The sequence below is a fragment of the Streptomyces clavuligerus genome, assembly GCF_005519465.1.
In the GTDB taxonomy this organism is placed as follows: Bacteria; Actinomycetota; Actinomycetes; order Streptomycetales; family Streptomycetaceae; genus Streptomyces; species Streptomyces clavuligerus.
In genome coordinates this window covers 6,650,301-6,748,591 of sequence record NZ_CP027858.1, presented here as the reverse complement: position 1 = coordinate 6,748,591, position 98,291 = coordinate 6,650,301, and the positions used below count along the sequence as shown (strand labels likewise).

At 73.8% G+C, this 98,291-nt stretch carries 37 protein-coding genes and 2 pseudogenes (1 of these 39 only partly in view); 11 read left to right on the top strand and 28 right to left on the bottom strand.

The features are described 5' to 3' along the window. Positions 1-412 precede the first annotated feature (412 nt). The 4 genes and pseudogenes from CRV15_RS28135 to CRV15_RS28125 all read left to right on the top strand — a co-directional run bounded on the left by CRV15_RS28135 (position 413) and on the right by CRV15_RS28125 (position 1,860). A complete protein-coding gene (locus CRV15_RS28135; protein ID WP_230864080.1) occupies positions 413-595 on the top strand; it encodes a helix-turn-helix domain-containing protein in 183 nt (60 codons plus the stop codon). A 56-nt stretch (positions 596-651) separates the two neighbouring features. Next, positions 652-789 (top strand): annotated as a pseudogene (locus tag CRV15_RS37935) (transposase); the annotation flags it as partial. A gap of 22 nt (positions 790-811) precedes the next feature. Continuing rightward, positions 812-1,432 (top strand): annotated as a pseudogene (locus CRV15_RS28130) (IS3 family transposase); the annotation flags it as partial. Continuing rightward, on the top strand, positions 1,318-1,860 hold the full coding sequence (locus tag CRV15_RS28125; RefSeq protein ID WP_231632914.1) for a transposase: 543 nt from the start codon (positions 1,318-1,320) through the stop codon (positions 1,858-1,860). The pseudogene CRV15_RS28130 and the gene CRV15_RS28125, both read left to right, overlap by 115 nt. Here CRV15_RS28125 and CRV15_RS28120 read toward each other — a convergent pair. From CRV15_RS28120 to CRV15_RS28105, 4 genes are all read right to left on the bottom strand, one after another. Then, positions 1,808-2,323, bottom strand: a complete 516-nt coding sequence (locus CRV15_RS28120; protein ID WP_009995024.1) for a hypothetical protein — start codon at positions 2,321-2,323, stop codon at positions 1,808-1,810. The two genes, CRV15_RS28125 and CRV15_RS28120, sit on opposite strands and share 53 nt — an antisense overlap. Before the next feature lie 271 nt (positions 2,324-2,594). Further along, positions 2,595-3,023, bottom strand: a complete 429-nt coding sequence (locus CRV15_RS28115; protein WP_230864081.1) for a hypothetical protein — start codon at positions 3,021-3,023, stop codon at positions 2,595-2,597. Between the two features lie 48 nt (positions 3,024-3,071). Further along, the gene (locus CRV15_RS28110) at positions 3,072-7,478 is read right to left on the bottom strand and encodes a restriction endonuclease fold toxin 5 domain-containing protein (RefSeq protein ID WP_003959178.1); all 4,407 of its coding nucleotides are present in this window, start codon (positions 7,476-7,478) and stop codon (positions 3,072-3,074) included. Between the two features lie 489 nt (positions 7,479-7,967). After that, entirely contained in the window at positions 7,968-8,273 is a 306-nt protein-coding gene (locus CRV15_RS28105) for a hypothetical protein (protein ID WP_003958795.1), read from the bottom strand. A gap of 273 nt (positions 8,274-8,546) precedes the next feature. Between CRV15_RS28105 and CRV15_RS28100 the strand changes: the two genes are divergently transcribed. Together CRV15_RS28100 and CRV15_RS28090 are read left to right on the top strand one after the other, a co-directional pair. After that, entirely contained in the window at positions 8,547-9,020 is a 474-nt protein-coding gene (locus CRV15_RS28100; RefSeq protein ID WP_003958796.1) for a hypothetical protein, read from the top strand. Between the two features lie 397 nt (positions 9,021-9,417). After that, complete coding sequence (locus CRV15_RS28090) at positions 9,418-10,080, top strand: O-methyltransferase (protein WP_003958798.1); 663 nt, start codon at positions 9,418-9,420, stop codon at positions 10,078-10,080. A gap of 23 nt (positions 10,081-10,103) precedes the next feature. Here CRV15_RS28090 and CRV15_RS28085 read toward each other — a convergent pair whose 3' ends face one another. The 16 genes from CRV15_RS28085 to CRV15_RS28005 form a co-directional block, all read right to left on the bottom strand. Then, on the bottom strand, positions 10,104-11,168 hold the full coding sequence (locus CRV15_RS28085; protein ID WP_003959181.1) for an HAD-IIIC family phosphatase: 1,065 nt from the start codon (positions 11,166-11,168) through the stop codon (positions 10,104-10,106). Between the two features lie 20 nt (positions 11,169-11,188). After that, positions 11,189-12,298, bottom strand: coding sequence for an acyl-CoA dehydrogenase family protein (locus CRV15_RS28080; protein WP_003958800.1), 1,110 nt, complete (start codon positions 12,296-12,298; stop codon positions 11,189-11,191). After that, positions 12,291-12,599: an acyl carrier protein gene (locus CRV15_RS28075; protein WP_003958801.1), complete on the bottom strand. Its 309-nt coding sequence runs from the start codon at positions 12,597-12,599 to the stop codon at positions 12,291-12,293. Before CRV15_RS28075 ends, CRV15_RS28080 begins: the two co-directional genes overlap by 8 nt. Further along, positions 12,599-13,483, bottom strand: coding sequence for a 3-hydroxyacyl-CoA dehydrogenase family protein (locus CRV15_RS28070; RefSeq protein ID WP_003958802.1), 885 nt, complete (start codon positions 13,481-13,483; stop codon positions 12,599-12,601). The genes CRV15_RS28075 and CRV15_RS28070 overlap by 1 nt, the downstream gene beginning before the upstream one ends. After that, positions 13,480-19,905, bottom strand: a complete 6,426-nt coding sequence (locus CRV15_RS28065) for a type I polyketide synthase (protein WP_003959182.1) — start codon at positions 19,903-19,905, stop codon at positions 13,480-13,482. The genes CRV15_RS28070 and CRV15_RS28065 overlap by 4 nt, the downstream gene beginning before the upstream one ends. 70 nt (positions 19,906-19,975) lie before the next feature. Further along, a complete protein-coding gene (locus CRV15_RS28060) occupies positions 19,976-30,766 on the bottom strand; it encodes a type I polyketide synthase (protein ID WP_003959183.1) in 10,791 nt (3,596 codons plus the stop codon). Between the two features lie 46 nt (positions 30,767-30,812). Then, positions 30,813-43,139, bottom strand: a complete 12,327-nt coding sequence (locus tag CRV15_RS28055; protein ID WP_009995034.1) for a type I polyketide synthase — start codon at positions 43,137-43,139, stop codon at positions 30,813-30,815. Positions 43,140-43,193: 54 nt separating this feature from the next. Next, on the bottom strand, positions 43,194-59,594 hold the full coding sequence (locus tag CRV15_RS28050; RefSeq protein ID WP_003959185.1) for a type I polyketide synthase: 16,401 nt from the start codon (positions 59,592-59,594) through the stop codon (positions 43,194-43,196). A gap of 16 nt (positions 59,595-59,610) precedes the next feature. After that, positions 59,611-74,628 (bottom strand): type I polyketide synthase, encoded by a 15,018-nt coding sequence (locus CRV15_RS28045; RefSeq protein WP_009995036.1) that lies wholly within the window; start codon positions 74,626-74,628, stop codon positions 59,611-59,613. Positions 74,629-74,936: 308 nt separating this feature from the next. Then, positions 74,937-76,019 carry a hypothetical protein gene (locus CRV15_RS28040; protein WP_003959187.1) on the bottom strand — a complete coding sequence of 361 codons (1,083 nt, stop codon included), beginning with the start codon at positions 76,017-76,019 and terminating at the stop codon, positions 74,937-74,939. Position 76,020: 1 nt separating this feature from the next. Then, positions 76,021-76,980, bottom strand: coding sequence for a hypothetical protein (locus CRV15_RS28035; protein ID WP_003959188.1), 960 nt, complete (start codon positions 76,978-76,980; stop codon positions 76,021-76,023). 393 nt (positions 76,981-77,373) lie between these two features. Beyond that, on the bottom strand, positions 77,374-78,642 hold the full coding sequence (locus tag CRV15_RS28030) for a cytochrome P450 family protein (protein ID WP_003959189.1): 1,269 nt from the start codon (positions 78,640-78,642) through the stop codon (positions 77,374-77,376). 378 nt (positions 78,643-79,020) lie between these two features. Beyond that, on the bottom strand, positions 79,021-80,097 hold the full coding sequence (locus tag CRV15_RS28025) for a hypothetical protein (RefSeq protein WP_003959191.1): 1,077 nt from the start codon (positions 80,095-80,097) through the stop codon (positions 79,021-79,023). Between the two features lie 201 nt (positions 80,098-80,298). After that, positions 80,299-81,564 (bottom strand): DUF418 domain-containing protein, encoded by a 1,266-nt coding sequence (locus CRV15_RS28020; RefSeq protein WP_003959192.1) that lies wholly within the window; start codon positions 81,562-81,564, stop codon positions 80,299-80,301. Positions 81,565-81,794: 230 nt separating this feature from the next. After that, complete coding sequence (locus CRV15_RS28010; RefSeq protein WP_003959194.1) at positions 81,795-82,232, bottom strand: ASCH domain-containing protein; 438 nt, start codon at positions 82,230-82,232, stop codon at positions 81,795-81,797. Between the two features lie 169 nt (positions 82,233-82,401). Further along, entirely contained in the window at positions 82,402-83,058 is a 657-nt protein-coding gene (locus CRV15_RS28005) for a maleylpyruvate isomerase N-terminal domain-containing protein (RefSeq protein WP_009995040.1), read from the bottom strand. Between the two features lie 197 nt (positions 83,059-83,255). Here CRV15_RS28005 and CRV15_RS28000 point away from each other — a divergent pair, with 197 nt between their 5' ends. Beyond that, on the top strand, positions 83,256-84,323 hold the full coding sequence (locus CRV15_RS28000; RefSeq protein WP_003959196.1) for a Rieske 2Fe-2S domain-containing protein: 1,068 nt from the start codon (positions 83,256-83,258) through the stop codon (positions 84,321-84,323). 184 nt (positions 84,324-84,507) lie between these two features. Here the strand turns inward: CRV15_RS28000 and CRV15_RS27995 are convergent, their stop codons facing one another. The 3 genes from CRV15_RS27995 to CRV15_RS27985 form a co-directional block, all read right to left on the bottom strand. Continuing rightward, a complete protein-coding gene (locus CRV15_RS27995; RefSeq protein WP_003959197.1) occupies positions 84,508-85,227 on the bottom strand; it encodes a zf-HC2 domain-containing protein in 720 nt (239 codons plus the stop codon). Further along, the gene (locus CRV15_RS37930; protein WP_009995041.1) at positions 85,224-85,580 is read right to left on the bottom strand and encodes a SigE family RNA polymerase sigma factor; all 357 of its coding nucleotides are present in this window, start codon (positions 85,578-85,580) and stop codon (positions 85,224-85,226) included. The genes CRV15_RS27995 and CRV15_RS37930 overlap by 4 nt, the downstream gene beginning before the upstream one ends. An 80-nt stretch (positions 85,581-85,660) precedes the next feature. Next, positions 85,661-86,668 (bottom strand): DUF1996 domain-containing protein, encoded by a 1,008-nt coding sequence (locus tag CRV15_RS27985; RefSeq protein ID WP_003959198.1) that lies wholly within the window; start codon positions 86,666-86,668, stop codon positions 85,661-85,663. A gap of 705 nt (positions 86,669-87,373) precedes the next feature. Here CRV15_RS27985 and CRV15_RS27980 point away from each other — a divergent pair. Beyond that, a complete protein-coding gene (locus CRV15_RS27980; protein WP_009995042.1) occupies positions 87,374-91,246 on the top strand; it encodes a CHAT domain-containing protein in 3,873 nt (1,290 codons plus the stop codon). Positions 91,247-91,276: 30 nt separating this feature from the next. Here CRV15_RS27980 and CRV15_RS27975 read toward each other — a convergent pair whose 3' ends face one another. The 5 genes from CRV15_RS27975 to CRV15_RS27955 form a co-directional block, all read right to left on the bottom strand. Next, positions 91,277-92,014, bottom strand: coding sequence for an SAM-dependent methyltransferase (locus tag CRV15_RS27975; RefSeq protein WP_003959201.1), 738 nt, complete (start codon positions 92,012-92,014; stop codon positions 91,277-91,279). A 621-nt stretch (positions 92,015-92,635) separates the two neighbouring features. Beyond that, the gene (locus CRV15_RS27970) at positions 92,636-92,890 is read right to left on the bottom strand and encodes a hypothetical protein (protein ID WP_003959203.1); all 255 of its coding nucleotides are present in this window, start codon (positions 92,888-92,890) and stop codon (positions 92,636-92,638) included. Continuing rightward, positions 92,887-93,168, bottom strand: a complete 282-nt coding sequence (locus CRV15_RS27965) for a hypothetical protein (protein ID WP_009995043.1) — start codon at positions 93,166-93,168, stop codon at positions 92,887-92,889. The genes CRV15_RS27970 and CRV15_RS27965 overlap by 4 nt, the downstream gene beginning before the upstream one ends. Before the next feature lie 276 nt (positions 93,169-93,444). After that, positions 93,445-94,191, bottom strand: coding sequence for an AfsR/SARP family transcriptional regulator (locus tag CRV15_RS27960; protein WP_003959205.1), 747 nt, complete (start codon positions 94,189-94,191; stop codon positions 93,445-93,447). A 170-nt stretch (positions 94,192-94,361) separates the two neighbouring features. Next, entirely contained in the window at positions 94,362-94,559 is a 198-nt protein-coding gene (locus CRV15_RS27955) for a hypothetical protein (RefSeq protein WP_003959206.1), read from the bottom strand. A gap of 194 nt (positions 94,560-94,753) precedes the next feature. Between CRV15_RS27955 and CRV15_RS27950 the strand changes: the two genes are divergently transcribed. The 3 genes in view from CRV15_RS27950 to CRV15_RS27940 are tightly spaced (at most 10 nt apart) and all read left to right on the top strand, a layout consistent with a single transcriptional unit that may run on beyond the window. Continuing rightward, positions 94,754-95,332: a Pvc16 family protein gene (locus CRV15_RS27950; protein ID WP_003959207.1), complete on the top strand. Its 579-nt coding sequence runs from the start codon at positions 94,754-94,756 to the stop codon at positions 95,330-95,332. Next, positions 95,329-96,048, top strand: coding sequence for a carboxypeptidase-like regulatory domain-containing protein (locus tag CRV15_RS27945; protein ID WP_003959208.1), 720 nt, complete (start codon positions 95,329-95,331; stop codon positions 96,046-96,048). The genes CRV15_RS27950 and CRV15_RS27945 overlap by 4 nt, the downstream gene beginning before the upstream one ends. Before the next feature lie 10 nt (positions 96,049-96,058). Next, a protein-coding gene (locus CRV15_RS27940; RefSeq protein ID WP_003959209.1) for a phage tail sheath C-terminal domain-containing protein crosses the window boundary here: on the top strand, positions 96,059-98,291 show its 5' portion. Its footprint extends 32 nt past the window's final position; 2,233 of the gene's 2,265 nt are visible here — the first part of the coding sequence; its start codon is at positions 96,059-96,061; its stop codon lies beyond the right edge, outside the window.

Below are 98,291 nucleotides of genomic sequence, written 5' to 3'. Positions count from 1 at the left end.
ACCGCGCAAGCGCGGTAGTGGTATTCCCGCAAGCGGGAATACTGTGCGCTCCGCGCACGCAGTAACAGCAGCCGGCTGTTGACGTGAGGAGGAGTCGGGGGCGGCAAGGCCAGCATCATTGAAGTCGCTCCAGAGTGATGCAATGTGCAAGGTCAGCAGCTGGCGGCCTCTTGCGCTCCGGGTTGGGGGCTTGTGTTACGAAGCGGCCCCGAGCGTCGGTGACAGATTTATCCGATACGGCCTCGCTGACAGACTGTCATCCATTACGTACGGCCTCTCCGAACTGGACGTGGAAGCCGCTCCTCCAACAACGGAGTCAGCAGCAAACCCTAAGAGGGCGTTTGATCTAGGCGGATTGCCGCTTATGCTCTATTGATCCGAAACGCTTTAAGTTCAGGCTCGTTGATGGGGTGTGAGTGATCTGGTGGGGGACGCGCGGGCCTGGTCGCCGGACGCGCAGGAGGCTGTGCGGTTGCTGGCGGTGTCGGCGCTGATGGAGGGGCGGGACCGGATGGAGGTTGCCGCCCTGTTCAAGGTCTCGGTCAGGGCTGTGGACAACTGGTGGGGCAAGTGGCAGACAGGCCTTGACCCTTGATCCTGGACACACGAGACACTGGATCCTGAGGATCTGAGAACGGACATCTCGTGGTCATGAAGAACTATCCGCCGCAGTTCAAGGCGGACGCGGTCGCGCTGTACCAGTCGCGGCCCGAGGCGACGATCAGGCAGGTCGCCGCCGATCTGGGGATCAACCCCGAGACCTTGCGGAACTGGGTCCGGGCGGCCGGAGCGAGCCGGTCCCGGGGGCGCCGGGCTGGCGGGCGTGCGCTTGCGCCGCAGACACCGCACCACTGTTGCGGACCTGGCCGCAGCGAAGGCCCCGGACCTCATCGGCCGCGACTTCACGGCAAGCGAGCCGAACACGAAGTACGTCGGCGACATCACCTACCTCCCGCTGGACGGCGGGAAGTTCCTGTACCTGGCCACCGTCATCGACCTCGCCTCGCGCCGCCTGGCCGGCTGGGCGATAGCGGACCATATGCGCACCGAGCTCGTCACCGACGCGCTGGCCGCCGCCGAACGTGCCCGCGGCAGCCTCGCCGGGGCAGTCATGCACACCGACCACGGGGCCCAGTACACCAGCCGGGCCTTCGCCGACGCCTGCCGCCAGGCCAGCGTCCGCCAGTCCATGAGCGCGATCGGCTCCAGCGCGGACAACGCGCTCGCCGAATCCTTCAACGCCACGTTCAAACGCGAGACCCTCCAGGGCCGAAAGCGCTGGTCCAGCGAACGCGAGGCCCGCCTCGACGCGTTCCGCTGGCTGCACCGCTACAGCACAAGACGCCGTCACTCCCGACTCGGACAACGCAGTCCCATCGTCTACGAGAGAGCACTCGACACAACCACAACTACCATGGCTCAAGCCGCGTAACCCGTGTCCAAGACTCCGGGTCAAGGCCCACTGACACCCTGGGCCTGTTCCTGGTCGTCGCGGTCACCGCCGCGAACACCGGCGACCGGGATACCGCGGCAGGACTGCTGACCCGTCTGCGCCGTCTGCACCGCGACATCACCCTCGTCTGGGCCGACGGCGGCTACACCGGCTCCCTCGTCGGCTGGTGCCGGGACAAACTCGCCATGACCCTGGAGATCGTCAAGCGCACCGACGACATGACCGGGTTCGTGGTCCTCCCCGGACGCTGGGTGGCAGAGCGCACGTTCGCATGGCTGATGAACTCCCGCCGCCTGGCCCGGGACTACGAGAAACTGCCCGCCACCAGCGAGGCGGTGATCCGGTGGTCGATGATCACGCGGATGAGCCGGCGTCTGGCACGGCCACGGGCCGCCGGCCCGCACTGAACGCTCCCGACGTTTCGGCGAGGAGCCACCCGCGCTCCGCCAGACGCCTCGCCTTCGACCTCAGCCCCTCAACCTTCGCCGGCGTTGTCCCAAGGCCCAGCTGAACCGCGATCTCCCTGGCCATCACCGGTCCCTCGCCCGCGGACCGGCGCTTCTCCAGCATGCCCAGAATCCACTGGTAGTCGGGCGCGAGCACGCTCACCTGCAACCCGTCCCGCCAGGGCGGCACCACCGACCCCGGCAGCGGCACGGCCGGCGCCGCTGATTCCCGCTGCGCCCCCGCCTCGGTCACGGCAGTGGACTCTGCGGCGGACACGGCCAGGGCTTCGACCAGCTCCTCCCGCGCAATCACCCGCCGGTCCAGCTCGATCTCCGCCGCCTCCAACACCTCAGCCAACCGCGCGGCTTCCTCCCGCAGACCCTCCACCCGCACCCGGGCAGCCGCCTCCCGACCCTCCAGCATTCCCAGCACCGACGCCACCTCAGCGGCAAGTCCCGCGCCCGGACCTGAGCCATTCCCCTGGCAGCACTTCGCCCCGCCGTGTAACGACGGGGCGAAGTATCGAGGCCCGGGATTAGCCGACAGCGTCGGATAATTCTGTCCGTCCGCGCGGTGGTCGAGCCAACCCGAAGTCGAGTTTTCCAGCGCTTGGTTAACTCAGCCTTTCCTCGGACTCGTTGGCAGCGGTTTCACCGACTTCACGCCCAGCTCACCCAGCGGCCGAGCATCGATGTCATGAGCGGAGCGCGGCCCGCAAGGTCGGTCCCGTCATCTCGATGACAGCAGCCATGTCCCTCAGTCCGTCCGGCAGATTCGCACGCTGCTCCTCACTGCTCACCAAGGCGCCGTCCGGAAGAAGGATGGCGGCGCTGAGGCGATTGGCCAGTTCGGCGATGACATCCACCACGCCACCCGTCGGGAAGCGGTGCACGCTGATGCCGTCGGCACTCACGTTCACTTCCGCCTCTCCCCCGTCCACGGCCCGGATCAGCATCTCCTCGACGTCCTCGCCCATCTCCACGGCATAGGGCGCCAACGTCTCCCTGACCACCCGCTCGTCCAGTGCCTCGGGCTCGCCGTCAACGAACCGGTGCAGGGAAATCCCGTATCCCATACGTGTGACCCTCTGCTTCCTTGTGTGCCAGGCGAGGATGGTGATCACCTCACTCTAGGTGGCGATCACCATCCTGGTGCCTGGCGGACTTCCCCGCTATGGCGTGTGCACGACGGTGATGCTGGTGATGCCCTCGTCTTTCAGCATCGCCTTGAATACGGGTACCGCGTCAGCCTCAGAACAGTGCCAGACGATCGGCAGGCCATGCTTCTCGTAGGCTTTGTTCTGCCTGTGAGCCTCTTCAGCGGCGCTCTTGTACCACGTGTAGAATTTTCCGGTTTTGGGATTGATGAACCCAAGGTATCCATATTTGGCGTCGAGCAGGGTTCCTTTCCTGAACCCGTCGAACTTCACCCATCCTGACTTCGTAGCCGCGGTGAGCCGGTACACCATGCCCTGGGGAACACCGGTGATCCGCATCTGGTAGGCGAGAGCGGCCGCCTTCATGCTCTCGTTCTCCGCCTTCCACTCACCTGGCCCCGTCAGATCGGCCCAGCAAGCATCGGCAGCCATGGTGGCGGAGAAGGCAACTCTTGCTACAGCCCCGGCCTGCCTCGGACAAGCTTTGGCAAAGTCTTCGGAGGCGTTGACCGTCTTCTCAAGTTTCGCCAGGGTTGCAGGATCGATGTCGTCCAGGGCCTTCAGAGCGGTGAACGCGTCCCGAACCCCGACTCCGGTCTTCATCGCGGCATCCAAGGCCCGGATGCCATCGACGACCTTCTCGAGCGCCTTGCCGGGAACAAAGTTGCTCAGCGCCCAAGCGCAACCGCTCGCACTGCCCTGCCAGCAGTCGATGAAGTCCTGGACAAGGACCGCCTTGATGATCTTGTAGGTGAGGGTCTGCTCAATGAGCTGCAGCTTGGTGAAGTACTCGGTGACCCTCTTCTGCAGACCATCGAATCGCTGGCTCTTGATAAGCAGTGTGTCCTCGGCCGGGCAGCCGCTGGCACTGGCGGGCACATCCGGGTTGGCACACAGGAAGAAGTCGACCATCGCGGCGAAGGTGACCGTGAAGGTGACCGTGCAGCCCTCGAACCCGATGTTGATCTCGCAGGGTTCATGCTGTTTGGTGTCGGTGACCTCGAGGCTGTCCTCATCGACGACGTACCACGTGCCACCGACTCCAGTGCCCGCCCCGGTCGAGACCTGCTTGTTGGCGGTGTTCCGCGCTGCTTCCTCTACTGCTTTCTGGGCATCCTGGGCGGACTTCAGGGCCTCCTTAGCAGCCTCTTCGGCACCCGTGGCGGCGATATCAGCGCGGCGGGCAGCAGCACGGGCGTCCTCGGCGGCCCGCTCGGCCGCGGCAGCAGCCTCGCGTGCAGCAGCGGCGTCGAGCGCGGCTTGGTCCGCTGAGTCCCGTGCCTCCTTCGCGTGACTTTCGGCGCGCCCCGCTGCCCGATCGGCCGCTGCCGCGTCTGCGGTGGCCTCGCGACCGTACTCAATGGTGCGTGCCAGGGACGCCGCCGCTGCAGAGGCGGCCGTGGCGGCTCCAGCCGCGTGCTCCAGCGCTTCCTTGGAATAGGTTCGGGCGCTCGCTGCGTGGGTGGCGGCATTGGCTGCGTGTGTGTAGGCGACCTTCGCGTCGCCGGCTGCCTGGTCGGCGAGAATCTTGGCCGCGGCGGCCTCGGACTGCGCGTTCGCGGCATGGGCGTCGGCGACGGCCTTCTGCTGCTCGGCGATGCTCTTCGCCGCTTGGCCGGACAGGACCACCAGGGATGCGGCCGAGTCCTTGGTGACATACGGAGAGCCGAGCTGGATCGCGTCGTTGGCCGGCTTGGCAACCTGGGCAGCGGCGTTGCCCGCGTCTACGGCGACCTGGGCGGTGACATGGGCGAAGCCCGATGCCTTCGCCGAAGCGGCGAGGGCTTTACCGGCTTCCTTGGCCGCCTCATTCGCCTGGGTCAGGGCGGTGGCGGCCAGTTTCTCTGCCTCTTCTGCCAACCTGACAGCAGACTCGGCTTCAGCGGAGGCGGCTTCGGATGCCTTGATGGCGTCGGCCGCTGCGCTGGTCGCGGTACTCATTGCGGCGTCGGCCCTCAGCTTTGCGGCCTGTGCCTCCTCCGCGTACGCACGCGACCTCTGGGCGGCCGCATCGGCTCGGGTAGCGGCGGCGTCCGCCTCAGCTGCTGCCTCGGTCCCAGCCTCCGCTGCGATATGTGCCCTGTTTGAGGCTTCCTCGGCGGCATCCGCTTCCGAGGAGGCCGCGTCTGCTGCGGCCCGGGCCTCCTGGGCGTTGCTTTCAGACTTACGCGCTTGGGCGTATGCCTCCTTGGCGTCGGCTTTGGCGCGAGCGGAGTTCGCCCTCTGCGCGGCGTCCCACGCGTCGGCGTTGAGATCGCGTGCCTTGTCACGAGCCTTGGCGGCGTCCTTCTCGCGTGCGATCGCGGTCGCCTCGGCGGTCTCAGCCTTCTTCTTGGCCTCCTGCGCGTTGACCGCCTCAGCCTGCGCTGTCTGCTTGTGCCGACTGGCCTCGGCCTGCTTGGCGGCGGCGGTCTCCTTCTCCGCCTTGGCCGTCTTCTCCTCAGCCTCGGCCTTCAACCGCTTGGCACGCGCGTCGGCAGCGGCCGCCTTCGTCTCGCCCTCAGCCTTCAGCGTCTCGGCAAGCTTGGCCTGGGCCAGTTCCTTGTCCTTCTTGGCGTTGTCGCGGTGCAGCCTGGCCCCGTCCGCTGCCGCTTTGGCCTGGAGCTCAGCCCTGTGGGCCGCCTGTTTGCGGAACTCCGCCTTGGACTGTGCGGTCTGCGCCAGTGCCCGCTGGGCAATCGTGGCGCTGTCAGTGGCAGCCGCCTCGGTGGCGGCCTCGGCGGTCTCGCCCGCCTTCACCAGCGCCGTGACTGCGGCCGCCGCCCCCTGCGTGACCTGTGCCTTCTGCTGGCCCACCAGCAGGCCGCGGCCCCGGGGCGCACCGTTTACGTCAGCGATCGCGTAGGCAGCCTGTTCGGCGGTGGCGCTGGCGGTCTGGGCGGCTGTCGCGGCCGGTACCTGGCTCCTGAGCTTGGCCAGCTCGGTCTTCGCCCCTACACGTGCCACGTTCAGTCGTTTCACCGCCGTGGCGAACTCCGCCGTCGGCGGGACGCTGCCGTTGTTCCCGGAGACCTTGAACAGCACCTTCTGTGTGGCGGCGGTGCTGCAGGCAGCCGCGAGGGCGTCCTGCCCGGCGGTGTAGGTGGGGAAGTTCAGGCACTTGTTCGCCCCGCGGTTCTGCAGGGTGGTGCCGGCGCGGACGCCGAACTTCCACGACTGCATGGGCGTGCCGTTGCAGGTCCAGATCTGGATCTTCGTGTGGTTGGTGGCCACGTCTAGGCATTTGTTCGAGTTCTGGTTCAGCAGGCTGTAGCCCGCGCCGTAACTCCCGTTGACGCTCCACTGCTGGGCCGTTGCCGAGGAGCAGGCGACGACCTCGACGGGCGTGCCGTTCGCGGTGCCGGAACTCTGTACGCCCAGGCACTTGCCGGCTGCGCCCGGGATCTGGACGGTCATCGGGGAGCTGCCGATCCAGCCGATGCCGCCCGGGGACCAGTAGTCCTGCCAGCGGGTGATGTGGTCGGCGACCCATGAGTGGCCGAGCATCTTGCCCATCGAGTCGGAGGCCGCGGTCAGCGCTTGGACGGCGTTCTTGTTCGCGTTCAAGATGTCGTTGCGCCGGGCGGCCTGCGAGGCGATCTCCTGCTGCCACTCGGTCGCGGCGGTCGCGGAGACTTCCCCGAGGGCCTTCTCCGGGTCCATCGGGTCACGCCACGAGCAGGAGGCGAAGCGGGCCTTGAGGTTCTCGACCGTGATCCGGTGCTCGGCGGTGCCCGGGACCGGTGCCTTGTTCGGGAAGCCGCCCGAGCTCAGGAAGATGCGGGCGTTGTCCGCTCCGGTCGGCTCCAGGCTCCAGTTCGTCAGGTGGTCGTAGGCGCTCCGCACGGCGAGTTGCCGGTTCCAGTCGGGCCCGGACGGGTCGGGTTCGCTGCCGTACAGCGGCTGTCCCAGGGCCTTGACCGCCGCGATGGTCTTCGCGTCGGCAGGCGGAGTCGCGTCTTCGTAGAAGTCGTACTCGCTCTTCCAGAACCGGTCGGCGATCCATGTCGTGAGGCCGGTCTGGGTGTGGAAGTCCTCACCGTCGTCACCGCTGGTCCCGGGCGGCCACTGGAAGGACTCGCCGTAGTCGAAGCCTCCCGGGCTCTCGAGTCCATCTATTTTCCAGCTGTTGTGGAGCGTGTTGAGCCGGTTCAGCTCGGCAGAGGCGGCGTTCCGGTCCGACTGGTACGCGGTGGCGAGCGGGGTGCCCTCCCAGTGTTCCCGTTTCGCGAGTTCCCGCAGCCGCTCCGGACTCTGATTGAGACCGTCTTGTGCGGTGGCGGCCATAGCCGGTCCGCCGAGCCGCAGTACGTCGCTCATCAGGCACTGGTCCTGCCGCAGCTGCTCGGCGGCAGTGTCTTCGTACCAGTCGTAGTCGGCGGCCAGTTCGGTCGGCGGTGCCGTGTATTCGTTGGTCACGCCTACCCCGGTCACCACGGCCATGGCGAGCAGCGGTGGGAGCAGGCGGCTGGTCAGGCGGGACAGCCGAAGCAGGGGTCGGGAGGGTCTTGGGGGTCTGGAGCGCAATGACGTACCCGTTCCGGTCGGGGAGCCGGCCGGAGGATGCGGCGGGGCCGGCATGCTTCAGCGGCCTCGAGTCCCCGATCCTGGCGGCCGCTCAAGTTTTGGGTCCGGACAGAGAACAGATGATCGGACCCGGGGGGCAGGATGGTACCCACAGAGCGGCAGGCGCGGATAGACAATTACCGCTGTACGACCGAGGAGTTGAGCAGCTCAGAGCCGTTTTGCAGCGGTGGCCGCTGTCAGCTACTGACGATCTCTGCGTGATATCGCCGGGCTGCCAGACAGGACCGCGGTTCCGAACCTGTGCAGTATCGCGACATCACGCCCGAAGGTCTCAGTATGAGGTCGCCGATCGCGACACCATCCGCCGCGAGCGGAGCATCGGCATCGAGGCCTGCACCGCTCGGATCACCTGCGGCTGTCCCGGGCTGCCATCCAGATGGTGAGGTCGCGGGCGATGTCGTTGACGCTGGTCGCCATGGTGATCCCGTGCTCGTTGCAGGTGGTGTCGCGGCGGACGATCTCGTAAGCGTCTTCGTCGTCCAGGACGGCCACTGAGGTGAACCACACGGGGTCGTCCTCGTCCGGCTGGACGACGACGAAGGTGTTGTCGGAGTTGTTGAGGTCGCTGATCATCATGAACAGCGCGTCCTCGGAGGGGTCGTCGATGCGGTCGCCGTTCTCGCTCCGGGCGCCGTAGTACTGAGCGCTCATCGTTGCCTCTCTCCTACCCTCTTGGCCCTGGCTGCGGTCAGCATGGCACGTGGGACTGACAGCGCGGGCCGGTCACCGCCTTCCCCGATCGCGGCGAGCAGAACGGTGGCTTGGAAACGGGCTGCGCTTGCCGAACCGGGTGACGGCCGGACGGTCGTTCTTGAGCCGGTTGACCCTGACTCTCGACCACGCGGCGGGCCTTGCCGTGACGTCGGACCCCTGGGTGACGTCACGCACATGGTGACCGTAGGCTCTCGGCGAAGGGCAGGTGCGGTGGACATCACGGTGCAGTGGATCAAGACGTCCTGGACGAAGCAGTCCCGGGGCGGGGAGGCGGCTGCCCGCAGGAACACAGCACCGGTCGGTTTCTCGTTGCCTCAGATACCTCTTGGATCTGCCCACTTTGTCCATATGTCCGAGCGTGACGGCTTCGAGCCGCGTTCGAGCCGGAAGAACCTTCGCGAGACCGGTGTCAGCCTGCGGGACGAAGGCGACCGGCTCCGGGTGCTCGCCCGTGTCGAGCCGCTCTTCGGGCTGCCTCCCAGGCCGCGCAGGCCACCAGCGGTTCGGCTGCTTCCCGGGCAGTGGGTCCGCTGGCAGTTGAACTACCGGTTCACCAGCGCCCTGGGAATCCGCGGCTGGTCGTACTGGCTCGACACGTTCAACATCGCCTACGGACACGTCGACCCGGACATCTTCCTGTCAGAGCCCACCGTGATCATCGACGAGTGCGGACCAGTTCGATAGAGCAGGCAGGGGTGCACGGGCCGAGGCGGCAGAGATCGATCGCTGGCCCGGGGGGCCTGGTCCACGTCGTGGAGTCGAGGTAGCAGCCGGGGTCGCCCAGACGGGCCATGGTGTGTCCTTCGACCGGACCGAGATCAAGGTTTGGGCCGACGGCCACGTCCAGGAGCTGCATCAGTCATCGGAACCACCCGAGCATGCCCGTTGACCATGCTGCCGCACCGGGAAACCCCAAGATCCCCGACAGAGTCAAGCTGACAGATGTACCCGGTACGGCCCCGCTGACAGACTGTCGTCCATTACGTACGGCCTCTCCGAACTGGACGTGGAGAACCGCTCCTCCACGGAGTCAGGCAGCAACCCTGCCTGGCACCCACCACCACAGAAGGAGTGCTGCGCCTTGGCGAACCAGACAGACCCGACCGCCGGACTGCTCGCGTATGTCAGGGAGGTGTCCCTGCGGGACGACGACATACTGCGGGGGCTGCGGGAGGAGACGGCGCGGCTGCCCGGTGGAGCCGCGTTGCAGGTCATGGCGGAGGAGGGGCAGTTGCTGGGCCTTCTCGTCCGGCTGACCGGGGCACGCGCGGTCCTGGAGATCGGGACGTTCACCGGCTACAGCACCTTGTGCATGGCCCGTGCCCTGCCCGCCGGGGGGACGGTGGTGACCTGCGACATCACCGACCGGTGGCCGGACATCGGCCTTCCCTACTGGAAGCGGGCGGGTGTGGACGGGCGGATCGAGTTGCGGATCGGGGACGCGGCCGGTGTCCTGGAGGGGCTGCTCGCTGAGCGGGGGCCCGACAGCTTCGACCTCGTGTTCATCGACGCGGACAAGGCCGGCTACCCGGTCTACTACGCGAAGGCGCTCACGCTGACCAGGCCCGGTGGTCTGGTCGTCATCGACAACACCCTCTTCTTCGGCCGTGTCACCGACCCCGGTGCCCAGGACCCCGACAGCAGGGCGATACGCGGGCTGAACGCGGCGCTCCTGCACGACGAACGGGTGGATCTCTCGCTCCTGCCCATGGCCGACGGCATCACCCTCGCCCGTAAACGCTGATCCCCACTCGCCGACCGCCCCTCTCAGCCGGGTCCGGTAACCCTGTCGAGGTCGACCGCTTCGATGCGGATCGTTGTGGACACCGGACGGGGTACGGGCAGCAGATGCAGCCGCTGAAGGCCGTCCGCCACCACGGGGAGAGGGGCAGCGCAGCCGCAGGGCTGTTCCTCGAAGCCCGCGAACCGGTAGGCGATCTCCATCATCCGGTTGCGGCCGGTGGGCCGGAAGTCGGCGGCGAGATGGACACCGGCGCGGGCCGCGGCGTCGATGAGCCAGTTCAGCAGGGTCGCCCCCGCCCCGAAGGACACCACCCGGCAGGAGGTGGCCAGGAGTTTGAGATGCCACACTGCCGGATGCCGTTCCAGCAGCAGCAGGCCGACCGCGCCGTGCGGGCCGAACCGGTCGGTGAGGGTGACCACCAGCACCTCGTGGGCGGGGTGGGTGAGCAGCGCGCGCAGTTCCGTGTCGCCGTAGTGGACACCGGTGGCGTTCATCTGGCTGGTCCGCAGGGTGAGTTCCTCGACGCGCGCGAGTTCTTCCGGGGTGGCACGGTCGATGCGCATCTGAAGGGCCAGGGTGCGCAGGAAGTCCTCGTCCGGTCCGGTGGCTTCGGCGCGGGCTGCGGCGCGCCGGAATCCGGCCTGGTACATCTCGCGGCGGCGGCGGGAGTCCGCGGTCCGGACCGGTGGGGTGAACTCGGGCAGTCCCGGCAGGCCCGGGGCTGCTTCGGCCGGGTAGCAGCGCACCGCGGGCAGATGGCGGGTGACCTCGGCTCGTTCGGCGGGCCGGTCGTCGATGAAGGCGATCGTGGCGGGGGCGAAGTTCAGGCCCTCGGCGATCCGGCGGATGGCCGCGGACTTGGCGCCCCAGCCGATCTGGGGCAGGACGAACCAGTCGGCGATCCGGAGTTGTTCGAGACGTTCCCAGGCGTGTTCGTGGTCGTTCCTGCTGGCGATGGAGTGGAGGATGCCGCGGGAGTCGAGCTCCAGCAGGACATCCCGTATCGCGTCCGGCAGGGTCACCTCCGTGTCCTCCAGCAGGGTGCCCCGCCACAGGGTCTCGTCCAGGTCCCAGACCAGGCATTTCACTATGGGAGTGCTGTCTCCCTTCACGCGGCACCACCGGGCGCGTAGCGGGCCAGCAGGAGCTGGCACATCTCGCTGCTTCCTTCGATGATCTCCATCAGTTTGGCGTCCCGGTGGGCGCGGGCCACCACATGGCCGTCCCGAGCGCCCGCGGAGGCCAGTACCTGGACGGCGGTCGCGGCGCCCCGGGCGGCCTCCCGCGCGCTGAGGTACTTGGCCAGCACGGTCGCCATCACCTGGTCCGGCGAGCCTTCGTCCCAGCACCGGGAGGCGTGTTCGCAGGCCCGGGTGGCGGTCTCTTTCGCGACCAGCAGTTCGGCGAGATGGCGGGCGACGAGCTGGTGCCCGCCCAGCGGGACACCGAACTGGCTGCGGCGGGCGGCATGTTGTCCCGCTGCCTTGAGGCAGCCGCGCAGGATGCCCACACAGCCCCAGGCCACGGACATCCGGCCGTGGGCGAGAGCGGTCGTGACCAGGAACGGCAGCGGCAGGCTGTGTCCTCCGAGCAGATTCCCGGCCGGTACCCGGACGGCGTCGAGGGTGATGTCGGCGTGGCCCGCCGCCCGGCAGCCGAGGGGGTCGCCGACCCGTTCGATCCGCACACCGGGCGCGGAGGCGGGTACGACGACGGCTGCCGCGCCGTCCTCGTACCGGCCGAACAGGATGAGCAGGTCGGCGTAGTGGGCGGCTGTCACCCAGATCTTGTGCCCGTCGAGGACGACGGTGTCTCCGTCTCGGCGGATACGGGTGGTGATGGCGGACAGGTCGCTGCCCGCGGCCGGTTCGCTGAATCCGGCTGCCGCCAGTTCGCCCCCGGTCAGCCGGGGCAGGAAGGCCGCCTGCTGCGCGGGGGTGCCGAAGCGTTCGACGGTCCCGGCGGCGATCGACTGCGAGGTCATCACGCTCCGTACCGAACCGCAGAGGCTGCCGACGTGGGCGGTGAACTCGCCGCAGGAGCGGCTGGACAGGCCCCAGCCGCCGTGGGCGGGTGGCACCTGGGGGCACAGCCGCCCCGCCGCGCCCAGAGTCCGCAGGAGATCCACCGGGAGCAGGCCGGTGCGGTCCCAGCCGTCGGCACGGTCCGCGATCAGCTCCGTGACCTCGGCGCTCGCACGGGAGAGGCCGTCACTCACCTCGGGCTCCGGCGGCGGACGCGCGCAGCCGTTGCACGAGGGCCGTCATCGCTTCGACGGTGCGGAAGTTGTCGAGCCTGAGATCGGCGCCCCGGATGGACACGCCGAAGGACTTCTCCAGATGGACGACGAGTTCCATCGCGAACAGTGAGGACAGTCCGCCCTTCGCGAACAGGTCCGTATCGGTCTGCCAGGGGCGCCTGGTCCGTGCCTGGAGGAAACGCAGCACCTCCTGCTCCGTGTCCCCCGGCAGTTCTGCCTCTCCCGGTGCCGTGCCTCGGCCCTCGCCTGCGGTCTCCATCAGTTCTCCTCCTGGTAGTCGTAGAAGCCACGGCCGGACTTACGGCCGAGCAGGCCGTGCCGGACCTTGTCCAGCAGCAGGTCACAGGGGCGGCAGCCGTCGTCGCCGGTGCGTTCGTGCAGCACTCGCAGCGAGTCGACGAGGTTGTCGATGCCGATCAGGTCGGCGGTGCGCAGCGGGCCGGTCGGGTGTCCGAGACAGCCTTCCATCAGGGCGTCGACCGCTTCGGCGCTCGCGGTGCCCTCCTGGACCACCCGTGCCGCGTCGTTGATCATCGGGTGCAGGACACGGCTGGTGACGAACCCGGGAGCGTCCCGGACCACGACCTGCCGTCGTCCGAGCGTGCCCAGCAGGGCCCCGACTGCGGCCATGGTGACCTCCGAGGTCCGCGGGCCCCGGATCACCTCGACCGTGGGAATGAGGTACGGCGGGTTCATGAAGTGTGTACCGACGACGTCACCGGGGCGCAGCGCGTGCCCGGCGAGCTCGCCGACGGGGATCGACGAGGTGTTGGTGATCAGCGGGGTGCCGGGGCGGACCCGTGCCGAGATCTCCGTCAGGACCCGGGCCTTGAGTGCGGTGTCCTCGGTGATGGCCTCGATGACGGCGGTGGCGTCGCTGACGCCGTCGGGCACGGCGGCTGTGTCGAGTGCGGCGGTGTCGGCGGCGGCCGGGAGGTGGCCCATGAGCTGCGCCATCCGCAGTTCGTCGCCGATCCGGGCCCGGGCCCGGCCGAGTTGTGCCGGGTCGGGGTCGACGAGCAGGACCGGCAGGCCGTGGCTGAGGGCCAGGGCGGTGATGCCCACACCCATCACACCGGCGCCGAGGACGGCGATCCGGCGGGGCGTCGAGGGGCTGGTGTCCTTGTGCGGCGCGCGTGTCATGCGCCTCTCCTGGGCTGTCGGGGGTGTTGGGAAGCAGGGACAGGGGTGGGGCCTGGAGAGGGCGCCGTGGCGGCGGGGAGCCGTACGAGCCAGTCGGAAATCGCTCGTGCCGTGGTGTCCACGTGCTCCTCCATCAGCGAGAAGTGGTCACCGGGCACCTCTGTGACGGTGTGTGCGCCGGGCCAGACCGCCCGCCACTCGCCCGCTCCGGGCACGGGTTCGCCGAGCGGTTCACGGGCGCGGACGAGCAGGATGGGGGCGCGCACGGCGGGTGGCGTCCAGGTGTCCAGGAGGCGGAAGTAGCGGCCCATCGCGGTGAGGCGGGTGTCGTCCAGGGGAGCGGCCCGTTCCTCACGTGTGAACATCCCGCCGATCAGGACATCGTTGAACTGGGTGATGCCCGCGTTGTCCGAGAGGAACGTGTCGATCAGGACCACGGCGGCGGGTCCCGCGCCCCGCTCCTCCAGGCGGGCGGCCACGCCGTGGGCCAGCGTGCCGCCGGAGGAGGAGCCCAGCAGCACCAGTGGCCGGTTCCCGGAAGCGGTGAGCAGGGCCGCGGCCTGGAGGTCGAGCAGCGCGTCCATGTCGGCGGGAAGCGGTTCGCCCGGCAGGAAACCGGGAGCCGCGAGGGCGCTGACGCCGTAGCGGCCCTGGAAGGACGCGGCGAAACGGGCGTATTGGTGGGCCCCGCCGAGGGCCACGACGGAACCGAAGCAGACCAGCTCCGGGACGCTGTCGGCGCCGGGCGCGCCCGGGGCTGCGGGGGCGCGGGAGCACAGTCGCAGCAGCCGGGGGCGGTCCGTTCCCGGTGGCGGCTCCGGGGCGCCGGAGCGGAAGTCCTCCCGCAGGGCCGAGGCATGTTTCAGCAGCGCGATCGCGTCGTCGGTCCTGCCCCGTTCGCACATCTGCCGGAACAGGGAACCGACCGGGCCCGCCGCCGGGCCGGACACGGCACCACCCGGCCCGTCGCCGGTGCCGGTGCCGGTAGCAGTGGTGGCGGTGATGAGTTCGGTGCGGAGCAGTTCGGCGAGCCGGGCCGGGGTGCCGCTGTCGAGCACCAGGGTGGGGCGCAGCCGCAGCCCGGTGCGGGCGGCGAGCCGGTTGCGCAGCTCGACCGCGGTCAGAGAGTCGAACCCGGCCGAGAGGAAGGGGTCGTCGGGGCGCAGGGCGGCCGTGGTGGGGTGGCCGAGGACGTCGGCGGCCTGGGTGAGGACCAGATCCATGAGCCGTTTGAGCTGTTCCTGTGTGTCCAGGGCCGCGAGTTGCGCGCGCAGCGACTCCGCACCGGGCGGGCCACCGGGGCGGGCGGGCGCGGGTGCCCGGAGCAGCAGCCGCAGCAGGGGTGGTACGGGCTCCCGGTGGGCGGCGAGGTCGAGGCGGACCGCGAGGGGCGCGGGGTCGTCCAGGGCGAGCGCGGCGTCGAAGAGCGCCAGTCCCTCGTCCGTGGTCAGTCCCCGCACACCGGCGCGGGCCATGCGCCGCAGGTCCGTCTCGGGCAGGTCGGCGGTCAGGCCCGTGCGCCGCTCCCACAGTCCCCAGGCGAGCGCGGTGGCGGGCAGCCCGAGCCTGCGGCGGGCCGTCATCAGGGCGTCCAGGCAGGCGTTGGCCGCGCTGTAGGAGGACTGGCCGGGGCTGCCGAAGACCCCGGCGGCCGAGGAGAAGACGACGAAGGCTGTCAGCCGGGCCGTACGGGTCAGTTCGTGCAGATGCCAGGCGCCGTCGGTCTTGGGGCGCAGGACCGCGCTCATCCGGCCGGGTGTCTGCGCCTCCAGCACGCCGTCGTCCAGGACGCCGGCCGTGTGGACGACGGCGCGCAGCGGATGACGTGCGGGGACGGCCGCCAGGGTGCGGGCGAGGGCCGTGCGGTCGGCCACGTCGCAGGCGGTGACGGTGACCTGGGCGCCCGCCGCGGTGAGCTCCGCCGTCAGTTCGGGCATGCCCGGTCCGTCGGGTCCCCGGCGGCCGAGGAGGACGAGACGGCGCACGCCGTGCGCGGACACCAGATGGCGGGCGAGGACACCGGCGAGAACACCGCCGCCGCCGGTCAGCAGGACGGTGCCGTCCGGGCCGAACGGGGTGTTTCCGCCGGTGGCGGTGGTGTGCGCCCGGTGGCGCGCGGGTGCGGACGGGCGGGTGAGCCTCGGTGCGAAGAGGGCCCCGTTCCGCAGCGCGAGCTGTGGTTCGCCGGCCGCGAGAACGGACGGCAGGGCGGCGGCCGTGGCGTGTGGGTCGTCGGTGTCCAGGAGGAGGAGTCGGCCGGGGTGTTCGAGCTGGGCCGAGCGCACCAGCCCCCACACCGCGGCTCCCGCCACGTCCACCGGTCCGTCACCGGGACCTGCGGCGCCCTGTGTGAGCACGATCAGTGGGACATCCGTTGCGGGGGCGGCGGCCAGCCAGGTCTGGAGCCGGTCGAGAATCGCCGCGGTGGTGGTGTGGACTGTCTCCGGTTTCCCGGGCGGTGTGGAACCGTCGAGGCTTTTATTGCTTTTGTCGCTGTCGGGGCCGTCCGCGTCGGCCTCGTTGCCCGAAGCGGGCGGGGGGCACGTCAGCACCACGGCGCGGAAGGCTTCCCAGGCGGTGGGAGGGTCGTGCGGAAGCGGTTCGGCGGCGCCGTGGGGCAGCAGACGGGCATCGCCGTCCCCGTACAACGCCCAGCGTCCCGCAGGGGCCGGGGCGGCGGGCGTGACCCGTTCCCACGTCACCTGGAACAGAAACCGTTCGGCGGGGACCGGCAGAGCGGGCGAGGCCGCCCGGGTCGTCAGCGAACCGATCTCCGCGACGGGCCGGCCGTCCTCCCCGGTGATCCGTGCGCTCACCGTATCGGGGCCGTCGCGCCGCAGCGCCACCCGCAGTACCCGGCCGCCGCCCGCGCTGAGCAGCACACGGCTCCAGGAGAACGGCAGGGGCACGCCGTCCGCCGCCTCGTCCCGGGCGGGGCCGTCATGGCGTTCGGACCGCAGGCCGATGGGGTGCAGGGCTGCGTCCAGCAGCGCGGGATGCACGATGAACCCCGGCCCGGGCCCCGCGTCGTGGCCGGGGCCGGGGCCGTGCGGCACGCCGTCGGGGAGGGCCACCTCGGCGAAGGTCTCCCCGCCCCGGCTCCACGCGGCGCGCAGCCCCCGGAACGCGGGACCGTAGCCGACGCCGCGGGACTCCAGCGCCTCGTACAGGGCACCGATGTCCAGAGGTTCGGCCCCGGCGGGCGGCCAGGGCCCGGACGGGGTGGGCGGGTCCGCCGGGCGGGGGGCGAGGAAACCGCTCGCGTGGCGGGTCCACTCCCCCTCGGCTCCCGGGTCGTCGGGCCGGGAGTGGAACGCGACCGTGCGCCGTCCGGCCGTGTCCGCCGGGCCGACGGTGAGCCGGAGCTGAACGCCCAGGGCGGCGGCGTCCCCCGACGGGAGGGTCAGCGGCGCCGCGAGGGTCAGCTCCTCGACCAGCTCGCTGCCGAGTCTGCGGCCCGCGTGGGCCGCCATCTCCAGAAAGGCCACGCCGGGCAGCAGGACCGTGTCCGCGACGGCGTGGTCGGCCAGCCAGGGATGGCGGGCCACGGACAGCCGCCCCGTGAAAACGGTGTCCGCGCCGGGCAGGTCCACGACGGCACCCAGCAGAGGGTGACGGACGCCGCGCCGGGCCGCGTCGGCGGGGGCGGCGGCCTGCGGGGGCGCGTCGAGCCAGTACCGGCGGCGCTGGAAGGCGTAGGTGGGCAGCTCGCAGCGGCGGGCGCCGGTCCCCTTGAGGGCCGCGGCCCAGTCGACGGGCAGTCCGGCCGTGTACGCCTCGCCCAGGGACAGGAGCATGCGCCCCGGGCCGCCCTCGTCACGGCGCAGGGTGCCGATCACCGCGATGTCCCCGTGCGGCTCGGCGTCGGACCCGGCGGTCGACAACTCCGTTCCGTAGGTGAGGGTGGGGTGGGTGCTGATCTCGACGAAGGCGCGGTGGCCCGCGTCGAGGAGGCTGCGGACGGCTTCCGCGAAACGGACCGTCGTCCGCAGGTTGCGGTACCAGTACGTGGCGTCGAGGGCGGTGGTGTCGAGGAGACCGCCCGTGACCGTCGAACAGAACGGAACCCGGGACGGGCGCGGCGCGATACCGGACAGCAGCGTGAGCAGATCCTCACGGATCTCGCCGATCTGGGGCGAGTGCCCGGCGAAGTCGACCCCCGGAACCCGCCAGCACAACACCCCCTCGTCCGCCAGACAGGCGTGCAACCCGTCCAGGGCCTCCGGGTCACCGGACACAGTCACCGACGACGGGCCATTGACCGCCGCCACCGACAACCGCCCCTTCCAGCCACCGATCCAACGCTCCGCCTCAACCGGCGGAAGCGGGACATACAACATCCCGCCCCGGCCGGTCAGCCCCCGCAGCACCCGGCTCCGCAACGCCACCACCCTCGCCCCGTCCTCCAGCGACAGCGCACCCGCCACCACAGCCGCCGCGACCTCACCCTGCGAATGACCCACCACCGCCACCGGCTCCACCCCATAGGCACGCCACACCGACGCCAGCGACACCATCACCGCCCACAACACCGGCTGCACCACATCCACCCGGTCCACCGACGAAACCCCGGAAACCCCCCGCACCACCTCCGTCAACGACCAGTCGACAAACGGACCCAGAGCCCGCTCACACTCCGCCATCCGAGCCGCGAACACCCCACAACCGTCCAACAGCCCCACCGCCATCCCCGCCCACTGCGACCCCTGCCCCGGGAACACGAACACGGCCTTGCGTCCGCCGCGCGGGGCGGTGCCGAGCGCGGTGCCGGGGGGCTGTTCGCCCCGCGCCAGCGCGGCGAGGCAGGCGAGCAGTTCGGCACGGTTCCCGCCCACCGCGACCGCGCGTTCGGGGAACCGGGAACGGCCGGTGGCCAGGGAGTGGGCGATGTCGACCGGACGCAGGGACGGGTCCGCCGTCACATGGGCGTGCAGGGCGGCAGCCTGGGCACACAGGGCCTCGGGGGACCTGGCGGACAGGGGCAGGGCGACGGGGCCGGTGTGCTCCCCCTCCCCCGTACCGTCCGCCCGCCGCAGGTCGTCAGGGGCGGCCTCCAGGACGATATGGGCGTTGGTGCCGCTCGCGCCGAACGAGGAGACCCCTGCCCGGCGCGGGCCGCCGGTGTCCGGCCAGGGGGTCGCGGACGTGAGCAGGCGCACGGCGCCCCCGGTCCAGTCGACCTGCGGCGTGGGCCGGTCGATGTGCAGGGTGCGCGGCAGCAGGCCGTGCCGCAGGGCCAGGATCGTCTTGATGACACCGCCCACGCCTGCGGCGGCCTGGGTGTGGCCGATATTCGACTTCAGCGAACCGAGCCACAGTGGACGGTCGGCGGGCCGGTCCTGGCCGTAGGCGGCGAGAACGGCCCCCGCCTCGATCGGGTCGCCCAGGACCGTTCCGGTGCCATGGGCCTCGACGGCGTCGATGTCGGCGGCGGTCAGTCCCGCGTCGGCGAGCGCGGCGCGGATGACCCGTTGCTGGGCGGGGCCGCTGGGCGCGGTGAGACCGTTCGAGGCACCGTCCTGGTTGACGGCGGAACCACGGATCACCGCGAGCACCGGATGACCGTTGCGGCGCGCGTCCGACAACCGTTCCAGCAGCAGCATCCCGACGCCCTCGCCGAAGCCCGCGCCGTCGGCGGTGGCGGAGAACGACTTGCACCGGCCGTCGGGCGCCAGGCCGCGCTGACGGCTGAAGCCCACGAAGAAGCCGGGGGTCGCCATGACGGTCACCCCGCCGGCGAGGGCCAGACCCGCGTCGCCCGCCCGCAGGGCCTGACAGGCCAGATGGACGGCGACGAGGGAGGAGGAGCAGGCAGTGTCAACGGTGATCGCGGGCCCCTCCAGGCCGAGAATGTAGGCGACCCGGCCGGAAGCGACACTCGGGATGCTGCCGGTGCCCAGAAACCCTTCCAGCTCCGCGGGCACCCGTGTCAGACGGGACCCGTATTCGCTGTAGATGACCCCCGCGTACACGCCGGTACGGCTGCCGCGCAGGGTGTGCGGGTCGATACCGGCCCGTTCCAGCGCCTCCCAGGAGGTCTCCAGGAGCAGCCGCTGCTGCGGGTCCATCGCGACCGCCTCACGGGGCGAGATACCGAAGAAACCCGCGTCGAAGTCCGCGGCGTCGTGGAGGAATCCGCCCGCGCGCGCGTACGAGGTGCCCGGGGTGTCCGGGTCGGTGTCGTACATGCCGTCCAGGTCCCAGCCCCGGTCCACGGGAAAGCCGGTCACGGCGTCGCGTTCCTTGACCAGCAGCTCCCACAGGTCTTCCGGGGAGCGGACACCACCGGGGTAGCGGCAGCTCATCGCCACGACGGCCACCGGTTCCCGGGAGGCGTGGGCGAGCCTGCGGTTCTCCTGCCGCAGGCGCTGGTTGTCGAGGAGCGAGGCGCGCAGCGCCTCGATGACCTGGTCCGTGGGCATGTCCGTCCTTCCTCCCCCCTCTCCCCGCTCTTCGTGTTCTTCGTGTTCTTCGTGTTCTTCGTGTGGCAGGTCAGACACGTTCGCCACCACCGAGTGCCAGGCGGACGAGGTCGTCCACCGCCATGGCCCTGATCGCGTCCGGGGTGTCCGGGGTCTGCGGGACGTCCAAGGCATCCTGGACATCCGCCGGAGCGAGCGCCGGGCCCGTCGCGTCGTGCTCCGCCGGGCGGTCCGGGCCCGTCAGCCGGAGCAGGGCGTCCAGCAGGCCGGCGGCACGCAGCCGGGACAGTGGGATCGCGGCGAGCCGCTGCCGGAGGACGGGGTCGTTTTCGTCACCGGCCGGGGTGGCGGGTCCGGGGGCGGGTGGTGCCAGCCGGGCCGCCACGAAAGCGGCGACGGCCGTCGGTGACGGATGGTCGAAGACCAGGGTGGCGGGCAGTCGCAGACCCGTCTCCGCGTTCAACCGGTTGCGCAGGTCGACCGCGGTCAGCGAGTCGAACCCGAGTTCCTTGAAGGCACGCTCCGGGTCGATCGCACCGGCGTCGGTGTATCCGAGGACATCGGCCGCCCTCGCCCGGACCAGGTCCACGAGCCGTTCCAGCCGCTCCTGTGTGCCCAGGACCGCGAGCTGCGCGCGCAGCGGCACCGCACCGGCCGGGCCCGCTCCGGCGGCCGTCCGCCGGGCGGGGCCGCCCCGGACGAGACCGCGCAGCAGCGGTGGTACGGGGCCGGACGCTGCGCCGGGCCGCAGCCGGACGGGGACGAGGAGGGCGTCGTCCAGGCGCAGGGCCGTGTCGAACAGGGCCAGGCCCTCGGCGTCGGACAGCGCGGACACGCCGCCCCGGGTCATCCGCCGCAGACCGGCCGCGTCGAGGGTTCCCGTCATGCCGCCGCGCCGTTCCCACAGGCCCCATGCCAGTGACTGCGCCGGCAGTCCTTCGGCGCGGCGGCAGTGGGCGAGAGCGTCCAGGAAGGCGTTGGCCGCCGCGTAGTTGGCCTGTCCCGCGTTGCCGATGATGCCCGCGGCGGAGGAGAACAGGACGAACGCGGACAGCGGCAGGTGCTTGGTCAGCTCGTGCAGATGGAGCGCGGCGTCGGCCTTGGGGCACAGGACATGGTCGATCCGTTCGGAGGTCAGTGCCGCGAGGGTGCCGTCGTCGAGCGCCCCGGCGGCGTGCACGACCGCGGTCAGGGGGTGTTCCCCGGGGACGCGGGCCAGCAGCTCCGCCACTGCGGTCCGGTCGGCGACGTCGCACGTGGCGAACTCGGCGTGTGCGCCCAGGGCTTCGAGATCCGCGAGGAGGGTGGGTGCGCCCGGTGTCCGTGCGCCGCGGCGGCCCGCGAGCAGCAGACGGCGTACGCCGTGTGCGGCCGCGAGGTGGCGGGCCACCAGTCCGCCGAGGGCGCCGCCCGCGCCGGTGACGAGCACGGTGCCGTCCGGGTGGAACGGAGTGTCCGGGGCGGCGCCGCCAGGAGTGGTGCCGTCCGCGGGGGTGGTGTCGGAGGCGGTGCTGTCAGGGGCGGGTACCCGGGCCAGGCGGGCGGCGAGCAGCCGTCCGCCCCTGACGGCCAACTGCGGCTCGGCCAGTCCCAGAGCTGCGGGCAGCAGAGCGAGCAGGGCCTCCTGGTCCGGCGCGTCGACCAGAACGAAACGGCCGGGGTACTCAGACTGGGCGGAGCGGACGAGTCCGCGTACGGCTGCGGCACCGAGATCGGTCACGGGGTCACCCGGTACGGCCCGGACGGCCCCGGTGGTGACGAACACCAGCCGTGTGTCGGCGAACCGGTCGTCGGACACCCAGCTCTGGAGGAGCGTCAGCGCGTCCCGCACGGCGGCCCGTACGGCTCCGGCGTCGTCCCCGTCCGTGCGGCAGGGCACGAGTACCGCGTCGGGAACGGACGAGCCCCGTGCGAGGGCGTCGGTGAGGGCTGCCAGGTCCGGGTGGGTGCACGGCAGCAGCCCTTCGGGGCCGAGAGCGGCCCACCGGTCGGCGGCCGGCGGGTGGCCGACGGCCGCAGCGGGTACCGGGGTCCACTCCAGGCGGAAGAGGGAGTCATGGGCAGGGGCTCGGGGGGCTCGCAGGGCGGCCGGATCGACGGGGCGGGCCACGAGCCCGGCGACGGTGACCACCGGGCGGCCGGAGGGGTCGCTCGCGGAGAACGACACCGGCCCTCCGGCTGCCCCGTCCAGGCGGACGCGCAGGCCGGTGGCGCCCGACGCATGCAGGGTCACACCGGTCCAGGAGAAGGGCAGGCGTACGGTGCCGGGTTTCTCCGTGTCCGGTTCCGAACCGTCCGCGGTGAGCCACAGGCCCTGGAGCGCGGCGTCGAGGAGGGCGGGATGCAGATTGAACCCGGCTGCTCCGGTGTGCTGGTCCTGCGGCAGCCCTACCTCGGTGAAGATCTCGCCGTCACGGCGCCAGGCGGCGCGGATGCCCTGGAACGCCGGGCCGTAGTGGTGTCCGGCGGCGGCGAACCGCTCGTACAGGCCGGTCACGTCGACGGGTTCGGCTCCGGGCGGTGGCCAGATCCCGTCCTCCGGGGGCGGTGCCTCGTTGGCGGGCTCCCGCGTCAGGACGCCGGTGGCATGCACCGTCCACGGGAAGTCTGGAAAGTCCAGGGAACCCGGGGGGCTCGGCGGGCCCAAAGGACTCAGTGGGCTCGGAGGGCTCGGGACGGCCGAGCCAGGTGGGGTGGAGGGGGTGGACGGGGCTGCCGGAACGACTTCCGGGGCGGCTTCCGGGCGGGAGAAGATGTCGACGGAACGGCGACCCGTCCCGTCGGGCGCACCGACCCGCAGCTGAAGCTGTAAGCCGCCGGTGGCGGGCAGGACAAGCGGGGTCTGGAGAGTCAACTCCTCCAGAACGGGACAGCCCGCTTCGTCACCGGCGCGCACAGCCAGCTCGACGAACGCGGTGCCGGGGAGCAGGGTGGTGTCGGAAACGGTGTGGTCGGCGAGCCAGGGGTGGGTGCGGAGCGATATCCGGCCGGTGAGGAGCAGTTCACCGGTCTCCGCGACCGCCACCGACGCCCCCAGAAGAGGATGACCGGTGGTCCCGAGACCGGCGGCCACCAGACCGCCGCCGCTGATAGCGGGGTCCGGCATGGCCCAGTAGGACTGGTGTTGGAAGGGGTAGGTGGGGAGGTCGACCCCGGTGGCACCGGTGCCCGCGAACACCGGTGACCAGTCCACCGGCAGACCGTGCACCCACGCCTGACCGAGAGACAACAGCAGACGGTCCATGCCGCCCTCGTCCCGCCGCAAGGTACCGATCACCGGGACGGACGACCCCACCGCCTCCAGAGTCTCCTCCACCGCCACCGCCAGCACCGGATGCGGACTCACCTCAACAAACGGACCAAACCCCTCCGCCGCCAACGCCCGCACCGCAGACTCAAAACCCACCGTACGACGCAGATTCGCATACCAGTACGCGCCGCCCATCACCGAGGTGTCCAGCCAGGCGTCCATCGCCGTCGAGAACAACGGCACCCCGCCCCGGACCGGTGTCACCCCCTCCAGAGCCGTCCGGATCTCAGCCTCGATCCGCTCCACCCGGGCCGAGTGCGAGGCGTAGTCCACCTCGACACGGCGCGCCCTCACCCCCTCCGCCCCGCACAGCACCAGCAATCCGGCCAGCGCATCCGAGTCACCGGACACCACCACCGACGACGGGCTGTTGACCGCCGCCACCGACAACCGCCCCTCCCAGCCACCGATCAAACGCTCCACCTCCCCCACCGGGAGAGAGACCGCCACCATCCCGCCCTCACCCGCCAGCGACGCGATAGCCCGGCTCCGCAGCGCCACCACCCTCGCCCCGTCCTCCAGCGACAGCGCACCCGCCACCACCGCCGCCGCGATCTCCCCCTGCGAATGACCCACCACCGCAGCAGGCACCACCCCAAACCCACGCCACACCGACGCCAGCGACACCATCACCGCCCACAACACCGGCTGCACCACATCCACCCGACCCAGCCCCACACCCGACCGCACCACCCCCGTCAACGACCAGTCGACAAACCGCCCCAGAGCCCGCTCACACTCCCCCATCCGAGCCGCAAAGACAGGCGAGACATCAAGCAGCTCACACGCCATCCCCACCCACTGCGACCCCTGACCCGGAAACACAAACACCACCCGGGGATCAGTGACTTGGACACCGCTGACGCAACGGGCGGGGAAGCCACCGTTCGACCACTCCTCCAGGGTTGACGGAAGACTCCGGTCGTCGCCGACGAGGACGGCCCGGTGGGTGAAGGCTGTGCGTCCGGTCAGGGACAGGCCCACGTCCACCGCAGCCGGAGCATCCGCACACACCACCCGCTCCAGCAGACGCGCACCCACCGCGCACAAAGCCTCAGAACTCCTCCCCGACAACACCCACGGCACCACCCCAACCCCACAAGAACGCCCCGAAACACCAGACACAGACACCTCAGGGACCTCTTCCAAAACAACATGGACATTCGTCCCGCTCAGGCCGAAGGAGGAGACACCCGCCCGGCGCGGTCTTCCGGTGTCCGGCCAGGGTGTCGAGTCGGTGGCGAGAGCCACGGCGCGCTGGGTCCAGTCGACGTGGGCCGTGGGGCGGTCGGCGTGGAGTGTCGCCGGTATCCGGGCGTGGCGCAGGGCCAGTACGGTCTTCATCACCCCGGCGACGCCCGACAGGGCCTGGGTGTGGCCGATATTCGACTTCAGCGAACCCAACCACAACGGCCGACCCGCCGAACGCCCCTGACCATAGGTCGCCAGCAACGCCTGCGCCTCGATCGGGTCACCGAGGGTGGTTCCAGTGCCGTGCGCCTCCACCATGTCGACATCCGCCGCGGACAGCCCCGCGTCAGCGAGCGCCGCGCGGATCACCCGCTGCTGGGACGGCCCATTGGGCGCGGTGAGACCGTTCGAGGCACCGTCCTGGTTGACAGCGGAACCACGGACCACCGCGAGCACCGGATGACCGTTGCGGCGCGCATCCGAGAGCCGTTCGACGAGGAGGACACCGGCTCCCTCGCTCATGCCCATGCCGTCGGCACTGTCCGCGAACGCCTTGCACCGGCCGTCGGCGGCGAGCCCCCGCTGACGGGAGAAGCTGACAAGCGCGCCGGGGGTGGACATGACGGTCACTCCGCCGACCAGGGCGAGCGAGCAGTCACCCGCGCGCAGCGCGCGGACTGCGAGGTGCAGGGCGACCAGCGAGGAGGAGCAGGCGGTGTCGACGGTGATCGCGGGCCCCTCCAGGCCGAGGGTGTAGGCGACCCGGCCGGAAACCACGCTGGGGGCGCTGCCGGTGAGAAGGTGTCCGTCGCCCTGGGCGGAGCGGGCCACGGCGGAGGCGTAGTCGCTGTAGTTGACGCCGGTGAAGACGCCGGTGCGGCTGCCGCGCAGGGCCGTGGGGTCGATGCCCGCGCGTTCGATCGCCTCCCACGTGGTCTCCAGGAGCAGCCGCTGCTGCGGGTCCATCGCGACGGCCTCGCGGGGCGAGACGCCGAAGAAAGCGGCGTCGAAGAGGTCGGCGTCGTGGAGGAAACCACCGTGGCGGGTGGTGACCGTGCCGGGGTGGTCGGGGTCAGGGTCGTACAGCTCGTCCAGGTCCCAGCCGCGGCCCGTCGGGAACGTGGAGATCGCGTCGCCTTGGTCGACGAGCAGTTTCCAGAGCTGATCGGGGGTGGTGATGCCCCCGGGGAGGCGGCAGCCCATGGAGACGATCGCGACGGGGTCGTCCCGATGCCTGCCGCCCCGTTCTCTGTCGCCCTGTTGGCTGTCGTCCTGTTGGCTGCCATTCGGTACCGGGGCGGTCCCGTCACCGGGGGGCGGGGTGCTGTCGATGCCGTCCAGCAGGAGGGTGGCGAGGTGGGCGGCGAGCGCGGTGGCGGAGGGGTGGTCGTAGACCAGGGTGGAGGGCAGCCGCAGACCGGTGGCGGTGGTGAGCCGGTTGCGCAGTTCCACGGCGGTCAGTGAGGCGAAGCCCAGCTCCTGGAAGGCCCTGCCCGGTGGTACGGCCTCGGTGGAGTCGTGGCCGAGGACGGCGGCGGCGTGGCCGCGGACGAGGTCGAGCAGCAGACGGGAGCGGTCGGCGGGGCGGAGTGCGGTGAGGCGTTCACGGAGCGCGGAGGCGGCGGGTGCCGGGGCGGCGGACGGCGGGGCGGACAGGGCGCGGCGGGCCTCGGGGACGCCGTGGATCAGGGGGCTGGGGCGGCTGGAGGTGAAGACGGGGGCGAAGCGTTCCCAGTCCACGTCGGCGACCGCGAGGTGGGTTTCGTCGTCGTCCAGGATCTGCTGGAGGGCGGTTATGGCGCGTTCGGGGTCGATGCGGGGGACCCCGTGTTCTTCGAGGTTGAAGAGGTCGGACCCCGCGTCGGCGGGTGGCCGGTGGGTGCGGGGCCGCCAGACGCCCCAGTCGACGGTGGTGGCGGTCAGGCCGCGTCCGCGGCGGCGGTGGGCCAGGGCGTCCAGGTAGGCGTTGGCGGCCGAGTAGGCGCCGTGGTCGCCGCTGCCCCAGACTCCCGCGATCGAGGAGAAGAGGACGAACGCGTCCAGTTCGCGGTCGAGGAGGGCGTCGAGGTGACGTGCTCCGGCGGCTTTGGCGGCGACCGTGTCGGCGAACTCCGCGACGGAGACGGTGTCGAGGGGGGCGAGGGCGATCCGGGCCGCGGCGTGGACGACGGCGGTGACGGGGGTGCCCTGCGCTTCGAGTCCGGCAAGCAGCCGTTCGGTCTGTTCGCGGTCGGCGAGGTCGCAGACGGGGAAGGTGAGGCGGGTGCCGTGTCCGGCCAGCTCCGTGGAGAGTTCCGCCGCGCCGGGCGCCTCCGCGCCCCGGCGGCCGGGCAGGACGAGGTGGTCGGCGCCGCCGCGGGCCAGCCAGCGGGCGATGTGCGGGCCGATCGCACCGGTGCCACCGGTCAGCAGGACCGTGCCACGGGGCTGCCACGGGTGTCCGCTGCGGGGAGTACGGCGGGGTGCGCGGACCAGGCGGCGGGCCAGCAGGCCGGCAGGGCGTATCGCGAGCTGGTCCTCGGTCCCGGTCCCGGCCCCGGTCCCCCCGGTGGTCACCCGGGAGAGCGCCGCGCACAGGCGTTCACGGGTCCGGTGGTCGGGCTGCGGGGGCAGATCGACGAGGCCGCCCCAGCGCGCCGGGTGTTCGAGGGCGGCGACCATGCCGGTGCCCCAGACAAGGGCCTGGTCCGGTGCCGTGAGCGGGTCGTCGGGGCCGGTGGAGACGGCGCCTGTGGTCACACACCACAGGGGTGCGGTGACCCCGAGGTCGCCCAGGGCCTGGACAAGGACAAGAGTGAGGGCGGTTCCGGTGGGCAGCGCGGGGTGACGGGGGTGGGGGCGGCTGTCGAGCGCCAGCAGCGACAGGACACCGCTCAGGGAACGTTCACCGCAGGCCGCTTCGATCGTGGCGGCGAGCCGGAACCGGCTGTCGTCGTCGCCCGCGCGGCTGCCTTCGCCGTTGTGCTCGGCATCCCCTGTGGTGAGGATTCCCGGCCCGGCCTCGGCGGTGAGGACGTCGGCGCCGTGTTCGGTGAGGGCGCGGGCGGCTGCCGATGCCGTCGGGCGGGTGGTGTGTCCGGTGGGGAGGAGGACGAGCCAGGTGCCGGTGAGGGTGGTGGCCGGTGGGTCGGGCAGGGGCTGCCAGTCGACGCGGTAGCGCCAGGTGTCGGCGGCGGAGGTCTCGCGGTGGCGTGTGCGCCAGGTGCGCAGGGCGGGGAGCACCTGACCGAGGGGGCCGGTGTCGACGGCGAGGGCGTCGGCGGCCCCGGTCAGGTCGTCGCGTTCCACGAGGTCCCAGAAGGCACTGTCCTCGGTGGTCCCCACGGTGTCGGGCGCGCTGGGTTCCAGCCAGTGGCGGCGCTGTTGGAAGGGGTAGGTGGGCAGGTCGACGCGGCGGGCCCCGGAGCCGTCGAAGACCCTGTGCCAGTCCACCGGGGTGCCGTGGACCCACAGTTCGGCCGCCGAGGTCAGGGCGCGGCGCAGGTCACCCTCGTCGCGGCGCAGGGTGCCGGTGACGACGGTGGTGGCGGTTCCTACGGCTCCTGCGGCTTCTGTGGCTTCTGCGGCGGTGTCCTCGGCGCCCGTGTCCTCGGCTGCGTCATCGGCTGTGTCCGCGACGGGGACGGTGAGGACCGGGTGCGGGGAGACCTCCACAAAGGTGTCGTGGCCCTGCCGGAGGAGGGCGCGCACGGCGGTGTCGAACCGTACGGTCCGGCGGAGGTTCCGGTACCAGTACCCGGCGTCCATCGTGGCGGTGTCCAGCCGGTCCCCGGTGACCGTGGAGTACAGCGGTATCCGGGCCGACCGGGGGGTGATCCCGGTGAGGGCGGTCAGCAGCTCGTCCCGGACGCGTTCGACGTGGACCGAGTGGGAGGCGTAGTCGACGGGGAGGTCCCGGGCCCGGATGCCACGTGGCCCGCAGGCGGCCAGGAGCAGGTCGAGGGCCTCGCGGTCGCCGGAGACCACCACGGCGGCGGGGCCGTTGACGGCGGCGACCGCGATCCGGCCGCCCCAGGGGGCGATCTCCTTCTCCGCGCGGTCGCGGGGCAGGGCGAGGGAGACCATGCCGCCCTTTCCGGCCAGTGAGGCGATCGCCCGGCTGCGCAGCGCGACGACCTTCGCCCCGTCCTCCAGGGACAGCGCTCCGGCCACCACGGCGGCGGCGATCTCGCCCTGACTGTGGCCGACGACGGCATCGGGTTCCACTCCCCAGGAGCGCCACAGCTCCGCCAGCGACAGCATCACGGCGAACAGGGCGGGCTGGACGACGTCCACCCGGTCGAGACCGGGCGCACCCACCGCACCACGGACGACATCGAGAAGCGACCAGTCGACATATGGCGCCAGGGCGTCCGCACACGCCACCAACGAGGCGGCGAACACCGGTGAACTGTCCAGAAGCTCACTGCCCATACCCGGCCACTGACCACCCTGACCGGGGAAGACCAGGGCCACGCGGCGGGGGTGCGGTGCGGTGCAGCCCGTGATCACCACCGTCGCCGCACTCGTCCCGTCCTGCGGCTTGTTCCATGACTTGTTCCGCTGCCCGTTCTGTTGTTCGTTCCGTGGTCCGGCCCCTGGGCCGGTGCTTGGGCCAGTGCTTGGGCCGGTACCGCTGCCGACGTGGGGCTGGTCACCGGTCGCGCCCTCCGCCCGGGTCAGCGCGGCAGCCCCGGCGCGGAGTTCCGCGGGGCCGGCGGCCAGGACGACGGCGCGGTGTTCGAAGGCGGTGCGGGTCGTGGCGAGGGAGAAGCCGATGTCGGCGGTGCGGGCTGCGGGGTCGGCCGCGAGGCGGGCGTCGAGACGTATGGCCTGATCTCGAAGGGCGGCGGCGGTGCGGCCCGAGAGGACGCAGGGGACGGCCGTCCAGCCGTCCGGGGCGGTTGCGGGGCCCTCGGGCTCCCGGCCGTCCTCGCCCGTCCCGTCGGCGCCGTCCGGCCCGTCGGCTGCACCGTTCGGGGGCGCCTGTTCGACGATGACGTGGGCGTTGGTGCCGCTCATGCCGAACGAGGAGACGCCTGCCCGGCGCGGCCTGCCGCTTCCGGGCCAGGGCCTGGCCTCGGTGAGGAGCGCGACGGAGCCCGCCGTCCAGTCGGCGTGCGGTGTCGGCTCGGTGATGTGGAGGCTGCGCGGGAGCAGTCCGTGGCGCAGGGCGAGCACCGTCTTGATGACACCCGCGATCCCGGCGGCGGCCTGGGTGTGGCCGATATTGGACTTGACGGAACCCACCCACAGTGGATGGTCGGTGGGGCGGTCGCGTCCATAGGTCGCGAGCAGGGCGTCGGCCTCGATGGGGTCGCCGAGCCGTGTTCCGGTGCCGTGCGCCTCCACGGCGTCGATGTCGGCGGCGGTCAGTCCCGCGTCGGCCAGCGCGGCGCGGATCACCCGCTGCTGGGACGGCCCATTGGGCGCGGTGAGACCGTTCGAGGCACCGTCCTGGTTGACAGCGGAACCACGGACCACCGCGAGCACCGGATGACCATTGCGGCGCGCATCCGACAACCGTTCCAGCAGCAGCATCCCGACGCCCTCGCCCCAGCCCGTGCCGTCGGCGGAGGCGGAGAACGGTTTGCAGCGGCCGTCGGCGGACATGGCGCCCTGGCGGCTGAACTCGGTGAACACGGACGGCCGGGACATCACCGTCACCCCGCCGACCAGGGCGAGCACGCACTCCCCCGCGCGCAGGGCCCGTGCCGCCTGGTGGAGGGCGACGAGGGAGGCCGAGCACGCGGTGTCGACGGTGACGGCGGGGCCTTCGAGTCCCAGGGCGTAGGCCACCCTCCCGGACATGACGCTCATCGAGTTGCCCGTCATCAGGAAGCCCTGGACGGTGTCGGGGGCACCGGTGCCCAGTTGCGCGTAGCCCTGGTCGATGGCGGCGGCGAACACTCCGGTGCGGGTGGTGCGCAGAGCGGCAGGGTCGATGCCGGCGCGTTCGACGGCCTCCCAGGCGGCCTGGAGAAGCAGCCGTTGCTGCGGGTCCATGGCGACGGCCTCGTGCGGGGAGACGGCGAAGAAGTCGGCGTCGAAGTCGGCGGCGCCGTCGATGAACGCGCCCCGGCAGGGGACGCCGCCCGCGTGCAGCCGTTCGGTGTCCCAGCCCCGGTCGCCGGGGACGCCGGTCACCGTGTCGCGGCCCGCGACCAGGAGGTCCCAGAGTTCTTCGGGGGTGCGGACGCCGCCGGGGAAGCGGCAGCTCATCGAGACGACGGCGATGGGCTCCTGGTGCCTGGCCTCGGTATCCCGCAGTCTGCGGCGGGTGTCGCGCAGGTCGATGGTGACACGATTGAGGTAGTCGCGCAGTTTCCGCTCGTTCGCATTCGCGTGTTCGTTGTTGTGCGCGTTCGCTGTCTCGTTCACCGGGTTCCTCCGTCGCTCCGGCCGGCCGTCACGATCCGTACGGGGGTCACGAGATGCCCAGCTCCTTGTCGATCAGATCGAAGATCTCCTCGTTGGTGGCGGACTCGATGGCGTCCGCCGGGTCCGGACCGTCGCCGGGTCCGGTGTTCTCCGCCGGGGACTCCAGCCGGGAGAGGCCGGCGCGCAGCAGCCGGGCCAGCTCGGCGCGGGCGCCGGCGCCCTCAGGGCCCGCCGTGGACAGTTCGGCGACGAGCGCTTCGAGCCGGTCGAGACCGTCGGCCCCGAACGGCCCGGTGGGACCGCCCGGCCCGGTGAGGGTGGATGGGCCGGTGGGGGTGGACGGTCCGGTGGGGGTGGACGGTCCGGTGGGGGTCGGCGGGGCGCCGGTCAGCAGTCTGCCGGCGAGGTACCGGGCCAGCGTCTCGGGGGTGGGATGGTCGAAGACGAGGGCGGCGGGCAGCCGTTCGCCGGTCGTGGCGGCCAGTCGGTTGCGGAGTTCGACGCCGGTGAGGGAGTCGAATCCCAGCTCCTTGAACGGGCGGCCGGCGCCGATGAGGCGGGCCGAGGAGTGGCCGAGGACGGCGGCGGCGTGGCCCCGTACGAGGTCGAGCAGGGCTCCCTGGGCCTCGGTCGGGGAGAGGGCCGCGAGCCGGTCGGCGAACGCGGGGCCGACCGGTGCCGCAGGTGTGGCCGGCGCGCGCCGGGGGGCGCGGCCCAGGTGTCCGAGCAGCGCGGGGAGCGGGGCCCCGGCCCGGCGGGCGGCGCCGAGCGCGACCGTGTCGATCTTGGCGGCCAGGACATGGGACTGTTCCGTGCGCAGGGCCGCGTCGAAGAGGGTCAGGGCCTCGGCCGTGGTCAGTGCGCCGAAGCCGCCGCGGGCCGTTCTGTCCAGGTCCGCGTCCACCAGTCGTGCGGTCAGGGCGCTGCGTTCCTCCCACAGGCCCCAGGCGATGGAGACCGCGGGCAGTCCTTCGGCACGGCGCCGTGCGGCGAGGGCGTCGAGTGCGGCGTTCGCGGCTGCGTATCCGGCCTGTCCCGCGGTGCCGAGCAGGGCGGCGCCGGAGGAGAAGAGGACGAACGCCGCGAGGTCGGTGTCGCGGGTCAGTTCGTGCAGGGCGAGCGCGGCGTCGGCCTTGGGGCGCAGCACCCGGTCGAGCCGCTCGGGGGTGAGGGAGGTGAGCACGCCGTCGTCGAGTGCGCCTGCGGCGTGGACGACGGCGGTGAGGGGGTGTTCCGGGTCGATGTCTGCCAGCAGCCGGGACAGGGCGGTGCGGTCGGTGACGTCGCAGGCGACGACGGTGGCGTGGGCGCCCGCGTCGGCGAGTTCGCGTACAAGGGTGTCGTCGGCGGGGGTGCGACGGGCGGTGAGCAGGAGGTGGCGTACGCCGTGGACGGTGGCCAGGTGGCGGGCGACAAGGCCGCCGAGGGTGCCGGTTCCGCCGGTGACGAGGACGGTGCCGTCGGGGTCGAGGGGGGCGGGGACGGTCAGCACGTTCTTGCCGATGTGCCGGGCCCGCGCGAGACGGCGGAAGGCCCGGGGGGCGTGCCGGATGTCCCAGCAGGTGAGGGGCGATGGGGTGAGCACGCCTCGTTCGAACAGGTCGAGCACATCGGTGAGGAGGGCGCCGATACGGTCGGGGCCGGCCTCCATCAGGTCGAAGGCCCGGTAGTGGACGCCGGGGTGGTCGCGCGCGACCTCGGCCGCGTCGCGGATGTCGGTCTTGCCCATCTCGACGAACCGGCCGCCCCGGGGCAGCAGTTCCAAGGACGCGTCGACGAACTCCCGGGCGAGGCTGTCGAGGACGAGGTCGACCCCACGACCGCCGGTGGTGTCCAGGAAGCGGTCCGCGAACTCCGTCGTGCGGCTGGACGCCAGGTGGGCGTCGTCCAGGCCGCCGGAGCGCAGGGCGTCCCACTTCTCCGGGCTCGCCGTGCCGAACACCTCTGCGCCCGTGTGCCGGGCGAGTTGGACGGCGGCCATCCCGACGCCCCCCGCCGCCGCGTGGACGAGGACGCTCTGGCCGCGCCGCAGACCACCCAGGTCGAACAGGGCGTAGGAGGCGGTGAGGAAGGCGATCGGCACGGACGCGGCCTGGGCGAAGGACCAGCCCTGGGGGATTCGGGCGAGTGTGCGCCGGTCGGCGACGGCGGTCGGGCCGAACGCGCCGCCGAAGACACCCATCACCCGGTCCCCGGGGGCGAGGTCAGCGACCCCGGGCCCGGTCTCGACGACGACACCCGCGCCTTCGCTGCCGATGGACGGATGGTCGGGGTCGAGGCCGAGGGAGGCCACCACGTCGTGGAAGTTCAGCCCGGCGGCGCGGACGGCGACGCGGACCTGGCCGTCGGCGAGTGGTGCCAGGGCGGCGGGCGCGGGCACGGCGGTCAGCCCGGCGACGGAGCCGGGGCCGGAGCGGTCGATGCGCCAGGCGGCCCGCTCCCGCTCCCCCGGCTCGCTCTCCGGGCTCTTCCCGGGTTCCTCCCTGAATTTCTCCCTGAATTCCTTCCGGGGCTGTTTCCCGGGCTCCTCCATGGGGTGGTTCATGGGCCTCTGCGTCGGTGGCGGCGCCAGGGTGTCTCGCGGGGGGCCGGACATCAGCCGGGGCACCAGGGCCTCACCGGCGCGCACCGCGAGCTGGTGGTCGCCTGCGGCCAACGCCAGGGGCAGCGCTGCGGAGAGGGCGTTCAGCGAGGCCGCGTGGCCGTCGACGTCCACGAGCGCGAAGCGGCCCGGGTGTTCGGTCTGCGCGCTGCGCAGCAGGCCCCAGACGCCGGACTGCGTCCAGTCGGCGACCCGGTCGCCGGGTCCGGTGCTGACGGCCCCATGGGTGAGGAGGACCAGCGTCGATCCGGTCTGCTGTTCCTCCGCCAGCCATGCCTGTATCAGGGCGAGGCAGTCGGCGGTAGTGATGCGCAACCGTCCGGCCTCGTCCTCCGGCCGGTCCGTCCCTGGCTGGTCCATCCCCGGCTGGTCTGTCCCCGGCCGGTCTGTGCCGTGCTCCGGCTGGCCGGCGGAGCGTGGGCACTCCGCGAGGACGAGCGGGGGAACGGAGCGGTCCGGTGCGGCGCGAAGGGCGTCGAGTCCCGGCCAGGACAGGGCGCCGGTGGCGGCGTCCCGCAAGGGGGCACCGAGGACGCCCCACTCCGTGCCGGTGGACTCCGCGTTTTCTGGAACGGGGACGGGGACCCATTCCAAGCGGTGGAGTCCGTCGGGGCCGGGGGCAGTGGGGCGGAGGCCGTCGGTGGTCAGGGGACGCAGGGCGAGCGAGCCCGCCGAGAGGACTTCCTGCCCGGTGAGGTCGTATGCGGTGAGCGTGACGGCCTCCGGGCCGTTGGCCGTGAGGCGGGTGCGCAGGGTGGTGGCCCCGGTGGCCCGGGCGGTCACGTCGGTCCAACTGAACGGCAGCAGGGCGGCGGCGTCCCGGCCGGGCAGGAGCGCGGCGGTCTGGAGGGCCGCGTCCAGGAGTGCGGGGTGGAGGACGTGTCCGGGCACGTCGGCGTGTCTGCGCTCGTCGAGGGCGAGTTCGGCGAGGATCTCGTCACCGTGGCGCCAGGCGGCGCGGATGCCCTGGAACGCAGGGCCGTAGTGGTGTCCGGCGGCGGCGAACCGCTCGTACAGGCCGGTCACGTCGACGGGTTCGGCTCCGGGGGGTGGCCAGATGATGAGGGTGGGGCCTTGCTGCGGGGGTGCGGGGGTGAGGTGGCCGGTGGCGTGCGGGGTCCACGGCGTGGCGTGTTCGGGCCGGGAGAAGAGGCTGAGGGTGCGGCTGCCGTTCCCGTCGGGGGTGCCGAGGCGCACTTGGAGGTGGACGGCGCCCTCGGCGGGCAGGACGAGGGGGGTCGTCAGGGTGAGTTCGTCCACAAGGGCGCATCCGGCCTCGTCACCGGCGCGCAGTGCCAGTTCCAGGAAGGCGGTGCCGGGGAGCAGGGTGGTGTCGGAGACGGTGTGGTCGGCGAGCCAGGGGTGGGTGCGGAGCGATATACGGCCGGTGAGGAGCAGTTCACCGGTCTCCGCGACCTCCACCGCCGCCCCCAGAAGAGGATGACCGGTGGTCCCGAGACCGGCGGAGGCGATGTCCCGGGTGGGCGTCGGGGCGTCCAGCCAGAAGCGTTCGCGCTGGAAGGGGTAGGTGGGGAGGTCGACCCCGGTGGCGCCGGTGTCCGCGAACACCGGTGACCAGTCCACCGGCAGACCGTGCACCCACGCCTGACCGAGAGATGTGAGGAGCCGGTCCATGCCGCCCTCGTCCCGCCTCAAGGTACCGATCACCGGGACGGACGACCCCGCCGCCTCCAGAGTCTCCTCCACCGCCACCGCCAGCACCGGATGCGGACTCACCTCAACAAACGGACCAAACCCCTCCGCCGCCAACGCCCGCACCGCAGACTCAAAACCCACCGTACGGCGCAGATTGGCGTACCAGTACGCGCCATCCATCGACGACGTGTCCAGCCAGCCACCCGTCACCGTCGAGAACAGCGGCACCCCACCCCCGGCAGGCATCAGATCCCGCAAAGCATCAACGACCCTGCCCTCGATCCGCTCCACCCGGGCCGAATGCGACGCGTAGTCCACCTCGACACGACGCGCCCTCACCCCCTCCGCCCCGCACAACACCAGCAATCCGGCCAGCGCATCCGAGTCACCGGACACCACCACCGACGACGGGCTATTGACCGCCGCCACCGACAACCGCCCCTCCCAGCCACCGATCAGACGCTCCACCTCCCCCACCGGGAGAGAGACCGCCACCATCCCGCCCTCACCCGCCAGCGACGCGATAGCCCGGCTCCGCAGCGCCACCACCCTCGCCCCGTCCTCCAGCGACAGCCCGCCCGCCACCACAGCCGCCGCGATCTCACCCTGCGAATGACCCACCACCGCAGCCGGCACCACCCCATACGCACGCCACACCGCCGCCAGCGACACCATCACCGCCCACAACACCGGCTGCACCACATCCACCCGACCCAGCCCCACACCCGACCGCACCACCCCCGTCAACGACCAGTCGACAAACCGCCCCAGAGCCCGCTCACACTCCCCCATCCGAGCCGCAAAGACAGGCGAGACATCAAGCAGCTCACACGCCATCCCCACCCACTGCGAACCCTGACCCGGAAACACAAACACCGCCCGGACACCCGATGCCGGAGCCGTCCCCGCGACCACCGACGCACACACCTCCCCACCCGCCAGCGCCCGCAGACCCGACAGCAACTCCCCCCGACCACCCACCACCACCGCCCGGTGGGTGAGGGCTGTGCGTCCGGTCAGGGACAGGCCCACATCCACCGCAGCCGGAGCATCCGCACACACCACCCGCTCCAGCAGACGCGCACCCACCGCGCACAAAGCCTCAGAACTCCTCCCCGACAACACCCACGGCACCACCCCAACCCCACAAGAACGCCCCGAAACACCAGACACAGACACCTCAGGAACCTCTTCCAGAACAACATGGGCGTTGGTCCCGCTGACGCCGAAGGACGACACCCCGGCCCTCCGGGGTCCCGCCGTGCCGTCCCAGGGACGGGCCTCCGCGAGCAGCCGCACCTCGCCCGCCGACCAGTCCACGCGGCGGGTCGGCTCATCCACATGCAGGGTCCTCGGCAGCACCCCGTTCCGTAACGCCAGCACCATCTTCATCACACCACCCACACCGGCAGCGGCCGAGGTGTGGCCGATATTCGACTTCAGCGAACCCAGCCACAACGGCCGACCCGCCGAACGCCCCTGACCGTAAGCCGCCAGCAACGCCTGCGCCTCGATCGGGTCACCGAGCCGTGTTCCGGTGCCGTGCGCCTCCACGGCGTCGATGTCGGCGGCGGTCAGTCCCGCGTCGGCCAGTGCCGCGCGGATCACCCGCTGCTGGGACGGCCCATTGGGCGCGGTGAGACCGTTCGAGGCACCGTCCTGGTTGACAGCGGAACCACGGACCACCGCGAGCACCGGATGACCATTGCGCCGCGCGTCCGACAACCGTTCCAGCAGCAGGAGTCCCGCTCCTTCGCCGAAGCCGGTGCCGTCGGCCGCGTCCGCGAAGGATTTGCAGCGGCCGTCGGAGGCGAGGCCGTCCTGGCGGCTGAACTCGACGAAGAGTTCGGGGCTGGACATCACGGTGACACCCCCGGCGAGCGCCAGGCCGCATTCGCCGCGGCGCAGCGACTGCACCGCCGTGTGCAGGGCGACGAGGGAGGAGGAGCAGGCGGTGTCGATGGTGAGGGCGGGGCCTTCGAGGCCGAAGGTGTAGGCGATGCGGCCGGAGACGACGCTGCCGGAGTTGCCGGTGCCGAGGAAGCCCTCGATGTCCTCGGGGATGTGCGGCAGCAGCCGGACGGCGTAGTCCTGCTGCATGAGGCCGATGAACACTCCGGTGTCCGTGCCCCGCAGCGTGGCCGGGTCGATGCCCGCGCGTTCGATCGCCTCCCAGGTGATCTCCAGGAGCAGCCGCTGCTGCGGGTCCATCGCGAGGGCCTCGCGGGGCGAGATACCGAAGAACGCGGCGTCGAAGTCCGCGGCTGCGGCGAGGAAGCCGCCTTCGCGGACGGAGGAGGTTCCGGGGTGCGCGGGGTCGGGATGGTAGAGCGCGTCGAGGTCCCAGCCCCGGTCGGTGGGGAAGGGCGCGATGGCGTCGGTGCCGGAGGCGATCAGCTCCCACAGCTCCTCCGGGGTGCGGACCGCGCCGGGGAAGCGGCAGCCCATCGCGACGACGGCGACCGGTTCGGCGGCGTCCGGTACAGGGTGGGGGGTGATGCGGGCGGGAGTGCGGGGCGGGAGGCCGGTGAGGCGGTCACGCAGATGTGCGGCGAGGGCGGCGGGCGCAGGGTGGTCGAAGACGAGGGTGGCGGGCAGGCGCAGGCCGGTGATCTCGCCGAGGCGGTTGCGGAGGGCGACGGCGGCCAGGGAGTCGAAGCCGAGGTCGCGGAAGGCCCGGTCGGGTTCGACCGTGTCGCCGGGGGCGTGGCCGAGGACGGAGGCCGCTTGGGCGCACACCAGTCGGGTGAGGGTGCGCAGACGTTCCGGCGCGGGGAGGGCGGCGAGGCGCCGGGGCAGCGGATGGCTGTCGGCCGCCGCCGGGTGCTCGGCGGCTGCGGACCGCCGGGCGGGGGTGCGGACCAGTGCCCGGAGCAGCGGGGGGACGGGCTCGTGCGTGGCTCGGGAGCGCAGGGCGCGGGTGTCCAGCCGCAGGGGTACGAGGGCGGGTTCGTCGGTGGTGAGGGCGGCGTCGAAGAGGGTGAGCCCCTGTGCGGTGGTGAGGGCGGGCATGCCCGAGCGGGCCAGGCGGCGCGTGTCGGCGTCGTCGAGTCGTTCGGTGAGGGCTGAGCGCTGTTCCCACAGGGTCCAGGCGAGGGAGTGGGCGGGGAGGCCGTCGGCGCTGCGGCGCTGGGCGAGGGCGTCCAGGAAGGCGTTGGCGGCGGCGTAGTTGGCCTGTCCGGGGCCGCCGAAGGTGCCTGCGGCGGAGGAGAAGAGGACGAACGCGGACAGTGGCAGGTCCTGGGTGAGGTGGTGCAGATGGAGTGCGGCGTCGGCCTTGGGGCGCAGGACCGTGTCCATCCGTTCGGGGGTGAGGGAGGAGATGACGCCGTCGTCCAGGGTGCCCGCGGTGTGCACGACCGCTGTCAGGGGGTGGGCCTCGGGGAGCGTCGTGAGGAGGGCCGCGAGTGCGGCGCGGTCGGAGACGTCGCAGGCGGCGACGGTGGTGTGGGCGCCGAGCGCGGTGAGTTCCGCCGTGAGTTCCGCTGCACCGGGGGCGGCGGGACCGCGGCGGCCGACCAGGAGCAGGTGGCGGACGCCGTGCCGGGTGACCAGATGGCGGGCAACGAGGGAGCCGAGGAGTCCGGTGCCGCCGGTGACAAGAACGGTACCGGTGGGGTCGATGGGGTTGGAGTGAGGGGTGGGTGGGTTGTCGGCTGCGGCTCGGGTGAGGCGGGGCACGAGGGGCGTGGTGCCGCGGACGGCGAGTTGGGGTTCGTCCGACGCGAGGGCGGCGGCGAGGGCCGGGCCGTCCGGTCGGTGGTCGGGGTCCGGGTCCAGGTCGAGGAGGACGAACCGGCCGGGGTGCTCGGACTGGGCGGAGCGCACCAGGCCCCATACGGCGCTGTGGGCGAGGTCGGCGGGGCCCTCACCGGGGGTCGCGGAGACCGCTCCCCTGGTGACGAGCACCAGGCCGGTGGCGGCGAGCCGTTCGTCGGCGAGCCAGGTCCGCAGGGTCTCCAGGGTGCGGTGGACGGCGTCGTGGACCTCGTGGACCTCGTGGGTCCCGTCGCCGTCGTGGCTTCCGTCCGCGGGTTCCGGGGCGCTGCGGGGCGTGGGGAGCAGGGGCAGGAACGCGAGGCCGGGTGCGGGCGGACCGGCGTCGAGTGCGGCTGCCAGGGCGGCGGGGCCGGGGTGGGTGGTGACGGCTGCTCCGGCTGCTGTGAGCGTGTCGGGGAGCGTCGGCAGGGCGGTGTCCCCGGTGCCGAGGACGGCCCAGGCGGTGCCTGTGGGGAGCGGTGCGCGGGGGGCGGTGACCCACTCGACCCGGAAGAGGGAGTCGTGGTGTGCGCGTGCCGTGGCGGGCGGGGCCTGGGTGGGGGCGGGGCGCAGCGCCAGGGCCTCGACGGAGGCGACCGGGCGGCCCGTGGTGTCGGCGGCGTGGAGGGCGAAGGCGTCCTCGCCGATGGGTGTCAGCCGGACGCGGAGCGTGGTGGCGCCGGACGCGTGCAGGGTGACCCCGGTCCAACTGAACGGCATTCGGCCACCGCTGGGGCCGTCCGTGGCTCCGGTGGCGGTGGGGTCCTCGGCCGCTTCGGGGGGCGCAGCCGGATCGGTGAGGCCCGTGATGTGGAGGGCTGCGTCCAGGAGGGCCGGGTGGAGGGCGAAGAGGGGGGCGGAGGGGTGGTGTTCCGGGGGGAGCGCGGCCTCCGCGTAGAGGGTGTCGCCGTGGCGCCAGGCGGCGGTGAGGCCCTGGAAGACCGGGCCGTAGACGAACCCGGCGGCGGCGAAACGTTCGTACACGCCGTCGACGGCGACCGGCTCGGCACCGGTGGGTGGCCAGACCGTCAGGTCGGCCGGCGGAGACGGGGGCGGTGTGCCGGGGGCGAGGGTTCCGCTCGCGTGCCGGGTCCACGGCGCGTCGTTGTCGGGGGTGTCGAGGGTGTCGGGGGTATCGGAGATGTCGGGGGTGTCGGGCCGGGAGTGCAGGGTGAGGCGGCGGGTGCCGTCGTCGCCGGGGGCTCCGACGGACAGCCGCAGGGCGACGCCGCCGTGGCGTGGGAGCACCAGGGGCGCTTCGAGGGTGAGTTCGTCGACGCGGGCGCAGCCGGTGCGGTCCCCGGCGAGGACGGCCAGTTCGAGGAAGGCGGTACCGGGCAGGAGGGCGCTGCCCCGGACGGCGTGGTCGGCGAGCCAGGGGTGGGTCTGCGGCGAGAGCCGTCCGGTGAACAGCAGTCCGTCGCTGTCGGCGAGTGCGACGACGGCACCGAGCAGGGGGTGCTCCGAGGGGGCGAGCCCGATCGAGGCCGGGTCGCCGCCGGGGGTGCCGGACTCCTCCAGCCAGTAGCGCTGCCGTTGGAAGGCGTAGGTGGGCAGGTCGACGCGGCGGGGGCGGAGGCCGTCGAAGGCGGGTGTCCAGTCGACGGGGACGCCCCGTGTGTGGAGTTCGCCGAGGGCGGTCAGGAACCGTCGGGGACCGCCGTCGTCGCGGCGCAGGGTGCCGGTGACGATCGCGTCGGTGCCGGTGGCGGTGCCGGTGCCGGTGCCGGTGCCGGTGGCGTCGATGGTGTCCTGGAGGGCTGTGGTGAGGACCGGGTGCGGGCCGACCTCCAGGAGGACATGGTGACCGTCGGCGAGGAGGGCCCGTGTGACTTGCTCGAACTCGACGGTGGCCCGGAGGTTGCGGTACCAGTGGGCGGCGTCCAGGGTGGTGGTGTCGAGGAGGCCGCCGGTGACGGCGGAGTAGAGGGGGATGTCTCCGGGGCGCGGTGCGATGCCGTCCAGGGCTGTCAGCAGTTCCTCGCGTACGGCTTCGACGTGCGGGCTGTGCGAGGCGTAGTCGACGGGGACGGGGCGGGCGCGTACGCCGTCGGCGCGGAGGGCGGCGAGGAGGGCGGCGAGTGCGCCGGGGTCGCCGGAGACCGTGACGGACGCGGGGCCGTTGACGGCGGCGACCGCGATCCTGCCGTCCCAGGGGGCGAGACGTTCGCGTACGCGGGCGGCGGGGAGGGAGACGGCGGCCATGCCGCCGTGTCCGGTGAGGGCGCGCAGGGCCTTGGCGCGCAGGGCGACGACCCGGGCGGCGTCCTCCAGGGACAGGGCACCCGCCACGTACGCGGCGGCGATCTCGCCCTGGCTGTGGCCGGTGACGGCGTCGGGTTCCACTCCGTACGAGCGCCACAGTGCGGCGAGGGAGACCATCACGGCGAACAGGGCGGGTTGGACGACGTCCACCCGGTCGAGACCGGGCGCACCCACCGCACCACGGACGACATCGAGAAGCGACCAGTCGACATACGGCCCCAGAGCGTCCGCACACGCCACCAACGAGGCGGCGAACACCGGTGAACTGTCCAGAAGCTCACCGCCCATACCGGGCCACTGGGCACCCTGGCCGGGGAAGACGAAGGCGACGGCCTCGCCGGGGCGTGCCGGTCCATGGGGCAGGGCGTCGGTGCCCGTGGCCAGCGTCTCCAGCCAGTGCAGCAGGGTGGGCCGGTCGGCGGTGGCGAGCACGGCACGGTGTTCGTGGGCGGCGCGCGCGGTCGCCAGGGTCCAGGCGGCGTCCAGCGGGCGGGGGCCGGGGGTGTGTTCCAGACAGGTCCGGAGCGCGCCCGCCTGGGCGCGCAGGGCGGCTGCGCTGCGGCCGGAGATCACCCAGGGCAGGGGGGTGCCCGGGGCCGTGCCGGGGTCGCTGCGGGCGCCGGTGCCGGTGTCGGTGTCGGTGTCGGACGGCGGGGTCGGTTCCGCTTCGAGACCTTCGGCAGCGGGTTCGGGGGCGGGCTGTTCGAGGATGACGTGCCCGTTGGTGCCGCTGACGCCGAAGGAGGAGACCGCGGCGCGGCGGGGGCGCCCGGTGTCCGGCCACGGGGTCGCCCCGGTGACGAGCCGCACGGTGCCGGAGGACCAGTCGACCTGGGGGGTGGGGTCGTCGGCGTGCAGGGTGGGCGGTACCACGCCGTGCCGCATGGCCAGCACCATCTTGATGACACCGCCGACGCCCGCGGCGGCCTGGGTGTGGCCGATGTTCGACTTCAGCGAACCGAGCAGCAGCGGCCGGGCGGCGCTGTGGTCCCGGCCGTAGGTGGCCAGGAGCGCCTGGGCCTCGACGGGGTCGCCGAGGGGGGTGCCGGTGCCGTGGGCCTCGACGACGTCGACATCGGCGGGGGTCAGCCGGGCGGCGGCGAGGGCGGCGCGGATGACGCGTTGCTGGGAGGGGCCGCTGGGGGCGGTGAGGCGGCTGCTGGCGCCGTCCTGGTTGACGGCGGAGCCACGGATCACCGCCAGGACCGGATGACCGTTGCGGCGGGCGTCGGACAGCCGTTCCAGCAGCAGCATCCCGACACCCTCGCCCCAGCCGGTGCCGTCGGCGGAGGCGGAGAACGACTTGCACCGGCCGTCGGGCGCCAGGCCGCGCTGGCGGCTCATCTCGACGAAGGGCACAGGTGTCGACATCACCATGGCGCCGCCCGCGAGGGCGAGGACGCAGTCGCCCTGCCGCAGGGCCTGGCAGGCCAGATGGAGGGCGACGAGGGAGGAGGAGCAGGCGGTGTCGACGGAGACCGCCGGTCCCTCCAGGCCGAGGACGTAGGCGACCCGGCCGGACGCCACGCTGTCGGAGCTGCCGTTGCCGAGATAGCCCCGGATGTCGTCGGGGACCTGGCGGAGGCGGACGGCGTAGTCCTGGTACATCACGCCCGCGAACACGCCGGTGCGGCTGCCCCGCAGGGTGTGCGGGTCGATACCGGCCCGTTCGAACGCCTCCCAGGAGGTCTCAAGCAGCAGCCGCTGCTGCGGGTCCATCGCGAGGGCTTCGCGCGGGGAGATCCCGAAGAAGGCGGGGTCGAACGCGGCGGCGTCATGGAGGAAGCCGCCCTCGGCGGCGTGGCTCGTTCCGGGGTGCCCGGGGGCGGAACCGGGGCCGGACTCGGGGCCGTTGAGGGCTGTCAGGTCCCAGCCGCGGTCGGTGGGGAACGGGGTGATCGCGTCAGTGCCCGATGAGACCAGCCGCCACAGGTCCTCGGGTGTCTCCACCCCGCCGGGGTAGCGGCAGCTCATCGCGGTGATCGCGACGGGTTCCCGCTCCCTGGCCTCGGCCTCGCCGAGGCGCTGCCGGGTCCGGTGGAGATCGGCGGCCACCCGTTTGAGGTAGTCCCGGAGCTTGTCATCATTCACCGTGCATCGTCACCTTTTGTGCGCGGAGTCGGCGGGAGGCGGGCTCGGGCGGTGTCACGGCATGCCCAGTTCGTTGTCGATGAAGTCGAAGAGTTCGTCGTCGGACGCGGTGTCCATCCGTTCCTCGACCGCCCCGTCCGGGGTGCCGGGGGCCGGGCACAAGGTCTCCAGCAGGTCCCGCAGCCGGTCCGTGAGCGCGGTGCGTACGCGGTCGTCGGGCGCACCGGCGCGCAGCGCGGTCTCCAGCCGGTCGAGTTCGGCGAACCCGGTGGACGCGGTGGACGCGGTGGCGGCCGCCGGTGTGCCGCTGTCGGGCGGGGGCGTGAGCTCCTCCGCGAGTCGGCGGGCGATCGCGGCGGCTGTGGGGTGGTCGAAGAGCAGGGTGGCGGGCAGGTGCAGACCGCAGGCGGCGCGGAGCCTGTTGCGCAGTTCCACGGCGGTCAGGGAGTCGAATCCCAGGTCGAGCAGGGGCTGTTCGGTGGCGACGTCGGCGGGGCCGGCGAAGCCGAGGACGAGGGCGGCGTGGGTGCGGACCAGGTCGAGGAGGGTCCGGTGGCGCCGTTCCTCCGTCAGCCCGGCGAGGCGTTGCCGCAGGGCGTCCGCGGTGTCGGGGGTACCCGCGGCGGCCCCTTCCCCGGTGGCGGTGGGCCGGGCGGGGGTGCGGACGAGGGAGCGCAGGAACGCGGGGACTCCCCCGGACGTGTTCCGGGCGTCGACGGCGGCGGTGTCGAGCCGCAGCGGCAGCAGGGCGGGCGCGTCCAGGCCGGTGGCCGTGTCGAAGAGCGCGAGCCCCTGGGCGGGGGTGAAGGCGACGATGCCGCCGCGGGCGATCCGCGCGAGGTCGGCCGGGCCCAGTTGTCCGGTCATGCCGCCGCCGGTGGCCCACAGGCCCCAGGCCAGCGAGGTGGCGGGCAGACCACGGGCGCGGCGGCGGTGGGCGAGGGCGTCGAGGAAGGCGTTGGCGGCGGCGTAGTTGGCCTGTCCCATGCCGCCGAAGACGCCCGCGACGGAGGAGAAGAGGACGAAGTGGGTGAGGTCGAGGCCGGTGGTCAGCTCATCGAGGTGGAGCGCGGCGTCGGCCTTGGGGCGCAGCACCCGGTCGAGCCGGTCGGGGGTGAGGTCGGTGACGACGCCGTCGTCGATGACGCCCGCCGTGTGCACGACGCCGGTCAGCGGGCGGGGCAGAGCGTCCAGGAGGGTGCGCAGCGCCTCGCGGTCGGCGGCGTCGCAGGCGGCGACGGTGGTGTGGGCGCCGAGCGCGGTGAGTTCCGCCGTGAGTTCCGCGGCACCGGGGGCGGCGGGGCCGCCGCGGCTGGTGAGGAGCAGGTGGCGGACGCCGTGCCGGGTGACCAGATGGCGGGCGACCAGGGCGCCGATGGAGCCGGTGCCTCCGGTGATCAGGACGGTGCCCTCGGTGTTCCAGGCCCGCTCGTGCGGGGGCAGCGAGCCGGGTACCCGGGCGAGGCGGGCGGCGTGGACCGTTCCGGAGCGCAGGGCGAGCTGGGGTTCGCCGGTCGCGAGGGCGGCGGCGAGAGCGGCGCGGGAGCGCTCGTCGCCGTCGGTGTCGACGAGGACGAAGCGGTCGGGGTGTTCGGTCTGCGCGGACCGGATCATGCCCCAGACGGCGGCGTGCGCGGGGTCGGTGACGTCGTCGCCGGGGTCGGTGGGGACGGCGCCACTGGTCACGAACGCGAGTGTCGAGCGGGCGTACCGCTCGTCGGCGAGCCAGGCGCGGACGAGGCTCAGGGCGCGGTGGGTGGCCTCGTGGACGGCGGTGACCGGGTCGGGTGGTGCGGCACCGGAGCCGTCGGCGGTATCGGCACGGGCGGTGGCACCGGTGGGGCCGGGCAGGGCGGTGGCGGCGGGCCCGTCGGTCGTGCGGGTGGAGCCTGTGCCGTCGGCCGGATCGCGGGGGCTGCCCGCGCTGTGCGCGCTGTCCGCGTCGTCCGGACGGCCGACGCCAACCGGCAGGGACGTGGTGCCGGGTGGCGTCCCCTCCGGTGTACGGGTCGCGTCGGCGCCTTCCGTGGCCCCGGCGATGCGCGCGGCAGCGTCCGCGCCGTCCGGGAGTCCCGTACCACCGCCGACGTCAGCGGGGTCGGCGTCGTCCGTGGCACAGGTGACATCCGGGAGGGACGTGGTGACCGGCCCGGCGCCGTCGCCCGTACCGGCGGAGGCGGCGCTGCCCGTGGCGCCGATGGCTCCGGGGACACTGGCGCCTCCTGGCAGGCCGGTGCTGACAGCACCGGCCCCATCCACCGCATCCACCGATGCGATGGCGCCCGCCGTAGCGGCGGCGCTGCCCGCGGCTGCGGGGCCGCCCGGCGGGGCCGTGCCCGGCAGGGTGGTCACCACCAGGTCGGGGACGGGGGCGCCGGCGTCGATCGAGGCTCGCAGGGAGGCGAGGGTGGTGTGCACGGCGGCGGGGGTGAGCGCGGCCGTCGCCCGGCCGGGGGCGAGTACGGCGACGGAGCGGGCCGGAACCGACGGGGGCGGGGGTGTCCCGGGGAGGGCGGGCCAGGTCAGGCGGAACAGGTCCGCGTGGGGGCGGGTGGCCGCCGCGTGGACGCGGTCCGGTGTCACCGGCCGGAGGACCAGGGAGCGGGCGGAGGCCACCGGGCGGCCCGTGGGGTCGGTCACGGTCAGGGCGACCGCGTTCCGTGCGGTGGGTGTCATGCGCAGGCGCAGGGCGGACGCGCCCACGGCGTGCAGCCGCACACCGGTCCAGGTGAAGGGCAGCCAGCCCTGCTCGCTGTCGTCGAGCACACCGAAGGCGAGGGAGTGCAGCACGCTGTCCAGCAGGGCCGGGTGGAGGCCGTAGCGGCCCGCGTCCGGCTGCTGTTCCCCGGGCAGCCGCGCCTCCGCGCAGATGTCCGTACCGTGGCGCCAGACGGCGGTGAGGCCCTGGAAGGCCGGGCCGTAGACGAACCCGGCGGCGGCGAAACGTTCGTACACGCCGTCGACAGCGACCGGCTCGGCACCGGCGGGCGGCCAGACGGCCGGGTCCACCGTCGGGGAGGGGGGCGGGGACGGTGTGCCGGGGGCGAGGACACCGCTCGCGTGCCGGGTCCACGGCTCGTCGGGCGGGGCGTTCTCCGCCCGTGCGTGGACGGCGAAGGCCCGGCCGCCGGTGGCGTCGGGGGCCCGGACGGTGAGCTGGAGGGTGGCCGCTCCCCGCCGGGGCAGGACCAGGGGTGTTTCCAGGGTGAGTTCCGCGACCTCGGCGCAGCCGGTGCGGTCGCCCGCGTGGACGGCGAGTTCGAGGAAGGCGGTGGCGGGGACGAGGGCTTCACCGTGGACGGTGTGGTCGGCGAGCCAGGGGTGGGTGTCCGCCGAGACCCTGCCGGTGAGGAGGAAGCCGTCTTGGTCCGCGAGCGGGGAGCCCGCGCCGAGCAGCGGATGACCGACGGGGAGGAGTCCCGCCGCGGGCAGGTCGCCCACCGTCCGGGTGGGAGGGAGCCAGTACCGTTCACGCTGGAACGCGTAGGTGGGCAGCGCGGCGGGAACGCGGTCGGCGCCGGTGAACAGTTCCGGCCAGGCGACCGGTGTGCCGTGGACGTGCAGCCGCGCGAGGGCGGTGGTCACCGCGAGGGCTTCCCCGGTGGCTTCCGCCGCGCCTTCCGCCGGGGCTTCCGTCATGGCTTTGGCTTCCGCCGCGTCGTCGCGCAGCAGACAGGTCAGGACGGGGCTGTCGCCGCTCCTCCCGTCGAGGCAGCCCCGGACCAGGGAGGTCAGGGCTCCGTCGGGTCCCAGCTCCAGGAAGGTGGTGGCGCCCTCGGACTCCAGGGTGCGTACGGCGTCCAGGAAGCGCACCGTCCCGCGGGCGTGGCGGACCCAGTGGCCGGCATCGCGCAGTTCCTCGGGGGTCGCGACCGTGCCGGTCAGGTCGGAGACGACGGGGATGCTCGGCTCGTGGTAGGCGATCTGTTCGGCGACGGTGCGGAAGTCGTCCAGTACGGCGTCCATGTGCGGCGAGTGGAAGGCGTGGCTGACCTTGAGCCGTTTGGTCCTGCGGCCCCGTGCCCGCCAGTGGGCGGCGATCTCCTCGACGGCTTTCCCGTCGCCGGAGAGAACGGTCGCGGTGGGGCCGTTGACAGCGGCGAGAGCCACCTCGTGTTCCCGGCCCGCCAGGTGGGGCAGCAGCTCGTCCTCGGAGACGGTGAGCGCGACCATGGCGCCGCCCCCGGGCGCGGACTGCATCAGTCGGCCGCGGGCGGCCACCAGCGCGGCGGCGTCCGGCAGCGACAGCACTCCGGCGACGTGCGCGGCGGCGATCCGGCCGACGGAGTGGCCCGTCACCAGGTCCGGGCGGACGCCGAGGGAGCCGACGAGGCGGTGGAGGGCCACGCCGACGGCGAACAGCGCGGGCTGGGTGTACTCCGTGGTGTCGAGGAGGGCCGCGTCGTCCGTCCCGGCGGCGGCGTCGACGATCTCGCTCAGCGGACGGTTGAGGAAGGGGTCGAGCTCGGCGCAGACCTCGTCGAAGGCGTCGGCGAAGACGGGGAAACAGGCGCGGAGTCCGGCGCCCATACGGGGGTGCTGGCTGCCCTGTCCGGGGAAGAGGAAGGCGGTTCTGCCCGTCGTCGTCGGGACCGTGCCGGTGACGACGGCGGCGGTGGGTCTGCCGGTGGCGAGTGAGGTCAGGGCGGCGATCAGCGCGGCCCGGTCCGCGCCGACGAGGGCGGCGCGGTGGTCGAAGGCGGCGCGGCCGGTGGCCAGGGTCCCGCCGACGGCGGCAGCGTGGAGCCCCGGGTCGGCGGTGACCCGTGCCAGGAGCCGTGCGGCCTGCGCCCGCAGGGCGTCCTTGTCACGTGCGGAGAGCAGCCAGGGCGACGGACCGGGCAGACCAAATCCGGCCACGGCGGTCGACGTCCCGGGGGGCCGTTCCGGGGCGGACGGCTTCCGTACGAACGGCTCCGACACGGTCGGTGGCGGCGGCACCACGGTGCTCGGCTCCGATCCCGGTACGGCCTGCTCCGGTACGGGTGGTTCCGCCATGGTCGGTGTCCGCGCGGCGGACGGGGCCGGCGGGTGTTCCAGGATGGTGTGGGCGTTGGTGCCGCTGACACCGAACGACGAGACGGCGGCCCGGCGCGGGTGGCCTCCGTCCGGCCAGGCGGTGGGCTCGGTCAACAGCCGCACGGCACCCGCCGACCAGTCCACATGGGGGGTCGGCCCGTCGATGTGCAGGGTGGCGGGGAGCGTGCCGTGTGCCATGGCCAGAACCATCTTGATGACGCCCGCGATACCGGCGGCGGCCTGGCTGTGGCCGATGTTCGACTTGAGCGAGCCGAGCAGCAGCGGCCGGTCGGCGGGGCGTTCGCTGCCGTAGGTCGCCAGCAGTGCCTGTGCCTCGATCGGGTCGCCGAGGCGGGTGCCGGTGCCGTGCGCCTCCACCGCGTCGATGTCGGCCGGGTTCAGACCGGCAGCGGCGAGCGCGCTGCGGATGACGCGTTGCTGGGAGGGGCCGTTGGGGGCGGTGAGCCCGTTGCTGGCGCCGTCCTGGTTGACGGCGGACCCACGGATCACCGCCAGGACCGGATGACTGTTGCGGCGGGCGTCGGAGAGGCGTTCCAGGAGCACCAGGCCCGCTCCCTCGGCCCAGGCGGTGCCGTCGGCGGCGGCGGCGAACGGCTTGCAGCGGCCGTCGGGTGCCAGGCCGCGCTGACGGCTGAACTCGACGAACGCGTCCGGTGTGGCCATGACGGTGACCCCGCCCGCGAGCGCCAGGGAGCATTCGCGGTCGCGCAGCGCCTTGGCCGCCAGATGGACGGCGACGAGGGAGGAGGAGCAGGCGGTGTCGACGGTGACGGCGGGGCCTTCGAGACCGAAGGTGTAGGCGATGCGGCCGGAGGCGACGCTGCCCGCGCTGCCGATGCCGAGGTAGCCCTCGAACTCCTCGGAGGGTTCGGTGACGCGGGAGCCGTAGTCGCGGTGGCTGGAGCCGACATAGACGCCGCTGTCGCTGCCCCTGACGGTCCGGGGGTCGACACCGGCCCGTTCGAACGCCTCCCAGGCGAGTTCCAGGAGCAGCCGCTGCTGTGGGTCGATGGTCAGGGCCTCGCGGGGGGAGATCCCGAAGAACGCGGGGTCGAAGTGGTCTGCCTCGTACAGGAATCCGCCGTCGCGGGTGTAGGTCCGCCCGACGCGTCCGGGGTCCGGGTCGTAGAGGCCCTCCAGGTCCCAGCCCCGGTCGGTGGGGAAGCCGCCGATGGCGTCCTTCCCGTCGGCGAGCAGGTCCCAGAACTCCTCGGGGGTGGTGACGCCGCCGGGGAAGCGGCAGCTCATCGCGACGACGGCGACGGGGTCCTCGTCCCGGGCGGTTTCGTGCGCCCCGGTCACGGCGGCGGACGGGACGGCCGTGGAGGCTGGGATGGCCGGGGCGGGGCCGGCGGGGCCGGGCAGCTCCCCGAGGAGATGGTCGACGAGCGCTTCGGTGGTGGGATGGTCGAACACCAGGGTGACGGGCAGGCGCAGCCCGGTGGCCCCGGCGAGCCGGTCGCGCAGTTCGACCGCGGTCAGCGAGTCGAAGCCGAGGTCCTTGAAGGCGCGTTCCGGTGCGATGGCTCCGGGGTCGGTGTGGCCGAGGACGGCGGCGGCCCGTTCCCGGACGAGGCCGGTGAGTTCCTCCCGCCGCCCGGTCGGGGTCAGAGCGGACAGACGGCGGACGAGGGCGCTCTCCTTCCCGTCGTCCCGCCCCGGCGCCGCCGCGTTCCGGGCCAGGGCCTGCCGTACCCCGGGAAGGTCGCCGAGTGCCGCGCTGGGGCGCAGGGCGGTGTAGGCGCGGACGAAGCGGTCCCAGGCGAAGTCGGCGACGATCAGCCGGGTCTCGTCGTCGTCCAGCGCCTGCCACAGGGCGTCGAGGGCGTGTTCGGGGTCCATGGCGGGCAGTCCGTCGCGGATCAGCCGGGCGCGGACCTCGTCGGATGCCGCGCCACCGCCGTCCCACAGGCCCCAGGCGAGGGAGGTGGCGGGCAGGCCGCGGGCGCGGCGTTCCTGGGCCAGGGCGTCCAGGAAGGCGTTGGCCGCGGCGTAGCTGCCCTGGCCGGTGCCGCCGAGGGTGCCCGCGAGCGAGGAGAAGAGGACGAACGCGGTGAGGTCCGCGCCGCGGGTCAGCTGGTCGAGGTGGAGCGCGGCGTCGGTCTTGGGGCGGAGCACGGCGGCGGCGCGTGCGGGGGTGAGTGTGTCGAGGACACCGTCGTCGAGGACTCCGGCGGCGTGGAAGACGGCGGTGAGGGGGCGTTCGGCGGGGATGGCGGCGAGGAGCCGGGCGAGGGCGTCGCGGTCGGCGGTGTCGCAGGCGGCGACGGTGACGTGGGCGCCGAGCGCGGTGAGTTCCGCCGTGAGTTCCGCGGCACCGGGGGCGGCGGGGCCGCCGCGGCTGGTCAGGAGGAGGTGGGCGGTGCCGGTGCGGGCGAGTCGGCGGGCGGTGTGCGCGCCGAGTCCGCCCGTGCCGCCGGTGACGAGGACGGTGCCGTCGGGTGTCCAGCCGGGACCGTCGGGTTTCGGCCGCGGTCCGGCGTGGCTGAGGCGGCGGCCGAACATCCCGGAGGCGCGCAGGGCGAGTTGGTCCTCGGCGCGCTGGGCGAGGGCTGCGGCGAGCCGGGCGCGGGCCCGTTCGCCGAGCTGCCCGGGGAGGTCGACGAGGCCGCCCCAGCGTTCGGGGTACTCGACGGCGGCGACGCCGCCGAGGCCCCAGACATGGGCCTGGAGGGGGGCGGTGAGCGGGTCGGAGCGGCCCACTCCGACGGCTCCGCGGGTCACGCACCACAGGGGGGCCCTGGTGCCGGTGTCGCCGAGCGCCTGGAGCAGGGCGGTGGTGAGCGCGAGGCCGAGCGGGAGCGCGCTTCCCGCGACGCAGGGGGTCTCCGCCAGGGCGAGCAGGGAGAGGACTCCGGTGGCCTGTTCCTTGGGGGTGAGGCCGCGCAGCCGGGCGGCGAGCCGGGTGCGGTCGGTGTCGGCGGCGTCGAGTTCGACGAGGACGGGGGTGGCGCCGTGGTCGCGCAGTGCGCGGACGCAGTCCGCGGTGGCCGAATCCTGGGTGGCGCCGGTGGGCACGGCCACCCACCAGGTGCCGGTGAGGGCCGGGGCCCGGTCCTGGGGCAGGGCCTTCCAGGTCACCCGGTGGCGTCGGCCGTCGAGGACGGATTCGACGCGCCGGGTGCGCAGCCAGTCGTTCAGGGCGGGGACGACCGTGCCCATCGCCGCGCGGGTGCCGGGGTCGTCGAGGCGGAGGGCGGTGGTGAGCGTGTCCAGGTCCTCGTTCTCGACGGCTTCCCAGAACCGGTCGCCGACGGGGTCCGCGGCGCTTGGGCCGCCTGCGGCGGGGGTGCGGGGTTCCAGCCAGTAGTGGCGCTGCTGGAAGGCGTAGGTGGGGAGTTCGCAGGGGCGGGCGGCGGTGCCGTCGAAGACCGCGTTCCAGTCGACCGGGTGGCCGAGGGTGTGCAGTTCGGCCAGGGAGGTGAGGAACCGGTCGGGTCCGCCCTCGCCCCGGTGGAGGGTTCCGACGACGCCGCCGGGGCCGCCGTCCGCCTCCAGGCTCTCCTGGAGCCAGACGGTCAGGGTCGGGTGGGTGCTGATCTCGACGAAGGCGCGGTGGCCCGTGTTGAGGAGGCTGCGGACGGCTTCCGCGAAACGGACCGTCGTCCGCAGGTTGCGGTACCAGTACGTGGCGTCGAGGGCGGTGGTGTCGAGGAGACCGCCCGTGACCGTCGAACAGAACGGAACCCGGGACGGGCGCGGCGCGATACCGGACAGCAGCGTGAGCAGATCCTCACGGATCTCACCGATCTGGGGCGAGTGCCCGGCGAAGTCGACCCCCGGAACCCGCCAGCACAACACACCCTCGTCCGCCAGACGGGCGTGCAACCCGTCCAGGGCCTCCGGGTCACCGGACACAGTCACCGACGACGGGCCATTGACCGCCGCCACCGACAACCGCCCCTTCCAGCCACCGATCCGACGCTCCGCCTCAACCGGCGGAAGCGGGACATACAACATCCCACCCCGGCCGGTCAGCCCCCGCAGCACCCGGCTCCGCAGCGCCACCACTCTCGCCCCGTCCTCCAGCGACAGCGCACCCGCCACCACAGCCGCCGCGACCTCACCCTGCGAATGACCCACCACCGCCACCGGCACCACCCCATACCCACGCCACACCGACGCCAGCGACACCATCACCGCCCACAACACCGGCTGCACCACATCCACCCGGTCCACCCACGAAGCCCCGGAAACCCCCCGCACCACCTCCGTCAACGACCAGTCGACAAACGGACCCAGGGCCCGCTCACACTCCGCCATCCGAGCCGCGAACACCCCACAACCGTCCAACAACCCCACCGCCATCCCCACCCACTGCGACCCCTGACCCGGAAACACGAACACAGGGCGTGGGTCGTGCAGGGCGGTGCCACGGACGGTCCGGGGGGCGGTGCCACCGTTGATCAGGGTGTCGAGTCCGGCGAGGAGCGTGTCCCGGTCGCCGCCGACGACGGCGGCCCGGTGCTCGAAGGGGGTGCGGGTGGTGGCCAGGGACCAGCCGATGTCGGCGGGGCGTGGCGACGGTTCGCGGATGAGGTGGGCGCGCAGCCGTACGGCCTGGTCGCGCAGAGCGTCCTCGGTCCGGCCGGAAAGCACCCATGGGACGGCGGGGTCCCCGGGGGCGGGGGGTGCTGCCGGGGGCTCGGCAGGCGGTTGTTCGACGATGATGTGGGCGTTGGTGCCGCTGAGTCCGAAGGAGGAGATCCCGGCGCGGCGCGGGCGGCTGTTCGCGGGCCAGGGAGTGGTTTCGGTCAGCAGAACGACCGCTCCGCTCGACCAGTCGACGTTCGGTGTCGGTTCGTCGATGTGCAGGGTCGCGGGGAGCGTCCCGTGTGCCATGGCCTGGACCATTTTGATGATGCCCGCGACTCCGGCGGCGGCCTGGGTGTGGCCGATGTTCGACTTCAGCGAACCGAGCCACAGCGGACGGCCCTCCGGCCGCCCCTGACCGTAAGCAGCGAGCAGAGCCTGCGCCTCGATCGGGTCGCCCAGGGTGGTGCCGGTGCCATGGGCCTCGACGGCGTCGACGTCGGCGGCGGTCAGGCGGGCGGCGGTGAGGGCTTCGGCGATCACGCGCTGCTGGGCGGTGCCGCTGGGGGCGGTGAGCCCGTTGCTGGCACCGTCCTGGTTGACGGCGGACCCACGGATCACCGCCAGGACCGGATGGCCGTTGCGCCGCGCGTCGGACAGCCGTTCGAGAAGGACGAGGCCGACGCCCTCGGCCATGCCGAAGCCGTCGGCGGCGGCGGAGAACGACTTGCAGCGGCCGTCGGGCGCCAGGCCGCGCTGGCGGCTGAAGCCGGTGAACGTGAGGGGGCTGCCGATGACGGTGGCGCCGCCCGCGAGCGCGAGGGAGCATTCGCCGTTGCGCAGCGCCTTGGCCGCCAGATGGACGGCGACGAGGGAGGAGGAGCAGGCAGTGTCGACGGTGACGGCGGGGCCTTCGAGACCGAGGGTGTAGGCGACCCGGCCGGAGAGGACACTCGTCGAGATGCCCGCGACGAAGAGCCCTTCGAGTTCGCCGGGGACGTCCCGCAGACCGCCGCCGTAGCCCTGGTAGGCGGCGCCCGCGAAGACGCCGGTGCGGCTGCCGCGCAGGGTGCGCGGGTCGATACCGGCCCGTTCCAGCGCCTCCCAGGACGTCTCCAGGAACAGCCGCTGCTGCGGGTCCATGGCCAGCGCCTCGCGCGGGGAGATGCCGAAGAAGTCCGCGTCGAAGCGGCCCGCGTCGTGGAGGAATCCGCCCTCCCGGGTGTACGAGGTGCCCGGCGCGCCGGAGTCCGCGTCGGCGTCGTAGAGGTCGTCGAGGTGCCAGCCCCGGTCGGCGGGGAGTGCGGAGATCACGTCCCGGCCGTCGGCGACGAGCCGCCAGAGCTCTTCGGGGGTGTCGGCGCCGCCGGGGTAGCGGCAGCTCATGGCGACGATGACGACGGGGTCGGCGGTGTTGTCCGCGGTGGGGTGCGGGGGCGGCGGGGCGGGGGCGGGGCTCTCGTCGCCGAGGAGACGGGTCCGCAGATGGCGGGCGAGGGCGGTGGGCGACGTGTGGTCGAAGACGACGGTGACGGGCAGCCGGAGCCCGGTGGCCTCGTTCAGCCGGTTGCGCAGTTCCACGGCGGTCAGGGAGTCGAAGCCGAGGTCGCGGAAGGCGCGGTCGGGGGTGACGGTGTCGGGCGTGTCGTGGCCGAGGACGGCGGCGGCCCGGGTGCGGACGAGGTCGGTCAGCAGCAGGTCGCGCTCGGGACCGGTGAGGTCGCGGAGCCGGTCGCGCAGCGGGGCGGGGGCCCCGCCGGCGGTGTCGGCGGGTGTGTTGGGGTCCGGTTCGAGTGCGGCGCGGGCCTCGGGGACGGAACCGATGAGGGGGCTGGGACGGCCGGTGGTGAAGACCGTGGCGAAGCGGCTCCAGTCGATGTCGGCGACGAGGACCACGGTTTCGTCGTGGTCGAGGATCTGCTGGAGCGCGGCGGCGCAGAGCGCGGGCGGCATGAAGAGGACGCCTTGGGCGCGCAGTTGTTCCTCGGCGAGCCCCGCGGCCATGCCGCCGCCGTGCTCGGGGCTCCAGATGCCCCAGACCACGGAGGTCGCGGTCAGCCCGCGGGCCCTGCGGTTCTCGGCGAGGCCGTCGAGGCAGGCGTTCGCGGCGGCGTACGCGCCGTGGACCGCGCTCCCCCACACGGCCGAGACCGACGAGAACAGGACGAACGCGTCGAGGGTGTCCCGGTCGAACAGGGCGTCGAGGTGTGCGGCGCCGCCCGCCTTGGCGTGGAGGGTGGTGGCGAACTCGTCGAGGTCGGTGTCGTCGAGCGCGACGAGCGAGCCGCCCGCCGCCGCGTGCAGGACGGAACGGATCGTGCAGCCGTCCCGTTCCAGGCCGTCGACGAGCGCGGCCAGCGCGTCGCGGTCCGTGATGTCGCAGGCGGCCACGGTGGTGCGGACGCCGAGCGCGGTGAGTTCCGCGGTGAGTTCCGCGGCACCGGGGGCGGCGGGGCCGCGGCGGCTGACGAGGACGAGGTGCTCGGCGCCGCCGCGGGCGAGGCGGCGGGCGAGGTACGCGCCGAGACCGCCGGTGCCGCCGGTGATCAGGACGGTGCCGCGCGGGGTCCAGGTGCGCCGGGGCGCGGCGGCGGCCAGGGGGGCGCGCAGCAGCCGTCGGCCGTGGACGCCGGTGGCGCGGACGGCGATCTGGTCCTCGTCGCCGTGGCGGCCGGAGAGGACGGCGCACAGCCGGGCCGCGGCGCGGGCGTCGAGGTCGGCGGGGAGGTCCACCAGGCCGCCCCAGCGCCGGGGGTGTTCGAGGGCGGCGACCCGGCCGAGACCCCAGGCGGTGTTCTGGGCGGGGCTGACGGGTCCGTCGGCACGGCCGGTGGAGACCGCGCCACGGGTCGCCCACCACAGGGGGGCGTCGATTCCCGCGTCACCGAGGGCCTGGACGAGGGCCAGTCCGAGGGCGGTGCCGACGGGGACCGACGGGTGGCGGGGGTGCGGGCGTTCGTCGGTGGCCAGCAGCGACAGCACACCGGCCGGTGGCCCGGCGGCGGCCAGAGCCGCGCGGAGCCGGGCCGCCAGCGGCCCCCGTTCGGTCTCGGTCCCGTCAAGGGTGATCCGGGTGACGGCGGCTCCGGCGTCCCTGAGGGCGCGGAGACAGGCCGGGATTTGCCCGTCGGCGGCGGACGGCGCGGGCACCAGAACGAGCCAGGTGCCGGTCAGGTGGGCGCCCGGCGCGTCGGGCAGCGGCTGCCAGCCGATCCGGTAGCGCCAGGACTCGACGCGGGCCCGGTGGGCGGCCTCCTCGGCGCGGCGTTCCCGCCAGTCGGCGAGCGCGGGCAGCACGGCGCTCAGCGGCTCCTCGGGGCCGACGCCGAGCGCCGCGGTCAGCTCCGGCAGGTCGCCGGTGCGGACGGCTTCCCAGAAGCGCTTCTCCACGGGGTCGGCACGCTCCGCCGGTGCGGCCGGTGCGGTGGGGGCGGCGGCGCCCGTGGTCGGGGTGTGTTCCAGCCAGTAGGGGCGACGCTGGAAGGCGTAGGTGGGCAGGCCGACGGCGGTGGTGTGACCCTCGAACAGGCGCTCCCAGTCGGGCGACAGACCACGGGTGTGGGCCTGCCCCAGCGCGAGCAGGAAGCGGCGGAGGCCGCCGTCGTCGCGGCGGAGGGTGGAGAGCACGGTGATCCGCCGACCGGTTCCGGCGGGCTCGGCGTCCGGCTGCGCGGGGAGGGCGGCAGCGGACGTCCGGTGCTCCGGGGCGGCGGGCGCCGTGGGGTGCGCTTGCCCCGGTGAGCCGGTGGGCGGGGTGGGCCGCTGCTCCGGACCCAGCGGCTCGGCGGGCTGCTGATCCGGGCCGGTGGCCGCTCCGGTCGTCCGTGCCTGCGGGGCCGTGGCCCCGCTCGGCGGCTGCTCGGGACCGGTGGCTCCGGCTGTCTGCGGGCCCGGGTGGGCGGCCTCCACCAGCCGCCGTTCCGCGCCGGTGGCCGCGGTGGACGGCTGTGCCGGGCCGGTGGCCGTCCTGACCGTCCGTGGCGGCGGGCCGGTGGCCCCGGCCGGCCGTTGTCCCGAGCCCGTGGCGGCGGGCTGCGCATGCCCCGGCGGGGCGGTGGGCGCGGTGAGGCGGCTCTCCGGGCCCAGGGGCGGCCCGGCCGGCAGTCCGTCCGGATCAGCGGGCTCGACGGGCTGCCGCGCCGCGCCGACGGCATCCGTGGTCTGCTCCGTGGGGCCCGTAGCGGCAGCGGGTCCCGGGTGCCCCGGCAGGGCGGACCGGTCCGGGGGTGGTGTGGGGTGGTGCGCTGTGTCCGTGCCGAGGTCCGTGCCGAGGGTTTCGGCTGTCTGTTCCATGCCGGGGGTGAGCACCGGGTGAGGGCTGATTTCCACCAGGTACGTGTGTCCCCGGTGCAGCAGGGCGCGGATGGTCTCGTCGAAACGTACGGTCTGCCGGAGGTTGCGGTACCAGTACGCGGCGTCGAGTGCCGTGGTGTCGAGCGGGCGGGCGTCGACGGTGGAGTGGAACGGGATGCCGGACGGCCGGGGGGTGATGTCGGCGAGCGCGGTGTGGAGTTCCTCGCGGACCTCCTCGACCTGCGCGGAGTGGGCGGCGTAGTCGACGGGGACGATCCGGGCCCGGATGTCCTGGGCCGTGAGCGCGGCGACCACGCCCGCGATGGCCTCGGGGTCGCCGGAGAGCACGGTGGCGGAGGGCCCGTTGACGGCCGCGACGGACAGCCGGTCGCCCCAGGGCTCCAGGTGGCTGTCGAGCGCGGTGGGCGGCAGTGCCACGGAGGCCATGCCGCCGCGGCCCGCCAGCCGGGACAGGGCGCGGCTGCGCAGGGCCACCACCCTGGCGGCGTCGTCGAGGGTGAGGGCCCCGGCGACATACGCGGCGGCGATCTCCCCCTGGGAGTGACCGACGACCGCGTCCGGAACCACACCGCACGAACGCCACAACTCAGCCAAGGACACCATCACCGCGAACAGGACCGGCTGCACCACATCGACACGCTCCAACGACGGAGCACCCCGAACACCACGCAACACAGCCGTCAGCGACCAACCCGTAAACGGCACAAGAGCCCGCTCACAAGCGGCGATCCACTCCGCGAACACCACCGACCCGGCAAGAAGAGAACGCCCCATACCGAACCACTGCGACCCCTGCCCCGGAAAGACGAAGACGGTCTTCCCGGAGGGGCCGGTGGTGCCCCGGACCAGCCGGGGGGAGGCGGTTCCGGCGGCGAGGGCCGCGAGCCCCTCGGTGAATCCGGCCCGGTCGTCGGCCACGACGACGGCGCGGTACTCGAAGGCGGTACGGGCGGTGGCGAGGGCGCGGCCGATCGCCCCGTCGTCCTCGTGCTGCCCCGACGGGTCCTTGAGCGCGGTCAGCAGACGGCGGGCCTGGTCGCGCAGGGCGTTCTCGTCGCGGGCGGAGAGGGCCCACGGCAGCGGGCCGGGCGGCGCGACGGGTGTGCCCCGGGGCGCGTGGCCGGGCGGCGCGGCGGGCGCGTTCCGGGGCACGTGGCTGTCCTCGGCGGTCCGCAGCGGGGTGGTGTCGGGGGCCTGTTCGAGGATGACGTGGGCGTTCGTCCCGCTCACACCGAACGCGGACACGCCCGCCCGGCGCGGCCCCCCACCATTCGCCCAGGGCCGGGATTCGGCCAGGACCCGGACAGCGCCCCGGGTCCAGTCGACGATGGGTGTCGGCTCGTCGATGTGCAGGGACTTCGGCAGCACGCCGTGGCGCATCGCCATCACCGTCTTGATGACGCCGCCGACGCCCGCCGCGGCGGAGGTGTGGCCGATGTTCGACTTCAGCGAACCGATCCACAGCGGACGGTCGGCGGGGCGTTCGCTGCCGTAGGCCGCCAGCAGTGCCTGTGCCTCGATCGGGTCGCCGAGGCGGGTGCCGGTGCCGTGCGCCTCCACCGCGTCGATGTCACCGGGGGTGAGGCGCGCGTCGGCGAGGGCTTCGGCGATCACGCGCTGCTGGGAGGGGCCGTTGGGGGCGGTGAGACCGTTGCTGGCACCGTCCTGGTTGACGGCGGAGCCACGGATCACCGCCAGGACCGGATGGCCGTTGCGCCGCGCGTCACAGAGGCGTTCCAGGGCCAGGACGCCGACACCCTCGGCCCAGGCGGTGCCGTCGGCGGCGGCGGCGAACGCCTTGCACCGGCCGTCCGCCGACAGGGCCCGCTGTCGGCTGTAGGCGACGAACGCGTCGGGGGTGGCCATCACCGCGACACCGCCCGCGAGCGCCAGTGCGCACTCGCCGCCACGCAGCGCGCGGACCGCGAGGTGCAGCGCGACGAGGGAGGAGGAGCAGGCGGTGTCGACGGTGACGGCGGGGCCTTCGAGACCGAAGGTGTAGGCGACCCGGCCGGAGAGGACGCTGGTGGCCGTTCCGGTGTCGAGCAGGCCCTCGATCCCGGGGAGGTGCCGGGACCCGCTGCCGTAGTCGTTGCGCATGCCGCCGATGAACACACCGGTCCTGGTGGAGCGCAGCGCCGCGGGGTCGATGCCCGCCCGTTCGACGGCCTCCCAGGAGGTCTCCAGAACGAGCCGCTGCTGCGGGTCCATGGCCAGCGCCTCGCGGGGCGAGATGCCGAAGAAGGCGGCGTCGAACCCGTCCGCGTCGTGGAGGAACCCGCCGTGCCGGGTGGACGAGGTGCCGGGGTGGTCGGGGTCGGGGTGGTAGAGCGCCTCGGTGTTCCAGCCGCGGCCCGCGGGCCACTCGGTGATGGCGTCGGTGCCGCCGCGGACGAGTTCCCACAGCCGCTCGGGGGTGTCGGCGCCGCCGGGGTAGCGGCAGCTCATGGCGACGATCGCGACGGGTTCGTGGCGGGCCTCCTCGGCTTCGCGCAGCCGTCGTCGGGCGTCTCCCAGGTCCGTGGTGGCGCGCCTGAGGTAGGCGAGGAGCTTGTCGCTGTCGGTCATGGCTTCCGGCTCTCCCTCAGGCCCCGAAGTTGTTGTCGAGCAGTTCGAAGAGTTCGTCGGCGGTGGCGGTGTCGACGGTGCTCGCCCCGGCCGTGGGATCGTCCGGTGCCGTGCGCGCGGTCCAGCCGTGCAGCAGGTTCCGCAGCCGGGTGGCGATCCCGTCGGCGCCGGGGGTGTCCGGGCCGGTGGTCGCCAGCGCATCGGCGAGGCGGTCCAGTTGGACGAGTACCGGCCGGTCCGGCTCCGGTGCCGCCGCTGTCTCTGTCTCTGTCTCGTGGAGCTGTCGGTACAGATGGTCGGCGAGCGCGTCGGGGGTGGGGTGGTCGAAGACCGCGGTGGTCGCGATGCGCACTCCGGTCGCGTCGCGCAGACGGTTTCTGAGGGTGACGGCGAGCATCGAGTCGAACCCGATCTCGGCGAAGGGACGCCCGGGGCGTACGGCCGCCGGGCTGGTGTGCCCGAGCACGGCCGCGGTGTGCGCGGTGACGAGGTCGAGGACAGCACGGCGGCGGTCGCCCTCGTCGCGTCCGGTGGGTCCGGTGGGTCCGGTGGGTCCGGTGGGTCCGGTGGGTCCGGTGGGAGATTCGCCCCGGGGTGGCGCCGGGTCAACGGTGCTGCCCGTGGCGCCGGTTGTGCCCGGTGCCACGGATACGGATGCTCCGGCGGGGGCCGCCGGGGCGCCGGGGCCTTCGACAAGGTCCCCCGCCGCCCGCGCGCCGCCGGTTACGGACGCTTCTCCGTTCAGGGGCGCTGTCCCGTCCAGAGGCACGGCGGACGGCTCCGGAGCGCCGGGGACGGAGACAGGCGGGGGCGGGAGCGCGAGGCCCGATCTGCCGGGGGTGGGCAGCCAGTAGCGCTCGTGCTGGAAGGCGTAGGTGGGCAGGTCGGGGTGGGCGGTCGCGGGGCGGGGCAGGACCGTGGACCAGGTGACGGGGGCCCCGTGGGTCCATGCCTCGGCGAGCGAGGTCAGCAGCCGGTTCCCGCCGCCGTCGTCGCGGCGGAGCGTGCCGACGGCGGCGACGTCCCGCCCGGCCCGTTCGGCGGTCGCCTCGATCGCGGCGGTCAGCACAGGGTGGGGGCTGATCTCGACGAACAGGTCGTGCCCCGCGGCGATCAGGTGCTCGACGGCGGCGGCGAACGCGACCGGCTCGCGCAGATTGCGGTACCAGTGCTCCGCGTCCAGCCGGGCCCCGTCGACGGGTTCCCCCGTCACTGTGGAGCACAGGGGGATGGCGCAGGGCCGCGGCCGCAGGTCGGCGAGGGCGGTCCGCAGTCCGTCGCCCGCTCCGGCGACCTGGGCCGAGTGGGCGGCGTAGTCGACGGGGAGCCGCCGGGCGCGTATGCCGTCGCGGGCGCACGTGGCCAGCAGGGCGTCCAGCGCGGCGGGTTCCCCGGCGACGACGACGGCTTCCGGGCCGTTGACGGCGGCCACGCCGATCCGTTCGCCGTGCGGCAGCACCAGCCGCCGGGCCTGGTCCTCCGGGACGGCGAGGGAGACCATGCCGCCCGTGCCCGCGAGCCGCAGCAGCTCCCTGCTGCGCAGGGCCACCACCCTGGCGGCGTCGTCGAGGGTGAGGGCCCCGGCAACATACGCGGCGGCGATCTCCCCCTGGGAATGACCGACAACCGCGTCCGGAACCACACCACACGAACGCCACAACTCAGCCAAGGACACCATCACCGCGAACAGGACCGGCTGCACCACATCGACACGCTCCAACGACGGAGCACCCCGAACACCACGCAACACAGCCGTCAGCGACCAACCCGTAAACGGCACAAGAGCCCGCTCACACGCAGCGATCCACTCCGCGAACACCACCGACCCGGCAAGAAGAGAACGCCCCATACCGAACCACTGCGACCCCTGCCCCGGAAAGACGAAGACGGTTCGGGCGTCGGCCGCCCGGCCGGTCACGGCTCCGGGCGCGGGGGCGCCCCGGTCCAGTGCCGCGAGCGCGGAGAGCAGTTCGTCACGGGTGGCACCGAGGACGGCGGCGCGGTGGGTGAAGGCGGTACGGGTGGTGGCGAGGGCGTGGGCGATGTCCTCGGGGGACAGAGCGGGCCTGGCCGCAGCGTGCTCCAGGAGTCGGCGGGCCTGGGCCCGCAGCGCGGGCCCGGACGCGGCGGAGAGGAGCCAGACGGCGGTGTCGGTCCCGGCGGGGCCCGCGCCCGCTCCGGCGTCCGGATCACCCTCCGGGCCGTCCTCCGGTCCGCTGTCGTCAGGATCGGTGACCGGCGCGGCCGTGGGGGCCTGTTCGAGGACGACGTGGGCGTTGGTGCCGCTCATGCCGAACGAGGAGACCCCGGCCCGGCGGGGCCCTGCCGGGGTGTCCCAGGGGCGTGCCTCGGTGAGGAGCCGTACGGTGCCCGCCGACCAGTCCACCTCGGTGGAGGGCCGGTCGATGTGCAGGCTGCGGGGCAGGACGCCGTGCCGCAGGGCCATGACGGTCTTGATGATGCCCGCGACTCCGGCGGCGGCCTGGGTGTGGCCGATGTTCGACTTCAGCGAACCGAGCCACAGCGGACGGCCGGCGGGCCGGTCCCGCCCGTAGACGGCGAGAACGGCCCCCGCCTCGATCGGGTCGCCCAGGGTGGTGCCGGTGCCATGGGCCTCGACGAGGTCGACGTCCGCCGCCGTCACTCCGGCGGCGGCCAGCGCCCGGCGCAGTACGCGCCGCTGGGCGGGGCCGCTGGGGGCGGTGAGACCGTTGCTGGCACCGTCCTGGTTGACGGCGGACCCACGGATCACCGCCAGGACCGGATGGCCGTTGCGCCGCGCGTCACAGAGCGGTTCGACCACGAGGACGCCGACGCCCTCGCTCCAGCCGGTGCCGTCGGCGGTGTCCGCGAAGGGGCGGCAGCGGCCGTCGGGCGACAGCCCGCGTTGGCGGCTGAACTCGACGAGGACGTCCGGTGAGGCGATGACGGCGGCGCCGCCGACGAGCGCGAAGGAGCACTCCCCCGCGCGCAGCGCCTGTCCGGCGAGGTGGAGGGCGACCAGGGAGGAGGAGCAGGCGGTCTCGACGGTGACGGCGGGACCCTCGGTGCCCAGGGTGTAGGCGACGCGGCCGGAGGCGACGCTCGTCACGGTGCCGCTGAGCAGATGTCCTTCGACGTCGGCGGAGGGGTCCTTGGGTCCGGTGCCGTAGCCCTGGGAGGCCAGTCCGAGGTAGACGCCGCCCTGGCTGCCGCGGACGGAGCGGGGGTCGATGCCCGCGTGTTCGAGGGCCTCCCAGGAGGTCTCCAGGAGCAGCCGCTGCTGCGGGTCCATGGCCAGCGCCTCGCGCGGGGAGATCCCGAAGAACGCGGCGTCGAAGTCTCCGGCGCCGTCGAGGAAGCCGCCGCCGGTGGCGTAGAACGTTCCCTCGTGTTCGGGGTCGGGGTCGTAGAGGGCGTCCAGTGGCCAGCCGCGGTCGGTGGGCAGGCCGCCGATGGCGTCGGTCTCCGTGAGGACGAGGTTCCACAGGTCTTCCGGGGAGCGGACGCCGCCGGGGAATCGGCAGGCCATCCCGATGATGGCGAGCGGTTCCGCCGTGGGGGGCGGGGCGGCGGCGCTGCGCGTGGTCAGCGGAGCGGGGCCGGACTCGCCGCCGGTGCCGCCCTCGCTGCTTCCGCTTCCGCTTCCCGTTTCGCTTCCGGTTCCGGTTCCGGTGAGTTCGCCGTACAGGCGGCTGCCGAGGGAGACGGCCGTGGGATGGTCGAACACGGTGGTGGCGGGCAGGGGCAGACCGGTCGCGCCGGCCAGTCGGCCGCGCAGCTCGACGGCGGTGAGCGAGTCGAAGCCGATCTCCCGGAAGGGGCGGTCGGCGGCGATCGACGCGGTCGTGTCATGGCCGAGAACGGCCGCCGCCTCGGTGCGGACCAATTCGGTGAGCGCGCGGTGCCGCTCCCGCCCGGGCAGCGGGGCGAGCCGGGCGCGCCACCGGGCCCGGACGGCGGCGGGCGGGTCGGCGTCCGGCTCCCGCGCCGAGGAGCCGGGCGGCGGCGCGGACGGGTGTCCGAAGGGGGCTTGGGCCTCGGGCAGTTCGCTCAGGAGCGCGCCGACGCGGGCCGAGGTGAAAGCGGGGGTGAAGCGCGCCCAGTCCAGGTCCGCGACCACGGTGCCGCTCTCGCCCCGTTCCAGGATGTCCTGGAGGGCGGTCAGCGCCGCTTCGGGGGCCATCGGGACCAGTCCGTGGCGGCGCAGGGCCGCGCCGGTGGCCCCGTGCGCCATGCCCGCTCCGGCCCAGGGCCCCCACGCCACGGAGGTCGCGGCGAGCCCCCGGGAGCGCCGCTGTTCGGCGAGGGCGTCCAGATGGGCGTTGGCGGCGGCATAGCTGCCCTGGCGTCCGCTGCCCCAGACGGCGGAGACGGAGGAGAAGAGCACGAAGGCGTCGAGTCCGCCGTCCGGTGCGCTGCTGTCCGGTCGGCCGCCACCCGATCGCGCCCGGTGCGGTGGTCCGCCGTCCGGTCCGCTGTCCGGTCCGCCGCCGAACAGGGCGTCGAGGTGGGTGGCGCCCCGCACCTTGGCCGCCGTCTCCTCGGCGAACCGGGCCGGGGTCAGCTCCGGGAGCGGTGTGTCCGAGGTCAGTCCGGCGGTGTGGAAGACCGCCCGTACGGTGTCGCCGTGGGCCCGCAGGTCGTCCACGACGGCCCGCAGCGCCGACCGGTCGGCGACATCGCAGGCGACGACGGTGGTCCGCGCGCCGAGGGCGGTCAGCTCGGCGGTGAGCGCGGCGGCGCCGGGGGCGTCCGGGCCGCGACGGCTCGTCAGAACGAGGTGTCCCGCGCCGTTCTTCGCCAGGAGGCGGGCCACCTGGGCGCCGAGGCCGCCGGTGCCGCCGGTGATGAGCACGGTGCCGCGCGGGGGCCAGGCGCGGGTGCCGGTGCCGGTGTCCGCGCCGGGGCGGGAGGCGCGCAGGAGGCGGCGGCCGTGGAGGCCGTCGGCGCGGATCGCGACCTGGTCCTCGGGGCAGATGTCCCCGCCTTCGGCGCGCACGGTTCCGGACAGGACGGCGCACAGCCGCCGCAGGGCCCGCCCGTCGGGGTCCGGCGGCAGGTCGACCAGCCCGCCCCAGCGGCCCGGGTGCTCCAGGGCGGCGACCCGCCCCAGGCCCCAGACCTGTGCCTGCACAGGGTCGGGCGGGCCGTCGTCGCCGCAGGCCACGGCCCCGGTGGTGGCGCACCACAGCGGGGCTCCGACGCCCGCGTCACCGAGCGCCTGGACGAGCAGCAGGGTGGCCTCGGGACCGCCGGTGGGTGCGAGCAGCGAGAGGACACCGGTGGCGTCGGCCGTCCGGACGAGCGTGGCGAGTTCCGATCGGTCCGTACCGGCGGGGACAGGGACGGTGGTCACCGCGGCGCCGTGTTCCTCCAGGGCGCGGGCGCACGCCCCGGCGAGGGGGGTGCGCGCGGGTCCGGGGGCGATCAGCAGCCAGGTGCCGTGGAGCCGGGGTGCGGCGGGTTCGGGCAGGGCGCGCCAGCCGACGCGATACGCCCGTCCGGTGCGTTCCGACGCGCCGTCCCCGGGCGGGAGCGGCGCGGCCGGGGACGCGGGCCAGAACCGCCGGTGCCGAAAGGGGTAGGTGGGCAGATCGAGGTGGGGTACGGCCGTACGGGGCCACCCGGCGCGCCAGTTCACGGGGACGCCCCGGACGTACAGCCGGGCCAGCGCTTCGACGACCGCCACGTCCTCGGGGCGTCCGTCACGGAGCAGGGGGACGGCGCGGCAGTCGGCGGCGGTATCCCTCTCCGCGCCCGCGGACATGCCGGTGTCCGCGTCGGTGCCGGTGCCGGTGCCGGTGTGCGACAGGCAGTCCTGTACGAGGCCGGAGAGCACACCGCCGGGGCCGAGTTCAAGACAGTCGGTGATGCCCTCCGCGAGCAGGCGGCGGACGCCGTCGAAGAAGCGGACGGTGCCGCGGGCGTGGCGTACCCAGTACCCCGGGTCGCACAGTTCGTCGGCGGTGGCCCGTTCCCCGGTGAGGTCGGAGAGTACGGGGATGCGGGGCGCGGAGTAGGTCAGGCCCTCGGCCACCCGGCGGAAGTCGTCCAGCATGGGGTCCATGTGCGCCGAGTGGAAGGCGTGGCTGACGGTGAGTTCCCTGGTGCGGCGGCCCTGTGCGCGGAAGGCCGCGGCGAGGCGGAGCACGGGGGCGCGGTCGCCGGACACGACGGTGGAGCGCGGGCCGTTGACGGCGGCCACACTGATGTCTCCGTGGGGTGCCGCGCCCTCGGCGAGGGCCGCGCGGATCTCGTCCTCGTCGGCCTCCACGGCGGCCATGGCCCCGCCCCCGGGGAGGGCGTCCATCAGCCGGCCGCGGGCGGCGACCAGCGCGCAGGCGCCGGGCAGGTCGAGGACGCCCGCCGCATGGGCCGCCGCCAGCCCGCCGACGGAGTGTCCGATGAGGAGGCCGGGCCGGACGCCCCGGTGGTCCATGAGCCGGAACAGCGCCACGGCGAGGGCGAACAGGGCCGGTTGGGTGCAGCGGGTGCGGTGCAGCAGCGCGGCGCGTTCCGTGCCGGGCTCCGCGAACATGATGTCGCGCAGCGGCAGGTCCAGATGCGGGGCGAGATGGGTGAGGACGTCGTCCAGCGCGTCGGCGAAGACCGGTTCGGCACGGTAGAGCCGCGCACCGGCGCCCGTGCGCTGGCTCCCCTGTCCGGGGAAGAGGAACGCGGTGCGGGGCGCGGGGGCGGTGCGGCCGGTGACGACCCGTCCGGAGGAACCGCCGGTGGCGATGGTCTCCAGCGCCCGGAGCACCGCCGCCCGGCCGTTCTCCGGGTGCTCGTCGTCCCCGTCCGGCCGGAGGACCGCCGCCCGGTGCTCGAACGCGTTACGCCGCGTGACGAGCGCGTGGGCGATGTCCGCGAGGCTGTCGCCGTGGTGTTTCAGATGCGCGCGCAGACCCGCCGCCTGGGCCCGCAGGGCGTGCGGGTCCCTCGCGGACAGCAGCAGCGGCATACCGGGGCGCGCGCCTCGCCCGGAGGCCGCCGCCGCGCTCTCTGCCGCCGGACCGGCCGGGTCCGTGCCGTTCGCGGAGCCCGCCGCCCCGGGCACCGGGAGCGTGCCCTCCGCGGCGTTGACGGAGTCCGCGCACCCGACGGACCGCACCGCCGCCGCGGCACCGGCGTTCGGGCCGCCCGCGACACCCGCCACCGGATCGGCGGAACCCGCGCCGCGCCCGGGGTCCGCCCCGTGTTCCCTGTCCCCCGTCGTGGCGGGACCCGTGGTGGAGGGGGTGTCCGGTGGGGCCTGTTCGAGGATGACGTGGGCGTTGGTGCCGCTGATGCCGAAGGAGGACACTCCGGCGCGGCGGGGTGCGCCGGTGGCGGGCCAGGGGGTGTGCCGGGTCAGGAGGCGCAGGTCCGCGGCGGACCAGTCGATGTGCGGGCTGGGGTCGTCCGCGTGCAGGGTGGCGGGCAGTTCGCCGGTTCTCAGGGCCAGCACCATCTTGATGACTCCGGCGACACCGGCGGCGGCCTGGGTGTGGCCGATATTGGATTTGACCGATCCCAGCCACAGCGGATGTCCGCCGGGGCGGCGACCGTGGACGGCCTGGAGCGCCTGCGCCTCGATGGGGTCGCCGAGGGCGGTGCCGGTGCCATGGGCCTCCACGGCGTCGATGTCACCGGGCGCGAGGCGCGCGTCGGCGAGGGCGGCGCGGACGACCTGTTGCTGGGCGGGGCCGTGGGGGGCGGTGAGACCGTTGCTGGCGCCGTCCTGGTTGACGGCGGACCCACGGATCACCGCGAGCACGGGATGTCCGTCGCGCCGCGCGTCGGAGAGACGCTTCAACAGGAGCATCCCGGCCCCTTCGCCCCAGCCCGTGCCGTCCGCTCCCGCGCCGAACGCCTTGCACCGGCCGTCCGGGGCCAGACCCCGCTGACGGCTGAACTCGACCAGGGAGCGGGGGGTGCTCATCACCGTCGCACCGCCCGCGAACGCCTGGTCGCAGTCGCCGCGCCGCAGTGCCTGGACGGCGAGGTGCAGGGCGACCAGCGAGGAGGAGCAGGCCGTGTCGACCGTGAGGGCGGGGCCCTCCAGGCCGAGGGTGTAGGCGATACGGCCGGAGAGCACACTCGCCGTGTTGCCGGTCAGGAAGTGGCCTTCGGAGGCGTCCGGGTCGGCCCCGAGCAGACCGATGTAGTCCTGGCCGTTGGTGCCGACGAACACACCGACCCGGTGGCCCCGCAGCGACGCGGGAGCCTGCCCCGCGCTCTCGGCGGCCTCCCAGGAGATCTCCAGGAGCAGCCGCTGCTGCGGGTCCATCGCGAGGGCCTCGCGCGGGGAGATCCCGAAGAACGCGGCGTCGAACCCGGCGGCGTCCTCCAGGAAGCCGCCCTGGGCGCAGTAGGTGGTACCGGGCCGGTCCGGGTCGGGGTCGTACAGCCCGGCCGTGTCCCAGCCCCGGTCGGCGGGCCACCGCGTCACCGCGTCCCGGCCGTCGGCGAGCAGCCGCCACAGATCGGCGGGGCGGCGGACGCCGCCGGGGAAGCGGCAGCCCATGCCGACGATCGCGACCGGTTCGTCGTGCCTCGCCGGAGCGGGGGATTCCGCCGCCCCGCGCTCCCGGCCGGTGGCGCACCCGCCACCGGCCACCACCGCACCGCCGACGGACGCTCCGCCGCCCCGCGCGCCGCCGACGTCCGGGAGCGCGGCGAGCACATGGGTGACAAGGCTCCGCGGCGTCGGCCGGTCGAACAGGACGGTGGCGGGCAGCCGGAGCCCCGTGGCCGCGGCGAGCCGGTTGCGCAGTTCCACGGAGGTCAGCGAGTCGAACCCCATGTCGGAGAAGGCCCGTTCGGAAGGGATCGCGTCGGGGGCGGTGTGGCGCAGCACCGCCGCCGCGTGGGCGCGGACCAGGTCGGTGACGAACCGGGGCCGGTCGGCGGCGGGCAGCTCCGCGAGCCGTGCCACGAACGCTCCGGCGGGCCCGGCCGTGCCGCCGCCGCTGCCGCCGGTGTCGTCGATGTCGCCGGTGTCACCGCCGTCCGGGGCGCAGAGGACACTCAGCAGGGCGGTGGGGCGCGGACCCGCCGTGTCGGCGAAGCGCCGCCAGTCGGCGTCGGCGACGACGACGAGGCCGTCGTCCTCGGTGACCGCCCGGCCGATCGCGGTGACGGCCGCCTCCGGGGCCATGGAGGGCAGGCCCCGGTCGCGCAGGCGGCGGACCACGTCCTCGCGCAGCATGCCCTCGCCCGCGGCCCACGCCCCCCAGGCGATGGCCGTGCCGGGCAGTCCCTCGGCACGCCGTCCCGCGACGAACGCCTCCAGGGCCGCGTTGGCGGCGGTGTAGCCGGCCTGGCCCGCGTTGCCCACGACGCCCATGAGGGAGGAGAAGACGACGAAGGCCGCGAGGTCGTGTCCGGCGGTGGCCTCGTGGAGGGCGTGCGCGGCGGTCAGTTTGGCCCGTAGGCAGGCGGCCGTCCGGGCGGGGGTCAGGCTGTCCAGCGTGCCGTCGTCGAGGACCCCGGCCGCGTGGACGACGGCGGTGAGCGGCTGTTCCCCCGGCAGTGCGCCGATCACGTCCCGCAGCCGGTCCGGGTCGGCGGCGTCGCAGGCGGCGATGGTGACGGCGGCGCCCAGCTCCCGCAGTTCCGTGCGCAGTTCGTCCGCGCCCGCGGCCCGTGCACCGCTCCGGGAGACGAGGAGGAGGTGTCCGGTGCCCCCCTTGGCGAGCCACCGGGCCACCTGGGCGCCGACGCCGCCGGTGCCGCCGGTGATCAGTACGGTGCCGTGCCCGAAGGTGTCCCCGGCCCCGCGTCCGGGCGGCGGGTCGCGGCGTACGGGGGCGGGCAGGAGGCGGCGCCCGTGGACACCGGTCGAGCGCACCGCGACCTGGTCCTCGTCGGTGACGGAGGTGAGGACGGCGCACAGCCGCCGCAGGGCCCGCTCGTCGGGGTCCGGCGGGAGGTCGACCAGCCCGCCCCAGCGGCCCGGGTGCTCCAGGGCAGCGGTCCGCCCGAGACCGGCGACGGCCGCGTGGGAGACGGGGCCGGGCCGTTCGCCCGCGCCGAGGACGGCCGTGCCGCGGGTGACGCACCACAGCGGGGCGTCGATCCCTGCGTCCCCCAGCGCCTGGACGAGGGCGAGGGTCAGCGCCACACCACCGGGGAGTTCGGGGTGCTCCGGGTGCGGGCGCGGCTCGTCGGCGAGCAGGGAGAGAACACCGGCGAAGGGCCTGGCGCCGGTGGCTGCGGTGAGCGCGGCGGCGAGCGCGGCCCGGCTGCGTCCGGGGCCTGCGGCGGTGACCACGGTGAGGTCCAAGCCGAGCGCGGCCAGGCCGCGGACGACGTCGCTCGCGGGGTCCGCGGCGAAACGTATGTCCTCGGGGCACACGGCGAGCCAGCGGCCGGGGGGCGCGGGGGCGGGCGGCAGGGCGAGCGGACGCCAGCCGACGCGGTACCGCCAGGAGTCGGCGCGCTGTGTCCGCGCGTGCTCAAGGCGCCAGGTCAGGAGGGCGGGCAGTACCTCGTCCAACGCCTGCGGGGTCACCTTCAGGGTGTCCGCGAGCCCTGCGGGGTCCTCGTCCTCAAGGGTCCTCCAGAGGCCGTCCGCGGACCGCCCGGTGACCGAAGGTCCGGATTCCGCCCGCACGGTCTCCAGCCAGAAGCGTTCGCGCTGGAAGGGGTAGGTGGGGAGGTCGACCCCGGTGGCGCCGGTGTCCGCGAACACCGGTGACCAGTCCACCGGCAGACCGTGCACCCACGCCTGACCGAGGGACATGAGCAGACGGTCCATGCCGCCCTCGTCCCGCCGCAAAGTGCCGATCACCGGGACGGACGACCCCACCGCCTCCAGAGTCTCCTCCACCGCCACCGCCAGCACCGGATGCGGACTCACCTCAACAAACGGACCAAACCCCTCCGCCGCCAGCGCCCGCACCGCGGACTCAAAACCCACCGTGCGGCGGAGATTGGCGTACCAGTACGCGCCGCCCATCACCGAGGTGTCCAGCCAGGCGTCCATCGCCGTCGAGAACAACGGCACCCCGCCCCGGACCGGTGTCACCCCCTCCAGAGCCGTCCGGATCTCGGCCTCGATCCGCTCCACCCGGGCCGAGTGCGAGGCGTAGTCCACCTCGACACGACGCGCCCTCACCCCCTCCGCCCCGCACAACACCAGCAATCCGGCCAGCGCATCCGAGTCACCGGACACCACCACCGACGACGGGCTGTTGACCGCCGCCACCGACAACCGCCCCTCCCAGCCACCGATCAGACGCTCCACCTCCCCCAGAGGGAGAGAGACCGCCACCATCCCGCCCTCACCCGCCAGCGACGCGACAGCCCGGCTCCGCAACGCCACCACCCTCGCCCCGTCCTCCAGCGACAGCCCGCCCGCCACCACAGCCGCCGCGATCTCACCCTGCGAATGACCCACCACCGCAGCCGGCACCACCCCAAACCCACGCCACACCGACGCCAGCGACACCATCACCGCCCACAACACCGGCTGCACCACATCCACCCGGTCCAGCCCCACACCCGACCGCACCACCCCCGTCAACGACCAGTCGACAAACCGCCCCAGAGCCCGCTCACACTCCACCATCCGAGCCGCGAAAACAGGCGACCCGACCAGCAGCTCACACGCCATCCCCACCCACTGCGACCCCTGACCCGGAAACACAAACACCACCCGGGCATCCGATGCCGGAGCCGTCCCCGCGACCACCGACGCACACACCTCCCCACCCGCCAGCGCCCGCAGACCCGACAGCAACTCCCCCCGACCACCCACCACCACCGCCCGGTGGCGGTGGCGGGCGCGGGCGGTGGCGAGCGACAGGCCGATGTCGGCGGCGCGGGTGTCCGCCTGCCCGGCCGTGGGCAGCAGGTGCGCGGCGCGTGTCCTCAGGGCCTCGGGGGTCTTCGCCGACAGGACCCACGGCAGCGGTCCGGGGGCCTCGGGCGGCGCCGGACGGGCGGCGGGCGCCACCGCGGGGGCCTCCTCCAGGATGACGTGGGCGTTGGTCCCGCTGACGCCGAAGGACGACACCCCGGCCCTCCGGGGTCCCGCCGTGCCGTCCCAGGGACGGGCCTCCGCGAGCAGCCGCACCTCGCCCGCCGACCAGTCCACGCGGTGGGTCGGCTCGTCCACATGCAGGGTCCTCGGCAGCACCCCGTTCCGTAACGCCAGCACCATCTTCATCACACCACCCACACCGGCTGCCGCCTGGGTATGGCCGATATTCGACTTCAGCGAACCCAGCCACAACGGCCGACCCGCCGAACGCCCCTGACCGTAAGTCGCCAGCAACGCCTGCGCCTCGATCGGATCGCCCAGCGGCGTCCCCGTGCCGTGCGCCTCCACCGCGTCCACGTCCGCCGCCGACAGCCCCGCGTCGGCCAGCGCGGCGCGGATCACCCGCTGCTGGGACGGCCCATTGGGCGCGGTGAGACCGTTCGAGGCACCGTCCTGGTTGACAGCGGAACCACGGACCACCGCGAGCACCGGATGACCGTTGCGCCGCGCGTCCGACAACCGTTCCAGGAGGACGAGGCCGACCCCCTCGGCCAGGCCGAAGCCGTCGGCGTGCGCGGAGAACGCCTTGCACCGGCCGTCCGCCGACAGCGCGCCCTGACGGCTGAACTCCACGAACATGCCCGGTGTCGGCATCACCGTCGCGCCGCCGGTCAGCGCGAGCGAGCACTCGCCCCGGCGCAGGGCCTGCACCGCCAGGTGCAGGGCGACCAGCGAGGAGGAGCAGGCGGTGTCGACGGTGATCGCCGCGCCCTCGAAGCCGTGGACGTAGGCGATCCGCCCGGAGGCGACGCTGCCGGTGTTCCCCGTCAGAAGATGGCCGCCGACCTCCGAGGGCTCATGGAGGCGGGGGCCGTAGTCCATGGTCATCGCACCGATGTAGACACCGGTGCGGCTGCCGCGCAGGGCCGTCACGTCGATGCCCGCGCGCTCGAAGACCTCCCAGGAGGTCTCCAGCAGCAGCCGCTGCTGCGGGTCCATCGCGAGGGCCTCGCGGGGCGAGACGCCGAAGAAGGCGGCGTCGAAGAGGTCGGCGTCGTGGAGGAACCCCGCCTCCCGCTGGTAGTACCGGCCGGGGCCGGTGTCCTCGCGGGCGCAGGCGCCCCCGGTGCCCCAGCCGCGCCCCTCGGGGAACGCCGAGACGGCGTCGGTCTCCTCGGTCAGCAGCCGCCACAGGGCCTCGGGGCCGTGGACACCGCCGGGGAAGCGGCAGCCCATCGCGACGACGGCCACCGGGTCGTCGGCACGGGCGGCCGACGGGCCGGGCGCGGGGGCCGCGGGCAGGGGCCCGTCGTCGCCCAGCAGCCGGGCGCGCAGCAGTTCCGCGAGGGCTCCCGGTGTGGGGTGGTCGAACGCGGCCGTGAGGGGCAGCCGCAGCCCGGTGGCCCTGTTGAGGCGGTCGCGCAGTTCGATCGCGGTCACCGAGTCGAGGCCGAGGTCGACCAGGGTGCGGCCGGGGTCGACGGGGCCGGAGCAACCGAGCACGGCGGCGGTCTCCTCGCGGACCAGCCGGAGCAGCCGGTCGCGCTGCGCGGCGGGCGCGAGGCGGCTCAGCTCCTCGCGGAGCGCCCCGTCCTCCTCTCCCCCGGAGGGCACGGACGGGTCCCCGGCGCCCTCCACCGGGTCCGCAGCGTCCTCCACCGGATCCCCGGCGTCCTCCACCGGGTCCGTGCCGCCCTCCACCGGGGGCACACGGCAGTCGCCGTCCCGGGGAACGCCGTCCTGGGGGTGGCCGCCCGCCGGGCCGCCGGGCGGCTCCACGGGGCGGGCGCCGGACCCGGCGAGGGCCGCTTCCCAGTCCGGGGAGGCGCCGTGCACATACAGCTCCCCCAGCGCGGAGAGGAACTGCGTCCGGTTCCCCCGGCCCCGGCGCAGTGTCGCCGTGACGCGGGCCGGGGCGCCGCAGGTGTCGGCGGACTCCCGCAGGGCCGCGGTGAGGACGGGGTGCGGGCCGATCTCCAGCAGCACGCTGTGGCCGTCCCGCAGGAGCGCGGTCGTGGCCCTGTCGAAGCGGACCGTGTTCCGCAGGTTGCGGGCCCAGTAGGCGGCGTCGAGGACAGGTTCGGCGATCAGGTCGCCGGTCAGTCCGGAGTAGTACGGCAGCCGTGCGGGGAGCGGACGCACGGGGGCCAGGTCGGCGTGGAGGCGGGGGACGACGGCGTCGATGTGCGGGGAGTGCGCGGCCAGCCCGACGGCGATCCTCCGGGCGTGGACGGAGGCCGCCGTCAGCCGTTCCACCAGTTCGGCGGCGGCGTCGGCGTCCCCGGACACGATCACGGAACGCGGGCCGTTGACGGCCGCGATCACCAGGTGTCCGTCGAAGGAGGCGAGATGGGGGCGGAGTTCCGTGGTGGAGGCGAGGACGGAGACCATGTCGCCGCGGCCGGTCAGGGTCGCCTGGGCCTGGCTCCACCGGGCGACCACCCGCGCGCTGTCGTCGAGGGAGAGGGCACCGCTGACCGCCGCGGCGGAGATCTCGCCGCAGCTGTGGCCGAGCACCGCCGCGGGCTCCACGCCGTGGGCGCTCCACAGCGCGGCGAGGGACACGCCGACCGCGAAGAGCGCGGGTTGGGCGATGTCCGCCCGGTCCAGGGGCACGGTGCCCCCCAAGGCGCGCAGCACATCCATCAGGGACCAGTCGAGGAACGGTTCCAGCGCCTGGGCGCAGGCGTCCACGCTCCGGCGGAACACCGGTGCGGAGTCGAGGAGTTCCGCCGCCATCCCGGGCCACTGGGCGCCCTGGCCGGGGAAGACGAACGCGGCACCGTGGAAGCCCGCGGCGCCGGGCCCTGGCCCCTCGGCCAGGCCCGGCATACCGCGCCCGTCAGCGAGCGCGTCGAGCCGTTCCAGGAGTCCGGCGCGGTCCTCCGCCACCAGGGCGGCGCGGCGGGCGGTGGCGGCAGGGGTGCGGGCGAGCGCGGCGGCGATGTCCGCGGGGTGCCATTCCGCCGTGGCCGACAGCCGGTCCCTGAGCCTCCGTGCCCGTGCCCTGAGCGCGCCCCCGCTGTCGGCCGACAGGGCCCAGAGGACAGGAGACCCGGTGGGGGTCTTCGGCACGTTCACGTCATAACTCCTTCAGGGGTGCTCAGGACTTCGGGGCAGCAGCGTTCGGGACCGCGTCCCACGGGGCTCCGCCGTCCGGGACTTCGGCGCTCCGGGCGGCGGCGGTGCGCCGGTTCGCAGGGGTACGCCTGCGTCCGCGGGGACACGCGGCGCGGCACGGTACGACGCAGCACGACGCGGTACGCACATGACGGGGCGTTACGGCGCCCGACGACAGATGACGACGCGGTGCGGTGCGTGGTACGCGGAGCACGGCCGGGCGTACGCGGTGATCGCGCGCCCGCCGCTCCGCGGGTGGTGCGGCAGGGTCAGTACAGGCCCTCGGGGGCCGAGTTCGTGACCTGGAGCGGGCGTACGTCGGCGACGCCGTCACAGGGCCACTGTTCGTCGGTGTAGCGCACCGCCTGATCGCGTTCGAGGATGTTCGGCAGGAAGAGATCCTCATGCAGCACGGTGAGACGGACCTGTCCGTTGCCCCCCTCGGGGACGACGGCCGTCCAGTCGTCCTTGCGGACGACCGCCATCGTCACCTGGGGGTAGTTCGGCATGTACGGGAGTGTCCTGCCGTCCCGCAGTACGCCGAGCCACGCGGCGTTGCCGAAGGTGTTGCCGTAGCTGATGCCGCAGACCCCGCCGTCCAGGGCGGCAATGAAGTCGCGGTACATCGTGGCGTTGATCTGTGTCCCGCTCAGGCGGGCCCCGTCCAGTGCGGCGATCCGGTCGGGAACGCGCCGGCGCAGTGTCTCGAAAAGGGCGGGGGTGGTGGTGAGATAGTGGACCCGCCCCCGCTCCAGGACGTCGGCGATTTGTTCGACGAGGTGCGCAGTATAGCGGTCGACATCCTGGAGCCGCCCCTCGCGAATGAGCCGTTTGACCCAGCGGGGGTCCATATCGATGGCGTAGACCTGTCCCGCGTACAGATCGGCGGCTTCCCAGGCGCCGTGTCCGATGAGATGCGGCCCGGAGGGGGTGGCCTGGAGCCAGGTACGGCCGGGGGCGAATCCCTCCCGGACGAAGGACCATCTGCGCCACACGGCCCGGTGCCGGAGCATGCCGGGTGTGTAGAAGACACGGCAGGGCGGTCCCGAGGTGCCGCCGGTGTCCCACACCCTCCCGGCCAGAGGGCGGGGAACCGCCCGCGGGACGAGCTCCGCGGGATCGAGTGCCCGCAACTCCGGCAGCGAAAAGGGACCCAGGGCGGGGAGTTCCGCGTAACGGGTGATGTCGAGCGGATCGAAGTCGAACCCCCGGGCCCGCCGCAGCCAATAGGGACTTCCGGACCCGGGGTCGAAAGTGCGCCGGACCACGGAACGCGTCCAGGTGTCGATGTCGGCTTCGAGCCATGTTCCGACAAGGGTATCCGGATCGACCGGACAGCTTTCCTCCCACATATCAGCCGCTCCGCGCACCGGAGAAATCGATACCGAGTTCATAAGCAGTTTCCACGGCCAACCGTATATGTTCCGGCTTTTCCACGTGCACGACCGGGAAGGGGAAGTCAAGAAGGCCCTCGGGGATCGCGGGGCCCATCACCAGAGCCAACCGTACGCCTTCGTCCCGCATCCCCTCGCAGACATCGACCAGACTGATGGGCTCAACGGGATTCCGCTGGAACAGATCGCGTACCTCCGCCGCGGTGGTGAGGACGCCGCGCTCCAGACAGGAGAGCAGGGGAAGGGCCGGGGCGGTGAAGGGCAGGGCCGCGACATGGGGGGCCATGAAGTCGCGGAAGGCGGCCCGCAGCGGGGAGTGGACCGCGATCGTGCGGCCCGGCAGCACGACGACTCCGCCGGGCGGAGCCCCGGCGGCCACCCGGTCCAGGGCCTCCCGGTGCCCCGCGAGCATCAGGATGCGCCGGGAGCCGTCGGCCATCGGGCCGAAGTCCCCGGCGAAGTAGACGTCCACCAGGCCGTGCCAGGGGTGGTCGAGGGGTGTCGTGTCGACGGGGACGAAGGCCAGGGCCATGCCCTGCTCCGGGTCCCCCGGCCCGGGGCCGGGCGCGTTCGCCGCGTGGGCCAGCGCCCCGAAGAAGGCACGGCGCTCCAGCGCGCCCGCCAGGGCACCGGCCGTCAGTGCGCCCAGGCTCAGCCCGCCGATCGCGGAGGGGCGCAGTCCGGCTTCGGCCAGAAGGTCGTGCACCGACAGCGCGAGTGCCGCTTCCCGGATCGAGCCCGCGCTCTGCCGCTGTTCCTGTCCGCCCGGCAGCTCACCGTTCAGGATCTGTTCGGCCCCGAGTCCCGTCCATTCAGATATCTGACCGTACAACCGGCGCACGGCGGGAAATCCCTCATAGAGTTCGATGCCGTGCGGCTCGGTTCCTACACCGCCGCCAAAGAGGTAGCCAAGAGGCATGCAACACTCCTGTCGATCCGTTGGGTCACCCATGGCACGCGGCCCTTGACGGCCCTGGTTCACCCCCGTTGGAAAAACTTTTCCATACCGTCCGGTATGTGCGAATTGACGAATTGATTTCCACTCGAAACGAAGCCGTTCGGCCATTGATTAAACAGTGGGCAAAGAAATACCGTCGCAGGTTTCCCGCACCTCGGAGCACCACAGGTGAGCGCCCTCGTCGGCCGATACCCGCCGGGCACCGCGCTCCTGGTGGACCATGTGACGGACGGGGTGCAGCCGCGCCACACGGTCGTCGACTCCGGCTGCCGGAGCGGACGTTGCCGCCCGGCACCGGGGAAACACCGGGCGGACGGGCCCGGTGGCTGTCCGGCTACCGCGCCGGGGATCCGCTCAGGCGGGGGCGCCGGGTTCGAGGACGACGGGCACGGACCGGTGGCCGTTGGCGAGGAAGGACGGCAGCGGGACGAGATCGCCGGGCGGGACGGCGAGCGCCAGCCGGGGGAAGCGCTCGTCCAGCAGGCGCAGCGCGATGGTCGCCTCCAGCCGGGCCAGGGGGGCACCCAGGCAGACATGGACGCCGTGGCCGAAGGAGAGATGGCTCTTGTCGGCGCGGGCCGGGTCGAACTCCCCGGCCGTGGGCCCGTGGAGACCGGGGTGGCGGTTGGCGGCGGAGTAGGCGGCGAGGATCGCCTGCCCGCGCCGGACCACCGTGCCGCCGGGCAGTTCGATGTCCTCGATCGCGTACCGCATCGGCAGCAGGGGCACCGGGGCCTGCCAGCGCAGGGTCTCCTCGACCACATCGCCCCAGGACACGGTTCCGGCGCGGGCGGCGGCCCGTTCCCCGGGGTGGGTGAGCAGGGCGACCACGGCCTGGTCGATGAGGTTCACCGTGGTCTCGTACCCGGCGCTGATGATGAGCAGGAGCATCTCGCCGCACTCCTTCTCGCTGAGCCCCTGTCCGTCGCCCTCGGTGTCACGGGCCGCGATCAGCCGGGAGGTGAGGTCGTCCCCGGGCCGCTCCCGTTTGAGGGCGATCAGCTCCTCCACCGTGCGATAGAGGTCCCGGGTGTTGGCGGCGGCCTCCGCGGCGGTGACCGCGGTGGCGAAGACGCCGTCGACGACCCGGCGGAAGTCGGGCACCATCCGCTCCGGCAGCCCCATGAGGCGGCCGATGACCCGGAGCGGCAGCGGGTTCGCGAACCTCTCGCGCAGATCGGCCGTCCCGCCGGGGGGCGTCGTGGCCAGGTCGTCCAGGAGTTCACGGGCGAAGCGCTCGATGTCGGGCGCGAGCGCGTTGACCGTGCGGGCCGTGAACACGGGGGCGATCAGCCGTCGCAGCCGCCGGTGTTCGGGGCCGTAGGCGGTGAACATGCTCTCCACGGCCACCCACAGCACCAGGGGCCAGTCGGTGGTGTGCTCCGGGAACCGGTCCCAGTGGCGCCGGGAGTCCTTCGACACCCGCCCGTCCAGCAGCAGCCGCTTCAGCAGCACGGGATCGGTGATCGCCCACACCTCCTCGCCCAGGACGTCGACCCGGGTCACGGATCCGCGCGCCCGCAGCGCCGCGTCCTCGGCCGCGCGGTCGCGCGCCGCCGGGTCCAGCACATGCGGCGGCTGGACGGCGTGGCGGTCGGCCGGCTCCGGTGCCGGAGCTGTCATGGCGCCTCCCGGAGGGTGGGAAACGTGCGGGGTCCCCGGGTGCGCGACAAGGGGTCGCGGGCCCGGGCGGGCGCCGACGGCACCCCGGCGGGACCACCGGGACCGGTACTGTCGAGCCTCCTCCCACCGTAGGTGATTCGCTCCGTCCGGGGAAGCGCTCGGCACGCACGGTGGCGCGAGGGGGCGCGGAACCCGGGTCCGCTCGTGAGCGGTTACGCGCTCATCGGGCGCCGTTCACGTGGGCGCGTCGGGACCGTGCCCGCTCCCCGCCCCCCGGGGCCGGACGCGCGGCGGCGCACCAAAGCCGCCCGCGGGTCGTCGCAGTGGGGCACCCGGGCGGCGTCGTCATGGCGGCACACGGGGGCGGCGGACCGGGTGTCAGGACCGAGTGGCGGCCCCGCACTCCTCGCCGTCCGTGGTCCGCGCCAGTTCGGCCATCGAGGTGCCGCGGTCGTACGGGTCGACCGCGGGGCCCTCACCGACGCCGGCCGGGCGTCCGCCGAACTCCGGGGTGAGCAGGCCGACGACGGCGCCGCAGCCGCCGTTGGTGGTGTCGACGGAGTACGAGACGAGGGAGAAGGTCCCGGGCTTCGTGATCACCTTCGCCGGATCGTTCCACTCCAGGACCACCTCGCGGCGGACGATCGTGCGCACGACCTCGCCGCCGTCCGGTACCCGCGTCACCGGGTACACATAGGTGACGTCGGTGGTCACCCTCAGGGCGCCCCGGTCGCCCTCCTCGTAGGTGACCCGGCCCCGGGTCCTGACCTCGTCCCCGACGGGGCGCACCCGGTCGGAGTCGAACCGGGTGAACAGCAGCAGCGGGTCGTTCTTCTCGTCGGGCGCGCGGAACGCGGCCGACAGATACTCCGCGGTGTCCCGCTGACGCGGGTTGATCAGCGCGATCGCCCGTGCGGGGCGCTCGCCCCGCAGCACCCCGGGGTCCAGGTTGGACGCGGCGAGGAAGTCCCGGGTGCGCTCCAGGGCCCGGCCCACCTGTGCCGTGCTCATCCAGCCGGTGGCCCTGGCCCCGGGCAGCGCGATCCCGTCCGCTCCGCTCGCCCAGCGCTCCGCGGGGGAGCCCCGGAACGGCTCGTCGGGCGTGGGCCGCTGGGCCGGTCCCGTGGGCGGCGGCTGGGTGGGGCGCTCCGTCTCGGCGGGCAGCGGCTCCCCGGCGGCCGTGGTGGCGCCGCCGCCGAACCAGCCGGTCACCCGGTCGGGGAAGAGCGCGACGGCGAGCAGGGCGGCACAGACCGTCAGCCCGGCCGCGTACCGAGCCGTCCGGCGCCTTCGCCGCGGCGCGGCGGGGGAATAGGTCCGCCAGGGCTCGGGCTCCCCCGGGTTCTCCCGCAGCCGCCGTGCCACGATCCGGGCCCGCGCCGACGGCTCCTTGGGGGCGCCGGACGTACCGTCCACCGACTCCTGGAGGAACCGCTCCCACTCCTCGTCGGACATGGACGATCCGTCCGGTCCCCCGCCCGCGCTCACACCTGACTCCTCACCTTGCCCACCGCCGCGGCGTCTTCCGGCCGCCGTCCGCTGGCTCTGCATGATCGCACAGCGTCCGCGGAGATGAACCCGCAGGTCACAGCTGTGTTTTCGGTGACGGTGCGGTCCGGGACGGACCCGGACCGCACCCGGGTCACCGGACGCGGCTCAGCCCGAAGCCCGCTCCCGCCGGGACCGCCACCGCGGACGGCGGGCGTTGGTCACCGCGCGGAGCACCCATTCGACGGGGCCGTACGCGTGGCCGCTCATCCACCAGCGGCTGAGCACCAGTTGGACGGCGAACAGGGTCAGGCCGACGACCGTGACGAGGAACGGTGCCACCCGCCCGACGAGTCCGAGGCCGTAGCCGGTGAAGAGCAGCGCCATCACCAGGGACTGGCTGAGGTAGTTCGTCAGCGCCATCCGCCCGGCGGGGGCCAGCGCCCCGCTGATCCGCTCACCGCGCGCCCCGGAGAGCAGCCGCAGCACGGTGGCCGCGTAGGCGGCCGTCAGCAGGGGCGCCGTCACCATGTCCACGGCGAGGGCGAGGCCGACGGTCTCCATCCCGGTGCCCTGCTTGATGGCGTACGCGTAGACCAGGGCGCCGCCGAGCCCGACCGTGAAGCCGGCCCACTGGAGCCGCCGCAGCAGTGCGAGGTGGTCGGCCGCGCGCGCGAGGATGCCGAGCTTGCCCGCCGCGAGCCCCAGCAGGAAGGCGGCGAACGCGGGCGGCCCCTGGACGAACAGGATGAACAGCGCGGCGATGGGCTGCTCCGAGAGGTTCTCCCCGAGCACCGAGCCGACGTCGCCGCGCAGCGCCTCCAGCGTGGCACGGGCCTCGGCCGGGTCCGCCTCGACGTCGATGTCGAGATGCCCGGCCCAGACCGTCCAGCTCAGCGCCAGATAGAGGGAGGCCAGGACGGCGAAGATCGTGACGGCGACGCGTACGGCGGTACGGGGGCGCAGATTGCGGCAGGCGAGCAGCAGCAGGCCCAGCACGGAGTAGGTGATCAGGATGTCGCCCGTGTAGAGCGCCACCGCGTGCACGGCGCCGATCGCCAGGAGAGCGGCGCAGCGGCGCAGGACGCGGGGGGCGATCCGGGCGCCCGCGCGTTCGGCGGACCGCATCTGGAGGGTGAAGCTGTAGCCGAAGAGGAAGGAGAAGAGCAGATAGAACTTGGTCTCCAGGAGCACAGCGATCAGATAGCGCCAGGCGTCGTGTAACGGCCCGTCGAAGGCGGGGTCCGTCAGTCCGCCGCCGCCAATGTACGCGGTGGAGGTGACGGTGAGGTTGACCAGCAGGATGCCGAGCAGGGCGAAGCCCCGCAGCGCGTCGACGTCCGCGATCCGTCGTATCTCCCGTGGCGCGGTTTCCGTCGTGCCCGGTTCCTCCGGCCCTTCGGCCGCGGAACGGGCTTTCGCCGTGTCTGTCATGTTCGTCGCCCTACTGTCGAGTCCGGGGCACCGTCCGCGCGGGCCCGGAGGGTAGGACGCGCGGAGGGCCCGGGGACCTGACAGCAAGATCGAGAACAGTCGGCCGGGACGGGGACGGTGGCCGGGGCAGGCACGGGGGCCGGGACGGGCGCGGGGGCCGGGGCGTGGACGGGGGCCGGGCGGCCCGCGACGGCGGGTCTCCGGCACCGGGCGGTCAGGGGCTCAGGCGGTCAGCCGCTGCCCAGGGGACGCAGATCGGCGACGAGGCGGAAGCGTTCCAGGACCACGGAGGTGGTGTCGTCCACGGTGAACCCGTCCGCGGAGAGGCCGGATTCCTCCCGCAGCCTCCGCAGGTCCGCCCCGTTCCAGAACCGCTCGTGCTCCGTCCGCCACTGCGCCACGGTGGCGTGTCCCTCGCCCTCGTCCGCCACATGGGCGAAGTCGACCTCGCCCAGGGGGACCACCCGGACCTCGGTCACCTCGATGACGGCGACGGGGCGGTCCTCCGAGTCGAGGACGGCCGAGTGGTCCCCGGCCTCCGGCAGGGGCTCGTCGTCCCAGGTGTAGTCGGCGAGGAGCCCGGTCGTGGCGGTCTTGGCCCCGTCGAGGATGGCCGCGACGAGACGGTCGCGGAGCGGGCCGGGGAAACCGAACTCGGACCTGGGCATCGCCGCGATGTCCGCGGGGGAAAGAGGCTCGGGCATGGGGAAACGGTAACAACGGCCGGAGCGCGGCGGGCGGCTGGGGAGGAGGCGCAGCCGGGCCGGGCGGCGGCGGGCCGCGGTGCGGCACCGGGGGCGGCGGACGGCGGTCGCGGCTCCCGTCCGGCGGGGCTCCTCAGCCGAGGAAGACGGGGAGGCGGGCGGCCGACCGCCCCAGCGCGGCCCGTTCCGCCTCGTCAGGGGCCCGCCGTCCGGTGCCGATCAGCAGCGCGTCCGCGTCGGGGAACGATCCCGGGAACGTCACCCGCGCGATCCGCTCCAGCAGGGCGCGGGAGTGGGCCAGCCCGTCCGCGGGCGGCCCCGCCGCCCATGGGAGGTGGGCGGTCAGATCGAGGTGGTGCAGGGTCCACTCCAGGACGTACGCCGAGAGGTAGTCGCCCGCCGTGAGCACCTGCCCCTGGGTGGCGACCCGCAGCTCCGGGTCGGCGAGTCCGGCCGCGCGTCCGGCGGCGGAGCCCACGTCGTCGAGATGGAAGGCGAGCAGTCGCGGGTCCCCGTAGGCGGCGGCCAGCCGGACGGTCAGCGCGTCGAGCGGGTCGTCGCCGGTCGGCCGGGTGGCGGCGGGCTCCCAGTAGGTCGCCGCGTCACGGGTCGGTTCCGTCGCGGCGGGGGTCGCCAGGGTGATCAGGACGTCCTGGGCGTCGATGACCAGATGGCACACCAGGTCGCGGACGAGCCAGCCGCCGCACCCGGAGGGCCGGGCGAAGTCCTCGTCCGCGAGCCCGGCGACCGCCGAGCGCAGCGCTGTCCACGAGCGGGAGAAGAGTTCCACCCCGGCACGGTAGTGCGCGGGCGGGAGTCCCACCAGGCAGGGGGCAGCCGCGAGCCTCGATCCAGCACCGGAGCGAAACGGGCACACCTCGATGTATCGCCCTCCGCTCCCTCTTTCGGGTGATCCCCGGCGTTCCGGGAGAGTCCCGGCCCGGGGTGGGCAGGCTTGGGCCAGCCGAGACCACCTGGGGGGAGAGCATGGGACTCTCACGCGAGTACGGCCGTGCCATCAGCGAGGGGCCGACCTCCGCCGACCGCGCCGGGCTTGCCGTGCTGCCGTATCCGAGCGGCTGGGCCGCGCTGGCGTTCTCCGGGGAGCTGAAGCCGGGCAAGGTGCTGACCCGGCCGCTCGCCGGGGAGGACGTCGTGCTGTACCGGCTGAGAACGGGAGGGGTGCGGGCCGTGCGGCCCTACTGTCCGCACCTGGGTGCCCATCTGGGTCTGGCGAAGGTCGAGGGCGACGTTCTGGTGTGCCCGTTCCACTCCTTCGCGTTCGGACCGGACGGCGCGTGTGTCCGCACGGGGTACGGGACCGAGCCGCCGCGTGCCGCGCTGCGTCTGCTGCCGGTGTGGGAGGCGAACGGCGCGGTGTTCGTGTGGCGGCACCACGACGGCCGGGAGCCGGACTGGTCGATTCCGACCTGGCATGTCATCGGCCGCAGACCCGCCCGTTACGCCGTGTGGGAGCTGGCGGGCCATGCCCAGGAGGTGATCGAGAACTCGGTGGACGTGGGGCACTTCGCCACCCTCCACGGCTGGAAGAAGGCGGAGACCGGCGGGCCCGTCGCCTATGACGGGACGACGTTCCATCTGTCGATGCGCGCCCATGAGTCCGCGCCCCTGTTCGGGGAGTTCACGGTGGAGATCGAGGTCGACGGCTACGGCCTGGGGTGTCTGCACGTGGACGTGTCCACACCCCGGTTCGGGCTGCGGATGTGCACGACGGTGCTGCCGACCGCGATCAGTCCCAACCGGATGCAGTTCCGGCAGCTCAACCGGATCGCCTTCGATGAACCGGGGTGGCTGCCGGGCCCGTTGGCCCGGGTCGTGAGCCGGACCGCCGAGCGGGTGCTGAACGGGGCCGTCTTCCGCGCGAGCTGTGCCTTCACCGCCGCCGACTTCCCCATCTGGGACACCAAGCAGTACCGGCAGCCGCCGCAGCTCGCCCACGGGGACGGCCCGATCGGTCCGTTCCGGCGCTGGGCGCGCCGCTTCTACCCCGAGACGGCGGTCGGCGGCGCCGGTGCCCGTTCCGAACCGGCCTGAGACCGGCAGGGGCCCCTGAGTCCGGGCCGAGCCCGCCCGGCCCCGGTGCGCGCCGCCGGTGGTGGTGACTCGCCGTCGGTCCGCCGGTGGTGGCTCACGGTGGGTGGCGTCCCGCCGTGTGCGGGGCCGGGACGGGAGGGACGGTCCGGGTGCCGGGTGCCCGGGCCGGTCCCCGACGGGCCCGTCAGGACAGCCGGGTCGTCACATACCGCTTTCCGGCGGCGCTCTCGACCAGGACCTCCCGGATGTCCCCGGCCGCCACGGCCGCCGATCCGTCGACGCGTGCGCCCTTCTCCGCACCGCCGACGCGCCAGCTTCCCGCGATCTCCCGGGTGCCGTCGAGGCCGACGACGACAAGCCGGCACAGCTCCCCGGCGGGGATGCCGCCGACGGCCGCGCTGACGCGGGCCCAGCCGGACGCGGGTGTCACCCGGACCGAGATCCGGGCGCCGGTACGGTCGTCGGCCGCGGTGCCGAACCGGACGCCCTCGCCCGGCGTGGGGGCGGCGACCGCCGGGGGCCGCGACGGCCGGGCCGGGTCCCCGGCGCCGGACGCCGCTCCGGCGCGGCCGAGCAGAAAACCGGCGCCGAGGACGGCGACCGCCGTGCCGGCCGCCGCCGCCGACAGCAGCACCCGGCGCCGGACCCCGGCCCGGGAACGCTCCGCGCGCACCTCGCGCAGAGTGCGCTGGAGCAGCAGGTCGCCTCCGTCGGGCGGGCCCTCGACGAACGCCTCCGGGGGCACCTCGCCGAGCGCGGCCTCCAGCTCCCCGAGGGCTTCCAGTTCCACCCGGCACTCCCCGCAGACAGCCACATGGGTCTCGACCTCGCGCCGCTCCCGTTCGTCCAGGGCACCGAGCACATAGGCGCCGAGCAGCGCGCTGTCGTGCCGCCGCACGCTCATGCCGCCGCCTCCTTCGCCGCGGCCGGCCGGACGGGTCCCGTCGGCCCGGCCCGCTCCGCGTACAGCTCTCCCCATCGTCTCAGCGCGTGGTGCGACCGGGATTCCACCGTTCCCGCCGGTATGCCGAGGACGTTGGCGGTCCGGTCCCGGAAGCAGATCCCCACCAGGACCTCGCGGTGGTCCCGGGAGAGCCGGACCGGCGTCCCCCCGCCGATGTCCCCGGCGGTGGCGCGGTCCCCCGCCGGCCGTCGCGCGTACACCGGGAGGGCTCCGCCGCCGTGTTCCGGGTGGAGGGCCCGGACGACCACCCCGTCACTCGTGTGCTGCCGGGCGCGCGACCACAGTGCCGCCATCCGCTCACTCCGTCCTCCGCTGCTCGATGCGGTGAACACGGATGGGGGAGCCGGACGGTTCACCGCCGTTCACGATGGGCTCAACAACGCCGTCCCTCGTTCAGGCAGCGGGCGATGCGGGTGCGCCGGGCCTCCGTCGTGACGTCGACGAACATGGCGTGGTCGGTCCTCGGGTGGCGATGCTGCTCGGGGAAGGAGTCGACCGCGTAGGGCACACCGCCGGGCAGCTCGTAGCGGAGGGTGACACGCAGCTTCGGGACGGGGAAGGTGGCGGGCGGGCAGACACCGTTGGCGGCGGGGAAGACGATGTGGGACCGGTGCCCCTCGCTGTCCGGGTGGAGACCGTTCCAGCAGCTCGGGAAGGTGAGGGTACGGGTCGGGCCGCCGCCGTCGGGGCAGCGCGGATAGCGGGTGGCGCCACGGCGGGGGCTGCCGGAGCAGCCCCACTCGGCCCGGACCCGCGCGTCGGTGGTGGCGGTGGCCGCGACCGGGTCACCGGTGATCATCCGCAGTCCGGCGGGGTGGGGCACGACCTTGCTGACCGGGTTGCCGAGGTAGTCGATCCGTACGGAGGACGGGAGCAGGATCCGGCCCGTGTTGCCGTGCCGTCCGCCGCCGTGGGCACCGGTGTCGGGTCCCTCGCGGTCGAGCCGGCGCAGGACGGGCCAGAAGTAGGCGGAGCGGTCGCCGCCCGCGCAGGTGGTGGGCGCGGCGGCGAGGGAGGCGGCGGTGGAGCGGGCGTCGGTGGTGGTGTTGCCGACGTAGTCGTGGGTGTGGTGGGCGCCGCCCACGAGGCCGGGCGAGGTCACCACGTTGTCGGTGTTGCGGTGGCCGCGTTCGTTGCGTCCGCAGTCGACGGTGACGGAGCCGGTGGACGCGTCGGGCCCGGCGGCGGGCTCCGGGGCGGCGGGCGGCAGCTCGGCGAGGGCGGCGTAGAGGCTGTCCGGGGGCGCGTCCCGCTCGTCCCCGGGGCGGTGGGCGGCGGCGACCGCGGCGACGGCGGCGGCCAGGGCGAGGGTGACGCTCACCACCGCCCCGGCCGCGCGCTTCAGCAGCGTCTTCCGTCTCGAACAGCGTTGTATACCCACGTGGCCAGAGTTCCAGTTTTTGAACAGCGGTTCAACAAGGGAGGGTTGAACGGCGGGCTGTCGCGGCCCGGGGCGCGGACAGCGGCGCGGAGCCGCGGAGGCGGGGGCCGGGGAGGCGGGGGCCGGGGCGCAGGCCCTGCCGCCGCTGCCGACCCGGGACGACGCCGGTCCGGGGACGATCGTGCGGGACGCCGGGGGGCGGACCCCGTACCGCTTCGCCAAGGACACGGCGTGGCCGACGGAGTCCCCCCCCCCGTACGGGCCCCTGCCCGGAGAGGTGGAAGCCCGCGACGACGCTCGACCGGGCGGCCCTCACGAACATCCGGGGCATCGGCCCGGAGAAGGCCGTCCCCCACCGGCGTCCCGAGAGAACCGGGCAGCGCACCATCGGCTGCTGGCCGCCGTGCTGGTTCGCCGGTGCCCAGGAGCCGGGCGACACCAGCCGGTCAGAGGGTGGGCGAGTCACCCGGCGGGCCCGCCGTCCGCGCGGCCCGCCGGGTGACTCGCCACGTCAGCGGCCCCCGCGGGCACGGGCCGGGGCGGCTCCGGAAGGGGTGTCCCGGTCGGGGTCCGGCCGCCTCCGCCGGACGGTTCCCGGGCGCTTCCCGGGGCTGTTCCGTCCGGGGCCTTCCACGGCGGCGGGCCCCGGCTCTAGCGTCGTACGGCGGCGCCGACCGGGGGCCGGGGGAAGCGGGGGGGGCGCGGATGGGCGGCGACAGCGGTACGGAGAACGGTGGGCTCCAGGGCGTCCGGGCCTGGGCCCGGGACGTGGCGGACCGGGCCGACGCCCTGTTGCCGGGGACGGCCGCGGAACGGCCGCACATCGCGCGGCTTCCCCCGGTCCTGGCCGAGCTGGCCGAGGTGGCACGGTTTCTGACGGACACGCCGGAGGACCTCCCGCTGCGGGCGGCGCTGGAGTACCGGCGCGGGGCGCTGCTGACCCTGCGGGGCAGCGGACCGGCGGCGCTCCCCGGCGACCTGGAGGAGGCCGAGCGGCTGCTGCGCGCGGCCCGGACGGTGCTGCGGGAGCGGCCCGGGATGGACGGCCCCCGGGCCGCTCTCTACCAGTTCATGGCCATGCGGGACCGGCCGGGCCTCGACGGGCGGCCCGTCGACAGCGCGTCGGTGCTGGACTGGGCGCTGTCCGAGGGGGCCGGGGGCTTCGACGACCGTGCGGGGGAGCTGGCCTCGCTGCTCATGGAGAGCGTTCCCGCCATGAGCGGTGACCTGTCCGGTCTGCTCAGCGACGCGGAGCGGGAACAGCTCGACGCGACCGCCGCGATGATGAGCGGGGCGCTGAAGGCCCGGACGATCGAGGATCTCGACCGGCCGGATCTGCTGGGGAAGCTCCCCGAGGGGCATCCGTTCCGGGACGGCATTCCCGAGGTCGTCCGGGCGCTGTTCGCCGGGGTGGACATCGGCGCGGAGAGCGACGCCCCGGCGGACGGCGGGGAGCCGTCCGCCGACAGCACCGACAGCACCGACAGCACCGACGGACCGGACCGGTCGGCGCCCGAGCGGACGGAGGCCGTCCTCGCCTCCGCCCTCTCCCTGTACACCACCCTGGATTCCGGCGCGGCGGCATCGGCCGAGGTGCGGAAGCTCCTGGCGAAGGTGGACGGACAGCTCCGGCAGGGCGTGCCGGGGGCGGAGACGGAGGGCCTGCTGGCCACGTTCACCTCCGTCTGGTCCAAGGCGACCCGGGCGATGTCGGAGGGGAGCCCGGACGCGCTCGACGAGGCCATCGGGGTGCTGCGGGGCACCCTGGGCGCGCTGTCCGCCGACGATCCGTTCGTTCCCGCCCTCCGGCAGCTCCAGTCGGTGCTGCTCCAGCTCGCCACGGACGTCGGCGGCAGCATCCAGGACGCGGAGATGGGCCGGTCCCTGGTGGATCAGCCGTCCGCCGAGGCCACGGCGGCTCAGTTCCCGCAGGCGCGGCTGGTGGGTCTCAAGCACTCCCTGGACCGTGCCGTCGCGTCGCGTGACATCCCCGCCCTGGCACGGCTCATCGACGAACTGGAGTCGCTGCCGCCTATGCCCGCCCCGATGGCGGCCATCCGGCCGACCCTGCTGGGTCAGGCCCTGCTCTCGCACGGGAGGTTCACCCAGGACCGGCGGCAGCAGCGCGAGGGGCTGCGGAAGCTCCGGGAGGGGATCGACTCCGCCGAGTCGGCGGCGCCCCTCCTGCGCCCGTTGATGAAGGACGCCCGGATCGCGCTGAGTGCCGCGGAGGCCGAGTTGGAGGCCGACCCGGACATCCTCCGCCGGACCCTGGCCCAGGCGGACGACGCCGCCGCACCGCCACGGCGGGAGCGGGGGCACACGGGGGAGCCGCGCGGGGACGGAGCCCGGCAGGACGCCGTGTCCCCGAAGGGGGCCGCACCGTCCGGGGGTACCGGCACAAGCACACCACCCAGGGGTACCGGCACAGGCGCACCGTCCGGGAGGGGTGCTCCCGGCGGCGGCCCGCCGTCCGGCACGGGCACTCCTGTCGACGGCGACACACCGGCCGCGTCCGGCTCCGGCGCTTCCGGCGGCGCCGTCGCCCCCTCCGGCACGGGCGCTCCCGGCGGCGGCCCGCCGTCCGGCCGGGGCACCCCCGACGGCCCGGCGGAGGAGAGCGCACGGCGGACGGGACCGTCCTCCTGGGTCATCGGCACCGGCCATGTCCTTCTCTACGGACAGACCCGCGATCCGGACGATCTCGACCGGGCCGTCGAGGAGTTGGAGCGGGCGCGCGCCGCCGCGCGGCCCGCGGGCCTCGACCGCGAGGCTTCCCAGGCGCTGTGGCGGCTCGCCACCGCCTACCAGAGCCGCTGGGCCCTGGGCTCCGATCTGCACGCCGCGACCCGCGCCGCCATGGAGTCGCTGCGGGCGACGGCCGCGAGCGTGCTGCTCCAGAGCGGGGCCGAGCACGGTCTGCGCGTGGCCCGCGAGGGCACCGCGCGCACCCTCGTGGCGGCCGGCTGGGCGGCCTCCAGCGGCTGGGTGAGCGAGGCGGTCTCCGTCCTGGAGTTCGGCCGGGCCATGGTGCTGCACGCCGCTGCGGCCTCGGCGGATCTGCCCGAACTCCTGGTGCGGCGGGGCCACTCCGAGCTGGCCGACGCCTGGCGGGCCCGGCCGGTGTCCCCCCGGGACCCGGCGGATCTGGCCGGTCTGCCGAGCACCCTGCGGCGGCGGGTGCTGGAGGCCCTGGGGCACCACGGCGACGAGGGCGGCCCGTTCACCGCGCCCACCGTGGAGGAGCTGCGGACGGCCGTCGCCACGGTGGACGCCGACGCCCTCGTCTACCTCCTTCCGCCGGAGCGGGGGCGGCCGGGCCACGCGCTGGTCATCGGGCCCGATGTCGAGGCGGGGGTGCTGATCCTGCCGCAGCTCGCCGACGACCGCACGCTGGACGCCTACCTCGACGCGGCGGCGGCCCGGTCCCAACGGTCCCCCGACACCCCGGCCGAGGTCTGGCGGGGGGTGGAACGCACCTGGGAGGAGGCGCTGGAAGCGCTCTGCGACTGGGCCTGGCAGGCGATGGGACCGCTGCTCCGGGGGCTCGGGGAACGCATCGCCGCCAACCCGGACCGCCGGACGGGCCGTCCCGGCGGGGCCCGGCTGATCCTGGTGCCCTGCGGACGGCTCGGCGTGGTCCCCTGGCACGCGGCCCGGTTCCAGCGCGCGCCGGGTGGCGCGCACAGCCATCTCTGCTCGCTCGCGCACATCACCTACGCCGCGTCCGGGGCCCAGTTCCTGCGCGCCGTCTCCCGCGCCGCGCGGCCCGCGGACTCCGCCCCCGTGCTGATCGCGGACCCCAGGATGGACCTGGTCGGCGCGGAGGAGGAGATCGTCGCCCTGCACCGGTCCTGCTACCCGGGGGCCACGCTGTACGGGGAGTTCTGCGACACCCCGGTCACCTCGGCGGGCGCCGGTACACCCGCCGAGGTACTGTCCCTGCTCTCCCCCGGCAGCGGTACGGACGCCTCGGCTCCGCTGTCGCTGCTGCATGTGGCCTCGCACGCCTGGGCCGGGGTCCACCCCACCGTCTCGGCGCTCGCCCTCGCCCTCCCGGAAGGAGCGGAGGAGCCGCCTTTCGGGCAGGGCGGCCCGGACACGCCCCCCGATCCCGGCATGCTCACCGTCAGCGACCTGCTGGACGGGGCCGAGGACACGGGCGAACGGGCCGCCGACGGGCCGCTGGTGGTGCTGAGCGCCTGCGAGACCGACCTCAGCCAGCGGGACCACGACGAGGCCCTCACCCTGGCCACCGCCTTCATCGCCCGGGGCGCCCGGGACGTGGTGGGCTCGCGCTGGACCGTCCCGGACGGGGCGTCGTCGGTACTGATGGCCGTCTTCCACCATCTGCTGACGGTCGACGGGCTCGCGCCCCCGGACGCCCTGCGCGGCGCGCAGTTGTGGATGCTCGACCCCGACCGCAGACCGCCGTCCTCGCTCCGGGGGGAGCTGCTGCGGCAGGCGTCCCGTCCGGAGCTGGCGCGGATCGCCGCCTGGGCGGGCTTCATCCACCAGGGGCACCCCGGGAACAACGGCCCCCGCTCACGGCCCGCCCGGACGGCGGCTGCCCCCTGACGCGGAAACGGCGGCCCGGTGGCGCCGGGGTCAGCCGTCCGTGCGCCGCAGCACCAGGCTGAGGAAGCCGAAGGAGTCGCGGTAGACCCGCAGCCACTGTCCCCGGTGGACGGCGGAGCGGGCGAGCGCCTCGGCGGCGTCGGGGTCGTCGGGGTGGTCGAGCGCCCAGGACGCCAGGCTCCCGGTCCAGCACCACTCGTACGCGTCCAGCTCCTCACGGGTGCTGACATGTCCGTACACCGGGGTCCAGCCCTCGGCGACCACCCGGTCCACGGTGGTGGCGAGATCGGTGAAGTCACCCAGCAGCGCGACCGCTTCGGGGCTCGGTCCGCGTTCCCACAGACCGTCCCCGATCAGGACCCGGCCGCCGGGGGCCAGGTGTTCGCGCGCGGCCGCGAGGGTGGGCAGCAGGCCGCCGAAGGCGTGTGTCGCGCCGACGCTCAGCACCGCGTCGAAGGCGTGCGCGGCGGGGAAGTCCGTCGCGTCCCGCCGGTGCAGATCGAGCCGGTCGCGCACCCCGGCCGCCGTCGCCCGCTCGTCGGCGGCGCGCAGCGCGGTCGCCGAGAGGTCCACGCCCTCGGCCCGGACACCGGGACGGCCGGACAGTGTGCGCAGCAGCCATGCGCCGCTGCCGCACCCGAGGTCGAGCACCCGGGCGTCCGCGCGGTGGACGGTCCGGTCGATGAGCCGTCGTACGGAGTCGTCGGAGAGGGGTGCGGCGATCGGGTGGTCGGCGTGGGCGCGGTAGGAGAGGAGGTCACGGTCCATCCGGTCGACTCTGCCAGACGGGCCCGCCGTGCCCCAGCGATTTCCCGCGGACCGTCGGCGGTTTACCGCGCGCCGTCGGCGATGGGTGCCCTCCGGCCGACGGCGCGGGCGCTGCGGCCCCGGTCGCTCGCGGGTGGGCCGGTCCTGCTGTGGCCGGGGTCCGGGAGCCTCGGGAGGCCGCCTCCTGGCCCTGGGTTGCCGGAGGCGGCCGTCGGAGGCGGACGGGCGCGGCGGCACGGCAGCGGCTCGGAGCCGGTCCTGCCCGGCACGTCGGACAGGTCGGTGCCCGCCCGGCACCGGATCGGCACGGAAACGGACCCGGGCCGCGCCGCGCGACGCGGTCGCCGGGGCTGCCGCCCGGCCGGTCGCTCCGGACACAGATGAGGAGGGGTGGCCGACCGTGCGGCCGGGCGGTGGTGCGGCTGCCCGCCGTCCGCTTCCGGGAGCCCCCGCGGATGTCCTTCGCCCGGGAGGCGCTGCCGCCCGCGCCCGACGCGCCGCTGGGGTGGCGCGTCCCCGGCCGGGCCGGGGCGATCGTGCCGCCCCGGCCCGGCCGGTCCGCGCTGAGACCGCCGGGAACGGCGGTGGGTTCCCGCCGTCCACCGGCCCCGGGGTGTCGTGTCACCAGGGGGCGACGGCCCTCAGCACCGTCACCACCAGGGCGTTGGAGGTGATCTTGTAGCGGATGATGACGAAGCGTCCGATGGTCGCGTCGCGGAGATCCTTGTCCTTCCCCACCGGCGCGGACCCGTGTCCATAGGGGTCATTGCCCACACTGCGCGCGATCTGGCTCTCCACCTGGGTCCGTACTCCGGGGGCGAGCGAGGCGAGGCCGGTCTCGGCGCGGTGGCTGTAGGTGATGCGGTAGCGGCTCACGGCTGATAGGAAGTCCCGTCCTCGTTGCAGACTCCGGTCCAGTCACCGGCGTCGATCCGCGCGGCCAGTTCGGCGTCCTCCTCCTGGGCCTCGTCGGGGAGCGCGAAGCGCATGACGGCGACCAGCCGGAGCTGTTCCAGCGGGGTGGAGGCCATGACCCGGTCGAACTCCTCACGTCTCCCCTCCGGCAGGGCGGAGCGGATCTCGCCCAGGGTGTTCGGCAGCACCACCCGCCGGCCCTGCACCACCGTGGTGAGCACGACGACCTCCCCGTACATCGAGCGATTCCTCAGCGTGGCACAGCGCGGGACCCGGCGGCAGGGCGCACACCCCCTCCCCCGGAGCACGCCTCCCGCGCCAGTCGACGGGACGGATGAGCCCGTCGGCGGGGGCCGCTGCCGCCGGGCGGGCGCACGGGGGCGGCGGGGCCGAGGCACACCCGGCACGGACGGACGGGGGCATGCGCGGGGGGCGGGGGCGGACCGGGGCCGTCGCCCCGGCGGCCGGGCCCGGCCCGTCTCCCCCGCCCCGCACCACGTTGCGGACGGCACCCCCTAGCGGACCGGGACCCGCCCCGCCGCGGGCGGCCGGTGCCGCTCGCCACGCGGGCCGGGCGCGGGCAGCAGGCTCTTGAGGGTCTGCGAGGGTTCCAGGCCCAGTTCCTCCGAGAGGATGCTGCGGCACTGCTCGTACTGGCGCAGCGCCGCGCCCCTGTTGCCCGCCGCGAGATGGGCCTTCACCAGGACGCGGTGGGCGCTCTCCCGCAGCGGCTCGGCCCGTACGGCGGCGAGCCCCGCGGCGACGGCCTCGCCGTGGCGCCGGAGGGCCGTCAGCCGCTCGGCCATCGACTCCAGGGCGTACAGCCGCAGTTGGTGGTACTGCTCCCGTTCCATCAGCACCCATTCACTCTCCAGCCACTCCGGCAGCAGATCGGCGGAGAGGTCGATCCGGGTCTGGGTGGTGAGGATGTCGTCGCAGGAGCGCCCGGCGTCGAGGAGCCGGTGCGCGCGGGCGACCGCGTCGTGCAGATCGACCGTGACATGGCGGGAAACAGCCAGTTCCTGGGCGGAGGTGTCGATGACGTGGTGCCCGGTGCGGGTGGCGCGCCACAGCGAGGAGCGCAGATTGGCGTGGGCGCGGGAGCTGGTGACGTCGGGCCAGAGCGTCCCCGCCACATAGGTCCGGGTGCGCGGCATGCCCTGGAGCGCGAGGAAGGCGATGAGCCGTTGCGCGCTGGAGCAGATCGGCACCCGTATGTGGTCGACCGACAGAGCAAAGCCTTTGAGGAGTCTCAACGTCATGACATGAGCCGGTGCGTTCATTGGCTTCCCCCGGGCGATGTCGGCTCCAGCGGCCTTCCGGCGACTTCCGGCACGCTGGAGGCCCCATTTTACGGACAACCCATGATCGTGTGGTGAAAGTCTTCGCATAAAGGGCGTTTCTGAGACATCACCGGAGCGTCGCGAAAGCGTCACCCGTCCGGTCCGAGGATCTCCAGCAGCCAGCAACGCACCAGGGTGAGGACGTCGTCCACGGTGCTCGTCGCGGCGGACGGCGCCCCCTGGCCGTCTACCGAACGGATGACGCGCGCCCGGAAGCCGTCGGACCTGCCCTCCTCCACCCACACCCGGACTATCAAAATGCCGCCGCGCTCTGGGGGATTCTCCATAAGTGACCAAGGATGCGGCACGGCTGTCACCCGGGCGTCGCCGAAGCGTGCCCCCGCCGTCGTCGGCGGGCCCGGCCGCCGGGGCGGGAACGGAGCGGTGACGCCGGTGCGACGCCGGGGTCGCGGCCCGGCCACGCGGTCCTCTCCATGCTGTCGGCTCACGCTGCACCAGGTCGGGCCGGGGGTGGATTCGCATGGGCGACTTCGGCGTCATCGCCGATGTCTCGAACATCATCGTGGAGACTCTGAACGAGTCGCTGGGCGTCCTCAGCGGGGTGGAGGCCCCGATCGCCGAGCTGAGCGACCTCTCCGGCCCGGTGCAGACACCGCCGCCCAAGCTCACGGTGTTCCTCTACGAGATCGCCGAGGACCCCGCGTCGCGCAACCGTCCGCCGGTGCGCTCCCAGCCGCCCGGGGCGCCGACCACCCGCAAGCCGCCGATGGCCCTGGTGCTGCGCTATCTGATCACCCCCTGGGGCGGTGACCAGCTCACCCAGCACCGGATGCTGGGGCGGGCGCTCCAGGCGTTCTACGACGACGCGATCCTGGACGGCACCCGGCTCTCGGGCAGTCTGGCGGCGACCACCGACGCGCTCCATCTGAATCTCACCCCGCTCACCCTCGACCAGAAGTCCTGGGTCTGGTATGCGATCCAGAAGCCGTACCGGCTGTCGCTGAACTACGAGGTCCGGGTGGTCGACCTGGACTCGCAGGCCGTCAGCGCGGTCCGGCCGGTGCGCAGCCGGCGGGTGGAGGGGGCGCGGGCGTCATGAGCCGCTTCCTGCCCGTGGAGCTGCCGCCGCTGTACAGCCAGGTGTGGTTCGTCCCGTACGACGAGCACACCCGGCGGGTGCGGTCGGCGGGGGTGGCGGTGCGGCTCGACCGGTTCACGGACGGGGTGTGGCTGCCGCTGGAGGACCAGGCGGTGCGGACGCCGAGCGCCGCGCTCGTGTATCCGGGGCTCGGCCGCCGGGCCGACCCGTCCGCGGCGGAGCCGGAGCTGCACCGGGCCCGTTTCGCGGCGGCGGGGTGCCTGCCGCTGTACCCGGCGGACGGGGAGCCGTTCTCGGCGGCGCTCGCCGGGGTCGAGTTCCTGGTGCGCGCCTACGACGACACCGCGCCGCCGGCCGGGACGACGCGGCCCCGGCCGGTGCGGCTGCTGCCCTCGCCCGCGTATCCGTACGGCCCGGGGGTGCGCACGGTCTCCGGGGTGGTCCACGACCCGGTGGCCGGGGTCCCGGTGGGCAACGCCCTGGTGGTGGCCGAGGGGCGGACCAGGGAGCTGACGCCGTGGCGGGAGCGGGCGCTCACGGACGCCGCGGGCTTCTTCCGGCTGGCCCTGCGCTGGGAGGGCGTCCGGGCCGACGGGCGGAGCGGGGAGACCTTCCGGCTGGTGGCCACCGAACGGCCGGGCCGTACCGGGGCGCTGACCGTGCGGCTGCCCGACGACGCCGCGCGCCGCCACGTCATCGAGATCCGTGAGAGTTGAGGAGCCAGCCATGGCGGAGTATCTGAGCCCCGGTGTCTACATCGAGGAGATCGACGCGGGGCCGCGGCCGATCGCGGGGGTGAGCACCAGCACGGCGGGGATGGTCGGGGTGACGGCCCGGGGCCCCTCGTCCGGCAAGCCGAAGCTGGTCACCTCGTTCCTGGAGTTCCAGAACACGTTCGGCGGCTTTCTGCCGGAGCCGGCCGCGACCGTCCGCGACACCTGGGCGAACGACCCGGCCGAGGGGGGCCGCTGGTGGCTCTTCCCGCTGGCCGTCAAGGGGTTCTTCGACAACGGGGGCCAGCGGCTGTATGTGAAGCGGGTCGTCAGCGCGCGGGCGGTGCCCTCGTCGGGGACGCTGGGCCGGGGTCTGGTGAGCCCGGTCGCGGCGGACGCGGCCCGCGGTGCCCGGGGTCTGCAACTGGGGCATCTGATCGGCTTCAGCGGGGTCGGGCAGCAGGTCCAGATCCTGCGCGGGGACGACCAGCAGGCGATCCACACGGCGCGGATCGCCTCGTACGACCGGACGGGGCGGCGGATCGTGCTGGACACCCCGCTGCCCGCCGAGGTCAGGACGGCACGCGGGGACTACGTCCAGGTCGGCACCCGCTCCACCGAGGCGGGCCTGCGGTTCGCCGCGGTCTCCCCCGGCGCCTGGGGCGACGCGGCGCGGGTACGGATCCAGCCGGTGGTGTCGGCGGCGCTGCCGGTGCTCCCGGACCCGCAGGAGGGCGCGCTGTTCGTCACCCGGCTGCTCGCGGACGCGGACGCGGACAGCGCCACCGTGGACGTGGCGTCGGTGACCGGTCTCGACCCCGACGACCTGCCCGGCGAGGTGTGGGCGCAGATCGGGGACGTCCGGTACCCGGTGCAGGTGGGGCAGCCCGCGGCCGGTACGGTCCGGCTGACCTTCCCGGCGAACACCCCCCATCCCGCGTGGCAGGCGGGGCTCGGGGTGCGCCGGGTGCGGCGGGGCAATGTCGCCACCGGGCCGAAGCTGCGGATCGGCGGCGCGAGCAGGCTGTACCCGGGCGCGGTGACCCAGTTCGACGACGGCGCCGCGCTGACCGTGCGGAGGGTCGCCGCGATCGACGCGGACCTCGTCACCTTCGACGGCGACGTGCCGGGGACCTGCTACGAGACGGACCGGCTCCATCTGGTCGAGGCCCAGGTCGACACCCGGTACGCCGACGCGACGGGCGCGCAGGTGACGGAGAGCTTCGGCGGGCTGCGGCTGACCGGGGACGCCGACACGGGGCTGCCCTCGGTGCTGGCGGCCCGCTCCCAGCTCGTGCGGGCGACGGCGCTGCCCGGCCTCTCCACCGACCCGGCCGAGTTCCCGGTGCCCGCGATCGGGTCCTGGCTGGCGCTGGAGGGCGGCGACGACGCCTATCCCGGGCTGAGCGTGGCCGACTTCACCGGCACGGACGGCGGCAGCGGGCGGCGGACCGGCATCGTGGCGCTGGAGGACATCGACGAGGTGTCCGTCTGCGCGGTGCCCGCGATGTGGTCGGGCACGGTGGAGTCGGCCCTCGTCACCCACTGCGAGCTGTTGCGGGACCGGTTCGCGGTGCTCGATCCGCAGGACGGGCTCGACCTGGAGGGCATCCAGGCGTTCCGGGAGCGCTTCGACACCCGGTACGCGGCGCTGTACTACCCGTGGCTGGTGACCCGGGACCCCTCGGTCAACCGGGATGTCGAGGTGCCGCCGTCGGGCCATCTCGCCGGGATCTACGCCCGGGTGGACGTGGAGCGCGGGGTGCACAAGGCCCCGGCCAACACGGTCATCCGGGGCATCCGGGCGGTCGACGGCATCGCGCAGGACGTGACCAAGCGCCATCAGGACCTGCTCAACCCCAAGGGGATCAACGCGCTGCGGTTCTTCCCGGGGTTCGGGCAGCGGGTGTGGGGCGCGCGCACCCTGTCGTCGGACAGCTCCTGGAAGTACATCAATGTGCGGCGGCTCTTCCTCTTCCTGGAGGAGTCGATCGACGAGGGCACCCAGTGGGTGGTGTTCGAGCCGAACGACGAGGCGCTGTGGGCGCTGGTGCGTCAGACGGTCACGAACTTCCTCACCACGGTGTGGCGCAGCGGGGCGCTCGCCGGGACCACCGCCGACGAGGCGTTCTTCGTCGCCTGCGACCGCACCACGATGACCGAGGACGATCTGGCCAACGGCCGGCTGATCTGCGTCATCGGTGTCGCGCCGGTCTTCCCGGCCGAGTTCGTGATCTTCCGGATCC

Bases quoted from the DNA above. Each gene is read 5' to 3' on its own strand.
- CRV15_RS28110 (WP_003959178.1), bottom strand. From the start codon at position 7,478: ATGGCCGTGGTGACCGGGGTAGGCGTGACCAACGAATACACGGCACCG.
- CRV15_RS27955 (WP_003959206.1), bottom strand. From the start codon at position 94,559: ATGGAGAATCCCCCAGAGCGCGGCGGCATTTTGATAGTCCGGGTGTGG.
- CRV15_RS28000 (WP_003959196.1), top strand. From the start codon at position 83,256: ATGGGACTCTCACGCGAGTACGGCCGTGCCATCAGCGAGGGGCCGACC.
- CRV15_RS28040 (WP_003959187.1), bottom strand. From the start codon at position 76,019: ATGTGGGAGGAAAGCTGTCCGGTCGATCCGGATACCCTTGTCGGAACA.
- CRV15_RS28035 (WP_003959188.1), bottom strand. From the start codon at position 76,980: ATGCCTCTTGGCTACCTCTTTGGCGGCGGTGTAGGAACCGAGCCGCAC.
- CRV15_RS27960 (WP_003959205.1), bottom strand. From the start codon at position 94,191: ATGACGTTGAGACTCCTCAAAGGCTTTGCTCTGTCGGTCGACCACATA.
- CRV15_RS28065 (WP_003959182.1), bottom strand. From the start codon at position 19,905: ATGCCCACGGACCAGGTCATCGAGGCGCTGCGCGCCTCGCTCCTCGAC.
- CRV15_RS28120 (WP_009995024.1), bottom strand. From the start codon at position 2,323: ATGCTGGAGGGTCGGGAGGCGGCTGCCCGGGTGCGGGTGGAGGGTCTG.
- CRV15_RS28010 (WP_003959194.1), bottom strand. From the start codon at position 82,232: ATGCCCAGGTCCGAGTTCGGTTTCCCCGGCCCGCTCCGCGACCGTCTC.
- CRV15_RS28030 (WP_003959189.1), bottom strand. From the start codon at position 78,642: ATGACAGCTCCGGCACCGGAGCCGGCCGACCGCCACGCCGTCCAGCCG.
- CRV15_RS27975 (WP_003959201.1), bottom strand. From the start codon at position 92,014: ATGGACCGTGACCTCCTCTCCTACCGCGCCCACGCCGACCACCCGATC.
- CRV15_RS37930 (WP_009995041.1), bottom strand. From the start codon at position 85,580: ATGGCGGCACTGTGGTCGCGCGCCCGGCAGCACACGAGTGACGGGGTG.
- CRV15_RS28025 (WP_003959191.1), bottom strand. From the start codon at position 80,097: ATGTCCGACGAGGAGTGGGAGCGGTTCCTCCAGGAGTCGGTGGACGGT.
- CRV15_RS28050 (WP_003959185.1), bottom strand. From the start codon at position 59,594: ATGACCGACAGCGACAAGCTCCTCGCCTACCTCAGGCGCGCCACCACG.
- CRV15_RS27965 (WP_009995043.1), bottom strand. From the start codon at position 93,168: ATGTACGGGGAGGTCGTCGTGCTCACCACGGTGGTGCAGGGCCGGCGG.
- CRV15_RS27980 (WP_009995042.1), top strand. From the start codon at position 87,374: ATGGGCGGCGACAGCGGTACGGAGAACGGTGGGCTCCAGGGCGTCCGG.
- CRV15_RS27945 (WP_003959208.1), top strand. From the start codon at position 95,329: ATGAGCCGCTTCCTGCCCGTGGAGCTGCCGCCGCTGTACAGCCAGGTG.
- CRV15_RS28075 (WP_003958801.1), bottom strand. From the start codon at position 12,599: ATGGAGACCGCAGGCGAGGGCCGAGGCACGGCACCGGGAGAGGCAGAA.
- CRV15_RS28070 (WP_003958802.1), bottom strand. From the start codon at position 13,483: ATGACACGCGCGCCGCACAAGGACACCAGCCCCTCGACGCCCCGCCGG.
- CRV15_RS27950 (WP_003959207.1), top strand. From the start codon at position 94,754: ATGGGCGACTTCGGCGTCATCGCCGATGTCTCGAACATCATCGTGGAG.
- CRV15_RS28020 (WP_003959192.1), bottom strand. From the start codon at position 81,564: ATGACAGACACGGCGAAAGCCCGTTCCGCGGCCGAAGGGCCGGAGGAA.
- CRV15_RS27995 (WP_003959197.1), bottom strand. From the start codon at position 85,227: ATGAGCGTGCGGCGGCACGACAGCGCGCTGCTCGGCGCCTATGTGCTC.
- CRV15_RS28105 (WP_003958795.1), bottom strand. From the start codon at position 8,273: ATGAGCGCTCAGTACTACGGCGCCCGGAGCGAGAACGGCGACCGCATC.